Origin of the sequence: Citrobacter sp. RHBSTW-00859 (assembly GCF_013729795.1) — a bacterium.
Lineage (GTDB): Bacteria > Pseudomonadota > Gammaproteobacteria > Enterobacterales > Enterobacteriaceae > Citrobacter > Citrobacter braakii.
In genome coordinates this window covers 3,887,676-4,003,018 of record NZ_CP056284.1, presented here as the reverse complement: position 1 = coordinate 4,003,018, position 115,343 = coordinate 3,887,676, and the positions used below count along the sequence as shown (strand labels likewise).

The 115,343-nt window shown below is 52.0% G+C and carries 111 protein-coding genes, 3 tRNA genes, 3 rRNA genes and 3 pseudogenes (2 of these 120 cut by a window edge); 83 read left to right on the top strand and 37 right to left on the bottom strand.

The window, feature by feature from the left end:
* From clcA to erpA, 3 genes and pseudogenes are all read left to right on the top strand, one after another.
* Positions 1-283: the 3' end of a H(+)/Cl(-) exchange transporter ClcA gene (gene clcA, locus HV302_RS20180; protein WP_019078400.1), read on the top strand. Its footprint begins 1,139 nt before the window's first position; only the last 283 of its 1,422 coding nucleotides appear in the window; its start codon lies off the left edge, out of view; the stop codon is at positions 281-283.
* Positions 284-306: 23 nt separating this feature from the next.
* Positions 307-372: pseudogene (yadW, locus tag HV302_RS28055) on the top strand (small protein YadW).
* A complete protein-coding gene (gene erpA, locus HV302_RS20175) occupies positions 365-709 on the top strand; it encodes an iron-sulfur cluster insertion protein ErpA (protein WP_003018581.1) in 345 nt (114 codons plus the stop codon). The pseudogene yadW and the gene erpA overlap by 8 nt, the downstream one beginning before the upstream one ends.
* Positions 710-828: 119 nt before the next feature.
* Here the strand turns inward: erpA and HV302_RS20170 are convergent, their stop codons facing one another.
* Genes HV302_RS20170 through mtnN form a run of 3 tightly spaced genes read right to left on the bottom strand, consistent with a single transcriptional unit; the run spans position 829 to position 2,981 of the window.
* Positions 829-1,452 carry a TRIC cation channel family protein gene (locus HV302_RS20170; protein ID WP_006686772.1) on the bottom strand — a complete coding sequence of 208 codons (624 nt, stop codon included), beginning with the start codon at positions 1,450-1,452 and terminating at the stop codon, positions 829-831.
* A gap of 37 nt (positions 1,453-1,489) precedes the next feature.
* Positions 1,490-2,290, bottom strand: coding sequence for a vitamin B12 ABC transporter substrate-binding protein BtuF (gene btuF / locus HV302_RS20165; RefSeq protein WP_181626501.1), 801 nt, complete (start codon positions 2,288-2,290; stop codon positions 1,490-1,492).
* Complete coding sequence (gene mtnN / locus HV302_RS20160) at positions 2,283-2,981, bottom strand: 5'-methylthioadenosine/S-adenosylhomocysteine nucleosidase (protein ID WP_016151752.1); 699 nt, start codon at positions 2,979-2,981, stop codon at positions 2,283-2,285. The genes btuF and mtnN overlap by 8 nt, the downstream gene beginning before the upstream one ends.
* An 83-nt stretch (positions 2,982-3,064) precedes the next feature.
* On the opposite strand from mtnN, the gene dgt reads away from it, so the two are divergent.
* The 3 genes from dgt to cdaR all read left to right on the top strand — a co-directional run bounded on the left by dgt (position 3,065) and on the right by cdaR (position 7,451).
* Positions 3,065-4,582 (top strand): dGTPase, encoded by a 1,518-nt coding sequence (gene dgt, locus HV302_RS20155; RefSeq protein ID WP_181626500.1) that lies wholly within the window; start codon positions 3,065-3,067, stop codon positions 4,580-4,582.
* A gap of 129 nt (positions 4,583-4,711) precedes the next feature.
* Entirely contained in the window at positions 4,712-6,145 is a 1,434-nt protein-coding gene (gene degP / locus HV302_RS20150) for a serine endoprotease DegP (protein ID WP_016151754.1), read from the top strand.
* A gap of 148 nt (positions 6,146-6,293) precedes the next feature.
* Positions 6,294-7,451, top strand: coding sequence for a DNA-binding transcriptional regulator CdaR (gene cdaR / locus HV302_RS20145; protein ID WP_016151755.1), 1,158 nt, complete (start codon positions 6,294-6,296; stop codon positions 7,449-7,451).
* A 42-nt stretch (positions 7,452-7,493) separates the two neighbouring features.
* Here the strand turns inward: cdaR and HV302_RS20140 are convergent, their stop codons facing one another.
* The 4 genes from HV302_RS20140 to map form a co-directional block, all read right to left on the bottom strand.
* Entirely contained in the window at positions 7,494-7,880 is a 387-nt protein-coding gene (locus HV302_RS20140; RefSeq protein WP_003018562.1) for a DUF3461 family protein, read from the bottom strand.
* 109 nt (positions 7,881-7,989) lie between these two features.
* The gene (gene dapD, locus HV302_RS20135; protein WP_003829186.1) at positions 7,990-8,814 is read right to left on the bottom strand and encodes a 2,3,4,5-tetrahydropyridine-2,6-dicarboxylate N-succinyltransferase; all 825 of its coding nucleotides are present in this window, start codon (positions 8,812-8,814) and stop codon (positions 7,990-7,992) included.
* 31 nt (positions 8,815-8,845) lie between these two features.
* On the bottom strand, positions 8,846-11,518 hold the full coding sequence (gene glnD, locus HV302_RS20130; RefSeq protein ID WP_181626499.1) for a bifunctional uridylyltransferase/uridylyl-removing protein GlnD: 2,673 nt from the start codon (positions 11,516-11,518) through the stop codon (positions 8,846-8,848).
* A gap of 114 nt (positions 11,519-11,632) precedes the next feature.
* Positions 11,633-12,427, bottom strand: a complete 795-nt coding sequence (gene map / locus HV302_RS20125) for a type I methionyl aminopeptidase (RefSeq protein WP_016155726.1) — start codon at positions 12,425-12,427, stop codon at positions 11,633-11,635.
* Positions 12,428-12,877: 450 nt separating this feature from the next.
* Between map and rpsB the strand changes: the two genes are divergently transcribed.
* From rpsB to tilS, 20 genes are all read left to right on the top strand, one after another.
* The gene (gene rpsB / locus HV302_RS20120) at positions 12,878-13,603 is read left to right on the top strand and encodes a 30S ribosomal protein S2 (RefSeq protein WP_016151758.1); all 726 of its coding nucleotides are present in this window, start codon (positions 12,878-12,880) and stop codon (positions 13,601-13,603) included.
* 134 nt (positions 13,604-13,737) lie between these two features.
* The gene (gene tsf / locus HV302_RS20115; RefSeq protein ID WP_016151759.1) at positions 13,738-14,589 is read left to right on the top strand and encodes a translation elongation factor Ts; all 852 of its coding nucleotides are present in this window, start codon (positions 13,738-13,740) and stop codon (positions 14,587-14,589) included.
* Positions 14,590-14,734: 145 nt separating this feature from the next.
* Positions 14,735-15,460 (top strand): UMP kinase, encoded by a 726-nt coding sequence (gene pyrH, locus HV302_RS20110; RefSeq protein ID WP_005132114.1) that lies wholly within the window; start codon positions 14,735-14,737, stop codon positions 15,458-15,460.
* Between the two features lie 139 nt (positions 15,461-15,599).
* A complete protein-coding gene (gene frr / locus HV302_RS20105) occupies positions 15,600-16,157 on the top strand; it encodes a ribosome recycling factor (RefSeq protein WP_016151760.1) in 558 nt (185 codons plus the stop codon).
* 219 nt (positions 16,158-16,376) lie between these two features.
* Entirely contained in the window at positions 16,377-17,573 is a 1,197-nt protein-coding gene (gene ispC / locus HV302_RS20100) for a 1-deoxy-D-xylulose-5-phosphate reductoisomerase (RefSeq protein WP_016151761.1), read from the top strand.
* Between the two features lie 312 nt (positions 17,574-17,885).
* On the top strand, positions 17,886-18,644 hold the full coding sequence (gene ispU / locus HV302_RS20095; protein WP_003018543.1) for a (2E,6E)-farnesyl-diphosphate-specific ditrans,polycis-undecaprenyl-diphosphate synthase: 759 nt from the start codon (positions 17,886-17,888) through the stop codon (positions 18,642-18,644).
* Positions 18,645-18,656: 12 nt separating this feature from the next.
* Positions 18,657-19,514 (top strand): phosphatidate cytidylyltransferase, encoded by an 858-nt coding sequence (cdsA, locus tag HV302_RS20090; RefSeq protein ID WP_016151762.1) that lies wholly within the window; start codon positions 18,657-18,659, stop codon positions 19,512-19,514.
* 11 nt (positions 19,515-19,525) lie between these two features.
* On the top strand, positions 19,526-20,878 hold the full coding sequence (gene rseP / locus HV302_RS20085; RefSeq protein WP_016151763.1) for a sigma E protease regulator RseP: 1,353 nt from the start codon (positions 19,526-19,528) through the stop codon (positions 20,876-20,878).
* Between the two features lie 29 nt (positions 20,879-20,907).
* A complete protein-coding gene (gene bamA, locus HV302_RS20080) occupies positions 20,908-23,322 on the top strand; it encodes an outer membrane protein assembly factor BamA (RefSeq protein ID WP_016151764.1) in 2,415 nt (804 codons plus the stop codon).
* Between the two features lie 122 nt (positions 23,323-23,444).
* Positions 23,445-23,930, top strand: a complete 486-nt coding sequence (gene skp, locus HV302_RS20075) for a molecular chaperone Skp (protein ID WP_016151765.1) — start codon at positions 23,445-23,447, stop codon at positions 23,928-23,930.
* Positions 23,931-23,933: 3 nt separating this feature from the next.
* Positions 23,934-24,959 (top strand): UDP-3-O-(3-hydroxymyristoyl)glucosamine N-acyltransferase, encoded by a 1,026-nt coding sequence (gene lpxD, locus HV302_RS20070; protein ID WP_003018531.1) that lies wholly within the window; start codon positions 23,934-23,936, stop codon positions 24,957-24,959.
* 103 nt (positions 24,960-25,062) lie between these two features.
* The gene (gene fabZ / locus HV302_RS20065) at positions 25,063-25,518 is read left to right on the top strand and encodes a 3-hydroxyacyl-ACP dehydratase FabZ (protein ID WP_003018528.1); all 456 of its coding nucleotides are present in this window, start codon (positions 25,063-25,065) and stop codon (positions 25,516-25,518) included.
* Positions 25,519-25,521: 3 nt separating this feature from the next.
* Positions 25,522-26,310 (top strand): acyl-ACP--UDP-N-acetylglucosamine O-acyltransferase, encoded by a 789-nt coding sequence (gene lpxA, locus HV302_RS20060; RefSeq protein ID WP_003018525.1) that lies wholly within the window; start codon positions 25,522-25,524, stop codon positions 26,308-26,310.
* Positions 26,310-27,458 (top strand): lipid-A-disaccharide synthase, encoded by a 1,149-nt coding sequence (lpxB, locus tag HV302_RS20055; protein WP_181626498.1) that lies wholly within the window; start codon positions 26,310-26,312, stop codon positions 27,456-27,458. Before lpxA ends, lpxB begins: the two co-directional genes overlap by 1 nt.
* Positions 27,455-28,051 (top strand): ribonuclease HII, encoded by a 597-nt coding sequence (gene rnhB, locus HV302_RS20050; RefSeq protein WP_181626497.1) that lies wholly within the window; start codon positions 27,455-27,457, stop codon positions 28,049-28,051. Before lpxB ends, rnhB begins: the two co-directional genes overlap by 4 nt.
* A gap of 24 nt (positions 28,052-28,075) precedes the next feature.
* Positions 28,076-31,558 (top strand): DNA polymerase III subunit alpha, encoded by a 3,483-nt coding sequence (dnaE, locus tag HV302_RS20045; protein ID WP_181626496.1) that lies wholly within the window; start codon positions 28,076-28,078, stop codon positions 31,556-31,558.
* A 12-nt stretch (positions 31,559-31,570) separates the two neighbouring features.
* Positions 31,571-32,530 (top strand): acetyl-CoA carboxylase carboxyl transferase subunit alpha, encoded by a 960-nt coding sequence (gene accA / locus HV302_RS20040; protein ID WP_003018513.1) that lies wholly within the window; start codon positions 31,571-31,573, stop codon positions 32,528-32,530.
* A 99-nt stretch (positions 32,531-32,629) separates the two neighbouring features.
* A complete protein-coding gene (gene ldcC, locus HV302_RS20035; protein WP_016151770.1) occupies positions 32,630-34,768 on the top strand; it encodes a lysine decarboxylase LdcC in 2,139 nt (712 codons plus the stop codon).
* A gap of 66 nt (positions 34,769-34,834) precedes the next feature.
* Positions 34,835-35,224 (top strand): VOC family protein, encoded by a 390-nt coding sequence (locus HV302_RS20030; RefSeq protein WP_016151771.1) that lies wholly within the window; start codon positions 34,835-34,837, stop codon positions 35,222-35,224.
* Between the two features lie 61 nt (positions 35,225-35,285).
* On the top strand, positions 35,286-36,578 hold the full coding sequence (tilS, locus tag HV302_RS20025; RefSeq protein WP_181626495.1) for a tRNA lysidine(34) synthetase TilS: 1,293 nt from the start codon (positions 35,286-35,288) through the stop codon (positions 36,576-36,578).
* A 54-nt stretch (positions 36,579-36,632) separates the two neighbouring features.
* Here tilS and rof read toward each other — a convergent pair whose 3' ends face one another.
* Together rof and HV302_RS20015 are read right to left on the bottom strand one after the other, a co-directional pair.
* Positions 36,633-36,893, bottom strand: a complete 261-nt coding sequence (gene rof, locus HV302_RS20020; RefSeq protein ID WP_016151773.1) for a Rho-binding antiterminator — start codon at positions 36,891-36,893, stop codon at positions 36,633-36,635.
* Complete coding sequence (locus HV302_RS20015) at positions 36,880-37,080, bottom strand: YaeP family protein (protein WP_003018499.1); 201 nt, start codon at positions 37,078-37,080, stop codon at positions 36,880-36,882. The genes rof and HV302_RS20015 overlap by 14 nt, the downstream gene beginning before the upstream one ends.
* Before the next feature lie 188 nt (positions 37,081-37,268).
* Between HV302_RS20015 and HV302_RS20010 the strand changes: the two genes are divergently transcribed.
* From HV302_RS20010 to nlpE, 3 genes are read left to right on the top strand one after another with little or no spacing between them, the layout of a single operon-like run.
* Positions 37,269-37,811, top strand: a complete 543-nt coding sequence (locus tag HV302_RS20010; RefSeq protein WP_016151774.1) for a YaeQ family protein — start codon at positions 37,269-37,271, stop codon at positions 37,809-37,811.
* The gene (gene arfB / locus HV302_RS20005) at positions 37,811-38,233 is read left to right on the top strand and encodes an alternative ribosome rescue aminoacyl-tRNA hydrolase ArfB (RefSeq protein ID WP_016151775.1); all 423 of its coding nucleotides are present in this window, start codon (positions 37,811-37,813) and stop codon (positions 38,231-38,233) included. Before HV302_RS20010 ends, arfB begins: the two co-directional genes overlap by 1 nt.
* A 30-nt stretch (positions 38,234-38,263) precedes the next feature.
* A complete protein-coding gene (nlpE, locus tag HV302_RS20000; RefSeq protein ID WP_087121852.1) occupies positions 38,264-38,965 on the top strand; it encodes an envelope stress response activation lipoprotein NlpE in 702 nt (233 codons plus the stop codon).
* Between the two features lie 47 nt (positions 38,966-39,012).
* On the opposite strand, the gene HV302_RS19995 is transcribed toward nlpE, so the two are convergent.
* The 7 genes from HV302_RS19995 to metN all read right to left on the bottom strand — a co-directional run bounded on the left by HV302_RS19995 (position 39,013) and on the right by metN (position 45,484).
* Positions 39,013-39,837, bottom strand: a complete 825-nt coding sequence (locus tag HV302_RS19995) for a YaeF family permuted papain-like enzyme (protein ID WP_181626494.1) — start codon at positions 39,835-39,837, stop codon at positions 39,013-39,015.
* A gap of 52 nt (positions 39,838-39,889) precedes the next feature.
* Complete coding sequence (gene proS, locus HV302_RS19990) at positions 39,890-41,608, bottom strand: proline--tRNA ligase (protein WP_016151778.1); 1,719 nt, start codon at positions 41,606-41,608, stop codon at positions 39,890-39,892.
* A gap of 113 nt (positions 41,609-41,721) precedes the next feature.
* Positions 41,722-42,429: a tRNA (N6-threonylcarbamoyladenosine(37)-N6)-methyltransferase TrmO gene (gene tsaA, locus HV302_RS19985; RefSeq protein WP_104651514.1), complete on the bottom strand. Its 708-nt coding sequence runs from the start codon at positions 42,427-42,429 to the stop codon at positions 41,722-41,724.
* On the bottom strand, positions 42,426-42,830 hold the full coding sequence (gene rcsF, locus HV302_RS19980; protein WP_016151780.1) for an Rcs stress response system protein RcsF: 405 nt from the start codon (positions 42,828-42,830) through the stop codon (positions 42,426-42,428). The genes tsaA and rcsF overlap by 4 nt, the downstream gene beginning before the upstream one ends.
* Positions 42,831-42,946: 116 nt before the next feature.
* Positions 42,947-43,762, bottom strand: coding sequence for a methionine ABC transporter substrate-binding lipoprotein MetQ (gene metQ, locus HV302_RS19975; protein ID WP_006686809.1), 816 nt, complete (start codon positions 43,760-43,762; stop codon positions 42,947-42,949).
* Between the two features lie 44 nt (positions 43,763-43,806).
* Positions 43,807-44,460, bottom strand: a complete 654-nt coding sequence (locus HV302_RS19970) for a methionine ABC transporter permease MetI (RefSeq protein ID WP_003018471.1) — start codon at positions 44,458-44,460, stop codon at positions 43,807-43,809.
* Positions 44,453-45,484, bottom strand: coding sequence for a methionine ABC transporter ATP-binding protein MetN (metN, locus tag HV302_RS19965; RefSeq protein ID WP_181626493.1), 1,032 nt, complete (start codon positions 45,482-45,484; stop codon positions 44,453-44,455). The genes HV302_RS19970 and metN overlap by 8 nt, the downstream gene beginning before the upstream one ends.
* Positions 45,485-45,673: 189 nt before the next feature.
* Between metN and gmhB the strand changes: the two genes are divergently transcribed.
* The 7 genes from gmhB (at position 45,674) to dkgB (ending at position 52,748) form a co-directional block, all read left to right on the top strand.
* Positions 45,674-46,240 carry a D-glycero-beta-D-manno-heptose 1,7-bisphosphate 7-phosphatase gene (gmhB, locus tag HV302_RS19960; RefSeq protein ID WP_016151783.1) on the top strand — a complete coding sequence of 189 codons (567 nt, stop codon included), beginning with the start codon at positions 45,674-45,676 and terminating at the stop codon, positions 46,238-46,240.
* Between the two features lie 364 nt (positions 46,241-46,604).
* Positions 46,605-48,146, top strand: a 16S ribosomal RNA gene (locus HV302_RS19955).
* Between the two features lie 85 nt (positions 48,147-48,231).
* A tRNA-Glu gene (locus HV302_RS19950) sits at positions 48,232-48,307 on the top strand.
* A gap of 220 nt (positions 48,308-48,527) precedes the next feature.
* Positions 48,528-51,434: ribosomal RNA gene (locus HV302_RS19945) — 23S ribosomal RNA — on the top strand.
* A 100-nt stretch (positions 51,435-51,534) separates the two neighbouring features.
* Positions 51,535-51,650: ribosomal RNA gene (gene rrf / locus HV302_RS19940) — 5S ribosomal RNA — on the top strand.
* Together the 16S, 23S and 5S rRNA genes with 2 tRNA genes alongside form the textbook arrangement of a ribosomal RNA operon.
* A 55-nt stretch (positions 51,651-51,705) precedes the next feature.
* A tRNA-Asp gene (locus tag HV302_RS19935) sits at positions 51,706-51,782 on the top strand.
* 162 nt (positions 51,783-51,944) lie between these two features.
* A complete protein-coding gene (gene dkgB / locus HV302_RS19930; RefSeq protein WP_019076057.1) occupies positions 51,945-52,748 on the top strand; it encodes a 2,5-didehydrogluconate reductase DkgB in 804 nt (267 codons plus the stop codon).
* 20 nt (positions 52,749-52,768) lie between these two features.
* Here the strand turns inward: dkgB and yafC are convergent, their stop codons facing one another.
* Complete coding sequence (gene yafC / locus HV302_RS19925) at positions 52,769-53,683, bottom strand: DNA-binding transcriptional regulator YafC (RefSeq protein WP_016155740.1); 915 nt, start codon at positions 53,681-53,683, stop codon at positions 52,769-52,771.
* 104 nt (positions 53,684-53,787) lie between these two features.
* Here yafC and HV302_RS19920 point away from each other — a divergent pair, with 104 nt between their 5' ends.
* The 3 genes from HV302_RS19920 (at position 53,788) to HV302_RS19910 (ending at position 56,742) form a co-directional block, all read left to right on the top strand.
* Entirely contained in the window at positions 53,788-54,963 is a 1,176-nt protein-coding gene (locus HV302_RS19920) for an MFS transporter (protein ID WP_181626492.1), read from the top strand.
* A 131-nt stretch (positions 54,964-55,094) separates the two neighbouring features.
* Positions 55,095-55,895: an endonuclease/exonuclease/phosphatase family protein gene (locus tag HV302_RS19915; RefSeq protein WP_029139415.1), complete on the top strand. Its 801-nt coding sequence runs from the start codon at positions 55,095-55,097 to the stop codon at positions 55,893-55,895.
* A 76-nt stretch (positions 55,896-55,971) separates the two neighbouring features.
* A complete protein-coding gene (locus HV302_RS19910) occupies positions 55,972-56,742 on the top strand; it encodes a class I SAM-dependent methyltransferase (RefSeq protein ID WP_047357609.1) in 771 nt (256 codons plus the stop codon).
* A gap of 49 nt (positions 56,743-56,791) precedes the next feature.
* On the opposite strand, the gene mltD is transcribed toward HV302_RS19910, so the two are convergent.
* The gene (mltD, locus tag HV302_RS19905; protein ID WP_181626491.1) at positions 56,792-58,150 is read right to left on the bottom strand and encodes a murein transglycosylase D; all 1,359 of its coding nucleotides are present in this window, start codon (positions 58,148-58,150) and stop codon (positions 56,792-56,794) included.
* Between the two features lie 71 nt (positions 58,151-58,221).
* Positions 58,222-58,977 carry a hydroxyacylglutathione hydrolase gene (gloB, locus tag HV302_RS19900; RefSeq protein ID WP_181626490.1) on the bottom strand — a complete coding sequence of 252 codons (756 nt, stop codon included), beginning with the start codon at positions 58,975-58,977 and terminating at the stop codon, positions 58,222-58,224.
* Between the two features lie 33 nt (positions 58,978-59,010).
* On the opposite strand from gloB, the gene HV302_RS19895 reads away from it, so the two are divergent.
* Positions 59,011-59,733, top strand: coding sequence for a class I SAM-dependent methyltransferase (locus HV302_RS19895; protein WP_181626489.1), 723 nt, complete (start codon positions 59,011-59,013; stop codon positions 59,731-59,733).
* On the opposite strand, the gene rnhA is transcribed toward HV302_RS19895, so the two are convergent.
* Positions 59,730-60,197 (bottom strand): ribonuclease HI, encoded by a 468-nt coding sequence (gene rnhA / locus HV302_RS19890; protein WP_016151805.1) that lies wholly within the window; start codon positions 60,195-60,197, stop codon positions 59,730-59,732. The genes HV302_RS19895 and rnhA overlap by 4 nt on opposite strands.
* Before the next feature lie 64 nt (positions 60,198-60,261).
* Between rnhA and dnaQ the strand changes: the two genes are divergently transcribed.
* Positions 60,262-60,990: a DNA polymerase III subunit epsilon gene (gene dnaQ / locus HV302_RS19885; RefSeq protein WP_029139417.1), complete on the top strand. Its 729-nt coding sequence runs from the start codon at positions 60,262-60,264 to the stop codon at positions 60,988-60,990.
* Positions 60,991-61,124: 134 nt separating this feature from the next.
* Positions 61,125-61,201: transfer RNA gene (locus HV302_RS19880), tRNA-Asp, on the top strand.
* Between the two features lie 155 nt (positions 61,202-61,356).
* Here the strand turns inward: HV302_RS19880 and HV302_RS19875 are convergent.
* Together HV302_RS19875 and HV302_RS19870 are read right to left on the bottom strand one after the other, a co-directional pair.
* Positions 61,357-61,875: a hypothetical protein gene (locus HV302_RS19875; protein WP_016155747.1), complete on the bottom strand. Its 519-nt coding sequence runs from the start codon at positions 61,873-61,875 to the stop codon at positions 61,357-61,359.
* 1 nt (position 61,876) lies between these two features.
* A complete protein-coding gene (locus HV302_RS19870) occupies positions 61,877-62,560 on the bottom strand; it encodes a winged helix-turn-helix domain-containing protein (RefSeq protein ID WP_223307926.1) in 684 nt (227 codons plus the stop codon).
* 750 nt (positions 62,561-63,310) lie between these two features.
* Between HV302_RS19870 and HV302_RS19865 the strand changes: the two genes are divergently transcribed.
* From HV302_RS19865 to HV302_RS19825, 9 genes are all read left to right on the top strand, one after another.
* Positions 63,311-63,859, top strand: a complete 549-nt coding sequence (locus HV302_RS19865; protein ID WP_049040759.1) for a fimbrial protein — start codon at positions 63,311-63,313, stop codon at positions 63,857-63,859.
* A 69-nt stretch (positions 63,860-63,928) separates the two neighbouring features.
* The gene (locus HV302_RS19860) at positions 63,929-64,477 is read left to right on the top strand and encodes a fimbrial protein (RefSeq protein WP_181627482.1); all 549 of its coding nucleotides are present in this window, start codon (positions 63,929-63,931) and stop codon (positions 64,475-64,477) included.
* A 41-nt stretch (positions 64,478-64,518) separates the two neighbouring features.
* On the top strand, positions 64,519-66,990 hold the full coding sequence (locus HV302_RS19855; RefSeq protein WP_016155751.1) for a fimbria/pilus outer membrane usher protein: 2,472 nt from the start codon (positions 64,519-64,521) through the stop codon (positions 66,988-66,990).
* 26 nt (positions 66,991-67,016) lie between these two features.
* On the top strand, positions 67,017-67,793 hold the full coding sequence (locus tag HV302_RS19850; protein ID WP_046275745.1) for a fimbrial biogenesis chaperone: 777 nt from the start codon (positions 67,017-67,019) through the stop codon (positions 67,791-67,793).
* 12 nt (positions 67,794-67,805) lie between these two features.
* Positions 67,806-68,411 carry a fimbrial protein gene (locus HV302_RS19845; RefSeq protein ID WP_019076065.1) on the top strand — a complete coding sequence of 202 codons (606 nt, stop codon included), beginning with the start codon at positions 67,806-67,808 and terminating at the stop codon, positions 68,409-68,411.
* On the top strand, positions 68,408-69,472 hold the full coding sequence (locus HV302_RS19840) for a fimbrial protein (RefSeq protein WP_181626488.1): 1,065 nt from the start codon (positions 68,408-68,410) through the stop codon (positions 69,470-69,472). Before HV302_RS19845 ends, HV302_RS19840 begins: the two co-directional genes overlap by 4 nt.
* Before the next feature lie 9 nt (positions 69,473-69,481).
* On the top strand, positions 69,482-70,024 hold the full coding sequence (locus HV302_RS19835) for a fimbrial protein (protein ID WP_181626487.1): 543 nt from the start codon (positions 69,482-69,484) through the stop codon (positions 70,022-70,024).
* Position 70,025: 1 nt separating this feature from the next.
* Entirely contained in the window at positions 70,026-71,693 is a 1,668-nt protein-coding gene (locus HV302_RS19830) for an O-antigen ligase family protein (protein WP_181626486.1), read from the top strand.
* Between the two features lies 1 nt (position 71,694).
* Positions 71,695-72,414, top strand: coding sequence for an EAL domain-containing protein (locus HV302_RS19825; RefSeq protein ID WP_049040762.1), 720 nt, complete (start codon positions 71,695-71,697; stop codon positions 72,412-72,414).
* 15 nt (positions 72,415-72,429) lie between these two features.
* Here the strand turns inward: HV302_RS19825 and HV302_RS19820 are convergent, their stop codons facing one another.
* The 3 genes from HV302_RS19820 to fadE all read right to left on the bottom strand — a co-directional run bounded on the left by HV302_RS19820 (position 72,430) and on the right by fadE (position 76,340).
* Positions 72,430-72,840: a Spy/CpxP family protein refolding chaperone gene (locus HV302_RS19820; RefSeq protein WP_016151812.1), complete on the bottom strand. Its 411-nt coding sequence runs from the start codon at positions 72,838-72,840 to the stop codon at positions 72,430-72,432.
* 177 nt (positions 72,841-73,017) lie between these two features.
* Positions 73,018-73,785 carry an amidohydrolase gene (locus tag HV302_RS19815; RefSeq protein WP_016151813.1) on the bottom strand — a complete coding sequence of 256 codons (768 nt, stop codon included), beginning with the start codon at positions 73,783-73,785 and terminating at the stop codon, positions 73,018-73,020.
* Positions 73,786-73,895: 110 nt separating this feature from the next.
* Positions 73,896-76,340: an acyl-CoA dehydrogenase FadE gene (fadE, locus tag HV302_RS19810; protein ID WP_016151814.1), complete on the bottom strand. Its 2,445-nt coding sequence runs from the start codon at positions 76,338-76,340 to the stop codon at positions 73,896-73,898.
* A gap of 239 nt (positions 76,341-76,579) precedes the next feature.
* Between fadE and lpcA the strand changes: the two genes are divergently transcribed.
* Both lpcA and HV302_RS19800 read left to right on the top strand, forming a co-directional pair.
* Positions 76,580-77,158: a D-sedoheptulose 7-phosphate isomerase gene (gene lpcA / locus HV302_RS19805; RefSeq protein WP_016151815.1), complete on the top strand. Its 579-nt coding sequence runs from the start codon at positions 76,580-76,582 to the stop codon at positions 77,156-77,158.
* Positions 77,159-77,307: 149 nt separating this feature from the next.
* The gene (locus HV302_RS19800) at positions 77,308-78,075 is read left to right on the top strand and encodes a class II glutamine amidotransferase (protein ID WP_016151816.1); all 768 of its coding nucleotides are present in this window, start codon (positions 77,308-77,310) and stop codon (positions 78,073-78,075) included.
* Here HV302_RS19800 and dpaA read toward each other — a convergent pair.
* A complete protein-coding gene (gene dpaA, locus HV302_RS19795; protein WP_016151817.1) occupies positions 78,046-78,786 on the bottom strand; it encodes a peptidoglycan meso-diaminopimelic acid protein amidase in 741 nt (246 codons plus the stop codon). The genes HV302_RS19800 and dpaA overlap by 30 nt on opposite strands.
* A gap of 349 nt (positions 78,787-79,135) precedes the next feature.
* Here dpaA and HV302_RS19790 point away from each other — a divergent pair.
* Positions 79,136-79,741 (top strand): annotated as a pseudogene (locus tag HV302_RS19790) (C40 family peptidase); the annotation flags it as partial.
* 6 nt (positions 79,742-79,747) lie between these two features.
* Here HV302_RS19790 and HV302_RS19785 read toward each other — a convergent pair.
* Positions 79,748-80,445, bottom strand: a protein-coding gene (locus HV302_RS19785; protein WP_223429336.1) for an IS1 family transposase whose coding sequence is annotated in 2 segments (ribosomal slippage) — positions 79,748-80,196 and positions 80,196-80,445 — 699 coding nt in all. Because the reading frame shifts where the segments join, the coding sequence is not laid out codon by codon here.
* A gap of 61 nt (positions 80,446-80,506) precedes the next feature.
* On the opposite strand from HV302_RS19785, the gene HV302_RS19780 reads away from it, so the two are divergent.
* The 3 genes from HV302_RS19780 to HV302_RS19770 all read left to right on the top strand — a co-directional run bounded on the left by HV302_RS19780 (position 80,507) and on the right by HV302_RS19770 (position 82,653).
* The gene (locus HV302_RS19780) at positions 80,507-81,502 is read left to right on the top strand and encodes a DegT/DnrJ/EryC1/StrS family aminotransferase (protein ID WP_181626485.1); all 996 of its coding nucleotides are present in this window, start codon (positions 80,507-80,509) and stop codon (positions 81,500-81,502) included.
* Positions 81,499-81,927, top strand: coding sequence for a hypothetical protein (locus HV302_RS19775; RefSeq protein WP_181626484.1), 429 nt, complete (start codon positions 81,499-81,501; stop codon positions 81,925-81,927). Before HV302_RS19780 ends, HV302_RS19775 begins: the two co-directional genes overlap by 4 nt.
* A 28-nt stretch (positions 81,928-81,955) precedes the next feature.
* Positions 81,956-82,653, top strand: a protein-coding gene (locus HV302_RS19770) for an IS1 family transposase (protein ID WP_223429336.1) whose coding sequence is annotated in 2 segments (ribosomal slippage) — positions 81,956-82,205 and positions 82,205-82,653 — 699 coding nt in all. Because the reading frame shifts where the segments join, the coding sequence is not laid out codon by codon here.
* 140 nt (positions 82,654-82,793) lie between these two features.
* Here HV302_RS19770 and HV302_RS19765 read toward each other — a convergent pair.
* The 6 genes from HV302_RS19765 to flgA form a co-directional block, all read right to left on the bottom strand.
* On the bottom strand, positions 82,794-83,864 hold the full coding sequence (locus HV302_RS19765) for a glycosyltransferase family 2 protein (RefSeq protein ID WP_181626483.1): 1,071 nt from the start codon (positions 83,862-83,864) through the stop codon (positions 82,794-82,796).
* A 31-nt stretch (positions 83,865-83,895) separates the two neighbouring features.
* Positions 83,896-86,457 (bottom strand): glycosyltransferase, encoded by a 2,562-nt coding sequence (locus HV302_RS19760; protein WP_181626482.1) that lies wholly within the window; start codon positions 86,455-86,457, stop codon positions 83,896-83,898.
* A 56-nt stretch (positions 86,458-86,513) separates the two neighbouring features.
* The gene (locus tag HV302_RS19755; RefSeq protein ID WP_181626481.1) at positions 86,514-87,458 is read right to left on the bottom strand and encodes a lysine-N-methylase; all 945 of its coding nucleotides are present in this window, start codon (positions 87,456-87,458) and stop codon (positions 86,514-86,516) included.
* 135 nt (positions 87,459-87,593) lie between these two features.
* On the bottom strand, positions 87,594-88,022 hold the full coding sequence (gene flgN, locus HV302_RS19750) for a flagellar protein FlgN (protein WP_053389943.1): 429 nt from the start codon (positions 88,020-88,022) through the stop codon (positions 87,594-87,596).
* A gap of 12 nt (positions 88,023-88,034) precedes the next feature.
* The gene (gene flgM, locus HV302_RS19745; RefSeq protein WP_016151838.1) at positions 88,035-88,322 is read right to left on the bottom strand and encodes a flagellar biosynthesis anti-sigma factor FlgM; all 288 of its coding nucleotides are present in this window, start codon (positions 88,320-88,322) and stop codon (positions 88,035-88,037) included.
* Between the two features lie 96 nt (positions 88,323-88,418).
* On the bottom strand, positions 88,419-89,189 hold the full coding sequence (gene flgA, locus HV302_RS19740) for a flagellar basal body P-ring formation chaperone FlgA (protein ID WP_095715135.1): 771 nt from the start codon (positions 89,187-89,189) through the stop codon (positions 88,419-88,421).
* Positions 89,190-89,271: 82 nt separating this feature from the next.
* Here flgA and flgB point away from each other — a divergent pair, with 82 nt between their 5' ends.
* The 12 genes from flgB (at position 89,272) to HV302_RS19680 (ending at position 99,341) form a co-directional block, all read left to right on the top strand.
* Entirely contained in the window at positions 89,272-89,619 is a 348-nt protein-coding gene (flgB, locus tag HV302_RS19735; protein WP_016151840.1) for a flagellar basal body rod protein FlgB, read from the top strand.
* A gap of 2 nt (positions 89,620-89,621) precedes the next feature.
* A complete protein-coding gene (flgC, locus tag HV302_RS19730; protein WP_016151841.1) occupies positions 89,622-90,053 on the top strand; it encodes a flagellar basal body rod protein FlgC in 432 nt (143 codons plus the stop codon).
* Positions 90,053-90,919: a flagellar hook capping FlgD N-terminal domain-containing protein gene (locus HV302_RS19725; protein WP_046275407.1), complete on the top strand. Its 867-nt coding sequence runs from the start codon at positions 90,053-90,055 to the stop codon at positions 90,917-90,919. The genes flgC and HV302_RS19725 overlap by 1 nt, the downstream gene beginning before the upstream one ends.
* A 26-nt stretch (positions 90,920-90,945) precedes the next feature.
* Complete coding sequence (gene flgE, locus HV302_RS19720) at positions 90,946-92,148, top strand: flagellar hook protein FlgE (RefSeq protein WP_046275408.1); 1,203 nt, start codon at positions 90,946-90,948, stop codon at positions 92,146-92,148.
* 9 nt (positions 92,149-92,157) lie between these two features.
* Positions 92,158-92,895, top strand: coding sequence for a flagellar basal body rod protein FlgF (locus HV302_RS19715; RefSeq protein ID WP_137379574.1), 738 nt, complete (start codon positions 92,158-92,160; stop codon positions 92,893-92,895).
* A 30-nt stretch (positions 92,896-92,925) separates the two neighbouring features.
* Entirely contained in the window at positions 92,926-93,711 is a 786-nt protein-coding gene (gene flgG / locus HV302_RS19710; RefSeq protein WP_181626479.1) for a flagellar basal-body rod protein FlgG, read from the top strand.
* 68 nt (positions 93,712-93,779) lie between these two features.
* Positions 93,780-94,445, top strand: a complete 666-nt coding sequence (gene flgH, locus HV302_RS19705) for a flagellar basal body L-ring protein FlgH (protein WP_029139421.1) — start codon at positions 93,780-93,782, stop codon at positions 94,443-94,445.
* A 14-nt stretch (positions 94,446-94,459) separates the two neighbouring features.
* Positions 94,460-95,581, top strand: coding sequence for a flagellar basal body P-ring protein FlgI (locus HV302_RS19700; protein WP_016151847.1), 1,122 nt, complete (start codon positions 94,460-94,462; stop codon positions 95,579-95,581).
* Between the two features lie 8 nt (positions 95,582-95,589).
* Positions 95,590-95,892, top strand: a complete 303-nt coding sequence (locus tag HV302_RS19695; RefSeq protein ID WP_029139422.1) for a rod-binding protein — start codon at positions 95,590-95,592, stop codon at positions 95,890-95,892.
* 98 nt (positions 95,893-95,990) lie between these two features.
* Positions 95,991-97,367 carry a flagellar hook-associated protein FlgK gene (gene flgK, locus HV302_RS19690; protein ID WP_181626478.1) on the top strand — a complete coding sequence of 459 codons (1,377 nt, stop codon included), beginning with the start codon at positions 95,991-95,993 and terminating at the stop codon, positions 97,365-97,367.
* A gap of 17 nt (positions 97,368-97,384) precedes the next feature.
* Entirely contained in the window at positions 97,385-98,314 is a 930-nt protein-coding gene (flgL, locus tag HV302_RS19685) for a flagellar hook-associated protein FlgL (protein WP_019076091.1), read from the top strand.
* A gap of 25 nt (positions 98,315-98,339) precedes the next feature.
* Entirely contained in the window at positions 98,340-99,341 is a 1,002-nt protein-coding gene (locus HV302_RS19680) for a hypothetical protein (RefSeq protein WP_016151850.1), read from the top strand.
* Here the strand turns inward: HV302_RS19680 and HV302_RS19675 are convergent.
* Entirely contained in the window at positions 99,338-99,817 is a 480-nt protein-coding gene (locus tag HV302_RS19675; RefSeq protein ID WP_181626477.1) for a hypothetical protein, read from the bottom strand. The two genes, HV302_RS19680 and HV302_RS19675, sit on opposite strands and share 4 nt — an antisense overlap.
* Positions 99,795-100,741: pseudogene (locus HV302_RS19670) on the bottom strand (winged helix-turn-helix domain-containing protein). Before HV302_RS19670 ends, HV302_RS19675 begins: the two are co-directional and overlap by 23 nt.
* 555 nt (positions 100,742-101,296) lie before the next feature.
* Here HV302_RS19670 and lafA point away from each other — a divergent pair.
* From lafA to dinB, 11 genes are all read left to right on the top strand, one after another.
* Positions 101,297-102,211 carry a lateral flagellin LafA gene (lafA, locus tag HV302_RS19665; protein WP_049040787.1) on the top strand — a complete coding sequence of 305 codons (915 nt, stop codon included), beginning with the start codon at positions 101,297-101,299 and terminating at the stop codon, positions 102,209-102,211.
* A gap of 196 nt (positions 102,212-102,407) precedes the next feature.
* Positions 102,408-103,733 carry a flagellar filament capping protein FliD gene (fliD, locus tag HV302_RS19660; protein ID WP_181626476.1) on the top strand — a complete coding sequence of 442 codons (1,326 nt, stop codon included), beginning with the start codon at positions 102,408-102,410 and terminating at the stop codon, positions 103,731-103,733.
* 33 nt (positions 103,734-103,766) lie between these two features.
* Positions 103,767-104,159, top strand: coding sequence for a flagellar export chaperone FliS (gene fliS, locus HV302_RS19655; RefSeq protein WP_003843794.1), 393 nt, complete (start codon positions 103,767-103,769; stop codon positions 104,157-104,159).
* Between the two features lie 4 nt (positions 104,160-104,163).
* A complete protein-coding gene (locus HV302_RS19650; protein WP_016151855.1) occupies positions 104,164-104,481 on the top strand; it encodes a hypothetical protein in 318 nt (105 codons plus the stop codon).
* A complete protein-coding gene (locus HV302_RS19645) occupies positions 104,478-105,653 on the top strand; it encodes a flagellar hook-length control protein FliK (RefSeq protein WP_181626475.1) in 1,176 nt (391 codons plus the stop codon). Before HV302_RS19650 ends, HV302_RS19645 begins: the two co-directional genes overlap by 4 nt.
* Positions 105,654-105,660: 7 nt before the next feature.
* The gene (locus HV302_RS19640) at positions 105,661-106,131 is read left to right on the top strand and encodes a flagellar basal body-associated FliL family protein (RefSeq protein ID WP_181626474.1); all 471 of its coding nucleotides are present in this window, start codon (positions 105,661-105,663) and stop codon (positions 106,129-106,131) included.
* A gap of 20 nt (positions 106,132-106,151) precedes the next feature.
* Entirely contained in the window at positions 106,152-106,868 is a 717-nt protein-coding gene (locus HV302_RS19635) for a FliA/WhiG family RNA polymerase sigma factor (protein WP_046275416.1), read from the top strand.
* 29 nt (positions 106,869-106,897) lie between these two features.
* Positions 106,898-107,761 carry a flagellar motor stator protein MotA gene (gene motA / locus HV302_RS19630; protein ID WP_181626473.1) on the top strand — a complete coding sequence of 288 codons (864 nt, stop codon included), beginning with the start codon at positions 106,898-106,900 and terminating at the stop codon, positions 107,759-107,761.
* 2 nt (positions 107,762-107,763) lie between these two features.
* On the top strand, positions 107,764-108,762 hold the full coding sequence (gene lafU / locus HV302_RS19625; protein ID WP_016151860.1) for a putative lateral flagellar export/assembly protein LafU: 999 nt from the start codon (positions 107,764-107,766) through the stop codon (positions 108,760-108,762).
* A gap of 55 nt (positions 108,763-108,817) precedes the next feature.
* Entirely contained in the window at positions 108,818-109,459 is a 642-nt protein-coding gene (locus HV302_RS19620) for a hypothetical protein (RefSeq protein WP_016151861.1), read from the top strand.
* Between the two features lie 66 nt (positions 109,460-109,525).
* Positions 109,526-110,581, top strand: coding sequence for a DNA polymerase IV (dinB, locus tag HV302_RS19615; RefSeq protein ID WP_181626472.1), 1,056 nt, complete (start codon positions 109,526-109,528; stop codon positions 110,579-110,581).
* Positions 110,582-110,634: 53 nt separating this feature from the next.
* Here the strand turns inward: dinB and pepD are convergent, their stop codons facing one another.
* On the bottom strand, positions 110,635-112,092 hold the full coding sequence (pepD, locus tag HV302_RS19610; RefSeq protein ID WP_016151863.1) for a cytosol nonspecific dipeptidase: 1,458 nt from the start codon (positions 112,090-112,092) through the stop codon (positions 110,635-110,637).
* 261 nt (positions 112,093-112,353) lie between these two features.
* Between pepD and gpt the strand changes: the two genes are divergently transcribed.
* From gpt to crl, 3 genes are all read left to right on the top strand, one after another.
* Entirely contained in the window at positions 112,354-112,812 is a 459-nt protein-coding gene (gene gpt, locus HV302_RS19605; protein WP_003031380.1) for a xanthine phosphoribosyltransferase, read from the top strand.
* A gap of 98 nt (positions 112,813-112,910) precedes the next feature.
* A complete protein-coding gene (frsA, locus tag HV302_RS19600) occupies positions 112,911-114,155 on the top strand; it encodes an esterase FrsA (protein ID WP_016155767.1) in 1,245 nt (414 codons plus the stop codon).
* Positions 114,156-114,212: 57 nt separating this feature from the next.
* Positions 114,213-114,614 (top strand): sigma factor-binding protein Crl, encoded by a 402-nt coding sequence (gene crl, locus HV302_RS19595; protein WP_016151866.1) that lies wholly within the window; start codon positions 114,213-114,215, stop codon positions 114,612-114,614.
* Positions 114,615-114,671: 57 nt separating this feature from the next.
* Here the strand turns inward: crl and phoE are convergent, their stop codons facing one another.
* Positions 114,672-115,343, bottom strand: the 3' portion of a protein-coding gene (gene phoE / locus HV302_RS19590) for a phosphoporin PhoE (protein WP_181626471.1). It continues 384 nt past the right edge of the window; 672 of the gene's 1,056 nt are visible here — the last part of the coding sequence; its start codon lies off the right edge, out of view — the gene reads right to left on this strand; its stop codon occupies positions 114,672-114,674.

Sequence of the window (115,343 nt, the reverse complement as noted above, 5' to 3'; positions counted from 1 at the left end):
ACAGTATCATCTGGAGGCCGGAACCTTTGCCATTGCCGGAATGGGGGCTTTGCTGGCGGCTTCGGTACGTGCACCGCTAACCGGTATTGTACTGGTGCTGGAGATGACCGATAACTATCAGCTCATTTTGCCAATGATTATTACCTGTCTTGGCGCAACACTATTAGCCCAATTTATGGGTGGAAAGCCGCTATACTCGACTATCCTTGCCCGCACGCTGGCAAAACAGGAAGCGGAGCAGGCGGCAAAAAGCCAGAGTACCGCCGCTGGCGAGAATACTTGAACGAAATACCAGGGTATTAGATAATGGCCTTAACCATTGGGTTATAATTTGCCCAATTGCCAATGTCGTTTGGAGCAAAATATGAGTGATGACGTAGCGCTGCCACTGCAATTTACTGAAGCAGCAGCCAATAAAGTAAAAAGCCTGATCGCTGACGAAGATAACCCGAATCTGAAATTACGCGTGTATATCACCGGCGGTGGTTGCAGCGGTTTCCAGTACGGTTTCACCTTTGATGATCAGGTGAACGATGGTGATATGACCATTGAGAAACAAGGTGTGGGTCTGGTGGTTGATCCGATGAGCCTGCAATATCTGGTGGGCGGCGCGGTTGACTATACCGAAGGTCTGGAAGGTTCCCGCTTCGTTGTGACTAACCCCAATGCGAAAAGCACCTGCGGGTGTGGTTCTTCTTTCAGCATCTGATTGCTGTCTGTAATACCGATGGTCTGATGGTGTAGGCCCGGTAAGCGTAGCGCCACCGGGCAATGTGCCGGTTGGCGGCGTAAACGCCTTATCCGGCCTACATGTTCTGCATCATCACATCAGCGCCCGTTATCATCCAGTGCAAACGTCGGCAATTTCAAATGCCAGCGAATGGCGGCAAGCCTAATCAGCAGGGTGACGATCATCCCCATCATACTGGCGTTTTCCAGCGATACATTAAAGGTATAAAACGCCGTCGCATGCACGATCCCGCCGATAATACATGCCGTGGCGTAGATTTCGGTGCGCAGAATCATCGGGACTTCACGAGCTAACACGTCGCGAATGATCCCGCCGCCGACACCGGTAATCACCCCCATACAGATCGCCACCAGGGGGCCCGTCCCTGCGAGAAATGCTTTATTGACGCCAATCCCCACGAACACAGCCAGGCCAACGGCATCCAGCACCGGAAGGATCCACTTCGGTAAACGTCGTGGCTGACGTACCAGCAGGATTGTCAGCATGCTGGTGATCATTGCCACCACCAGATCGGTGGGATCCTTAACCCAAAATACCGGCCCATGATCCAGCGCCATATCGCGGATCGTACCGCCGCCAACGGCGGTAACCACCCCGAGGACCAGGACGCCAAACGGGTCCATACGCAATTTTCCGGCCAGTAAGACGCCAGAGATAGCAAATACCGCGGTGCCGACAATATCCAGCCAATAGACGAGCATTTTTAAATCCTCACAACAGACCTGGTGGGGGCAGGCGCTAATTTATCTGTGAAAGCGCATTACAGAGTTGTTTTGCGGCGAGGATAATACGCGGGCTCGCGCGTTCGAACCAGTCACTATTAAGTGTAATAATGGGTATTTTTAGCTGGTTTCCCCAGTATTGTTCAATTTTCAGAGTTTCGCCTGGCCCTCCGGTTGCAACAATAGCCTGGGGCGCTCGTGCCAGGACCTGCTCACGGCTAACCTGTGGCCAGGGAACCCGACTGCCGGCAAAGATGTTTTCTCCACCGCATACCTCAAGAACTTCGTGCTGAATGGAGCCTTTTCCACTGGTAAACAGAGGATTTGCGCCAAACTGGAGAAACACGCGTTTTTTCGGTTTGTTGGCATACCGAGATTTTAGTAAAGCATAGTCATCAAGCATGGTTTGCGCCGCCTGTTTAGCCTGCTCAGGCTTTGGGCTCCACGCTGCCAGCTGGCGGAGCGCATCGGCGACCTGCTCGATGGTAACGGCGTCCACCCAGATGACCTTAATTCCCAGGGCGATCAGCTGATTCACCTGCCGCTCAGCATTTCCCCCGCGCCAGGCGACGACTAAATCCGGTTTAAGCGCCACAATGCGTTCAAGGTTCATACCTTGCCAGGTGGAAACCTCCTCGATATTTTTGGCCGCTGGCGGGTAGTTTGAGTAGCTACTGACGCCTACGGGTGTAATGCCGGCGGCAAAGGCGAGTTCGGTATTGGCAGGAGAAAGCGTCACAACACGCGGTGCGGCGTACAGGAACGCCGGAAGAGTGAAAAGCAGGGCGACCAGCGCCCTGGAGAGTAATTTAGCCATGCGCCAGTTTCTGTACCAGCGTTTCAACCATCAGGCTTGACTGTTTCGCGGCAACAACCAGGAACTCGTCAAAGCTGAGATGGGACTGCTGATCGGCGACGTCAGAGATGGCGCGAACCACGACAAACGGCACATTGAAGTTATGGCAAACGTGCGCAATCGCGGTCGCTTCCATCTCAACGGCAATGGCCTGCGGGAAGTTATGCTTAATTTTAGCCAGACCCACGGAGCCATTAATGAAGGCATCGCCGCTGACGATAAGTCCGCGAACGGCGTTCAGATTGAGTTGTGCAATGCAGGATTCTGCTGCAGCAATCAGCGCAGGATCGGCTTTAAAACCAGCTGGGCAGCCCGGTAACTGACCAAATTCATAGCCAAAGGCGGTGACGTCGGCATCGTGATAGCGCGCTTCGTCAGAAACCACGATATCGCCGACTTTCAGCGTAGAGGCCAGGCCGCCCGCGGAACCGGTGTTAATGATGGCATCCGGCTTGCAGCGTTCAAGCAGCAGCGTAGCGCCCAGCGCCGCCGCCACTTTACCGATACCTGATTTCAGTAGCGCAACCTCTGTACCGTTCAGTTGGCCGGTGTAAATTTCACAACCGCCGAGAGAGAGGGTCTGACGGTTTTCGATTTTGTCACGCAGCAGCGTAACTTCTTCTTCCATTGCACCAATGATGCCGATTTTCATAGATTTACTCGCGATAAGCCAGATTTGAGGGCATAGTCTATCATGCGCTTAAGGGGTAGCGCATTTCTCAGGCGGGAGAGGATATGGTACAGATCGATTTCCGAAAAAAAATAAACTGGCATCGTCGTTACCGTTCGCCGCAGGGCGTGAAGACGGAGCATGATATCCTGCGTATTTTCGAAAGCGATCGTGGACGTATTATCAATTCTCCGGCTATTCGCCGACTGCAACAAAAAACCCAGGTTTTTCCGCTGGAGCGTAACGCGGCGGTGCGCACGCGCCTGACGCACTCGATGGAAGTTCAGCAAGTTGGGCGCTATATCGCTAAAGAGATCCTCAGCCGACTGAAAGAACTAAAACTGCTGGAGCAGTATGGTCTGGATGAACTGACGGGACCGTTTGAGAGTATTGTCGAAATGTCGTGCCTGATGCATGACATTGGCAATCCGCCGTTTGGTCATTTTGGTGAAGCGGCGATTAATGACTGGTTCCGCCAGCGGCTGTATCCCGCCGACGCGGAAAGTCAGCCCCTCAGCGATGACCGCTGCCTGGTGGCGGCGTTACGTTTGCGCGAAGGCGAAGAGTCGCTGAATGATATTCGCCGTAAGGTGCGCCAGGACCTGTGCCATTTTGAAGGTAATGCCCAAGGGATTCGTCTGGTGCATACTTTGATGCGTATGAATCTTACCTGGGCTCAGGTTGGTGGTATTTTAAAATATACCCGTCCGGCGTGGTGGCGCGGAAGTACGCCTACGACGCATGACTATTTAATGAAGAAACCGGGCTATTACCTTTCTGAAGAACCGTATATTGAACGGTTACGTAAAGAATTATCCTTAGCGCCCTACAGTCGCTTTCCGTTAACCTGGATAATGGAAGCTGCCGATGATATCTCTTATTGCGTGGCCGACCTGGAAGATGCCGTTGAGAAAAGAATCTTTAGCGTCGAACAACTTTATCACCATCTGCATGAGGCGTGGGGGCATCACGAAAAAGGTTCCCTGTTTAGCCAGGTTGTTGAGAATGCCTGGGAGAAATCACGTTCAAATACATTAAGCCGGAGCACGGAAGATCAGTTCTTTATGTATTTACGCGTCAATACGCTGAATAAACTGGTGCCGTATGCAGCCCAGCGGTTTATTGATAATTTACCGCAGGTTTTTGACGGCAGCTTTAATCACGCGCTGTTAGAAGATGCCAGTAGCTTTAGTCAGTTGCTGGGGGTCTATAAAAATGTGGCGGTAAAACACGTATTTAGTCATCCGGACGTTGAGCAGTTGGAATTGCAGGGGTATCGGGTGATCAGCGGGTTGCTGGAGATCTATCAGCCTTTATTAAAAATGTCCCAGTCAGATTTTACTGAGCTGGTCGACAATGAAAGAGTTAAACGTTTTCCTATCGAATCACGATTATTTCAGAAGTTGTCTACTCGCCATCGTCTTGCTTATGTCGAGGCGGTTAGTAAAATATCAACGGGTTGCGCTGAGTTTTCGGTAATGGAATATTATTATCGCTGCCGGCTGATTCAGGATTATATCAGCGGGATGACCGATCTGTATGCCTGGGATGAATATCGTCGCTTGATGGCCGTAGAACAATAAATACTCATTTGTAAAGACGGCCAATAAAATTTTACTTTTTCCTTAAACTCAATTCTGGAACTTAGCGCTATAAAACGACTCTGACGTATACAGCAATTTTGCGTTACCTGTTAATCGAGAACGAAACACATGAAAAAAACCACATTAGCAATGAGTGCACTGGCTCTGAGTTTAGGTTTGGCGTTGTCCCCCCTGTCTGCCACAGCGGCTGAGACGTCGTCTTCAGCAATGACCGCCCAACAGATGCCAAGCCTGGCCCCGATGCTCGAAAAAGTGATGCCATCGGTGGTAAGTATTAACGTCGAGGGGAGCACGACGGTAAATACGCCGCGTATGCCGCGTAATTTCCAGCAGTTCTTCGGTGATAATTCACCATTCTGCCAGGACGGTTCACCGTTCCAGAGTTCACCGTTCTGCCAGGGCGGCGCGCCGGGCGCTGACAACGGCGGCGGCCAGCAGCAGAAATTTATGGCGCTGGGTTCCGGCGTAATTATTGATGCCGCGAAAGGGTATGTCGTGACCAACAACCACGTGGTGGATAACGCCACGGTGATTAAGGTTCAGTTGAGCGATGGCCGTAAATTTGATGCGAAGATCGTGGGTAAAGATCCGCGCTCCGATATCGCGCTGATCCAAATTCAGGATCCGAAAAACCTGACGGCGATTAAGCTGGCTGATTCCGACGCGCTGCGTGTGGGTGATTACACCGTAGCAATTGGTAACCCGTTTGGCCTCGGTGAGACCGTGACCTCCGGTATTGTTTCTGCGCTGGGCCGTAGCGGCCTGAACGCGGAAAACTACGAAAACTTTATTCAGACGGATGCCGCGATCAACCGGGGTAACTCCGGTGGCGCACTGGTTAACCTGAACGGTGAGCTGATCGGTATTAACACCGCGATCCTTGCGCCGGACGGCGGTAACATCGGTATTGGCTTTGCAATCCCGAGCAACATGGTGAAAAACCTGACGTCGCAGATGGTTGAGTTTGGTCAGGTTAAACGCGGTGAGCTGGGTATTATGGGTACCGAGCTGAGCTCTGAGCTGGCGAAAGCGATGAAAGTTGATGCTCAGCGTGGCGCATTTGTCAGCCAGGTGATGCCGAACTCTTCCGCAGCGAAAGCAGGTATTAAAGCCGGGGATGTGATTACCTCCCTGAACGGTAAACCGATCAGCAGCTTCGCCGCCCTGCGTGCGCAGGTGGGTACGATGCCGGTAGGCAGCAAAATTAACCTTGGCCTGTTGCGTGACGGTAAGCCGGTCACTGTGAATCTGGAACTGCAGCAGAGCAGCCAGACTCAGGTTGATTCCAGCTCTATCTTCAAAGGCATTGAAGGGGCTGATATGAGCAACAAAGGCCAGGACAAAGGGGTCGTGGTCAGCGAGGTGAAAGCGAATTCTCCGGCTGCACGGATTGGCCTGAAGAAAGGGGATGTGATTATCGGTGCGAACCAGCAGCCGGTGAAAAATATCGCCGAACTGCGCAAAATCCTCGACAGCAAACCGGCTGTACTGGCGCTGAACATTCAGCGTGGTGACAGCTCTATCTATCTGTTGATGCAGTAATCTCCCTCAACCCCTTCCTGCACAGGAAGGGGTTTCTTTTTGTGATACTTCCCACAACTCCATACTTCTCCCTCTCGCTTTGTGCAGTTGCACAATGCCGCCGCTTATTATCTTCCCTATGCTTGAGCTCTGCTCACAGGAGGGGTTTATGGCTGGCTGGCATCTTGATACCAAAATGGCGCAGGATATCGTAGCGCGAACCATGCGCATCATTGATACCAATATCAACGTAATGGATGCCCGCGGGCGGATCATTGGCAGCGGCGATCGCGAACGAATTGGTGAATTGCACGAAGGCGCGCTGCTGGTGCTTTCGCAAGGTCGGGTGGTCGATATTGACGATGCGGTAGCCCGGCATTTACATGGAGTGCGTCAGGGGATAAACCTGCCGCTGCGTCTGGAAGGCGAAATCGTTGGCGTTATCGGTCTTACTGGCGAGCCGGAACATCTGCGCAAGTATGGCGAACTGGTGTGCATGACTGCCGAAATGATGCTGGAACAGTCGCGTCTGATGCATCTGTTAGCGCAGGATAGCCGTCTGCGTGAAGAGCTGGTGATGAACCTGATTCAGGCTGAAGAGAATACCCCGGCGCTGATGGAATGGGCACAGCGATTGGGCATTGATTTGAACCAGCCGCGCGTGGTGGCGGTAGTGGAGGTCGACAGCGGTCAGCTTGGCGTTGATAGTGCGATGGCGGAGCTACAGCAATTGCAGAACGCGTTGACTACACCCGAACGTAATAATCTGATTGCGATTGTTTCTCTGACCGAGATGGTGGTGCTGAAACCAGCGCTCAATCAGTTTGGTCGCTGGGACGCTGAAGATCATCGCAAGCGCGTTGAGCAACTGATTGCCCGCATGAAAGAGAATGGACAACTGCGTTTTCGCGTGTCGCTGGGCAACTATTTTACCGGGCCAGGCAGCATTGCCCGTTCGTATCGTACGGCGCGCACCACCATGATGGTCGGCAAGCAGCGGATGCCGGAAAGCCGGAGCTATTTCTATCAGGACTTGATGCTGCCGGTGCTGCTGGACAGCCTGCGCGGCGGCTGGCAGGCCAATGAGCTAGCGCGCCCGCTGGTAAGGCTGAAAGCGATGGATAACAACGGTTTGCTGCGTCGAACATTATCAGCATGGTTTCGACATAACGTTCAGCCGCTAGCGACCTCAAAAGCATTGTTTATTCACCGCAATACGCTGGAGTATCGCCTGAACCGTATCTCAGAGCTGACCGGGCTGGATCTGGGGAATTTTGACGATCGACTGCTGCTGTATGTGGCGTTGCAGCTGGATGAGCAGCATTGATTAATTGCCTGATAAGCGTAGCGCTATCAGGCAACAATCTACTTATTTGCGCGTCAGTTTTTCCAGATCGGCTTCAATCTCGCTGATCTTGTTGGTCACGACGCTTTCCAGGTGACGTAAATCATCGAGGATCTTGCGTTTAAGATCGACTTCGCTGCGATCTCGCTGGCAGATCTGATCCAGTTCGTCGATCACGTAGCGCAGGTTGGGACTGATCTCCTGCACTTCTTTGTAACCCTGACCGACGCCATCGGCGACAACCGTTTTACGCTGACGGGGATATTTGAACTTCACGCTCTTGGCAAAAAACTCGCCTTTATCCTTCTGGAAATAGATTTTCAGGATATCGTTGTTGGCTTCTTGCCGCAGGCTGTAACGATCGATCTCTTCAGGATTAGTAATGCCCAGACTTTTCAGATTGTCATACATAGCGGTACCCTTAAGCTCACTATAACCATTGAATAATTAACGAAAAGCCTTGTTTATGCCACTCGCAGATGTAAAAAAAGCGGGCTAAGCCCGCTTTTTCAAATCGCTGTTAGTCGATGGTGCGTAACAGTTCGTTGATTCCCACTTTGCCACGCGTTTTGGCATCGACTTTCTTCACAATCACCGCGCAGTACAGGCTGTATTTGCCATCTTTCGACGGCAGGTTGCCGGAGACGACCACGGAGCCCGCCGGAACGCGGCCGTAATGCACTTCGCCGGTTTCGCGATCGTAAATACGGGTGCTCTGGCCGATATACACACCCATAGAGATGACGGAGCCTTCTTCGACGATCACGCCTTCAACCACTTCAGAGCGCGCGCCGATGAAGCAGTTGTCTTCGATGATGGTCGGGTTAGCCTGCAACGGTTCCAGTACGCCGCCGATACCAACGCCACCGGACAGGTGTACGTTCTTACCGATTTGCGCACAGGAACCCACGGTCGCCCAGGTATCAACCATCGTACCTTCATCAACATAAGCGCCGATGTTCACGTAAGACGGCATCAGCACGGTGTTACGGGCGATAAACGCGCCCTGACGCACTGCCGCAGGCGGAACCACGCGGAAACCTTCTTTCTGGAAGCGCGCTTCGTCGTAGTTGGCGAATTTCATCGGCACTTTATCGAAGTAACGGCTTTCCGCACCCTCGATAACCTGATTATCGTTAATACGGAAAGAGAGCAGGACCGCCTTTTTCAGCCACTGATGCGTGACCCACTGACCCTCAATCTTTTCTGCGACGCGCAGTGCACCGGAATCCAGTAAAGAAATAACCTGATTCACCGCTTCGCGGGTTACGGTATCTACATTTGCCGGAGTAATGTCGGCACGGCGCTCGAAAGCGGACTCAATAACGTTCTGTAACTGCTGCATTGTTAAACTCTTTCCATAATAAATAAAAACATTACCCTTTATCGTTTGGATTGAGGGCCTCTGTCAACCGTTGATGCACTTCCTGCTGCAGCTCATTATTAAGGGCGCGCCGGTCGGCGGTGGCGATTATGAATAAATCTTCTACTCGCTCGCCAATAGTTGTAATTCGGGCGCCATGCAGCGAAATTCCCAGATCGGCAAAAATCTGCCCGACCCGCGCCAGCAGTCCTGGCTGGTCGAGAGCGATAAGCTCAAGAAATGATTTTCGGTCGGTATGGGTCGGCAGAAAAGTGACCTCGGTATCGACGGTAAAGTGACGTAATTTTGCCGGCTGGCGACGCGGTTGCGGCGGCTGCCAGCTACGCTGGGTGAGCGCCTGTTCCAGCCCAAAACGGATCGCTTCGTGTCGGTCTGACGACAGCGGGCTACCGTCTGGTTCCAGCACAATGAACGTATCCATCGCCATCCCATCGCGGGTGGTGAAAATCTGCGCATCGTGGACGCTAAGGTTGCGCCTGTCCAGTTCGGCGCAGACGGCAGCAAACAGATAAGGGCGGTCAGGGCTCCAGATGAAAATTTCCGTCCCGCCTCGCGTGGCCTGCGGGCTGAGCAGGATCAGCGGCTTGCTGAGATCGTGTTGCAGCAGATGACGTGCATGCCAGGCCAGCTGATTTGGGCTGTGACGTACGAAATAGTTGGCGCGACAGCGCGACCAGATATGGTGTAGCGCTTCTTCATCAATGTTGTCCATGCGCAGTAGCGCCAGCGCCTGAAGCTGATGATGACGTACGCGCTCACGCATATCCGGCGTGTTTTGCATCCCGCGCCGTAACTGTTTTTCCGTCGCGAAGTACAGCTCGCGCAGCAAGCTTTGTTTCCAGCTATTCCACAACGTTTCGTTGGTGGCGCAAATATCTGCGACGGTCAGGCACACCAAAAAGCGCAGACGATGTTCCGTTTGCACCTCTTCGGCGAATTGCTTAATGACTTCGGGATCCTGAATATCGCGGCGCTGAGCGGTAACCGACATTAGCAAATGCTGGCGCACCAGCCACACGATCAGTTGCGTTTCGCGGGAGTTCAGACCGTGCAGTTCGGCGAATTTGAGCACATCCTGGGCGCCGAGAACCGAGTGATCGCCGCCGCGACCTTTGGCGATATCGTGGAACAGCGCGGCAATCAGAATCAGCTCCGGCTGTCGCAGACGCGGCCACAGATCCACGCACAGCGGATGGCGCTGACGGGTCTCTTCGTTAGCAAAACTTTCCAGCTTGAGCATTACGCGAATAGTGTGTTCATCCACCGTATATGCATGAAACAGGTCAAACTGCATTTGGCCGACAATATGCGACCATTGCGGCATATAGGCCCACAACACGCTGTGGCGATGCATAGGCAGCAGGCCGCGACTCACCGCGCCCGGATGGCGCAACATACTGAGAAACAGCGAACGCGCTTCCGGGATGTAGCACAGAGGCTGCGTTAAATGACGGCGGGCATGACGCAAATGGCGCAGCGTCGTGGAGTAAATTCCGCTGATCGCGCTATTACGCACCATGATGTAAAACATCCGCAATATCGCTTCGGGTTTGCGAATAAACAGGTCGTCGTCGCGCAGATCAATCAACGTGCCGCGCAGTTGAAAGTCGTCATCAATCGGACGTGGTTTTTCATCGGCGGGCAGGGCGAGGATCGCCTCGTCGAACAGTTGCAACAGCATGTGGTTCAGTTCGCTGACCCGTCGTGTGACGCGGAAATAGTCTTTCATCATCCGCTCGATAGGCTCGTTGCCTTCACCGCCGTAGTTCAGGCGTTGCGCCACGCTGAGCTGACGATCAAACAGCAGACGGTTGTCGTAACGACTAACGACCAGATGCAGGGCAAAGCGAATGCGCCACAGGATATGCAAACATTCATTCAGCTCGGCACGTTCTGCCTGCGTCAAAAAGCCGAAACCGACCATTTCATCCAGTGAGGTGGCGCCAAAATGGCGGCGGGCCACCCATTGCAGGGTATGAATATCGCGCAGGCCGCCGGGGCTACTTTTGATATCCGGCTCCAGGTTGTAGCTGGTGCCGTGATAGCGCTGGTGGCGCTGATTCTGCTCTTCAACTTTGGCAGCGTAAAACTTATCGGACGGCCAGAAACCTTCGCTAAAAATATGCTTTTGTAGCTCAAGAAACAGCGCCACATCACCAATCAGCAGGCGTGTTTCAATCAGGTTGGTAGCGACGGTTAAATCTGACAATCCTTCCAGCAGACACTCTTCCAGCGTGCGCACGCTGTGCCCAACCTCGAGCCTCACGTCCCATAGCAGCGTTAACAGTTCGCCAACTTTTTCGGCCTGCGCGTCTGGTAGCTTTTTACGACTCAGGATCAGCAGGTCAATATCGGAAAGCGGATGCAGTTCGCCGCGCCCGTAACCGCCAACGGCAACCAGCGCCAGGTCGGCAATTTGACCGAAACCGGCTTCAATCCACAGACGTTGCAGTAACTGGTCAATAAATTCGGTGCGGGCCTCAATCAGCTGCTCTGCGGAAATCCCGCTGTCAAACGCGTCACCTAACCAGTGCTGGAAAGTGTCGATATGCGCTTTAATGCCGGGGCAATTGAGATCGTGCTGCGGCCAGGTTCCGGGGTTCTGCGGTTGGCCTGGCAGGGTGGGGAGGGCAGTATTTGCGTGTTGTTCAGGAAGAGTATTCATTATGCGCCACCCATTAAAAAAGCCGGATGACGGCGTGAACGCCTTACCCGGCCTACGAAGTAGTACAATTTGTAGGCCTGATAAGATGCGGGTGCATCGCCATCAGGCAAAACATTATTCGTCGTGTGTGATGATCGCCGGGATGGTGTCATCCTTGCGTAATGTCAGAATTTCACAGCCTTTTTCCGTCACCACAATAGTATGCTCGTACTGAGCAGACAAGCTCCGATCTTTGGTTTTCACCGTCCACCCGTCTTTCATGGTGCGGATGCGGTAATCACCGGCATTCAGCATGGGTTCTACGGTGAAGGTCATGCCCGGCTGCAGTACCACACCGCCGTCGTCTGCATCGTAGTGCAGAACCTGCGGCTCTTCATGGAAGCCGCGACCGATGCCGTGACCGCAATATTCACGAACCACAGAGAAGCCTTCGCCTTCCGCGTATTTCTGAATCGCAGCGCCCAGCGTGCGCAGGCGAATACCTGGTTTTACCATCCGCAGCGCCAGATACAGGCTTTCCTGCGTGACGCGGCACAAACGCTCGCCCAGAATGGTTGGTTTGCCGACGATGAACATTTTCGAGGTATCACCGTGGAACTCGTCTTTAATCACGGTTACGTCGATGTTGACGATATCGCCGTCTTTCAGGAGCTTGGCGTCGTCCGGGATCCCATGGCACACCACTTCATTAATAGAGATGCACACGGACTTCGGATAACCGTGATAGCCCAGGCAGGCGGAAATGGCCTGCTGCTCATTCACGATGTAGTCATTACAGATGCGATCCAGTTCGCCGGTGCTGACGCCTGGCTTAACAAACGGTTCGATCATTTCCAGTACATCGGCGGCCAGACGGCCAGCGATGCGCATTTTTTCGATTTCTTCAGGGGTCTTGATTGAGATAGCCATGAATTCTGTCCATCAGTGCCGATGATATCGGCAATAATTGTTTAAGTGGTGCCAATGGTATCAGTCCGGCATACATGCTGCCAAATTGAGAATCATTCTGAACTTCGCCTTTCGTGCCACAGGTGTGTTGGCTGAAATTTTTCACTCCAGTCGCTCACTGCATGTAAGCGCCCGGAGATGCAAAAAATTGGCTGCCTCCCTGTAACACGAAATTCATCGTTCATTCAGCACGCACCGCCAACAATTATTGGTGTCGGTAGCGTATTTGTGGTATAAAGCGCGCCGGACTTCCGATCCATTTGAAGACTACACACGATGGACGGGAGCGACAAATCTCACTTTGTGTAACAACACACACGTATCGGCACATATTCCGGGGTGCCCTTTGGGGTCGGTAATATGGGATGCGTGGAGGCTTAACCCCAACTTTTATATATAGAGGTTTTAATCATGGCAACTGTTTCCATGCGCGACATGCTCAAGGCTGGTGTTCACTTCGGTCACCAGACCCGTTACTGGAACCCGAAAATGAAGCCGTTCATCTTCGGTGCGCGTAACAAAGTTCACATCATCAACCTTGAGAAAACTGTACCGATGTTCAACGAAGCTCTGGCTGAACTGAACAAGATCTCTGCTCGTAAAGGTAAAATCCTTTTCGTTGGTACTAAACGCGCTGCAAGCGAAGCGGTGAAAGAAGCTGCTAACAACTGCGACCAGTTCTTCGTGAACCATCGCTGGTTGGGCGGCATGCTGACTAACTGGAAAACCGTTCGTCAGTCCATCAAACGTCTGAAAGATCTGGAAACTCAGTCTCAGGACGGTACTTTCGAAAAGCTGACCAAGAAAGAAGCGCTGATGCGTACTCGTGAGCTTGAGAAACTGGAAAACAGCCTGGGCGGTATCAAAGACATGGGCGGTCTGCCGGACGCTCTGTTCGTAATCGATGCTGACCACGAGCACATTGCTATCAAAGAAGCAAACAACCTGGGTATCCCAGTATTTGCTATCGTTGATACCAACTCTGATCCGGACGGTGTTGACTTCGTTATCCCGGGTAACGACGACGCAATCCGTGCTGTGACCCTGTACCTGGGCGCTGTAGCTACTACCGTTCGTGAAGGCCGTTCTCAGGATCTGGCTTCCCAGGCGGAAGAAAGCTTCGTAGAAGCTGAATAATAAGGCACGCTCGTTCGAGCCCCCTTATAAACCAGGTAGTATCACGTTTGGTTAGGGGCCCTTTAGGCCCCTTTTTCACTTTTAAATCTGTGCGGTTTCATGCCGGGCAGATCAAATCTTCCGAGGATTTTAGAATGGCTGAAATTACCGCATCCCTGGTAAAAGAGCTGCGTGAGCGTACTGGCGCAGGCATGATGGATTGCAAAAAAGCACTGACTGAAGCTAATGGCGACATCGAGCTGGCAATCGAAAACATGCGTAAGTCCGGCGCAATCAAAGCGGCGAAAAAAGCAGGCAACGTTGCTGCTGACGGCGTAATCAAAACCAAAATCGACGGCAACATCGCTTTCATTCTGGAAGTTAACTGCCAGACTGACTTCGTTGCTAAAGATGCTGGTTTCCAGGCATTTGCTGACAAAGTACTGGACGCTGCCGTTGCTGGCAAAATCACTGACGTTGAAGTTCTGAAAGCGCAGTTCGAAGAAGAACGTGTTGCTCTGGTTGCTAAAATCGGTGAGAACATCAACATCCGTCGCGTTGCTTCCCTGGAAGGCGAAGTTCTGGGTAACTACCAGCACGGTGCTCGTATCGGTGTTCTGGTTGCTGCAACTGGCGCTGACGAAGAGCTGGTTAAACAGCTGGCAATGCACGTTGCTGCAAGCAAGCCAGAATTCGTTAAGCCGGAAGACGTTTCTGCTGAAGTGGTAGAGAAAGAATACCAGGTTCAACTGGACATCGCGATGCAGTCTGGTAAGCCGAAAGAAATCGCAGAGAAAATGGTTGAAGGCCGTATGAAGAAATTCACCGGCGAAGTTTCTCTGACTGGTCAGCCTTTCGTTATGGATCCGAGCAAATCTGTTGGTCAGCTGCTGAAAGAGCACAACGCTGATGTAACAGGCTTCATCCGCTTTGAAGTGGGTGAAGGTATCGAGAAAGTTGAGACTGACTTTGCAGCAGAAGTTGCTGCGATGTCCAAGCAGTCTTAATTTTTAAAGGAGCCGCCTGAGGGCGGCTTCTTTTTGTGTCTGGCTTGTAAATTCAGCGAACCGCTATAGTGGTCATGCTGAAAAGCGACATACAATGTCGCCGGAATTAATTCATCTCATTCGTTGACAGTCTCAGGAAAGAAACATGGCTACCAATGCAAAACCCGTCTACAAACGTATTCTGCTTAAGTTAAGTGGCGAAGCTCTGCAAGGTTCAGAAGGCTTCGGTATTGATGCAAGCATCCTTGACCGTATGGCTCAGGAAATCAAAGAGCTGGTTGAGCTGGGTATCCAGGTTGGCGTAGTGATTGGTGGTGGTAACCTGTTCCGTGGCGCTGGTCTGGCGAAAGCAGGGATGAACCGCGTTGTGGGCGACCACATGGGCATGTTAGCCACCGTCATGAACGGTCTGGCGATGCGCGATGCGCTTCACCGCGCCTATGTGAACGCTCGCTTGATGTCCGCAATTCCTCTGAATGGCGTGTGTGATAACTACAGCTGGGCGGAAGCAATCAGCCTGCTGCGTAACAACCGCGTTGTTATTTTGTCTGCGGGTACTGGCAATCCGTTCTTCACTACCGACTCTGCGGCTTGCCTGCGTGGTATTGAAATTGAAGCGGATGTGGTACTGAAAGCCACCAAAGTCGATGGCGTATTTACGGCTGACCCGGCTAAAGATCCAACGGCGACTATGTACGAACAGTTGACCTATGCTGAAGTACTGGATAAAGAGCTGAAAGTGATGGATCTTGCGGCGTTTACACTGGCTCGTGACCACAAATTACCGATTCGTGTCTTTAACATGAACAAACCGGGTGCGCTGCGCCGTGTTGTTATGGGTGAAAAAGAAGGCACGTTAATCACGGAATAATTCCCGTTGCGGCTAAATGCAGGTAATATTCCGCTTTAATGTCGCGGGATACGTCCCTCAAAATTAATCAAGACTATACTTGTCACATCTTGCGTGGTGGGTATGGTCTGACTGAAACAAGCTTTCAAGGATTCGTAACGTGATCAACGATATCAGAAAAGATGCTGAAGTACGCATGGACAAATGCGTCGAAGCGTTCAAAAACCAAATCAGCAAAATTCGCACGGGCCGTGCTTCTCCTAGCCTGCTGGATGGTATTGTCGTGGAATATTACGGCACACCGACCCCGCTGCGCCAGCTGGCAAGCGTAACGGTTGAAGATTCCCGTACCCTGAAAATCAACGTGTTTGACCGTTCTATGGGGCCAGCCGTTGAGAAAGCAATTATGGCTTCCGACCTCGGTCTGAATCCAAGTTCTGCGGGTTCCGACATCCGCGTTCCGCTGCCGCCGCTGACTGAAGAACGTCGTAAAGATCTGACCAAGATCGTGCGTGGCGAAGCTGAAGGCGCGCGCGTTGCCGTACGTAACGTACGCCGCGATGCCAACGACAAAGTGAAAGCGTTGTTGAAAGAAAAAGAGATCAGCGAAGATGACGATCGCCGTTCTCAGGACGACGTACAGAAACTGACTGACGCAGCTATCAAGAAAGTTGATGCGGCGCTGGCAGAGAAAGAAACGGAACTGATGCAGTTCTGATTCGCCTGTACGCTAAAAACGCCGCTTAGAAGGCCTGAGAAGGCTGGATGGCGGCGTTTTGCTTTTTTCTGTCTATATACTCTAAATAATTCGAGTTGCAGGAAGGCGGCGACGCAGGGCACCCCCGGGAGCGTACACCCGTGCGTGACAGGGGTGAACGAGGAGAGCCAACGTACATGCAACTTGAAGTATGACGAGTAAAATTCTTCTGGATGTCTGATGAAGCAATTAACCATCCTGGGATCAACTGGTTCCATTGGTTGCAGTACGCTGGATGTAGTACGCCATAACCCGGAAAAATTTCGCGTTGCTGCGTTGGTGGCGGGTAAAAATGTCGTCCGTATGGTTGAGCAATGTCTGGAATTTTCTCCTCGCTATGCGGTAATGGACGATGAAAAAAGCGCTGCGTTGGTAAAAGCAGCTCTGCTAGAGCAGGGCAGTCGTACTGAGGTTATGAGCGGGCAGCAGGCTGCCTGTGATATGGCTGCGCTGGATGATGTTGATCAGGTTATGGCGGCGATTGTCGGCGCGGCGGGCTTGCTACCGACGCTGGCGGCAATCCGCGCGGGCAAAAGCATTTTGCTGGCGAATAAAGAGTCTCTGGTGACCTGCGGGCGTCTGTTTATGGACGACGTGCAACGCCACAAAGCACAGCTTTTGCCGGTAGATAGCGAACATAACGCGATTTTTCAGAGTTTACCGCAACCTATCCAACACAATCTGGGATACGCTGACCTTGAGCAAAATGGCGTCATATCAGTTTTGCTTACCGGGTCTGGTGGCCCTTTCCGTGAAACGCCATTGCGCGATCTGGTTTCTATGACCCCCGATCAGGCATGTCGTCATCCGAATTGGTCGATGGGACGAAAAATCTCTGTCGATTCAGCCACCATGATGAATAAAGGTCTGGAATACATTGAAGCGCGTTGGTTATTTAATGCCAATGCAGGCCAGATGGAAGTGCTGATTCACCCGCAGTCGGTTATTCATTCGATGGTGCGTTATCAGGATGGTAGCGTTCTGGCGCAGTTGGGGGAACCTGATATGCGTACACCTATTGCTCATACGATGGCATGGCCAGAACGAGTGACGTCCGGCGTTAAGCCTGTCGACTTTTGCAAGCTCAGCGCGTTGACGTTTTCCGCACCTGATTACCAGCGTTATCCATGCCTGAAACTGGCGATGGACGCGTTTGAGCAAGGGCAGGCGGCGACGACCGCTTTGAACGCAGCGAATGAAATTACCGTTGCCGCATTCCTGGCGCAGCAGATCCGATTTACCGATATTGCTGACCTGAATTTATCCGTACTGGATAAGATGGATTTGCAGGAGCCACAGAGCGTTGATGACGTGCTGAAGGTTGATGCTATCGCGCGGGAAGTCGCCAGAAAAGAAGTGATGCGACGCTCAAGCTGATGATAATCCCTCCACGGAGAATCGCGCTATTTGTTAGCGTTGGGCTTCAGTGATATAGTCTGCGCCACTCGATCGCGGGTATTTGTTTTTTTTCGGTCGGGTAAGCCGTGGTTTGACACGGCTTTTTTGTGGATGCACAAAATCATTCAGGTTGCATCAAGGTGGCAAGTGGATGAGTCCCTTGGAGCATACAAAGAGTATGTGACTGGGGCGAAGATCACAGCCAACGAAGGAGCAGCCTGAAGGATGAAGCGCAAAAGGCTTCAGTATTCCTGAGTACCGTATAATCCTTTCAGGGACTAAAAACGCGTTATGTTGTCTGCAACTAAACCATTAAGCGAAAATTTGCCAGCACATGGTTGTCGCCATGTAGCAATTATCATGGATGGCAATGGCCGCTGGGCGAAAAAGCAAGGGAAGATTCGCGCCTTTGGACATAAGGCCGGAGCAAAGTCCGTCCGCCGGGCTGTCTCTTTTGCTGCCAATAACGGTATTGATGCGTTAACGCTGTATGCCTTTAGCAGTGAGAACTGGAACCGACCTGCGCAGGAAGTGAGCGCGTTAATGGAGCTGTTTGTGTGGGCGCTTGATAGCGAAGTGAAAAACCTGCACCGCCATAACGTACGTCTGCGTATTATCGGGGATATCAGTCGATTTAACTCACGTTTGCAAGAACGGATTCGCAAATCAGAAGCGATTACCGCCCAGAATACCGGGTTGACGCTAAATATTGCAGCGAATTACGGTGGACGGTGGGATATAGTCCAGGGAGTCAGACAACTGGCACAACAGGTGCAGGACGGTCTGCTGCGTCCAGAGCAAATCGATGAAGAGATGCTGGGGCAGCAAATTTGTATGCATGAACTGGCTCCTGTGGATTTAGTGATAAGGACTGGGGGAGAGCATCGAATTAGTAATTTTCTGTTGTGGCAAATTGCCTATGCCGAACTTTACTTTACGGATGTTCTCTGGCCCGATTTCGATGAACAAGACTTTGAAGGTGCGCTGCATGCCTTTGCTAATCGTGAGCGTCGTTTCGGCGGCACCGAGCCCGGTGATGAAAAAGCCTGATGGGGGTCGCTTTTGCTGAAGTATCGCCTGATTTCTGCTTTTGTTTTAATACCCGTTGTCATCGCGGCGCTGTTTTTGCTGCCGCCGGTGGGGTTCGCCATTGTTACGCTGGCCGTCTGTATGCTGGCCGCCTGGGAATGGGGACAGTTAAGCGGTTTTACCACGCGTACGCAGCGAGTCTGGCTGGCTGTTTTGTGCGGGCTATTGCTGGCACTGATGCTATTTTTGTTGCCGGAATACCATCGCAATATTCATCAGCCGCTGGTTGAAGTATCGCTGTGGGCGTCGCTGGGCTGGTGGGTCGTGGCGCTGTTACTGGTGCTGTTTTATCCCGGCTCTGCGTCGGTCTGGCGTAATTCCAAAACATTACGCATAATTTTCGGCGTGTTAACCATAGTCCCTTTCTTTTGGGGAATGCTGGCGCTACGTGCATGGCACTATGATGAGAATCATTATAGTGGCGCGCTATGGCTGCTGTATGTCATGATCCTCGTCTGGGGAGCGGACTCGGGTGCCTATATGTTTGGTAAGCTGTTTGGCAAACATAAGCTGGCGCCGAAGGTTTCTCCTGGTAAAACCTGGCAGGGTTTTATTGGCGGACTCGCTACTGCTGCCGTGATCTCATGGGGTTATGGCATGTGGGCGAATCTTGAGGTTGCGCCTGTCACCTTGCTTATTTGCTCCATCGTTGCAGCCCTGGCCTCCGTGCTGGGTGACCTGACCGAGAGTATGTTTAAGCGTGAAGCAGGTATTAAGGACAGTGGTCACTTAATACCAGGACACGGCGGTATTTTGGATCGTATTGATAGCCTGACGGCTGCGGTACCGGTATTTGCCTGCCTGTTGTTACTGGTATTCAGGACGCTCTAACGGATGGTCTTATGCTGAGTATTCTCTGGAATCTGGCTGCATTCATCGTTGCACTTGGTGTGCTTATCACCGTGCATGAATTTGGTCATTTCTGGGTTGCACGGCGCTGCGGAGTCCGCGTCGAACGCTTTTCCATTGGCTTTGGAAAAGCGCTTTGGCGGCGTACCGATAAATCAGGTACGGAATACGTCATCGCCCTGATTCCCCTCGGCGGTTACGTCAAAATGCTGGATGAGCGCGCTGAACCGGTTGCACCGGAGCTGCGCCATTACGCTTTCAACAATAAAACGGTTGGACAACGCGCAGCCATCATCGCCGCAGGTCCGATTGCCAACTTCCTTTTTGCTATTTTCGCGTATTGGCTGGTGTTTATCATCGGTGTCCCTGGCGTTCGTCCGGTTGTTGGTGAAATAACACCCAACTCGATTGCCGCACAGGCGCAAATTCAGCCGGGTACGGAACTAAAAGCGGTTGATGGTATCGAAACCCCTGATTGGGATGCCGTGCGATTACAACTGGTATCCAAAATTGGCGATGAACATACGACTCTCAGCGTGGCGCAGTTTGGCAGCAACCAGCGGCAGGACAAAACGCTGGATTTACGCCATTGGGCATTTGAGCCAGACAAAGAGGATCCTGTTTCCAGTTTAGGGATTCGCCCACGCGGTCCGCAGATTGAATCGGTGCTGTCAGAAGTGCAGGTAAACTCCGCTGCAAGTAAGGCGGGTTTGCAAGCTGGCGACAGGATCGTTAAAGTCAATGGTCAGCCGCTGACGCAATGGATGACGTTCGTGACGCTGGTGCGCGATAATCCGGATAAGCCGTTAGCGCTAGATATTGAAAGACAAGGAAGTTCCTTGTCTTTAACGTTAACCCCAGATTCAAAACAGGTTAACGGGAAGGCTGAGGGTTTTGCGGGCGTGGTGCCTAAAGTTATTCCTCTGCCTGATGAGTATAAGACTGTACGCCAGTATGGGCCATTCAGCGCCATCCTCGAAGCCTCGGATAAAACGTGGCAGTTGATGAAGCTGACGGTCAGTATGCTGGGAAAATTGATTACCGGTGATGTAAAACTGAACAACCTCAGTGGGCCGATTTCTATCGCCCAGGGGGCTGGGATGTCAGCGGAATTCGGGGTTATTTATTACCTGATGTTCCTTGCGCTTATCAGCGTGAACTTAGGGATAATCAACCTGTTTCCGTTGCCCGTTCTTGACGGGGGGCATCTGCTGTTCCTGGCGATTGAAAAGCTGAAGGGCGGTCCGGTATCCGAGCGGGTTCAAGACTTTAGTTATCGCATTGGCTCTATCTTGCTGGTGTTGTTAATGGGGCTTGCACTTTTCAATGATTTCTCTCGGTTGTAAGAGAGTGTTAGGAAGAACGCATAATAACGATGGCGATGAAAAAGTTGCTCATAGCGTCGCTGCTGTTTAGCAGCGCCACCGTATACGGTGCTGAAGGGTTCGTAGTGAAGGACATTCATTTCGAAGGCCTACAGCGAGTCGCCGTTGGTGCGGCTCTCCTCAGTATGCCGGTGCGCACAGGCGACACGGTTAATGATGAAGACATCAGTAATACCATTCGTGCTCTGTTCGCCACCGGTAACTTTGAGGATGTCCGCGTCCTGCGCGATGGTGATACCCTTCTGGTTCAGGTAAAAGAACGTCCGACGATTGCCAGCATTACTTTCTCCGGTAACAAATCGGTGAAAGATGACATGCTCAAGCAAAACCTCGAGGCTTCTGGTGTGCGTGTTGGCGAGTCTCTGGATCGCACCACGCTAGCCGATATCGAAAAAGGGCTGGAAGATTTCTACTATAGCGTCGGTAAGTACAGCGCCAGTGTGAAAGCGGTGGTAACGCCGTTGCCGCGTAACCGCGTTGACCTCAAGCTGGTCTTCCAGGAAGGCGTTTCGGCGAAGATCCAACAGATCAATATCGTCGGCAACCATGCTTTCTCGACCGACGAACTGATCTCTCACTTCCAACTGCGTGATGAAGTGCCGTGGTGGAACGTGGTGGGCGATCGTAAATACCAGAAACAGAAACTGGCAGGCGATCTTGAAACCTTGCGCAGTTACTATCTGGATCGCGGTTATGCTCGCTTCAATATCGATTCCACCCAGGTTAGCCTGACGCCGGATAAAAAAGGTATCTACATTACCGTTAACATCACTGAAGGCGATCAATACAAGCTTTCAGGGGTACAGGTGAGCGGTAACCTGGCTGGGCACTCCGCCGAAATTGAGACCCTGACCAAAATCGAGCCAGGCGAACTCTATAACGGCACCAAAGTGACCAAAATGGAAGATGATATCAAGAAGCTTCTGGGTCGCTATGGCTATGCCTATCCGCGCGTACAGTCGCAACCTGAAATCAACGACGCCGACAAAACCGTTAAATTACGCGTAAACGTAGATGCAGGTAACCGTTTCTACGTGCGTAAGATTCGTTTTGAAGGTAACGACACCTCTAAAGATTCCGTTCTGCGTCGCGAAATGCGCCAGATGGAAGGTGCCTGGTTGGGTAGCGATCTGGTCGATCAGGGTAAAGAGCGTCTGAACCGTCTGGGTTACTTTGAAACTGTCGATACCGATACTCAGCGTGTACCGGGTAGCCCGGATCAGGTTGATGTGGTCTATAAGGTTAAAGAGCGTAACACCGGTAGCTTTAACTTCGGCGTTGGTTACGGTACTGAAAGCGGCGTGAGCTTCCAGGCTGGCGTTCAGCAAGATAACTGGTTAGGTACCGGTTATTCAGTCGGCATCAACGGCACCAAAAACGACTATCAGACCTATACTGAGTTGTCTGTCACCAACCCATATTTCACCGTTGATGGGGTGAGCCTTGGTGGTCGCGTTTTCTACAATGACTTTAAAGCGGATGATGCAGACCTGTCCGACTATACCAACAAAAGTTATGGTACTGACGCAACGCTCGGCTTCCCGATCAACGAATACAACACCTTGCGTGCGGGTGTGGGTTATGTGCATAACTCCTTGTCTAACATGGATCCACAGGTTGCAATGCAACGTTATCTGGTTTCAATGGGTAAGGATCCTGACGCTGATAGCTTTAAATCAGACGATTTCACCTTCAACTATGGGTGGACATATAACAAGCTGGACCGTGGGTACTTCCCAACGGAAGGTACGCGTGTCAACCTGAACGGTAAAGTAACCATTCCGGGTTCTGACAACGAATACTACAAAGCGACGTTGGATACCGCGACCTATGTGCCGATCGATGACGATCACAAATGGGTTGTTCTGGGTCGCACGAAGTGGGGCTATGGTGACGGCATCGGCAGCAAAGAGATGCCGTTCTACGAGAACTTCTATGCGGGTGGTTCCAGCACCGTGCGTGGTTTCCAGTCCAACACCATCGGTCCAAAGGCTGTCTATTTACCGGCTAATCGTTATAACAACGATAGCGATTACGATAACGAATGTGACGCCACCAATACTTCACCGTGTAAATCGGATGATGCGGTGGGCGGTAACGCCATGGCTGTCGCCAGCCTGGAATTTATTACCCCGACGCCGTTTATCAGCGACAAGTATGCCAACTCGGTCCGTACCTCGTTCTTCTGGGATATGGGTACCGTTTGGGATACGAACTGGGATTCAGCTAAGTACTCTGGTTATCCGGACTACAGCGATCCGAACAATATCCGTATGTCAGCGGGTATCGCTTTACAATGGATGTCCCCATTGGGGCCGTTGGTTTTCTCCTACGCCCAGCCGTTCAAGAAGTACGATGGAGACAAAGCGGAACAGTTCCAGTTTAACATTGGTAAAACCTGGTAATTGTTCTTCGCAAAGGAATGTAGTGGTAGTGTAGCGATGACTTTAGGCGATCTTGCATGGGATCGCCTGGCCACGCAAAGAACTGTACCTTCGGGTGCAAATGGGATGGTAAGGAGTTAATTGTGAAAAAGTGGTTATTAGCTGCAGGTCTCGGTTTAGCGATGGCAACGTCCGCACAGGCTGCTGACAAAATTGCAATCGTCAACATGGGTAGCTTGTTCCAACAGGTTGCACAGAAGACGGGCGTTTCTGCTACGCTGGAAAACGAGTTCAAAGGCCGTGCCAGCGAACTGCAGCGTATGGAATCTGATCTGCAATCTAAAATGCAGCGTCTGCAATCCATGAAAGCGGGTAGCGATCGTACCAAGCTGGAAAAAGACGTCATGGCTCAGCGTCAGACTTTCTCTCAGAAAGCTCAGGCTTTTGAGCAGGATCGTGCGCGTCGTTCCAACGAAGAACGTGGCAAACTGGTTACTCGTATCCAGACAGCTGTGAAATCTGTTGCTAACAGTCAGAGCATCGATCTGGTTGTTGACGCAAACACCGTTGCATACAACAGCAGCGATGTAAAAGACATCACCGCTGACGTACTGAAACAGGTTAAATAAGTAATGCCTTCAATTCGACTGGCTGATTTAGCAGAGCAGTTGGATGCAGAATTACACGGTGATGGCGATATCGTCATCACCGGCGTAGCGTCCATGCAATCTGCGCAAACTGGCAATATCACGTTCATGGTGAATCCTAAGTACCGTGAACACTTAGGCGTATGCCAGGCCTCTGCCGTTGTGATGACGCAGGACGATCTTCCTTTTGCTAAGAGTGCTGCGCTGGTAGTGAAGAATCCCTACCTGACCTATGCACGTATGGCGCAAATCTTAGATACCACGCCGCAGCCCGCACAAAACATTGCACCGAGTGCAGTGATCGATGCGACGGCGAAGCTGGGTAATAATGTTTCTGTGGGCGCAAATGCGGTCATTGAGTCTGGCGTAGAACTGGGCGATAACGTCGTTATCGGCGCAGGCTGCTTCGTCGGAAAAAATACTAAAATCGGCGCAGGTTCACGCTTGTGGGCGAATGTGACGATTTACCACGACATTCAGATCGGTGAGAATTGCCTGATCCAGTCCAGCACTGTCGTCGGATCTGATGGATTTGGTTACGCGAACGATCGCGGTAACTGGGTGAAGATCCCGCAGCTTGGTCGCGTGATTATCGGCGATCGCGTCGAGATCGGCGCTTGTACCACCATTGACCGTGGTGCGCTGGACGATACTGTGATCGGTAATGGTGTTATCATTGATAACCAGTGCCAGATTGCGCATAACGTTGTGATTGGCGACAATACGGCGGTAGCCGGTGGCGTCATTATGGCGGGTAGCCTGAAGATTGGCCGTTACTGCATGATTGGCGGCGCCAGCGTGATCAATGGGCATATGGAAATATGCGATAAAGTCACGGTTACTGGCATGGGTATGGTGATGCGTCCTATCACCGAACCTGGCGTCTATTCCTCAGGCATTCCGCTACAGCCCAATAAGGTATGGCGTAAAACAGCTGCACTGGTGATGAATATTGATGATATGAGCAAGCGTCTCAAAGCGATTGAGCGCAAGGTTAATCAACAAGACTAAAGCACCGTTTTTGCATGTCTGACTTTTCGGCCTGTCCCATTCATACGATTGCGACAGGCCGTGTTATAATTGCCTTTTAGTATATTTTGACAGGAAGAGTATTTTGACTACTAACACTCATACTCTGCATATTGAAGAGATTTTAGAACTTCTGCCGCACCGTTTTCCGTTTCTGCTGGTTGACCGCGTGCTGGATTTTGAAGAAGGTCGCTTTCTGCGCGCAGTGAAAAATGTATCTGTTAACGAGCCTTTCTTCCAGGGCCACTTCCCGGGTAAACCTATTTTCCCAGGCGTACTGATTCTGGAAGCAATGGCGCAGGCCACCGGTATCCTCGCGTTTAAAAGCGTAGGGAAACTGGAACCAGGTGAACTGTACTATTTTGCGGGTATTGACGAAGCGCGCTTTAAGCGTCCTGTCGTGCCAGGCGATCAGATGATCATGGAAGTGACTTTCGAGAAAACGCGCCGCGGCCTGACCCGTTTTAAAGGGGTTGCGCTGGTCGACGGTAAAGTTGTGTGCGAAGCAACGATGATGTGTGCCCGTAGCCGGGAGGCCTGATACGTGATTGATAAATCCGCCTTTATTCACCCAACTGCCATTGTGGAAGAAGGCGCCAGCATTGGCGCTAACGCTCACATTGGCCCATTTTGTATTGTTGGACCCCATGTTGAAATTGGTGAGGGTACCGTACTGAAGTCTCACGTTGTCGTGAATGGCCATACAAAAATTGGTCGTGATAACGAGATCTATCAGTTTGCCTCCATCGGTGAAGTTAACCAGGATCTGAAATATGCTGGCGAACCGACCCGCGTGGAAATTGGCGATCGCAACCGCATCCGCGAAAGCGTCACCATTCATCGTGGCACAGTGCAGGGCGGTGGAGTGACGAAGGTGGGCAGCGATAACTTACTGATGATTAATGCGCACGTCGCGCATGATTGTACGGTAGGCAACCGCTGTATTCTGGCGAATAACGCCACGCTTGCCGGGCATGTGTCGCTGGATGATTTTGTTATCATCGGCGGCATGACTGCGGTGCATCAGTTCTGCATCATCGGCGCGCATGTGATGGTTGGCGGCTGTTCTGGCGTTGCTCAGGACGTGCCTCCATACGTTATCGCCCAGGGCAACCACGCAACGCCATTTGGCGTCAATATCGAAGGTCTGAAGCGTCGTGGATTCACCCGCGAAGCGATTACCGCGATTCGTAATGCCTACAAAGCGTTGTACCGTAGTGGTAAAACGCTGGAAGAAGTGAAACCGGAAATCGCGGAACTGGCGAAACAGTACCCTGAAGTTCAGGCTTTCAGCGACTTCTTTGAGCGCTCAACGCGTGGTCTGATTCGTTAATGACTGAGCAGCGTCCTTTAACGATTGCCCTCGTCGCCGGAGAAACCTCCGGCGATATTCTTGGTGCAGGGTTAATCCGTGCACTCAAGGCTCGCGTTCCCAATGCGCGTTTTGTTGGCGTGGCGGGTCCGCTGATGCAGGCCGAAGGCTGTGAAGCCTGGTACGAAATGGAAGAGCTGGCGGTAATGGGCATTGTTGAAGTGCTCGGACGCCTGCGCCGTTTACTGCATATTCGCGCCGATCTCACTCGCCGATTTACCGACTTAAAGCCGGATGTTTTCGTCGGTATTGATGCGCCTGATTTCAATATTACCCTCGAAGGGAATTTGAAAAAGCAGGGCATTAAAACCATTCATTACGTCAGCCCCTCTGTGTGGGCCTGGCGACAGAAACGCGTTTTCAAAATAGGCAGATCCACCAATATGGTGCTGGCCTTTCTGCCTTTCGAAAAAGCGTTTTATGACAAATTTAACGTCCCGTGCCGCTTTATCGGTCATACCATGGCAGATGCCATGCCGTTGGAGCCGGATAAAAACGCGGCTCGCGATGTTCTGGGTATTCCCCATGACGCTCACTGCCTGGCGCTATTGCCAGGAAGCCGTGGCGCAGAAGTGGAGATGCTCAGCGCCGATTTTCTGAAAACGGCGCAGTTGTTACGCCAGCATTATCCAGATCTCGAAGTGGTAGTGCCGTTGGTGAATGCCAAACGTCGCGAGCAGTTTGAGCGCATTAAAGCTGAAGTTGCGCCGGAGCTTTCCGTACATCTGCTTAATGGGATGGGACGTGAAGCGATGGTTGCCAGCGATGCCGCACTGCTGGCTTCAGGCACCGCTGCGCTGGAATGTATGCTGGCAAAATGCCCGATGGTGGTTGGCTATCGTATGAAACCTTTCACCTTCTGGCTGGCGAAGCGTCTGGTGAAGACCGATTACGTTTCGCTACCTAACCTGCTGGCGGGAAGAGAACTGGTTAAAGAGCTGTTGCAGGAAGAGTGCGAACCGCAGGCGCTGTCGCAAGCGCTGTTGCCGTTGCTGGCGAATGGCAAAACCAGCCATGCGATGCACGACACATTCCGTGAACTGCATCAGCAGATCCGTTGCAACGCTGATGAGCAGGCGGCGGATGCGGTCCTGGAGTTAGCGCAATGATTGAATTTGTATATCCGCATGCGCATTTAGTGGCGGGTGTAGATGAAGTTGGACGTGGTCCTTTGGTCGGCGCGGTCGTCACTGCCGCCGTCATTCTGGATCCGGCTCGCCCTATTATCGGTCTTAACGACTCAAAAAAACTGTCGGAAAAACGTCGCCTGGCGCTATTCGATGAGATTAAAGAAAAAGCGTTAAGCTGGAGCCTGGGGCGTGCGGAACCACATGAAATCGACGAGTTGAATATTTTACATGCCACTATGCTGGCCATGCAGCGTGCGGTTGCGGGTCTGCATATAGCGCCGGAATACGTACTGATCGACGGCAATCGTTGCCCGGCATTACCGGTGCCATCGCTGGCGGTGGTAAAAGGTGATAGCCGTGTGGCGGAGATTAGCGCGGCGTCGATACTGGCAAAAGTCACTCGTGATGCTGAAATGGCGGCCCTGGATACGGTGTTCCCGCAGTATGGCTTTGCACAGCACAAAGGCTATCCAACCGCTTTTCATCTGGAAAAGTTGGCAATGCATGGCGCAACAGAGCACCATCGCCGTAGTTTTGGCCCCGTCAAACGCGCACTGGGACTCACGTCCTGATTCTTGTGTCGAAGGAATCTGAAGATGTCTGAACCTCGTTTCGTCCACCTGCGGGTGCACAGCGACTACTCCATGATCGATGGGCTGGCGAAAACCGGGCCGCTAGTGAAAAAGGCGGCCGCGTTAGGCATGCCTGCGCTGGCGATCACCGATTTTACCAACCTGTGTGGTCTGGTGAAGTTTTACGGAGCGGGTCACGGTGCGGGTATCAAGCCGATAGTTGGCGCAGATTTTCATGTCCGTAGCGAACTGCTGGGCGATGAACTCACGCAGCTCACCGTGCTGGCCGCAAACAATACCGGCTATCAGAATCTGACGTTGTTGATATCGAAAGCCTATCAGCGTGGTTATGGCGCAGAAGGGCCGGTCATCGACCGGGATTGGCTGGCCGAGTTAAAAGAAGGTTTGATTTTGCTCTCCGGCGGCCGCATGGGCGACGTCGGGCGCAGCCTGCTGCGCGGTAATAGCGCACTGGTTGATGAGTGCGTAGCGTTTTACGAAGAACATTTTCCAAATTGTTACTTCCTCGAGCTTATCCGAACCGGCAGGCAAGATGAAGAAAATTATCTGCATGCAGCGGTAGAACTGGCGGAAAGGCGTGGTCTTCCGGTGGTGGCGACCAACGATGTTCGTTTCCTTGAAACCGGTGATTTTGACGCGCATGAAATCCGCGTGGCAATCCACGACGGGTTCACCCTTGACGACCCGAAACGCCCACGTAATTATTCGCCGCAGCAGTACATGCGTAGCGAAGATGAGATGTGCGAGCTGTTTTCCGATATTCCGGAAGCGCTGCAAAACACCGTTGAGATAGCTAAGCGCTGTAACGTGACGGTACGTCTGGGTGAGTATTTCCTGCCACAGTTCCCGACCGGTGATATGACCACCGAGGATTTCCTCGTGGCGAAATCGCGCGAAGGTCTGGAAGAGCGTCTGGCGTTTTTGTTCCCGGACCCTGAAGTTCGCGCGCAGAAGCGCCCGCCTTATGACGAACGTCTGGAAGTTGAACTTAAAGTTATCAACCAGATGGGATTTCCTGGCTACTTCCTGATCGTGATGGAATTTATCCAGTGGTCGAAAGATAACGGCGTACCGGTAGGCCCTGGACGTGGTTCCGGTGCCGGCTCGCTTGTCGCCTATGCGCTGAAAATTACCGACCTGGATCCGCTGGAATTTGACCTGCTGTTCGAACGTTTCCTGAACCCGGAACGTGTCTCAATGCCCGACTTCGACGTTGACTTCTGTATGGAGAAACGCGACCGGGTAATTGAACACGTGGCGGAAATGTACGGTCGTGATGCGGTTTCGCAGATTATTACCTTCGGTACGATGGCGGCCAAAGCGGTTATCCGCGACGTGGGGCGCGTGCTGGGACACCCGTACGGCTTCGTGGACCGTATTTCGAAACTGGTGCCGCCCGATCCGGGCATGACGCTGGCAAAAGCCTTTGAAGCCGAACCCCAACTGCCGGAAATCTATGAGGCAGATGAAGAGGTTAAAGCGCTGATCGATATGGCGCGTAAGCTGGAAGGCGTCACGCGTAACGCCGGTAAACACGCCGGTGGTGTAGTTATCGCGCCGACCAAAATTACCGATTTTGCGCCGCTGTACTGCGATGAACAGGGGCAGCACCCGGTTACTCAGTTTGATAAGAACGACGTGGAATATGCCGGCCTTGTGAAGTTCGACTTCCTCGGCCTGCGTACGCTCACCATCATCAACTGGGCGCTGGAAATGATTAACGCGCGCCGTGAAAAGAACGGCGAGCCGCCGCTGGATATCGCCGCTATCCCGCTGGATGACAAGAAAAGCTTCGACATGCTGCAACGCTCGGAGACCACGGCGGTCTTCCAGCTAGAATCCCGCGGCATGAAAGATCTTATCAAACGGCTGCAGCCTGACTGCTTCGAAGATATGATCGCCCTGGTGGCCCTGTTCCGTCCTGGTCCGCTACAGTCGGGGATGGTAGATAACTTTATCGATCGTAAGCATGGTCGCGAAGAGATTTCCTACCCGGACGTACAATGGCAGCATGAGTGTCTGAAACCGGTACTGGAGCCGACCTACGGCATTATCCTGTATCAGGAACAGGTTATGCAGATTGCCCAGGAGCTGTCCGGATATACCCTTGGCGGTGCGGACATGTTGCGTCGTGCGATGGGTAAGAAAAAGCCGGAAGAGATGGCTAAGCAGCGCGGCACCTTTGAAGAAGGGGCGAAAAAGCGCGGCGTCGACGGCGAACTGGCGATGAAAATCTTTGACCTGGTGGAGAAATTCGCCGGTTACGGATTTAACAAATCGCACTCCGCTGCCTATGCGCTGGTCTCTTACCAGACGCTATGGCTGAAGGCGCATTACCCCGCCGAGTTTATGGCGGCGGTAATGACCGCCGATATGGATAACACCGAGAAAGTGGTCGGGCTGGTGGATGAATGCTGGCGTATGGGGCTCAAAATCCTGCCGCCGGACATCAACTCCGGGCTTTATCATTTTCACGTGAATGATGATGGCGAAATTGTCTATGGCATCGGCGCGATAAAAGGCGTGGGTGAAGGGCCAATTGAAGCTATTATTGAGGCGCGCAACGAAGGCGGTTACTTCCGCGAGCTGTTTGATCTCTGTGCGCGCACGGACATCAAAAAACTCAACCGCCGGGTGCTGGAAAAGTTAATCATGTCCGGGGCGTTTGACCGCCTTGGCCCACATCGCGCGGCGTTGATGAATTCACTCAACGATGCGCTAAAAGCCGCCGATCAGCATGCGAAAGCCGAGGCAACGGGTCAGGCGGACATGTTTGGCGTGCTGGCTGAAGAGCCGGAACAAATTGAACAGTCTTATGCTAACTGTACACCGTGGCCGGAGCAGGTGGTATTAGAAGGGGAACGTGAAACGTTAGGGCTTTACCTGACGGGACACCCCATCAACCAGTATTTAAAAGAAATTGAGCGCTATGTTGGAGGCCACAGGCTGAAAGACATGCATCCGACAGAACGTGGTAAAGTCACCACGGCTGCGGGGCTCGTCATTGCTGCGCGGGTAATGGTCACCAAGCGCGGCAATCGTATCGGCATCTGTACCCTGGATGACCGTTCCGGGCGTCTGGAAGTTATGTTGTTTACCGATGCTCTGGATAAATACCAGCAATTGCTGGAAAAAGACCGCATACTTATCGTCAGCGGACAGGTCAGCTTTGATGACTTCAGCGGCGGGCTTAAAATGATGGCCCGTGAAGTCATGGATATTGACGAAGCCCGGGAAAAATATGCTCGCGGGCTTGCTATCTCGCTGACGGACAGGCAAATTGATGACCAGCTTTTAAACCGACTCCGTCAGTCTCTGGAACCCCACCGCTCGGGGACAATTCCAGTACATCTCTACTATCAGAGGGCGGATGCACGTGCGCGATTGCGTTTTGGCGCAACGTGGCGTGTCTCTCCGAGCGATCGTTTGCTAAACGATCTCCGTGGCCTTATTGGTTCGGAGCAGGTGGAACTGGAGTTTGACTAATACAGGAATACTATGAGTCTGAATTTCCTTGATTTTGAACAGCCGATTGCAGAGCTGGAAGCAAAAATCGATTCTCTGACTGCGGTTAGCCGTCAGGATGAGAAACTGGATATTAACATCGATGAAGAAGTGCATCGCCTGCGTGAAAAAAGCGTAGAGCTGACGCGTAAAATCTTCGCCGATCTTGGCGCATGGCAGGTAGCCCAGCTGGCGCGCCATCCACAGCGTCCGTACACCCTGGATTATGTCCGCCTGGCATTTGATGAATTTGATGAGCTGGCGGGCGATCGTGCCTATGCGGATGATAAAGCTATTGTCGGCGGCATTGCGCGTCTGGATGGTCGTCCGGTGATGATCATTGGTCATCAGAAAGGCCGTGAGACCAAAGAAAAAATTCGTCGTAATTTCGGCATGCCGGCACCGGAAGGCTATCGCAAAGCGCTGCGTCTGATGGAAATGGCCGAGCGTTTCAATATGCCGATCATTACTTTCATCGACACCCCTGGGGCTTATCCGGGCGTGGGCGCGGAAGAACGTGGTCAGTCTGAAGCGATTGCGCGCAACCTGCGTGAAATGTCGCGTCTGAGCGTACCGGTAATCTGCACCGTTATTGGTGAAGGTGGTTCCGGCGGCGCGCTGGCGATCGGCGTAGGCGATAAAGTGAATATGCTGCAATACAGCACCTATTCCGTTATCTCCCCGGAAGGTTGTGCCTCCATTCTGTGGAAAAGCGCCGACAAAGCGCCGCTGGCCGCAGAAGCGATGGGGATTATCGCGCCGCGTCTGAAAGAGCTGAAGCTTATCGACTCTATCATCCCGGAACCGCTGGGCGGCGCGCACCGCAACCCGGAAGTGATGGCTGCGTCCCTGAAAGCACAACTGCTGGCCGATCTCGCCGACCTCGACGTGTTAAGCAAAGATGATTTGAAAAACCGTCGTTACCAGCGTCTGATGAGCTACGGTTACGCGTAAACTGCATTAATTCTGAAAAGGGCCACAACGCTGTGGCCCTTTTTTTTACCTGTGGTTTCACCAGGCTATGATTAACTAAGGTTTTTCCAGGAGGATCGCATGAATATCATTGCCATCATGGGACCGCATGGCGTCTTTTATAAAGATGAGCCCATCAAGGAACTTGAGCGTGCGCTGCAACAGCAGGGGTTTCAGATTATCTGGCCGCAGAATAGCGTCGACCTGCTTAAGTTTATCGAACATAACCCACGAATTTGCGGTGTCATTTTTGACTGGGATGAATACAGCCTGGATCTGTGCAGTGACATCAACCAGCTCAACGAGTACCTCCCGCTCTACGCCTTTATTAATACTCATTCGACGATGGATGTCAGCGCGCACGACCTGCGCATGGCACTGTGGTTTTTTGAGTATGCGCTGGGCCAGTCTGAAGATATTGCAACCCGCATCCGTCAGTACACCAGCGAATACCTCGATAACATCACGCCTCCTTTCACCAAGGCGCTGTTTACCTATGTGAAGGAAGGAAAGTACACCTTCTGCACGCCCGGACATATGGCGGGAACGGCGTATCAGAAAAGCCCGGTAGGCTGCCTGTTCTATGATTTCTTTGGCGGCAATACTCTGAAGGCCGACGTGTCTATTTCCGTGACTGAACTCGGCTCGCTGCTGGATCATACCGGCCCGCATCTGGAAGCGGAGGAGTATATCGCGCGCACCTTTGGCGCCGAGCAGAGCTATATGGTGACCAACGGCACCTCGACGTCGAACAAGATTGTCGGCATGTATGCCGCGCCTTCAGGCAGTACGCTACTGATTGATCGCAACTGTCATAAGTCGCTGGCGCATTTGCTAATGATGAGCGATGTGGTGCCAATCTGGCTGAAGCCTACGCGCAATGCGCTGGGGATCCTCGGCGGTATACCTCGTCGGGAATTCACCCGCGCAAGCATTGAACGCAAGGTAGAAGAGACCCCTCAGGCACTATGGCCGGTACACGCGGTGATCACCAACTCCACCTATGACGGCCTGTTGTATAACACCAACTGGATCAAGCAAACCCTGGATGTGCCCTCCATTCATTTTGATTCTGCCTGGGTGCCGTATACCCATTTTCACCCGATCTATCAGGGGAAAAGCGGGATGAGTGGCGAACGGGTGCCGGGGAAAGTGATTTTTGAAACCCAGTCAACCCACAAGATGCTGGCGGCACTATCACAGGCTTCTCTGATCCACATTAAGGGCGACTACGACGAAGAGACGTTCAACGAAGCCTTTATGATGCACACTTCCACTTCCCCGAGCTACCCGATTGTCGCGTCGATAGAAACGGCGGCGGCAATGCTGCGTGGGAATTCAGGCAAGCGGTTAATCAATCGTTCGGTGGAGCGGGCGCTGCATTTCCGTAAAGAAGTGCAGCGGCTACGCGAAGAGTCGGATGGCTGGTTCTTTGATATCTGGCAGCCGGAAAGGGTAGATGAGGCGGAGTGCTGGCCGGTAGCGCCTGGTGAAGACTGGCACGGATTTGTTGATGCTGACGCCGACCATATGTTCCTCGATCCGGTGAAGGTCACCATTCTTACGCCGGGAATGGATGAACAGGGAAATATGAGTGAAGAGGGGATCCCTGCGGCGCTGGTGGCGAAATTCCTTGATGAGCGCGGCGTCGTTGTCGAGAAAACGGGACCGTATAATCTGTTGTTCCTGTTTAGTATTGGCATTGATAAAACCCGGGCGATGGGGCTACTGCGCGGCCTGACGGAATTTAAACGCTCGTACGATCTGAATTTACGCGTGAAAAATATGCTGCCGGATCTGTATGCCGAGGATCCCGATTTCTATCGTAATATGCGTATTCAGGATCTGGCGCAGGGGATCCATAAGCTGATCCGCCAGCACGATCTCTCCGGGCTGATGCTGCGGGCATTTGATACCTTACCGGAAATGAAAATGACCCCGCACCAGGCCTGGCAGCGGCAGATCAAAGGTGAGGTCGAAACGGTGGCGCTCGATCAACTGGTGGGGCGCATTTCTGCCAATATGATTCTGCCTTATCCTCCCGGTGTGCCGCTCTTGATGCCCGGGGAAATGATCACGGCCAAAAGTCGGGCTGTACTCGATTTTCTGCTGATGTTGTGTTCAGTGGGCCATCACTATCCTGGATTTGAAACCGATATCCATGGCGCTAAACTGGGTGAAGATGGCGTGTATCGCGTGCGAGTCCTAAAAATGGCATGACGACTTGCGTGAACCCATTACGCACGAGTAATGTTCTGGCAGAAAAACGAAAGAGGCGATGACGCTATGCTGGGATTAAAACAGGTTCACCATATTGCCATTATTGCGACGGACTACGCGGCGAGTAAGGCATTTTACTGTGATGTGCTGGGCTTTACGCTAATCAGCGAAGCCTACCGGGAAGAACGTGACTCGTGGAAGGGTGATCTGGCATTGAACGGTCAGTATGTGATTGAGCTTTTTTCTTTTCCATTTCCGCCTTGCCGTCCGAGCCGGCCGGAAGCCTGCGGTTTACGCCATCTGGCGTTCAGCGTAGATGACGTGGAAAAAGCGATCGCGCATCTGGAAGCTCACCACGTGAAGTGCGAATCCGTGCGTATCGATCCGTTTACCGGCAAACGCTTTACGTTTTTTAACGATCCGGACGGATTACCGCTCGAACTGTACGAGCTGTAAGTCTTATCATTGTGGCATTAGCCTGGCAATGTGCCGGGCAATGCCATTGTAAGTAACCATCATGACGACACTCACGCTGAACACTTCACTGCTAAATTCTCAATCGATTCTGGTCGCCTTTAGCGGCGGGCTGGATTCCACCGTGCTGCTGCATCAGCTGGTACTGTGGCGAGCGCAAAATCCTGAGGTTGCCTTGCGTGCAATCCATATTCATCACGGATTAAGCCCGCAGGCAGACAGTTGGGTGCAACACTGTGAGTCGGTATGCGCACAGTGGCAGGTGCCGCTGGTGGTTGAACGGGTCCATCTTGAGGATGATGGTTTGGGCATCGAAGCTCAGGCGCGACGCGCGCGCTATCAGGCATTTGCGCAGACCTTACTACCGGGTGAAGTGCTGATGACCGCCCAGCATCTCGACGACCAGTGTGAAACTTTTCTACTGGCGCTTAAGCGCGGCAGTGGTCCTGCCGGGCTTTCCGCCATGGGCGAAAGCTCACTATTTGCCGGAACCCAACTGATCCGACCGCTGCTGGCGCAAACGCGAGAGGCGCTTGAAGCATGGGCGCGACAGCATGAATTATGCTGGATCGAAGATGAAAGTAATCAGGATGATGCCTACGATCGCAATTTTCTCAGATTGCGCGTTACCCCCTTGCTCCAACAACGATGGCCGCACTTCGCGCAAGCCGCAGCCCGTAGCGCCGCGCTGTGCGCCGAGCAGGAGAGTTTACTGGATGAACTGCTGGCCAATGATTTAGCCGACTGCGTGACTGCCCAAGGCACACTGTTACTGGCACCGTTAATGATGATGAGTGGCGTGCGGCGTGCCGCTCTGCTTCGTCGCTGGTTGGCGGGGGTAAATGCACCGATGCCTTCCCGGGACGGGCTGGAACGTATCTGGCAGGAAGTGGCGTTGGCGCGAGAAGATGCTTCCCCCTGTTTTCGTCTAGGAGAATATGAGGTCCGTCGCTATCAGTCACAGCTATGGTGGGTTAAATCGGTCGACGGGCAAAGCGAAACAGTCATCCCGTGGTCATGCCGGGAAACGCCGTTGACGCTGCCAGCCGGGTTAGGCTCGGTGCAGCTAATCTCGGCTGGCGAATTGCGCATGCCGCAAGCAGGTGAAGCGATCAGTATTCGTTTTAAAGCGCCAGGCGTATTGCATATTGTCGGGCGTAACGGTGGACGTAAATTAAAGAAAATCTGGCAGGAGCAGGGGATCCCGCCCTGGCGACGAGATACCACGCCATTGTTGTTTTACGGTGAAACGTTGATTGCGGCTGCGGGTGTTTTTGTGACGCGTGAGGGTGCGGCGGTAGATGAAGAAGGTATGAGTCTGATTTGGCATGCCTGATGGCGCTGCGATTATCAGGCCTGGTCATTTAGGCCTGATAAGGCGCAAGAAAAGCTAAGATTCGCTGACGACCACGGTACCGATTTGCGGGTGGCTGAAGCTGGCAATTTTATCGAGACGAAGCTCCCGGATTTCACCTGCGACATCTGCGACCAGATACTCCACGTTTTTGCGTGAAACCAGGTCATTCGCTTTCGCCTGCAAAACTTCGCCATCTTTTAGCGCCAGCGTCAGTAACAAATGGTTCTGGCAGGCGAGTTCAAGATTGTCGTAATCATCACAATTGATGGGTTGATACGTTTCATTCATTGACATAATCGCTCACCAGTAAGTTGGCGGCAGCATAGGCCGCTTTTTCCCTGACCGACTCTGGAAGGGCGCTGTCTGCCGCCACTTCATTAAGCACCTTCAATACGCAACCCAGCGCATCCGGGATATACCCTAAGTCTCCGCTGGCGATTTCCGCGTACCGCTTGCGTATTAACTCACAATATTTTTCCACATGCCCTCCTGTCAGCACTCTGACTTAACCGTGGATGCAAGTCTAAGCCTACGAAGATAAACTCTGTTTAGCAAGGTGACTATACCATACTCATTCAAGCAATATCAGCGCCTTGATTGAGGAGCTGTTAGCAGCCTTTTGCGGCAGTTTTCGCTACAATGAGCGCCTGATTCGAAAGGAGTTCTCTCATGGCGCTTAAAGCGACAATTTATAAAGCCGTCGTCAACGTAGCGGATCTCGACCGCAACCAGTTCCTTGACGCGGCCTTGACGCTGGCGCGTCATCCCTCTGAAACCCAGGAGCGCATGATGCTGCGCCTGCTGGCCTGGATTAAATATGCCGATGAACGGCTGCAATTCACGCGTGGCCTGAGTGCTGAAGACGAGCCTGAAGCATGGCTGCGTAACGATCATCTGGGCATCGATCTCTGGATTGAACTGGGTCTGCCGGATGAGCGTCGTATTAAAAAAGCCTGTACCCAGTCTGGTGAGGTTGCCCTGTTTACTTACAACAGCCGTGCGGCCCAGATCTGGTGGCAGCAAAACCAGAACAAGTGTGCGCAGTTTAAAAATCTCACCGTGTGGTATCTGGATGATGAACAGCTGGCGCAACTGAGTGATTTTGCTGGTCGTACAATGGCGCTGCAGGCAACTATCCAGGATGGCGCCATCTGGCTGTCTGATTCTCAGAACAATCTGGAAATTCATCTGACCGCGTGGCAGCCGCGTTGATGATTGTTATCTCCCGAAACGTCTCTATCCCTGACAGTGAGCTGGAAATCACGGCGATTCGGGCACAGGGCGCGGGCGGTCAGCACGTTAACAAGACCTCCACGGCTATCCATTTGCGCTTTGACATTCGGGCCTCAGGCCTGCCAGAGTATTACAAGGAACGTCTGCTGGCCGCCAGCCATCATCTGATTAGCAGCGATGGCGTTATTATCATTAAGGCGCAGGAATACCGTAGCCAGGAGCTAAATCGGGAAGCGGCAATCTCCCGACTGGTGGCGGTGATAAAAGAATTAACCGCGGTGCAAAAAAGCCGACAGGCAACACGTCCAACGCGCGCCTCGAAAGAGCGCAGGTTGTCATCGAAGGCGCAAAAATCCACAGTGAAAGCACTGCGTGGGAGAGTTCGTCGAACGCAAGACTGACGAGCGGGAATAAAAAATTATAAGGAATTCATAGTGAAAACAGCAATATTGTCCGTGGTCGCTGCATGCACGCTTTTTTCCTTGATCGGCTGTAACAACCGTACTGAAGTCGATGTACTACAGCCGACGCGGGCGGCAGAATTAAAACCGATGCAGCAAAGCTGGCGTGGCATTTTGCCTTGCGCGGACTGCGAAGGAATTGAAACCTCTCTGTTCCTGGAAAAAGACGGCACATGGGTGATGAACGAACGCTATCAGGGCGTGCGGGATGAACCGTCCTCCTTTGCCTCTTATGGTACATGGGCGCGCACTGCCGATAAGCTGGTGCTGACTGACAGCAAAGGTGAAAAGTCGTACTACCGGGCAAAAGGTGAAGCGCTGGAGATGCTCGATCGTGAAGGTAACCCGATTGAGTCACAGTTCAACTACACGCTTGAGCCAGTTTCCGCCAGCTTACCGGTGACGCCAATGCCGATGCGGGGGATGTACTTCTATATGGCTGACGCGGCAACCTTCACTGATTGTGCGACGGGTAAAAGAGTCTCTGTCGCGAACAATGCACAACTGGAGCGAGATTATCTGACTGCGCGTGGTGCAACGGATAAGGCAGTTCTGCTTACTGTGGAAGGGCACTTCACGATGGAAGAAAATCCTGATACGGGCACACCAGTGAAAACCTTAAGAGCGGATAAAGAAATTAAGTTTATCCCTGGCCAGAGTTGCGATGATTAATCTGCAGCTTATAAAAACTGTCCGGCGATCGCCCGGACAGTTTTTCCTTATCGGATCAATCCAACAAAACGGCTGGTTTTGATATAAATCCCTAACTTCAGGTGGCCGATATACTGTAGCTGCGTTTCAGACTTAAACGCGGAAATGTCACCTTCGCGCATATGCATCAGGTCGGAAGGGCTAATCCAACCCGGCTGCGCCATTGTTAGCGGGTGCCCGGCTGTGGCAAACGCATCGGTTACGAATTCGGAGCAAAACCACGCCTTCTTTTCTCCTTCACTGGTATTGTTCAACTGTGCTTTTGCCAGCCCGCTGACGCATTGCTGGCGAAAATCCTCTGAGAAAGGATTCAATGAACATATTTGCCGGGTCACCATAAACGGAATAAATTCGACGATGCCGCGGTAGTTATAGCCGCTATCTTTGATTTTATAAGCGAATGTTTTGATTTCTTCGGCCTGCTGCGGTGTGAGGTTGGGGACCCGCAGAGCAAAAAGCTTATCGCTGTGATTTTCAGCCTTTTTAAGCGAAATGATTTGTACTCCCGCCCCAGTCGCTTCGGCAACTTCATTATCGCCAAGGTAAACGGCGACATGGCTGACAGAAGAGGTGCTGAACGCGCGAATACCAAATGAGGTCACCCCAAGACTGGAGGAGAATAGCAGGTCGCCTGGCCGGAGGTCGGTATCCGTAATTTCATGCAGCGCTTGATCGGTAAATGAGCTTTGATGCTGGAGTTTTACCTCCCATTTCTTTGCCTGGGCATCAACAGCGGTTGCTGATGGATTTTGCTGACTGACGTCAATCGTGCAGGCTGAAAGCAGAAGACCGAAGGGGAGGAGCAGGCAGTAATACGCCGTTGGTTTAGCCATTTTATACAATCCATGTAAAAAAGGCCCTGATCCTCAGGGCCTTGTGCTGGTATTAGCCTTTAATAGCTTTGACCAGGTAGTCGACGATGTCGCCGGTTTTAATCAGCTCTTTCTCGCCGTTACGACGGTATTTGTATTCGATATCGTCGTTGTCGAGGTTACGGTCGCCCAGCACGATGGTATGCGGAATACCGATGAGCTCCATATCAGCAAACATCACGCCTGGACGCTCTTTACGATCGTCCATCAGCACTTCAATACCCTGCGCGCGCAGCTCCGCGTACAGCTTCTCAGCCAGCTCCTGCACACGGTAGGATTTGTGCATGTTCATCGGCAGAATAGCAACCTGGAACGGGGCAATGGCGTCTGGCCATACAATGCCGCGATCGTCGTAGTTCTGTTCAATCGCGGCAGCCACAACGCGAGTGACCCCGATACCGTAGCAGCCCATGGTCAGCGTCTGGTTACGACCATCTTCTCCCTGAACGGCGGCTTTCATCGCTTCAGAGTACTTGGTACCCAATTGGAAGATGTGGCCCACTTCGATACCGCGTTTGATCATCAGCGTACCTTTGCCATCCGGGCTTGGATCGCCGGCGACCACGTTACGAATGTCAGCCACTTCCGGGGTGGCCACGTCACGATCCCAGTTGATACCGAAATAGTGTTTACCGTCGATGTTGGCACCGGCAGCAAAATCGCTCATTACCGCAACGGTACGGTCGATAACCACCGGAATCGGCATGTTCACCGGACCCAGAGATCCAGGACCTGCTTTAACCAGCGCACGAATTTCTTCTTCGGTGGCGAAGGTCAGCGGGCTGGCAACCTGCGGCAGTTTTTCCGCCTTGACTTCGTTCAGCTCGTGATCGCCACGAACCAGCAGCGCAACCAGCGGGTAGCTGCTGCCTTCAACCGCTTTCACCAGCAGGGTTTTCACGGTTTTCTCGATAGGCAGGTTGAATTGTTCAACCAGCTCGGCGATGGTCTTAGCGTTCGGCGTATCAACCAGCGTCATTTCCTGTGTTGCAGCGGCGCGCGGTTCTTTCGGTGCAACAGCTTCGGCAAACTCGATGTTTGCCGCATAGTCGGAAGAGTCAGAGAAGATCACATCGTCTTCACCGCTCTGCGCCAGCACCTGGAATTCGTGAGAGGCGCTGCCGCCGATAGAACCGGTATCCGCTTGTACCGCACGGAAATCCAGCCCCATACGGCTGAAGATTTTGCTGTACGCAGCGTACATCGCGTCGTAGGTTTCCTGCAGAGATTCCTGAGAGGTGTGGAAAGAGTAGGCATCTTTCATCAGGAATTCGCGGGAACGCATCACGCCGAAGCGCGGACGCACTTCGTCACGGAATTTGGTCTGGATCTGATAGAAGTTCAGCGGCAGCTGTTTGTAGGAGCTCAGCTCATTACGGATCAGGTCGGTGATCACTTCTTCATGCGTTGGGCCGAGTACGAACGAACGATCGCCACGGTCAGCAATACGCAGCAGTTCCGGGCCGTATTGTTCCCAACGGCCGCTCTCTTCCCACAGTTCAGAAGGCTGAACGACCGGCATCAACACCTCGATCGCACCGGCGTTGTTCATCTCTTCACGCACGATGTTTTCGACTTTTTTCAGGACGCGCACGCCGGTCGGCAGCCAGGTATATAACCCGGAGGCCAGCTTGCGGATCATCCCGGCGCGCAGCATCAGCTGGTGGCTGATGACCTCGGCGTCGGCAGGTGTCTCCTTCAGAGTGGAGAGCAGATATTGGCTAGTACGCATGTTGTTACGGTTCCAGTTGAACGATCGAACAGGCTCAAAATGAGCCTGGCACAAAACAAAAGTGGTTTAGTTTACCAGCGAGAAGGGGATGTCAAAAGAGTACGCGATGCAAATTAGCGGGCTTCCAGAGCAAAGACCTCAAATCCTGACGGCGTCACGCGCCAGCGGACGTTAAAGTCCAGCAACCAGACGGCATAGGTTTTACCTTCTTCCTCGTTTTTACGGTAGGCAGGACGCGGATCCTGCGCCAGCACTTCGGCAATAAACTGACGAAGATGCGGGTAACGCTGTTCGAGCTTTGGTAGTTGCTCAGCGAGCTCTTCACTGAACGTCACGTCTACACTGGCCTGCGGCGCGTCCTGAGCATAGCTGGCGCGAGCATCAGGCAGCGATTCGGCAAACGGCAGATATGGTTTTATATCCACTACCGGCGTGCCATCAACAAGATCCAGCCCGCCGAGATCAAGGATTACGTGCTCTTTATGGCAACGGATGCCCCGCAGCTCAACCAACGACATGCCAACAGGGTTCGGACGAAACGTTGAACGCGTGGCAAAAACGCCCATTCTGGCATTGCCGCCAAGACGGGGAGGGCGCACAGTTGGACGCCATCCACCTTCCATTGTCTGGTGAAAAACAAAAATCACCCACAAATGGCTGAAGGCTTCCAGGCCGCGAACGGCATCGGCCTGGTTATAAGGTGCGAGCAAATGCAGTTCACCGTTGGCACTTTTCACCAGACCCGGCTGGCGTGGAACGGCGAACTTTTCTTTATAAGGTGAGCGGATAACGCCTATTTGCTCGAACTGAAAATGGCTCATTTCGCCGAAATGTTCAGTGCAGAACCGATGCAAACCGCCTGGCGATAGCAACCCGGCGTTCCGCTGGTTACTTCGCAACTGTGCAGCAATACCGCATTTGCTTTCATTTTAGATGCGTTAATCTGCATGCGTTTGCGTGCGGTTGGAATGCTCGGCGGAGAATCCTGGTTGGATGCCTGGCAGGATTCGCCGCTGACTTCGCCGAGATCGCGGAACGGTTTGCCAACTAAATCTTCAGCGTTAGTAATGATTCTTACCGGCGCCGCGCGCGGTGCTTTGGGTTTTTCCGGCTCCGCTTTAGGCGGGGTAGCGGTGCTTTGAACGGGTTCAACAGGGGATCTGCTTAACATAGAACAGCCGCTCAGCATGAGTGCTACTAAACAGATCGGTAAAGCACGCATAATATTTCCTCAATGAATGATCTAAACGTCAGATATTGAATCAGGTGCTTGCATAAATGACAAGACGGGCAAGCGCCCGTCCTGATGATATTACAGATTCTGGAAACAGCCTAAAATTACCAGCCCTTAACAGCACCGCCGTTGAAGACTTTGTTTGCTGCTTCGTACACTTCGTCAGACTGGTATGCCTGAACGAATTTCTTCACATTCTCAGCATCTTTATTGTCTTCACGAGTCACGATCAGGTTTACGTACGGAGAATCTTTATCTTCAACAAAGATACCGTCTTTAGCTGGGGTCAGGCCGATCTGGCTGGCGTAGGTCGTGTTGATGACCGCCAGTGCGATTTGCGCATCGTCCAGGGAACGCGGCAGCTGCGGCGCTTCCAGTTCAACCAGCTTCAGGTTTTTCGGGTTTTCAATCACGTCCAGCGCGGTCGGCAGCAGACCAACACCGTCTTTCAGTTTGATTAAGCCCACTTTTTGCAGCAGCAGCAGGGAGCGGCCAAGGTTAGTCGGATCGTTTGGAATCGCGACCTGAGAGCCTTCCTGCAACTCATCCAGTGATTTGATTTTTTTAGAGTAGCCCGCAATCGGGTAAACAAAAGTATTACCTGCGGCAACCAGTTTGTAGCCGCGATCTTTGATCTGTTGATCCAGGTACGGTTTGTGCTGGAAGGCGTTAGCATCGATATCGCCTTTGCTCAGTGCTTCGTTAGGCAGGACGTAATCGTTAAACGTGACCAGCTCAACGTCCAGACCGTATTTTTCTTTAGCCACTTTCTGCGCGACTTCTGCGACCTGCTGCTCTGCGCCAACAATAACGCCCACTTTGATGTGGTTAGGATCTTTTTCATCCTGACCGCAACCCACAAGTGCCAGAGAACCGATCAGGGCTCCAACTGCCGCAAAGGTTTTGAATTTGAACGCCATGCTTATTTCCTTTTCTTAATGAGTTTTTAGTGTTGTGTGCAACGTTATTTGTGCGTGACAGCCCGGACGATGCGATCGCCGGATAACTGAATTAAATAAACCAGAACGACGAGCAATACCAGCACTGTATTCATGACGGTAGCGTTGTAGCCAATATAACCGTACTGATAACCAATCTGGCCAAGACCACCGGCACCAACGGCACCGCCCATCGCGGAATAACCCACCAGCGTGATAAGGGTGATGGTGGCCGCATTGACCAGTCCAGGCAGTGCTTCTGGTAGTAATACCTTACGTACAATTTGCAGCGGCGTGGCGCCCATTGCACGGGAGGCCTCAATCAGCCCGGTCGGGATTTCGAGCAGCGCGTTTTCCACCATACGGGCGATAAACGGCGCGGCGCCGACGGTCAGCGGGACGATAGCGGCCTGCAGCCCAATAGAGGTGCCAACGATCATGCGGGTGAACGGAATCATCCACACCAGCAAGATAATGAACGGGATGGAACGGAAAATATTCACCAGTGCAGAGAGCGTGCGGTAGAGCTTCGCGTTCTCAATGATTTGCCCCGGCCGCGTTACATACAGCAACACGCCAACCGGCAGGCCAATCACAAAACCAAAAAAACCGGACACAAAGGTCATTGCCAGCGTTTCCCATACGCCGCGAACCAGTAGCCACATCATCGGCTCAGACATAACCCAGTACCTCTACTTTTACATGGTGTTCCTGCAACCAGTTAATGGCTGCTTGTGTATCTTCCTGTGTGCCGTGCATTTCAGTCAGCATGATGCCGAACTTCACGCCGCCGGCGTAATCCATCTGCGCGCTAATAATGTTGTTATTCACGTTAAAACGACGGGCCGTCTCCGAAAGTAATGGCGCATCAACCGAATGACCGGTGAATTCCATGCGCAGCATTGGCACGCTGTCGGCTTCTGGCTTTGCTTTTAAACGTTCCAGATAATCTTCCGGGATATCCAGGTGTAGCGTGGACTGGATAAATTTATGTGCCAGCGGCGTTTTCGGGTGGGAGAACACTTCGCTGACGGTGTCCTGCTCAATCAGCTCACCATTACTGATGACCGCTACGCAGTCACAAATGCGTTTTACAACGTCCATCTCATGGGTAATCAGCAGAATGGTGAGTCCCAAACGACGGTTAATGTCTTTCAATAATTCCAGAATCGAGCGGGTTGTTGCCGGATCAAGTGCGCTGGTGGCTTCATCACACAGCAACACTTTTGGATTGCTGGCCAGCGCACGCGCAATCGCCACTCGCTGTTTTTGTCCGCCGGAAAGGTTGGCCGGGTAGCTGTCGTGCTTGTCGCCAAGGCCGACTAAATCCAGCAGTTCTGTTACACGGCGTTTGATCTCTTCCTTTGGCGTATTATCCAGTTCCAGCGGCAGCGCGACGTTGCCAAACACGGTACGGGAAGAGAGCAGGTTAAAGTGTTGGAAAATCATGCCGATTTGACGGCGAGCTTTAGTCAGCTCGGATTCAGAAAGCGTCGTCAGCTCCTGACCGCCAACCTGAACACTGCCTTCGGTTGGGCGTTCAAGTAAGTTAACGCAGCGAATGAGCGTACTTTTACCGGCACCGGAGGCGCCAATGACGCCATAAATCTGCCCGGCAGGAACGTGCAGGCTGACTTTATTTAGCGCCTGAATGGTGCGAGTCCCCTGCTGGAACACTTTGGTGATATTCGAAAGTTTAATCATTGGTTATTTATTATCGTAATTAAGTTAGCCGTGGCATTTTCGTCTGTCTGGGACGGTCGAAGCCGTCAACAAGATGGATGTTAAGGCATCCAGACGTCTAAATCAATCTAGCTTTGCACGATGAGCACTTTCTTGCCCGCCGAAACATGCGATACTAGAGCCACATGCCTTATTCAGGAGCTATAAAAGGTGGCAAAATCTGTACCCGCAATTTTTCTCGACCGCGACGGCACCATTAATGTGGACCACGGTTACGTACATGAGATTGACGAGTTCGAGTTTATCGACGGCGTTATTGATGCCATGCGTGAACTTAAAAATATGGGTTACGCGCTCATTATCGTGACAAACCAGTCTGGTATCGCTCGTGGCAAATTTACTGAGGCACAGTTTGAAACGTTGACCGAATGGATGGACTGGTCGCTGGCCGATCGCGACGTTGATTTGGATGGTATCTACTATTGCCCGCATCATCCGCAGGGCACAGTAGAAGAGTATCGTCAGGTCTGCGACTGTCGTAAACCGCATCCTGGAATGTTGATCTCCGCCCGAGACTTCCTGCATATCGATATGGCCGCTTCCTATATGGTAGGCGACAAGATAGAAGATATGCAGGCAGCGGCAGCGGCGAATGTTGGAACGAAGGTTCTGGTGCGCACGGGTAAACCTGTTACGCCGGAAGCAGAAAATGCGGCAGATTTGGTCATAAACAGTCTGGCAGACCTGCCAATGGCGATAAAAAAGCAGCAAAAGTAAGCGCAATGGATAAAAGGTGAGCGGTTGAAACAAAAATGCATTTTTCCGCTTGTCTTCCTGAGTCGACTCCCTATAATGCGCCTCCATCGACACGGCGGATGTGAATCACTTCACACAAACAGTCGGTTCGGTTGAAGAGAAAAACCTGAAAATGAGGGTTGACTCTGAAAGAGGAAAGCGTAATATACGCCACCTCGCGACAGAGCGCCAAAGCGCGTCGCAACTGCTCTTTAACAATTTATCAGACAATCTGTGTGGGCACTCGAAGATACGGATTCTTAACGTCGCAAGACGAAAAATGAATACCAAGTCTCTGAGTGAACACGTAATTCATTACGAAGTTTAATTCACGAGCATCAAACTTAAATTGAAGAGTTTGATCATGGCTCAGATTGAACGCTGGCGGCAGGCCTAACACATGCAAGTCGAACGGTAGCACAGAGGAGCTTGCTCCTTGGGTGACGAGTGGCGGACGGGTGAGTAATGTCTGGGAAACTGCCCGATGGAGGGGGATAACTACTGGAAACGGTAGCTAATACCGCATAACGTCGCAAGACCAAAGAGGGGGACCTTCGGGCCTCTTGCCATCGGATGTGCCCAGATGGGATTAGCTAGTAGGTGGGGTAACGGCTCACCTAGGCGACGATCCCTAGCTGGTCTGAGAGGATGACCAGCCACACTGGAACTGAGACACGGTCCAGACTCCTACGGGAGGCAGCAGTGGGGAATATTGCACAATGGGCGCAAGCCTGATGCAGCCATGCCGCGTGTATGAAGAAGGCCTTCGGGTTGTAAAGTACTTTCAGCGAGGAGGAAGGTGTTGTGGTTAATAACCGCAGCAATTGACGTTACTCGCAGAAGAAGCACCGGCTAACTCCGTGCCAGCAGCCGCGGTAATACGGAGGGTGCAAGCGTTAATCGGAATTACTGGGCGTAAAGCGCACGCAGGCGGTCTGTCAAGTCGGATGTGAAATCCCCGGGCTCAACCTGGGAACTGCATCCGAAACTGGCAGGCTAGAGTCTTGTAGAGGGGGGTAGAATTCCAGGTGTAGCGGTGAAATGCGTAGAGATCTGGAGGAATACCGGTGGCGAAGGCGGCCCCCTGGACAAAGACTGACGCTCAGGTGCGAAAGCGTGGGGAGCAAACAGGATTAGATACCCTGGTAGTCCACGCCGTAAACGATGTCGACTTGGAGGTTGTGCCCTTGAGGCGTGGCTTCCGGAGCTAACGCGTTAAGTCGACCGCCTGGGGAGTACGGCCGCAAGGTTAAAACTCAAATGAATTGACGGGGGCCCGCACAAGCGGTGGAGCATGTGGTTTAATTCGATGCAACGCGAAGAACCTTACCTACTCTTGACATCCAGAGAACTTAGCAGAGATGCTTTGGTGCCTTCGGGAACTCTGAGACAGGTGCTGCATGGCTGTCGTCAGCTCGTGTTGTGAAATGTTGGGTTAAGTCCCGCAACGAGCGCAACCCTTATCCTTTGTTGCCAGCGATTCGGTCGGGAACTCAAAGGAGACTGCCAGTGATAAACTGGAGGAAGGTGGGGATGACGTCAAGTCATCATGGCCCTTACGAGTAGGGCTACACACGTGCTACAATGGCATATACAAAGAGAAGCGACCTCGCGAGAGCAAGCGGACCTCATAAAGTATGTCGTAGTCCGGATTGGAGTCTGCAACTCGACTCCATGAAGTCGGAATCGCTAGTAATCGTGGATCAGAATGCCACGGTGAATACGTTCCCGGGCCTTGTACACACCGCCCGTCACACCATGGGAGTGGGTTGCAAAAGAAGTAGGTAGCTTAACCTTCGGGAGGGCGCTTACCACTTTGTGATTCATGACTGGGGTGAAGTCGTAACAAGGTAACCGTAGGGGAACCTGCGGTTGGATCACCTCCTTACCTTAAAGAAACGTTCTTTGTAGTGCTCACACAGATTGTCTGATGAAAAGTAAATAGCAAGGCGTCTTGCGATTGAGACTTCAGTGTCCCCTTCGTCTAGAGGCCCAGGACACCGCCCTTTCACGGCGGTAACAGGGGTTCGAATCCCCTAGGGGACGCCACTTGCTGGTATGTGTGAGTGAAAGTCGCCGACCGAAGTATCTCAAAACAGACTTTCGAGTCTCGTTTGAGATATTTGCTCTTTAAAAATCTGGATCAAGCTGAAAATTGAAACGACACACTGTTTCATTTCTCCGTAAACAAGAAATGAAAAGCGGTGTGTCCGAGTCTCTCAAATTTTCGCAATACTGAAGTGTTTTACGAAACATCTTCGGGTTGTGAGGTTAAGCGACTAAGCGTACACGGTGGATGCCCTGGCAGTCAGAGGCGATGAAGGACGTGCTAATCTGCGATAAGCGTCGGTAAGGTGATATGAACCGTTATAACCGGCGATTTCCGAATGGGGAAACCCAGTGTGATTCGTCACACTATCATTACGTGAATACATAGCGTAATGAAGCGAACCGGGGGAACTGAAACATCTAAGTACCCCGAGGAAAAGAAATCAACCGAGATTCCCCCAGTAGCGGCGAGCGAACGGGGAGCAGCCCAGAGTCTGAATCAGCATGTGTGGTAGTGGAACGGTCTGGAAAGTCCGACGGTACAGGGTGATAGTCCCGTACACAAAAGTGCATGTGTTGTGAACTCGAAGAGTAGGGCGGGACACGTGGTATCCTGTCTGAATATGGGGGGACCATCCTCCAAGGCTAAATACTCCTGACTGACCGATAGTGAACCAGTACCGTGAGGGAAAGGCGAAAAGAACCCCGGCGAGGGGAGTGAAAAAGAACCTGAAACCGTGTACGTACAAGCAGTGGGAGCCTCTTTATGGGGTGACTGCGTACCTTTTGTATAATGGGTCAGCGACTTATATTCTGTAGCAAGGTTAACCGAATAGGGGAGCCGAAGGGAAACCGAGTCTTAACTGGGCGTTAAGTTGCAGGGTATAGACCCGAAACCCGGTGATCTAGCCATGGGCAGGTTGAAGGTTGGGTAACACTAACTGGAGGACCGAACCGACTAATGTTGAAAAATTAGCGGATGACTTGTGGCTGGGGGTGAAAGGCCAATCAAACCGGGAGATAGCTGGTTCTCCCCGAAAGCTATTTAGGTAGCGCCTCGTGAATTCATCTTCGGGGGTAGAGCACTGTTTCGGCTAGGGGGTCATCCCGACTTACCAACCCGATGCAAACTGCGAATACCGAAGAATGTTATCACGGGAGACACACGGCGGGTGCTAACGTCCGTCGTGAAGAGGGAAACAACCCAGACCGCCAGCTAAGGTCCCAAAGTCATGGTTAAGTGGGAAACGATGTGGGAAGGCACAGACAGCCAGGATGTTGGCTTAGAAGCAGCCATCATTTAAAGAAAGCGTAATAGCTCACTGGTCGAGTCGGCCTGCGCGGAAGATGTAACGGGGCTAAACCATGCACCGAAGCTGCGGCAGCGACACTATGTGTTGTTGGGTAGGGGAGCGTTCTGTAAGCCGTTGAAGGTGGCCTGTGAGGGTTGCTGGAGGTATCAGAAGTGCGAATGCTGACATAAGTAACGATAATGCGGGTGAAAAACCCGCACGCCGGAAGACCAAGGGTTCCTGTCCAACGTTAATCGGGGCAGGGTGAGTCGACCCCTAAGGCGAGGCCGAAAGGCGTAGTCGATGGGAAACAGGTTAATATTCCTGTACTTGGTGTTACTGCGAAGGGGGGACGGAGAAGGCTATGTTAGCCGGGCGACGGTTGTCCCGGTTTAAGCATGTAGGCGGAGATTCCAGGTAAATCCGGAGTCTTGTTAACGCTGAGGTGTGATGACGAGGCACTACGGTGCTGAAGTAACAAATGCCCTGCTTCCAGGAAAAGCCTCTAAGCATCAGGTAACACGAAATCGTACCCCAAACCGACACAGGTGGTCAGGTAGAGAATACCAAGGCGCTTGAGAGAACTCGGGTGAAGGAACTAGGCAAAATGGTGCCGTAACTTCGGGAGAAGGCACGCTGATATGTAGGTGAAGTGATTTACTCATGGAGCTGAAATCAGTCGAAGATACCAGCTGGCTGCAACTGTTTATTAAAAACACAGCACTGTGCAAACACGAAAGTGGACGTATACGGTGTGACGCCTGCCCGGTGCCGGAAGGTTAATTGATGGGGTTATCCGTAAGGAGAAGCTCTTGATCGAAGCCCCGGTAAACGGCGGCCGTAACTATAACGGTCCTAAGGTAGCGAAATTCCTTGTCGGGTAAGTTCCGACCTGCACGAATGGCGTAATGATGGCCAGGCTGTCTCCACCCGAGACTCAGTGAAATTGAACTCGCTGTGAAGATGCAGTGTACCCGCGGCAAGACGGAAAGACCCCGTGAACCTTTACTATAGCTTGACACTGAACACTGGTCCTTGATGTGTAGGATAGGTGGGAGGCTTTGAAGTGTGGACGCCAGTCTGCATGGAGCCAACCTTGAAATACCACCCTTTAATGGCTGGTGTTCTAACGTAGACCCGTGATCCGGGTTGCGGACAGTGTCTGGTGGGTAGTTTGACTGGGGCGGTCTCCTCCTAAAGAGTAACGGAGGAGCACGAAGGTTAGCTAATCCTGGTCGGACATCAGGAGGTTAGTGCAAAGGCATAAGCTAGCTTGACTGCGAGAGTGACGGCTCGAGCAGGTGCGAAAGCAGGTCTTAGTGATCCGGTGGTTCTGAATGGAAGGGCCATCGCTCAACGGATAAAAGGTACTCCGGGGATAACAGGCTGATACCGCCCAAGAGTTCATATCGACGGCGGTGTTTGGCACCTCGATGTCGGCTCATCACATCCTGGGGCTGAAGTAGGTCCCAAGGGTATGGCTGTTCGCCATTTAAAGTGGTACGCGAGCTGGGTTTAGAACGTCGTGAGACAGTTCGGTCCCTATCTGCCGTGGGCGCTGGAGAATTGAGGGGGGCTGCTCCTAGTACGAGAGGACCGGAGTGGACGCATCACTGGTGTTCGGGTTGTCATGCCAATGGCATTGCCCGGTAGCTAAATGCGGAAGAGATAAGTGCTGAAAGCATCTAAGCACGAAACTTGCCCCGAGATGAGTTCTCCCTGACCCTTTAAGGGTCCTGAAGGAACGTTGAAGACGACGACGTTGATAGGTCGGGTGTGTAAGCGTAGCGATACGTTGAGCTAACCGATACTAATGAACCGTGAGGCTTAACCTTACAACGCCGAAGATGTTTTGGCGAAAGAGAAGACATCATTTTCAGCTTGATTACAGATTACATCGACAGACCTGAGAGGTGTGTTGATAAACAGAATTTGCCTGGCGGCTGTAGCGCGGTGGTCCCACCTGACCCCATGCCGAACTCAGAAGTGAAACGCCGTAGCGCCGATGGTAGTGTGGGGTCTCCCCATGCGAGAGTAGGGAACTGCCAGGCATCAAATTGCAGTAAACCGGGATGAATAATCCGGGTAGTGACAAAGAAATTCGGTGGAGCGGTAGTTCAGTTGGTTAGAATACCTGCCTGTCACGCAGGGGGTCGCGGGTTCGAGTCCCGTCCGTTCCGCCACTTATTAAGAGCCCTGAGCTAACGCTCAGGGCTTTTTTTTCCAGCGATTTAATTATTGCTGAATCCGCAAAAATCCTCTGCATTTTTCACTCTTTTTCGGCAAAGAACTGATGGTCATAATCCTCTCAGTTAACGAACATAGTGATTAAAAAGAGGAATTCTATGACTATCCCTGCATTTGGTTTAGGTACGTTTCGCCTGAAAGACGACGTGGTTATCGCTTCTGTCAAAACGGCGCTTGAGCTGGGCTACCGTGCTGTCGACACTGCGCAAATCTATGAAAATGAAGCGGCTGTTGGTCAGGCAATTGCCGAAAGTGGCGTACCGCGTAACGAGTTGTACATCACCACCAAGATCTGGATTGAAAATCTCAGCAAAGACAAACTGATCCCAAGTCTGAAAGAAAGTCTGAAGAAACTGCGTACGGATTATGTTGATTTGACGCTGATCCACTGGCCATCTCCGGGCGATGCGGTATCCGTTGAAGAGTTTATGCAGGCGCTGCTTGAAGCGAAAGAGCAGGGGCTGACTCGCGAAATTGGTATCTCAAACTTCACTATTCCGCTGATGGAAAAAGCCATTGCTACAGTCGGTGCAGACAATATCGCGACCAACCAGATTGAGCTGTCTCCGTATCTGCAGAGTCGTAAGGTGGTTGACTGGGCTAAAGCGCACGGTATCCACATCACCTCTTACATGACGCTGGCTTACGGTAAGGCGCTAAAAGATGAAGTGATTGCACGCATTGCCGCTAAACATAACGCGACCCCGGCGCAGGTTATTCTGGCATGGGCAATGGATGAAGGTTACTCCGTGATCCCTTCATCTACCAAGCGTGAAAACCTGGCAAGCAACCTGCTGGCGCTGGACCTGCATCTGGATACTGAAGATAAAAAAGCGATCGCGGCACTGGACTGCAACGATCGTCTGGTCAGCCCGGAAGGTCTGGCCCCTGATTGGGATTAATTGCCCGACCCTCTGTACCTTTAACCCTCTTTCACAGCTCCTTCGGGAGCTGTTCTTATATACTCACTTAAAAAGTCTATAAATGCCCGAATGCGTGTACTGACCGCACGATCGCTGTAGTAAACGGCGCTGAAAGGCATTTCTACCGGCAGACGTTTATCGGCCAGCAGCTCCACCAGTTCTCCCCGCGCGATCTCTTTATCAATCATATAATCTGAAAGACATGCGATACCATTGCCGCTCAGGCAAAGCTGTTTTAACGTTTCCCCGCTGTTGGAAGAAATCCCACATTCGACCTCATGGAGCTGTCCGTCGCTACGGGCAATCGGCCAGGTATTGAGTGAAACGGGTTCGGAAAACCCCAGACACAGATGCTGCTTTAACTGTTCGACAGTCTCAGGCTTGCCAAAACGGGCAATATAGTCCGGTGAGGCAATAATCTTACGATAGCTGGTAAACAACGGACGCGCACGCAGGCTTGAGTCAGTCAGCGTACCTGCTCGTATCGCGACATCCACTTTTCGTTCAATAAGATTGATGAACGTTTCTGAGGAGACAAGAGACAACGTCATCTCAGGATATCGCTCACGGAACGGTTTGATTAGCGGCATCAGGAAATGCAGCATCACCGGCGTTGCCGCGTCGATACGCAACAGGCCGCGCGGGGTATTGCGTGACTCCATGATTTCCGTTTCTGCTGCTGCCATCTCTTGCAGTATCTGCTGCACACGCCTGAAGTAGCGTTCTCCTTCTTCTGTCAGGCTTAGCTGTCGGGTCGTTCGATTAAGCAGACTCACACCCAATTTCATCTCCAGCTTTTTTACTGCCCGACTGACTGCGGAATTAGCCTGACCGAGTTGTTCTGCCGCCCGGCTGAAGCTGCCGCTTTCCACAACGGCCACAAAAATCGCAAGTTCTTCAGAGGTTGCTTTCATTTTTGCACCTGACGCAAAATTATATTGAGATTTTGAATGTTTTTGTTATTAAAACATCCCGGCATACTGCGTGTCATCTGATTACTGATGTTACGGAGTTATTTATGCCTCTCGCATTATTTGCACTAACAATAAGTGCCTTCGCTATTGGCACGACTGAGTTTGTGATTGTTGGCCTGGTGCCGACCATTGCTCAACAACTGGCAATCTCGTTACCTTCAGCTGGGATGCTGGTTTCAATCTATGCGCTGGGTGTGGCGATTGGCGCACCAGTGCTGACCGCTCTGACCGGAAGCCTGCCACGTAAAAAGTTGCTTGTCGCGCTGATGGTCCTGTTTACGGCGGGGAATTTACTGGCATGGCAGGCACCCGGGTATATGACACTTATTGTCGCCCGTCTGCTGACGGGGCTGGCTCACGGCGTATTCTTCTCGATTGGTTCCACTATCGCGACAAGTCTGGTGCCAAAAGAAAAAGCGGCTTCCGCTATCGCTATTATGTTCGGTGGCTTAACCGTTGCGTTGGTCACGGGCGTGCCGCTGGGTACGTTTATCGGCCAGCACTTTGGCTGGCGTGAGACTTTCCTGGCAGTATCAATGTTAGGCGTGATTGCGCTGATTAGTAGCCAACTGCTGATCCCGGCTAACATTCCAGGTCGAGCGGCCGCCAGCATTCGCGACCAGGTGAAAGTGCTGACTCATCCTCGTCTGTTGCTGATTTACGCCATTACGGCATTGGGCTACGGTGGTGTGTTCACGGCTTTCACCTTCCTGGCACCGATGATGCAGGATCTGGCGGGCTTCTCCCCGGCAGCGGTAAGCTGGATCTTACTGGGTTACGGCGTATCAGTCGCTATCGGCAATATCTGGGGCGGTAAGCTGGCGGATAAGCATGGTGCGGTTCCTGCATTGAAATTCATTTTTGCCGCGCTGTTTGTTCTGCTGATGGTCTTCCAACTGACGGCTTCCACGCAGTACGCCGCGCTGGCTACCATTCTGGTGATGGGGATCTTTGCCTTCGGTAACGTACCAGGGTTGCAGGTCTACGTGGTACAGAAAGCGGAACAATTTACGCCCAATGCTGTTGATGTGGCGTCAAGGCTGAACATTGCAGCGTTTAACATTGGTATTGCACTGGGTTCCGTGATTGGCGGACAAACGGTCGAGCATTATGGGTTGGCGCAGACACCATGGATTGGCGCACTTATTGTTCTGGTGGCTTTCCTGCTGATGGGGCTGAGCGGCCGTCTTGATAAGCCCACGCACGTTGCTCTGGGGTAAATCATTGATGTAAGCGCCCACTTACAAAACAAACTGCAATTGTTCGTTGAAAGTGAGTGCTAAAATCCCTATAACAGAAGAACCAGTCCGGCTGCGGACTGGTTGACGTTACAGAGGTTTGAAAGTCTAAAGTGCGAAAAAACACCTATGCCATGCGTTATGTTGCCGGACAACCCGCCGAGCGGATTTTACCGCCGGGCTCGTTTGCGCATATTGGACAGGCATTACCCGCAGGCGTACCGTTGAGCAGTGAAGATCGCATTCGCGTGCTGGTATGGAATATTTTTAAACAGCAGCGAGCAGAGTGGCAGTCGGTGCTGAAGAATTTTGGCAAAGACGCGCATCTGGTGTTATTGCAGGAAGCGCAAACCACACCAGAACTGGTGCAGTTTGCGACCACTAACTATCTCGCTGCCGACCAGGTTCCCGCCTTTGTGCTGCCACAGCACCCCTCTGGCGTTATGACACTCTCCTCCGCCCATCCAGTTTACTGCTGCCCATTACGCGAGCGTGAGCCTATTTTACGGCTGGCGAAATCGGCGTTGGTGACGGTGTACCCGTTGCCTGACACTCGGTTGTTAATGGTGGTGAATATCCACGCGGTTAACTTTAGCCTTGGCGTTGATGTCTATAGTAAGCAGTTACTTCCCATTGGCGATCAGATTGCTCATCACAGCGGTCCGGTGATTATGGCCGGCGATTTTAATGCCTGGAGCCGTCGACGGATGAATGCGCTGTACCGCTTTGCGCGTGAAATGTCGCTGCGCCAGGTGCGCTTTACCGACGATCAGCGCCGCCGCGCGTTTGGTCGTCCTCTCGATTTTGTGTTCTATCGCGGTCTGAACGTGAGTGAGGCCTCTGTGCTGGTCACCCGCGCCTCCGACCACAACCCGCTACTCGTTGAATTCAGTCCCGGCAAACCTGAACAATAACGGTGTGTCAGGTCTGCCGTAGGGCAGGCCTGTGATGGTTGCCCTTCATATTTCACAACAACCGAAGGACAACACAATGACAACACGCTCTCATCATGACAACGTCGAAAAACAGTTTGGCTCTCAGGCTAATGCCTACTTAACCAGTGCGGTGCACGCCTCTGGTCGTGACTTGCAACGTCTGGGGGAAAGGTTGTTGGCATTTCCGCAGGCCCGCGTGTTGGATATGGGATGCGGAGCGGGGCACGCCAGCTTTGTGGCCGCGCAATACGCAAAGCAGGTAGTGGCATATGATTTATCGTCGCAGATGCTTGACGTGGTCACTGAAGCGGCAAAGGACAGAGGTCTGGAGAATATCGCCACACGGCAGGGTTATGCTGAAAGCCTGCCGTTTGAAGATAACGTATTTGACGTGGTGATTAGCCGCTATTCCGCGCATCACTGGCATGATGTCGGGCGTGCGTTGCGAGAAGTGAACCGCATTCTGAGGCCCGGCGGCGTGCTGATTGTGATGGATGTGATGTCGCCTGGCCATCCTGTACGTGACATCTGGTTGCAAACTGTGGAGGCGTTACGTGATACCTCGCACGTACGCAACTATTCCAGCGGAGAATGGCTGTCGTTAATCAATGACGCCAATCTGATTGCCGATACCTTGTTAACCGATCGTCTGCCGTTGGAGTTCAGTTCGTGGGTGGCGCGGATGCGTACGCCTGCAGCGTTGAGCGACGCGATCCGTGTATACCAACAAAGTGCTTCTGCGGAAGTGAAAGCCTATTTTGCGTTACAGGAAGATGGCTCGTTTACCAGCGACACGATAATGGTTGAAGCACATAAAGCGGGATAAATAAAAAAGGCACTGGGGGGAAACCAGTGCCTTCATTTCTACAATGCTATCAGGAGTCCGGCATACCGCTGTTTTTCACAAACAACGTTAGCTGATCGCCTGGCTGCAGATTGTTCGTATCGCTGTTCCAGCGCATCACATCCTTGATGTTAACCCCGTGGCGTTTGGCAATGCTCGAGAGCGAGTCGCCTTTACGCACACGATAGGTGATGCTATCGCTGTTGTTCGCCAGTCGCTGTGCGCTGGTACCAGCGCCCACCGTCAGATTTTGGCCTACTTTCAGCGATGATCCGCGCAGATTATTCCACTGCTTAAGGTCATTGGTGCTCACGCCAAGACGTGAAGCGACGCCAGAAAGCGTATCGCCAGAGCGAACTTTGTAGCTACGGCTGTTCAGCTGCGTGTTATCCGCAACCAACGTTGACTGCACGGCTGCAATTTCGCCTGAGGCCAGAGACTCACGCAGCTTCTCTGCATGCTTCTTTGGCACCATCACATATTGCGGACCACTGGCACCCAACGTGGAGCCTTTCACGCCTGCATTGAAGGTTTTCAGCTTGCTGACGGAAATACCTGCCATATCGGCAACCTGAGCCATTTCAACCGGGCTACTCAGGCGAACACGTGCCAACGCGCGGCTTTCGTCTGTTGTTGGCAGACGCACGCCATAGCGTTTGCTGTTTTTGAGTATATCGCTCAATGCCAGCATTTTTGGCACATATAGCTTCGTTTCCTGAGGCAATGGCAACGACCAGAAGTCAGTGGGTTTACCACGGGCTTTGTTCGTTTTAATTGCCTTCATGACACGACCTTCACCGCTATTATAAGCAGCAACGGTCAGCAGCCAGTCGCCATCAAACATTTTGTTCAGACGCTGCATCATGTCCAGTGCGGCGGTGGTGGAAGCCACAACGTCGCGACGTGCATCATAATTGCGGGTCTGTTTTAAACCATAATTGCGCCCCGTGCTCGGAATGATCTGCCAAATACCTGCGGCATTGGCGCCAGACGTTGCGTGAGGATCAAAAGCGCTCTCCACTATGGGTAGTAGTACCAGTTCCATTGGCATGTTACGTTTCTTAACCTGCCCGGCTATCCAGTACATATACGGCTCTGCCCGTAAAGTTACATCGTGGAGATAGCTCTTATTGCGTAAATACTTCTGTTTCTGTTCGCGAATCCGGTTGTTTTCCGGAATTCCCATCTTTAGCTCGTCACCAATGAAAGCCCACAAATCTTGATCAGCAGCGATAGATGTTCCGTCGTCCATCCATCGCGCCTGACTTGTAAACTTTCCTGCTTCCCCTTGACCAGCTGCAGAAAGGCTCTGTGCGTGTTGTTGGACGTTACCAGTATTCTGGCACCCAACAAGCAGGACAGAGGCGAGTAATATCGCTTTTGCCTTCATGTGTGTGTCAATAGTTGCTTAAAAGACGACCGATCATAACGGCGAAGTTTTCAAAAGGCAACCCGGAATTGTCAGAACGTATCTTTCTTTGACCTTAACCAGGCAAAACGCTCTTCAGGTTGTTGCAATATTGTTTTTTTATTTATTTCATTAATTAAATCAATATCTTCCGTTCTTAAAAAAAGATTATTTCGTCGCTCATTTTTCAGAATTACGGGGAGTGTCATTTGTTTTTTTACGCGTAACTCATTAACTTTACGATAATATTCATTTATGAACGGATCGTGCGGAAGAATGCTTAAGGCAAACTTCATGTTTGCTAATGTGTACTCATGTGCGCAACAAATCAATGTATCGTCAGGAAGTGCGTTTAGTTTTTTAAGTGATTGATACATTTGAGATGCTGTGCCTTCAAAAAGCCGACCGCAGCCACCGGAGAAGAGCGTGTCGCCGCAAAACAGGTAAGGGTGGCTAAAGTAACAGATATGTCCTAAAGTGTGACCCGGCGTAGCAATTACTGTAAATTCATGCCCCAAAACGAGTGCAATATCGCCATCTTCGACTACATGCGTCGTTCCCTTATCTTGCGTTTCAGCCGGGCCGTATACCGCGATTTGTGGGAAATGTTGCAGAAGTTCTTTCACGCCGCCCACGTGATCCTGATGATGATGTGTCAGCAGAATGGCCTCGGGAACCCAGTTATGTTCTGCAATAGCTTTCAGAACAGGTGCTGCTTCACCCGGGTCCACAATCAGACAATGTTTGTCATTATTCGACAGGACCCAGATGTAATTGTCCTGAAATGCAGGAATACTGTTAAGATTCATAGATTACCTCTCAATGCGTAACGGAAGGTTGTGATGAAACCGGCAAGGATCCCTCAAACTGTCATAGCGCCCGTTAGTTGGGATGATTTGCCCTGGGGCGAACACTATCGTCAGGCGCTGGAGCATCAGCTTAACCCGTGGTTCGCAAAAATGTACGGATTTCATCTGCTTAAGATTGGTAATTTAAGCGCAGAAATCAATTCTGAAGCGTGCGCGGTTTCTCATCAGGTAAATGTTTCTTTGCAAGGCGCTCCCATGCAGGTGACTGCCGATCCTTTACATCTGCCCTTTGCCGATAAGTCCGTGGATGTTTGTTTGTTGGCTCATACGCTGCCGTGGTGTTCCGATCCACATCGCTTACTGCATGAAGCCGATCGCGTGCTTATTGATGACGGTTGGTTGATTCTGAGCGGCTTTAACCCGGTAAGTCTGATGGGATTGCGTAAACTGGTGCCCGTATTGCGTAAAACATCGCCCTACAATAGCCGGATGTTTACCCTCATGCGGCAGTTGGACTGGCTCTCATTGCTGAATTTTGAAGTACTGCACTGTAGCCGTTTTCATGTCCTGCCCTGGAACAAGAAGGGCGGGAAAATGTTAAGCGCCCATATCCCTGCGCTGGGCTGTTTGCAACTGGTGGTTGCGCGTAAGCGAACCATTCCGCTTACGCTCAACCCGATGAAACAAAATAAAAGCAAAACGCCTATCCGCCAGGCCGTTGGCGCAACCCGGCAATACCGTAAACCAGACGTTTAAGCCTCAGCCTGATACCCAATATCATCCTGAGTGGGACGCATTGCAGCAGCGCGCGCAAGCTCATCACAGCGTTCGTTTTCCGGATGGCCCGCATGGCCTTTAACCCATTCCCATTTGATTTGATGCGGCCCCAGCGCGGTATCCAGACGTTTCCACAGATCGACGTTCTTCACTGGTTTTTTATCTGCTGTTTTCCAGCCGCGCTTCTTCCAGTTGTGGATCCACTGCGTAATGCCCTGGCGCACATACTGGCTGTCCGTGCTGAGTATCACTTCACACTGTTCTTTCAGGGCTTCCAGCGCAACGATTGCCGCCATCAGCTCCATGCGATTATTGGTGGTGAGGTTGTAGCCTTCGCTAAAGGTTTTTTCGCGCCCGCGATAGCGTAAAATCGCCCCATAACCACCTGGCCCTGGATTTCCCAGGCAAGAACCATCGGTGAAAATCTCTACCTGTTTAAGCATCTCTGGTAGACTTCCTGTTTTAGCAAATCGAAATCAAACGATAAGTCTGACATAAATGACCGTTATGAGCACTGGAATTACACGACAGATCGTCCTCGATACCGAAACCACCGGTATGAACCAGATTGGCGCCCACTACGAAGGCCACAAGATCATTGAGATCGGTGCGGTTGAAGTGGTGAACCGCCGCCTGACCGGGAATAACTTCCACGTTTACCTGAAACCGGATCGGCTGGTGGACCCGGAAGCGTTTGGTGTACACGGAATCGCAGACGAATTCCTGCTTGATAAACCTACGTTTGCCGATGTGGCCGATGAGTTTCTCGACTACATCCGCGGTGCAGAGCTGGTCATCCATAACGCATCGTTTGATATCGGCTTTATGGATTACGAATTTGCTAAGCTCAGGCGGGATATTCCAAAGACAAACGAATTCTGCAAAATTACCGATAGCCTGGCGCTGGCGAGGAAAATGTTTCCTGGCAAGCGCAACAGCCTTGATGCGTTATGCTCACGCTATGAAATAGACAACAGTAAGCGAACCCTGCACGGCGCATTGCTCGATGCCCAGATTCTGGCCGACGTTTATCTGATGATGACCGGTGGGCAGACCACGATGGCGTTCTCGATGGAAGGTGACAGCCAGCAGCAGAATGACACGGGGATCCAGCGTATTGTGCGACAGTCCAGCAAACTACGCGTTGTTTTCGCCACTGATGAAGAGTTAGCGGCCCATGAGTCGCGCCTTGACCTGGTGCAGAAGAAAGGCGGAAGTTGCCTCTGGCGGGCATAGTTTGTACGTTTTCCGTATGGAAATGACCATTCGGGTGATTTTTGCAGCAAACGATTAAAAAACGTGAGAAAAAGCGTTGACGACGCGTGAGGCAATCCGTAATATTCGCTTCGTTCCCAAGCGGAACACAACGCGGAGTGGTAGTTCAGTTGGTTAGAATACCTGCCTGTCACGCAGGGGGTCGCGGGTTCGAGTCCCGTCCATTCCGCCACTATTCAGAAAGCCTGAATCAGAAATGATTCAGGCTTTCGTCGTTTTAGCCCGCCACAATAATAATCTCATCATCACACTTTATCGACCACGTCCGTGCTATCGGGCAGGCAACACATCAGGTCATCCTTAACCCGACGCATATCCAGGGGCAGATCAACCTGCGAAGTGATTCATCACGCAGGCGAAGCGGGGGGAAAAGTTATCGCCGATAAGCACCGTTTCTTCATTCAAGTGCTTTAGCATATACAGCTTGTCGGCACGTTCGTAAGCGTCGAAGAAGAGATAATCGACAGCATCCGTTGCTTCATCATCGGGGGATTTTTCACGTCCGTTGGGAGTGAGCATGAAAACACCGGCGGTATGGCCGAGTGGTCGGGCATAGCGAAAGAACAGTTTTCGGTTCACAGCAAACTCGCCATCATCACTTTTGAGTTTCCCTTGTACTGACAATGAAAGGTGTCCGGAGTTGTAGCTGGTAATCAGCATTATTCCATGGAGTACCTTTTTTGTATCCTGGATGTCGAGTATCGACGTGAATTCCGAGGAGCAGGAAAAACTGATTTCTTGTTTTTTCGCATTCCCGGCGATAATAAAAAAAGCGATAGCCGCCAGCCCAAAAATGGCAATCACGACTGACCATAGTAAAGGAGAGTGATCGCTTTCTTGCTTCATATCATTCCTCATGATGGCGATACTGGCTGATGCAATGGTAATAGCCGAGGTTCAGCCCGCATTCAGCGGCAAACGACCACTCAACCAGATTATGGTTGCTCGCCCAGGTATTGAGATACAGATCTTTTGGGTACGAACAGTCGGGGTTAATGCCCACGGACTTGAAAATATCCAGCGCTTTCTTTTCGGTTATGGTGTCGGTGAGGGCGTTTCCTAATATATGTACACGGCATTGTTCATAGTCGATAGTCCGCAGGATAGTCGCGTCCGTCATGGCGATTTCATTGGGTATCCATGTTAACCACGCTGTCGCCAGCACGGCGATTCCGGTAATTAACGCGGTTATCGCCACAGGCCAACGGCTTTGTTTCTTTTTGTTGAGCGTCGATGCAACATTGGCAATTCTGGCGGGAGCTTGCGCTTCTTCCAGTTGCTGAATATTGATATTAGCGTCGCCCATCCGAAATCCCATCCGCGGAATTGTGACGATGAGTTCTGCAGGATGACCCGTAGACGTTATTGCTTTGCGCAGAAATGAAATGTGCTGATTGAGATTCGCATCCGTCGCTCTGGCGCCATTATGCTGAAAAACATTCAGCAGAATTTCATCACGCGAGGATATCTCTTTACCATTTTGCAACAAATAGAGCAGTAATTGTGTTGCCACATTATTCAATGTGGCCATTTCACCAGATGCCAGGTCTTTTAGGGTATTTTTATGTGGTCTGAAAACTAAGCCATCACCAATAATTACGGATTTAATTTTGTTTATTGGTATATGAGAAATCACTGATGTCTCCTTTAAAACAGGATATCTCGCATTCGAGTGGGTGAAGCAATAGCATAACATAATTCATTTATAAAAAATGGTTGTACCATAGATCGCTTTATTAATATTTATATAACAATATTTTAATATCTCTTATAGAATCCTCTTTTCTCCTTCCTCTCTTTCACTATCTTATTGTCATTACTCGCTTTTGATATCAAATTTCATTTTTACAAAAATTTCATAAATACATTTTGCCTGTTGTTCTGGCTAAATAAAAAAATAGTTGATAGATAAAAACTCTATAAAAATGATAAATGATAGATACTAACACTGGCTAAGTCGTGATTTTTGGCGGTTTTTTAGGTAAAAGATCACTCTGCAGACAGTGTGACAACATGATTCCCTGAGTTTGATTAATACCGGATTTTTGCATTGTGTCATTTTTCCGTCGACTTAATATAAGCCCCGAAACAGCGTAAACAACTGTGGACGGTATTTCGGATGGAATACCAATGAAGTTCAAAATACGGGGCGGCTTGAGATGGATTGTTTGCAAGGATATGCGCTACCGCCACCTGCAGATCAGGATTTTCCGGACATAAATTATCTGCGGAAATAGATCTTCGGAATAACTAAAAAACAGATATAAGGTTAAGTAGTAATATGAAAATGAAAAACGTGGCTGTGGCCTGTGCGCTGATGGCGGGAATGACTTTTACTGCCTCTTCTGCTTTTGCTGCAAACAATGTCGAACCGACTAACGGTAAAATTCACTTCACCGGTTCTCTGGTTAATTCCGCATGCGGTCTGGCACCAGAATCCAGCCCGGTACAGGTTAATTTTGGTGAGATCCCAACTTCTCAGTTAAAAGACAACCAACGTGCTGGCGTTAAGCATGCCAAAATCGTTCTGCAGGGCTGTGATACGACCGTCGCGAAAACGGCCACTGTGACTTATACCCCGGCAACGATTGATACAGACAACAACGCGCTGGCTGCGTTCACCTCTGGTACTGCAAAGGGTGCGGGCATCGGTATGATTGACAGTGGCAACCAGGACGTGGAATGGGGTCAAGCCGCCTCTCAGGTCAACATTACCGATGGTGAAACCGACATTGATTTCGTCGCTTACCTGCAGGCAAACAACGCATCTGCCGCGGTAACTCCGGGTGATTTCGAATCTACCGTTAATTTCCAGATCGACTACCAGTAACGATCTGCAGCAGGCGCATTAACGCGCCTGCTTAACCCTTCCTGCGAATAACTGAAAGGAAATGCGGTGATGCCTGGATGGCGAATTTTACTGCTTTTTATCTTCATATCGCCTGCATGGGTTTTGGCTGACACCAATCGTCTTGTCAGTACGCCCGGCAAAATGCGCATGCGCGGAAATATTATTGAGGCTGCCTGTTATGTCGATCCACGCGACCGGTCGCTACTGGTTGAATTTGATGATCTCTCAGCCAGAGATATTTCCGGAAAACCAGAGAAAGTATCAGCGCATGATTTCAGCATTCATTTGTTGGGATGTTCATTAGGGGATTCTCAACACCACGGGAATCTGTTTCAACGCGCCAATATTACCTTTTCTGGCGCACCGGATAGTGACAATCCAGATTATCTAAGCGTGCAATCGGAAACTGAAAATTTAGCGATAGAAATATATGACAGCAACGGACAGCAAATTCATCTGGGTGAGCCATCACCGGACTATGTGCTTAATCCAGGGAAAAACACGCTCAATTTTACGGCTTATTTGATCTCCCGCGACGGAAGAATGACATCTGGCGAATTTACTGCGGTCACGCATTTTGTTGTGAATTATCTCTGAGCTGCACTGCAATTCGGGTATCTGAAGGTTTGCGAACGAAAATGATCACGCTGAAAACAGATAAAAAACGTCTGGCGCTTTTTATTGCTCTGGTCTGTGCCTCTTCATGGGCTGAAGCGGATGAGGCCATTGAATTTAATACCGACGTACTGGATGCCAGCGACAGGCACAATGTCGATTTGCAGCGTTTTTCCGAAGGCAACTTTGTGACTCCCGGAGAATATCTGCTGGATGTTCGTATTAACAGCCAGGAGATTCCACAGCAATCGATCCGTTATATCGTCGATCCTGCCAACCCGCATAAATCCATGGCATGTCTGACCCCGCAACAACTCGAATTACTGGCGCTCAAAGAAGAAGCGCTGGCCTATATTCATCCGATTAGCGCGACCTGCTATGACATTTCCCGCCTGCCGGGTGTGGCGTTGAATAATAGCGCAGGCGTACTGGACATTATCGTGCCTCAGGCGTGGATGAAATATACCGATCCAGACTGGACGCCACCGGAACGCTGGGATAACGGCGTCGCGGGGCTGATTTTTGACTACAGCGTCTCGGGCCAGGCCACACATTATGAACAGGGCGGCGATCGTTATCGCTCTCTGTCTGGCTATGGGCAGACAGGTTTTAACCTCGGCGCGTGGCGATTTCGTGGCCAGTATCAGGCCAATTACGCTTCGGATGATAATCGCGGCCGTATCGACTGGGATCAGATCTATGCCTATCGACCGTTGCCGATGCAGGCTGCAAAACTGACGGTCGGCGAAATCTACCTGAATTCCCAGGTTTTTGATTCGGTGCGTTTCACCGGGGCTAACCTCGCCAGCGACGAGCGTATGTTGCCACCGAATTTGCAGGGCTATGCGCCTGAAGTGCACGGCATCGCCCGCAGCAATGCGAAGGTTACCGTCAGTCAGCAGGGCCGTGTTATCTATCAAACCACCGTTCCTGCAGGGCCATTTAATATTCAGGATCTGCACGGTTCGGTACGCGGCACGCTGGATGTTCGCGTCGAGGAGCAGGATGGCAGCGTACACACTTTTCAGGTCAATACAGCCGATATTCCTTATCTGACGCGCCCAGGCTATGTGCGCTACAACGCCGCGGTCGGGAAGCCATCGCGTTATAACCACGACGTTCAGGGGCCTGCGTTTTATAGCGGTGATTTTTCATGGGGGGTCAGCAATGCATGGTCGCTGTACGGCGGCGCGCTGCTGACTGGCGATCGCTATAACGCCTGGTCGATGGGGATTGGGCGGGACTTGAGCTGGCTGGGGGCGCTGTCGGCTGATGCGACGCAATCCGTGAGTCGGGTAAAGCATCAGGCTGAACAAAAAGGCATGTCTTTTAAGCTCAGCTACGCCAAAACTTTTGATGAGTACAACAGCGCCATCACCTTTGCCGGTTACCGCTTCTCACAGCGTAACTTCCGCACTTTCTCGCAGTTTCTCGACGAGCAGTATGAAAATAACAACAGTGCCGGCAACGAAAAAGAGATGTACACCATCACCGGCAACAAAACCTTCTTTGCTGACGATCCACTATTAGCGACCACGTTGTACCTGACCTATACCCACCAGAACTATTGGGATCGCGGTTCCCAGGATCGTTACGGATTATCGATGGGGCACAGCTTTTCATTTGCTGGCATCCAGGGGATCAGCGCCAACGTTGCGGCTTACCGCTCTGAGTATCAGGGCAAACGAGACGACAGTCTTTCGCTTTCAATCTCGGTGCCATGGAGCGATGGCCGCTCTATGGATTACGAATTGCAGAACAGCGGCAACCAGACCAGCCAGATGGTTTCGTATTCCGATAACCGCGACCGTAACAATCCGTGGCGTTTGCGCACAGGGGTTTCCGGTGAAGGGCGTACGGCGTTTGATGGCTATTACAAGCACCGCAGCATGATGGCGGAACTGGAATCTAACGTCAGCTGGCAGCAATCACGTTATTTCTCCGTGGGCGGCACGATGCGCGGCGGCTTTACCGCGACGCGTCACGGTGCGGCGCTGCACAACAGCCAGGCGTCGATGAATACCGCCAGAGTGATGGTTGATACCGACGGGGTGGCGAACGTGCCGCTGAACGGCGAACAGGCGCACTCAAACCGCTTCGGTATTGCCGTCGTACCGGACGTCGTTAGCTATCACAGCTTTGATACCCGTATCGATGTGGACGCAATGGACGAGGACATTTCCGCGACTAAAGCCATCGTGACCAACACCCTGACGGAAGGTGCGATTGGCTACCAGCATTTTGCCGTGGCGCAGGGGCAAAAAATGATGGCGCTGCTGCGCCTGAAGGATGGTTCGGTACCGCCGTTTGGCGCCGAAGTGTTTAACGCTAACGGCGTTAGCGTCGCCATGGTAATGGAAAACGGTATGGCCTGGATTGCGGGTGTGAATCCGGCTGAGCGTCTTTCCGTTGCCTGGGCTGGCCGTGCGCAGTGCCACTTACAGGTGCCACAACAAATCAACCCGGAAGGTAACGTGCTGTTGCCTTGTGAATAATTTCAATAACCTGAATGAATTTTGTCATGAATAATCAAGCTTTTTACTCCGTGCAGCGTTGGCTTAAACCCGTGGCCTGTGGCCTGCTTTTGATTGCCGAGATCAACACCTCATGGGCGGGTATTGCGCTCGACCGTACCCGCATGATCATCACTGGTGATGCGCGCTCAGTTAGTGCGAACTTAACCAATACCAGCCCGAGCATTCCGTTTCTGGCTCAGTCGTGGGTGGAAGATGCCAACGGAACAAAAATTACCTCGCCGCTAATGGTCTTACCGCCGCTGCAACGAATTAACGGCGGGCAAAAGGGAATTGCCCGCGTGACGAAAACCAGCGGGATCAACGCTCTGCCGCAGGATCGCGAGAGCTTGTTCTACCTGAACGTACGTGAAATTCCGCCTAAACCGGATAAGCCGAACGTGCTGCAACTGGCGATGCAGTCGCGCATCAAATTGTTCTACCGTCCGGCCGCCATTGTGCCGGAAACGCCGGGCGCCGTGTGGCAAAACCAACTGGTCTTTCACAAGCAGGGCCAGCGCTGGAGTGTGGATAACCCAACGCCTTACTTCGTCACCTTAATCGGCTTAAGCCGCAAGCCAGAAGCGCAGGGAGGCGGCAGATTGACCGACTTCCCCGGCGTTATGGTCTCACCAAAATCCTCTCTCGATTTCAGCGTCACGGACGGCAGCGTCAGCCAGTTCAGCATGATGTACGTGAACGATTTTGGCGGTCATCCCGAACTGAAATTCAGCTGCACAGGCAATGTATGTAAAGCATTGCCGATGGAGCAACAGCCCCGGTAACAGGAATCGTAAATGAAAAAGATGCTTTGCGCCCTGCTGATGGCGGGCATGGCCTGGCAGGTTCAGGCCACCAGCGGCCGCCAGGATATGAGCAACGTGTCCGGTGAGTATGGCAACGTCCGCTTTCACGGCCGGGTCTACGTGTCGCCGTGCGTGCTGGATATGGCCTCACGCGATCAGACCATCAATCTTGGTGATATTTCCGCCAGTCGGTTTCGCCAGGGCGGCGATCGCAGCGAACCGGTGTTGGTCACGCTGTACCTGAACGGCTGCTTAAAGGGCTCTGGTCATACCCTGAGGGATTTCCCCGGGCAGACCAGCGAAATGCCTGAGCTGGCGCACAGCACGGTGGAACGTGGCGTTTCGATGACGCTGATGGCCGAAGGCGCGCCGGAAAACAGTGACCTGGGGCGTATTCGTGGTGATGTGCGCGGCGCGGGCATTCGGCTACTGACCGAGCGTAATCAGCTGATCCATCTGAACCAACCGCAACGTATGTGGATCCTCAAACCAGGCGATAACGCCATTCACTTTCTGGCCACGCTGGAATCTTTTGGGCCAGAGGTGACTGCCGGAGAATTTAACGGCCTGGTGAGACTTAAGCTGGAGTATCTATGAGCGTATTACGCAAAGCGCTGTTGTGGGTTGCCCTGGCTGGCTGTCCACTGGCCGGGCAGGCATTTACACAGGGGGAAGGTGAGCCGGAGGGCGGGTCGCCGCATCAGTACGATATCGAATTGAGCTCGCTGGATGTCAGTAAAAACCACGTGGGTGGCAGAACGGATCCGTTTACCTGGAACCTGGGCAGTTGGTATGTGGTGAATTTCTATTGCGAGCAGGCTGACATCTCCCGGTCGCCGATTTACTACACCACCACGACTACGATGCCGCCTTCAAATCAGGGGGCGAACCGTTTTCGGCTAAATGAGTATCTGGATGTAGAAGTGCAGGTGTGGGTTGCCGGGGGCTATAAACAGTATGTTCAGGCGCCTTTTACCAACGTTTCAAACCGCAACAGCAATAACACTTGCAAAAAGCGCAAGGGCTACACGCGCGCCACTAACGTTGAAAGTGGTTCAAAAGGGAAAGTGACGTTTATTGTCACTAAACCCATTATCAACGGCATCAATATCACTTCCCAATCGCTGGTGGAGGTAGCCGGGCGCATGGGGAGCGCGGGACCTACGCCCACTACGGCGATTTCCCGTGTGGTGATTAAATCCGGGCTGATTACCGTACCGGACAAATGCACCTTCAACCGGGGAGACAAAATCAGTATTGAGTTTGGCGATCTGCCAGGATCCGCTGCCCGGCTCAATGGCACTAACTACAGCAAGTCGATCCCCATTCATGTTGTTTGTGAAGGCGGCAGCTTCGATCAGGGCGCGCTGAACATTAATCTTGGCGTACAAACTACCACGGCGTCAGGCACGGCGGGGTTCAACGATCATCTCCTCGGCACGCTGAGCGGCGGACAAAAGCGCGACGATCTCGGCATTATGCTTAAAGACGAGAGCGGTGGCACCGTCGTGCCCAATCAATTCTATAACGTGAAAGGTTTTTACCAGAATCAGGGCGACTGGAATCTCACCGCTGCACCGGTGGCAAGGCCGGGCGTGGGAAGCGTTAAGGAAGGTGAGTTTGAAGCCTCTGCCACCGTTGTTGCGCAGTTTCAGTAGGGGGATGCCATGAGATTTTCGGCGTTATTCGCGATCGGTGTGTTACTGCTTGGCGGCATGGCGCAGGCCGACACCAAACTGGTCGGCGGCGATATGTATTTTCACGGCACTATCAGAGCGCTGGCCTGCAGCCTGGCACCTGGAGGCGACAAGATCGAGGTCGATTTCGGGCAAATCGCGACGCAGGATCTCTATCTCTCTGGGCGCAGTAAGCCGGAAAAATTCAGCATTCAGCTACGCGACTGCAACCCTGAGGTTTTTCGCGGGATCTCGGTCACTTTCAGTGGTAGTGAGGATGCTGAACTGGACGATCATCTGGCGCTGGATAGCAGTGAACAGGGTGGCGCGACAGGGATCGGTATTGGGATGAGCGAAGAGGACGGCACGGCAATCCGCCTTGATGAGAGCACGTCAGTCAAAGAGATAACTGCAGGCTCGATGACGCTAAATTTTGGGGCGTGGGTCGCAGCAGAGCCGTCGGCGATAAAAAATCAGTCTCTCGAATACGGTCCGTTCAGCGCCAGCGGAACCTGGACACTGAACTACCAGTAGCATGATGAACGCACTGAATCGTATTGCCCCGCTGCCTGCGCAGAAATTATTGCTCGTTATTAGTCTGTTTTTCTGGTGTGGGGTAATGCATCTCTACTGGCCGAATAACGGCGGCAGCGGTCTGTCGTTGCCGCTTAATATTACGAGCTGGATTTATGCCGTTGTGCTGGCTGCAAGCGCATCAGTGCTGGTGCCTAGTCAACGCTGGCGTATCACTGTCCCCGCCACGGTTTTTTCGATGGGGGCGCTCATCCTGACGCTGCTTTGTCTGCTGACACCTGGCGTCTGGCAGTTCGAGGCGCAGCTGGTCGCAGGGGCGCTGCTGGGAGGCGTGCTCGTCTATCTGGTGACATTGCAGATTCCGCTTGCGGCAAACACCCTGACGGTACTGCTGACCTTGCTATGGGGCGCGTGCGTCATCGAATGTCTGGCGTTTTTGTATCAGTACTGGCATTTGCCGGGTGTTGATTACTGGGAGTTTGCCTGGCGACGCGGTACGCGGCCCTACGGTATTTTTCAGCAGGTCAATCTGATGGCCAGCTTCACTGCATCTGGTGTGCTGCTGTCAGCTCCGCTCTTTTTACGGCTACGCGACAGATATCGAATTGTCATCGGGGTTGCTCTGGTGATGATGGGCTTTGTGCTGCATGAATCCCAGTCGCAAACCGGCTATGTGTCTGTGGTGGTAGGTGAAGTCTTGCTGCTGGTGGTTTTCCCGGCGCAACGCCGTATGTTGTTGCTACTTCTGCTGCCGCTGGCGTTAGGCATGGTGGCGGGCACGCTCGCTCGCCATTTTTTGTCCGTTGCTACAGTCGATCACCTGACCACTTCCCAGGTGCGCTGGACGGTGCTTAAAACGTCACTGGCATTATTTGCCGAACGCCCGTGGACGGGGTGGGGCGTGGGCAGTTTTGCCGCCGTGTTTCTCGAACGTGCGGGGCCGTTGGGGCTGAGCAGCATCTCGCATCCGCACAATGAGCTGGTGCTGTGGCTGGTGGAGGGCGGCCTGGTTGGGCTGGCGGGGACGCTGTGCTTTATTACGGGAGGCTTCTGGCTGTGGATGCACGGAAATCGCTGGCGTCGCGCTTGTCTGGTGGCGGCGCTGCCGGTGGTTATTCATATGTTGACGGAATACCCCGTCAGGCAGTCAACACCACACTGGTTACTGCTGGTCCTGTTGCTTCGTTGTGCAGATAGCCCGCTAAAAGGGGCTCGTCTGACGCTTACGTCGACGTCGCTGATTCGTGCGCTGGCATTGATCTCGTTTTTAACCTTCACGCCATTGTTGCTTCTCTCACTGCACACGCAACAGCAGTTGACGCTGGCGGAGCGACAGTCAGCGCAGTGGCGTCTGGTCGAGTCGCTCCCAGTAGGAGGCTGGCTCCTTGCCCCTCGCTACCGGTTTGATGTTCAGATGGGGTATCTGCAACGGTATCAGCGTACCCGGGACGCTCGCTGGCTGGAAGCGGTTCGCCGCTGGGCGCCTGACTATGTGCGTGTTCACCCAGACCCGAATGTCTCCTTCACGCAAATCTTGCTGGCGTTACAGCAGCGCGACCTACCTGAGGCGCATCGTCTGGCGACGCGCTTTTACCTGACATACCCGAACGATCGCCGTATCCCGTGGCTGCAGGATGCACGACGTCCTTTCAATCAAAAAATGGAATGATATGAACAGATTCAGCGAACAGACCCGCCCTGGGCCAGAGCTTCCCCGCAACGCCGAGCTGCTGCGGATCACCGGGATCCGTTTGCAGCGCATCCATTTTTTTGATGATGCATCGCTGGATGTCTGTGAGGTGTTAAGTCAGGTACGCACGCCGCTACCGCTCGATCTTTTTTTCAAGCACCTTTCCATCACCGCAAAACAGCAGCTATTTCTGTGGCAAATGCGGCAGGTACTGGCACTCTCAGGAAGTTATTCGCTGAATTTATCCGTCAGGATGCTGACCTGTCTGTCGTGGATTGCGCAGCTCGCCCGCCAGGCGCATCAGGGGCGGATTGTTATCGAAATTCAGGATCCGGGCACCATGATGCGACTGGAAAAGGCAGAACAGCAGGCTGTATGCATTGCCGTCAAAACCCTGGTGCGTCACGGGTTTCGCGTGTGGTTGGATGATGTTTCGCCTGAGCTATTTTTTGTCTGGCGACTGTCTGGCATCCGTTTCGATGCCATCAAAATTGAAAGCGGAATGTTTCATCAGTTCAGGACGTCGGATTGGCAGTTAAGGGTACTGGTCAATCAATTTCGCGGGCTGGGAGAACGGGTTGTGATCGAGGGGGTGGAAACGCCGCAGGATTACGCCATTTGCCGTATGAGCGGCGCAGATGCTGTACAGGGATTTTTGTTCGAGCAGGAAGTATTACCGAAAAGCCTGAATCATTGCTGATTCAGGCCATGGTCATTATTCGCTCAGCGTCTGTGCGATATCTTTTTGCACCTGCTGGCGCTGTTCTGGGGTCAGTACTTTGTTCAGGTCGAAATAGTATTTCACGCGGTAATAACGCGCCTGCTGTTCAATATTGCTGAACGCGGAAAGCTGTTTTTTGACGGCGGCGTCATCCCATTTCCCGGACTTGATGACGTCAATCAACGCGCCGTCTTTAACATCCTTCACCGATATCTGGCTAACGTTGGTTTCAAGCTGCTGGTGCAGTTTTTTAATCTGCGCAACCTGGTCAGTGCTCAGTTTAAGGTGCTGAACTACCGGGTCCTGAGCTGGTGCGGGTACATTGGATACGTTTGCTGCAAGCGTGCTAAAAGAAGCGCCAGCCACGGTTGCCGCCAGCAAAGCCATGCGTACGAAGTTCTTCATTTCGTGATCCTGATAAGGGAATTATTAACATTGTCTGTCACTCGCTGGTGACGAGTGATTATCCTTTGCAGAATACGATGCCCGAAGCACGTCGCCACGCGAATTTGTTTTGCGGTTGGTTACGGAGTGAAACAATCCCGCTACGGAAAACGTTGTGCAGCGGGAAGAAGGCGATATCTACAGCGTGAACGGGTCAGCGTCCTGCCAGGCGGGGAACTTCTCGCGGTACTCGCGCAGCGCCGAGAGTGACAGTTCAGCGTCAATGCGCGTAGCCTGATGCGGCTCGGCGGTGGCAATAATCTCCCCCTGCGGATTAATCACCCGGCTGTCACCGCGATAATGATGGCCGTTACCGTCAGTACCCACGCGGTTACATCCTGCTACATAAGCCTGGTTCTCAATTGCCCGCGCGGTGAGCAGAACCTGCCAGTGTAGCGAACGCGGTGCCGGCCAGTTGGCGACATACAATGCCAGGTCGTAATCGTTGCGGTTGCGCGACCATACCGGAAAACGCAGGTCATAACAGACCAACGGCAGAATGCGCCAGCCGCGCCATTCAAAAATAACCCGCGCGTCACCCGCCTGATAATGTTGATGTTCATCCGCCATGCGGAACAGGTGGCGCTTGTCATAGAAATGGACATTACCTTCGGGTTCGACCAGCAAAAAGCGGTTTACCGGGCCACGTTCAGACAGGAGAGCGGCGCTGCCTGCTATAAGGGCGTTCGTCTGTTGCGCCTTAGTGCGCATCCAACTGACAACCTCTTCCTGCGGCAGCGATTTGCTTGCCGCTTCCATGGCAAATCCGCTGGTAAACATTTCAGGTAACACAATGACATCACGTCCGGTGACGGTTTCCAGTTGGCGGTCGAAATGGCGCAGGTTGGCCGGGCCATCCATCCAGATCAGCGGTTGTTGCAGCAGAGTAATTTTCAAACCGGGCACGATCGAGGCTCCTCATTGAACAACATTTTGACACTGTAGCATGAGCTCTAACGGAAATGTGGCAATAAAAAGCCCCGCATTAAGCGGGGCTAAACGTTGTGCGTGTGTCGTTACGCGGCTTCGACTTTACGCACCTTCTCTGGCAGCTTTACCGGCTGAGTCGCCAGCGCCTCGGGTTCAAAGTCATCCACGTTGATGCTACGCAGACGACTCGCTTCGGCTTTCACCAGAATTGCGGCTTCATCTTTATCAATCAGCCCTTTAGCCAGCGCATTGTGCGCCAGTTCATCCAGGCGGGTAAACGGCAGGTTTTTACCCAGCTCTTTGCAGATCCGCTGGTGGATAGGGTCGGCTGCAATCACATCCAGCAAAGCCTCTTCCAGCAAACCTACCGGGTTATGCTCGCTCGGCGTCAGGTATTGACCGCGGCCAAGGCGAGAACGGGTGGCGCTCGGAACCTGCAGAATCTTCGCGACTTTATGATCCAGCTTGTCAGACGGTGCATGGTAGTGGCGACCGGTAGGGAAGATAACCACATTCAGCAGGCCCGCGACCAGTCGGTTCGGGAAGTTTTTCAGCAGGTCGTCCATCGCCTGTTCCGCTTTGTACAACGCATCCTGAACGCCCCAGTGAACCAACGGCAGGTCTGCTTCATTACGGCCTTCATCGTCATAACGCTTCAGTACCGCAGAGGCCAGATACAGCTGACTTAATACATCGCCCAGACGCGCGGAGATACGTTCACGGCGCTTCAGGCTACCGCCCAGTACGGCCATGGAGACATCCGAAAGCAGTGCCAGGTTAGCGCTCAGACGGTTCAGATGCTGGTAGTAACGTTTGGTCGCATCGCCGGTTGGCGTGCTGCTGGTTAAGCCGCGCGTCAAGCCCAGCCAGAAGCTGCGCACTTTGTTACTACCGACGTGGCCGATGTGTTTGAACAGCAGCTTGTCGAACGCATTCACATCGTTACTCTGTGCCGCGGCCATCTCTTCCAGAACGTACGGATGGCAGCGAATCGCCCCCTGACCGAAGATCATCATGCTCCGGGTCAGAATGTTGGCACCTTCAACGGTAATGGCGATAGGCGCGCCCTGATAAGCACGGGCGAGGAAGTTGCTTTCGCCAAGCATAATGCCTTTACCGCCAGTAATATCCATTGCATCGATGATTGACTGCTGTCCACGGTGGGTACAGTGATACTTCACGATGGCCGACAGCACCGCCGGTTTTTCACCCAGCATAATACCGTAGGTAATCAGCGACGCCGCTGCATCCATCACGTACGCGTTACCCGCAATACGTGCCAACGGCTCTTCAATACCTTCCATCTTACCGATAGAGATTTTGAACTGGCGACGAATATGCGCATACGCGCCGGTTGCCATTGCGACCGATTTCACGCCGCCCGTCGAGTTAGACGGCAGGGTAATACCGCGTCCCACGGACAGACATTCCACCAGCATGCGCCAGCCCTGACCGGCCATTTTTGGGCCACCGATGATGTAATCAATCGGCACGAAGACATCTTTGCCCAGCGTCGGACCGTTCTGGAACGGCACGTTCAGCGGGAAGTGTCGACGCCCAATTTGTACGCCTGGCGTTGACGTTGGGATCAGCGCACAGGTAATGCCGAGATCTTCTTCACCACCCAGCAGTTTTTCCGGGTCGGAGAGTTTAAATGCCAGACCCAGTACGGTAGCGATAGGCGCCAGCGTGATATAACGCTTATTCCAGGTCAGGCGCATACCCAGCACCTGCTGGCCCTGCCAGTCGCCCATACAAACCACGCCGGTATCAGGGATCGCGCCTGCATCGGAACCCGCTTCGGGGCTGGTCAGAGCAAAGCAGGGGATCTCCTGACCACGTGCCAGACGCGGCAGGTAATGATTCTTCTGCTCTTCGGTGCCGTAATGCTGCAGCAGTTCGCCAGGGCCTAGGGAGTTAGGTACGCCAACGGTGATCGCCAGGATCCCGGAAACGCCGGAGAGTTTCTGCAGAACGCGAGCCTGAGCATACGCGGAGAATTCCAGCCCGCCGTACTCTTTCTTAATGATCATCGCGAAGAAGCGGTGTTCTTTCAGATACGCCCACAGTTCCGGCGGCAGATCCGCGAGTTCATGGGTGATCTGGAAGTCGTTCGCCATGCGGCAGGCTTCTTCCACTGGGCCGTCAATAAAAGCTTGTTCTTCAGCTGTCAGATGCGGCTGAGGATAGTTATGCAGTTTTTTCCAGTCTGGCTTGCCCTGGAACAGGTCGCCTTCCCACCAGGTTGTACCGGCATCAATCGCCTCTTTCTCAGTACGCGACATCGGCGGCATGACTTTACGGAAACCGCGGAACACTGGCGCAGAGATCATGGATTTGCGCATTGGCGTAAAGTTAAACGGTACGAGGAGAATGGCCAGAGGAACCAGCAGCCAGATTGACCACAGGCCAACCACGCCAAGCGCAGCTGTCCAGGCGAGCAAAATTAAGCTGCTGAGGAATAAGCTCACGCGGTGATAAAACAGAACGCTGAGCAGAACAACCGTAGCGATAATACTCAAAATCATCATAACGAAAAGCTCCCTTGCTTGTAGGAGGTCTGACCACTTGTGATGATATGGTTGTAGTGGATGTAAATTCTTTTAGCAATGTGTTTACAAAATAATTACAACAAAGCTCACATTGTTGCTGTTTTAACCGGCACAAAAAATCAAAAGCCGCAGCCATTCCTGTGGCTTGTACTTCTCGCTGGTAGCGCTATCCGGTACACTGCATCTTGTCATTTACATTCATGCTGAAGGATATCCTCATGTACCAGGATCTTATTCGTAACGAACTGAGCGAAGCGGCGGAAACGCTGGCTAATTTTCTTAAAGATGACGCCAATATTCACGCCATTCAGCGCGCGGCGGTCCTGTTGGCAGACAGCTTTAAAGCTGGCGGTAAGGTACTTTCTTGCGGTAACGGCGGTTCCCATTGCGACGCGATGCACTTCGCCGAAGAGCTGACCGGACGTTATCGCGAAAACCGCCCAGGCTACCCGGCGATCGCTATCTCTGATGTCAGCCATATCTCCTGCGTCAGCAACGATTTCGGTTACGATTATGTCTTCTCCCGCTACGTTGAAGCCGTGGGTCGCGAAGGCGATGTCCTGTTAGGCATCTCTACTTCGGGTAACTCCGGTAACGTGATTAAAGCGATTGCCGCAGCGCGTGAGAAAGGGATGAAAGTCATCACCCTGACTGGTAAAGATGGCGGCAAAATGGCGGGTAGTGCGGATATCGAAATTCGCGTGCCGCACTTTGGCTATGCTGACCGCATTCAGGAAATTCATATCAAAGTGATCCATATCCTGATCCAGTTGATCGAAAAAGAGATGGTGAAGTAAGAAGGCTATTTTATTTGCCATTTTGAATCCGGGCAGTGCCCGAAATCCTCACGTACTACGTGTACGCTCCGGTTTCTGCGCGCTGTCCGAATCTAAACTGGCTGCAACAATTACGCCTTCCCGCTTAAAGGCGTTTGTGGAGGTGATGTATGTGCGAACTGCTCGGGATGAGCGCCAATGTGCCAACCGATATCTGCTTTAGCTTCACCGGGCTGGTTCAGCGCGGCGGAGGTACCGGGCCGCACAAAGACGGCTGGGGTATTACGTTTTATGAAGGTAAGGGCTGCCGTACGTTTAAAGATCCGCAACCCAGCTTTAATTCGCCTATCGCCAAACTGGTACAAGACTATCCCATCAAATCCTGTTCCGTGATTGCCCATATTCGTCAGGCGAATCGTGGCGAAGTGGCATTGGAAAATACCCATCCATTTACGCGTGAACTGTGGGGACGTAACTGGACGTACGCTCATAACGGACAGCTCAGCGGCTATAAATCGCTGGAAACCGGTAATTTCCGCCCGGTCGGGGAAACCGACAGCGAAAAAGCTTTCTGCTGGCTGCTCCACAAGCTGACTGAACGTTATCCGCGTACGCCTGGCAATATGACGGCAGTGTTTAAATATATCGCGATGCTGGCAGGAGAATTGCGTGAGAAGGGCGTCTTCAACATGCTGTTGTCTGACGGGCGTTATGTGATGGCTTTCTGCTCGACCAACCTGTTTTGGATCACCCGTCGTGCGCCGTTTGGCGTGGCGACACTGCTGGATCAGGATGTGGAAATCGATTTTAGCTCAGAGACCACACCCAATGATGTGGTCACCGTGATTGCCACTCAGCCGCTAACCGGCAATGAAACCTGGCAAAAGATTATGCCAGGCGAGTGGGCGTTATTTTGTCTCGGGGAGCGTATAGTTTGATGCCAGCTGCGGCTGAACCACTTCGTGACTCAACGGCTTGCTGATAACGTAACGGCCATCGACGACGGAAACGGTCGGTGGCTTACGCGTTTGTTCAAAGTAATCGTAGCCAGGCTTTAGCTGCGCCCAGAATTCTTTGTAATACGAGAACTTATGGCGCTGCATGTTGGCATCGGTCATGCGGAATGGATAAATGCTAACCTGCACGCTGGACTGCCCAAATACCAGTGCGCCGGTGACAAACTGGAAAATCTCATCAATGCCGTTGTCGGTCATTGCGTAGCAGCCGACGGAAACGCAGGCGCCGTGGATCATCAGGTATTTACCTTCATAACCGTGTGCGCGGTCGTAGGCGTTAGGGAAACCAATGTTAATCGCTTTATAAAAGCGGCTATCCGGTTTCAGCTGTCCGCGCTGTACGCTGTAAAACCCTTCCGGGCTTTTGAAATCGCCCTGACGCTGTTTCGGACCTAAGCCGCCGGAATAATTGCAGATCTTATAGCTGTCGAGCAATTGATACTGTTCGCCCATCTTGACGTACAGATCCAGGGTTCGCTCTTCTTTGAAGATCTGGATATAGACGGGGGAGCCCATTAATTGCTGCTTATATTCTTTGCTGACAGGCGTAGTCGGGCTGCTGCTGCTCAGCAAACCGGCAAATGAAACGCACGGCAATAAAAGCATCGCAAGAAAAAATGCGATTTTACGCATACTGCTTATTCCTTGATAAAACGATTACACACGCCAGGACGGCAAAAAGAGTTCCCAAATCGGATAAATCTGGATCTGGAGCGCTCACATTATCACCCAGAGAGTTTTTCGCAAGTCTCTCGTGCGGCGTTTACACTTTAGATTTTCTTTATACGGAAAATTGTGCTTAAAGGCAGTCAGACACTGACGTATTTTGCGGGTTAGCGCACGTCATTTAGTCTTCTGAGTGCAGAATTCCTAATATATTGAATTTAAAAAATTAATAATTTAATAATCGAATATTAAAATGGAATGCCCGGCAATAGCGGTAGACTGCGGCGAACGTGTTTGATTAGGTAGTGTTGTTTTCATGTCTTTTGCCTCTGCGCCCCGACGCTTTTTGCCGGGTCTGCTGTCTTTGTGTGTTGTGTTGTCCTCGCCGTCTGTCGCCAAAGTTCAGCCCCTCTTATCTGACGCCCATTTAAGCTATGCGGCGCAATTACGCATGCGTAACCGCGCCCGGCTGCTGAAGCAGTACCACGCGCAGGTAAAAAAGCAGGCAAGTTATGTAGTGGAAGGTAATGCGCAAAGTAAAAGCGCGCTGCGCCAGCAAAACAGGACGCTGATTAAACAGCACCCTGAGTGGTTCCCGGGGCCACTAAAAGCGAGCGATCAACGCTGGCAGGAGCTGGCTGAGAATGACCATTTTCTCAGTAGCGATCATCTGCACAACATAACCGAAGTGGCAATCCACCGTCTTGAGCAGCAGTTAGGTAAACCCTATTTGTGGGGCGGGACCAGCCCGGAACAAGGCTTTGACTGTAGCGGGCTGATCTTTTATGCCTACAACAAAATTCTGGCAGCAAAATTGCCACGTACGGCGAATGAAATGTATCACTATCGGCGGGCGACCATCGTCGCTAATCGCGACCTTCGTCGTGGTGATTTATTGTTCTTTCATATTCACGGTAATGACTCCAACTTACTGATAGTGTTTTATGTTCAGATAATGCCCGATGACCTTGTCATGCAGCTCCACCGATTTTGAGAACGACAGTGACTTCCGTCCCAGCCTTGCCAGATGTTGTCTCAGATTCAGGTTATGTCGCTCAATGCGCTGAGTGTAACGCTTGCTGATTACGTGCAGCTTTCCCTTCAGGCGGGATTCATACAGCGGCCAGCCATCCGTCATCCATACCACGACCTCAAAGGCCGACAGCAGGCTCAGAAGACGCTCCAGTGTGGCCAGAGTGCGTTCACCGAAGACGTGCGCCACAACCGTCCTCCGTATCCTGTCATACGCGTAAAACAGCCAGCGCTGACGTGATTTAGCACCGACGTAGCCCCACTGTTCGTCCATTTCCGCGCAGACGATGACGTCACTGCCCGGCTGTATGCGCGAGGTTACCGACTGCGGCCTGAGTTTTTTAAGTGACGTAAAATCGTGTTGAGGCCAACGCCCATAATGCGGGCGGTTGCCCGGCATCCAACGCCATTCATGGCCATATCAATGATTTTCTGGTGCGTACCGGGTTGAGAAGCGGTGTAAGTGAACTGCAGTTGCCATGTTTTACGGCAGTGAGAGCAGAGATAGCGCTGATGTCCGGCAGTGCTTTTGCCGTTACGCACCACCCCGTCAGTAGCTGAACAGGAGGGACAGCTGATAGAAACAGAAGCCACTGGAGCACCTCAAAAACACCATCATACACTAAATCAGTAAGTTGGCAGCATCACCGGCGTTATGCATCAATTATTAGAGGAAAAATTAGCGTCTTATTTGAACGTTCCATATATCTCGTTGTTTTGTAATGCCACTATCGCTTTAATTGCCGCAATGCAAACACTGCGAATTAAGGGCGAGGTTATTACTACCCCCTATTCTTTTGTCGCCACTACGCACAGTATTCTCTGGAACCAGTTAACACCGGTATTTGTTGATATTGATCCACACAGCTTTAACATCAACCCGCACCTGATTGAATCGGCGATTACCGCCAAAACGGGATTGATCATGCCGGTACATGTCTACGGACAAACCTGCAATACCGCTGAAATTGAGAACATATCCAATAATTACGGTATTCCGGTTATTTACGATGCAGCACATGCTTTTGCAGTAGAAGATTGTAGCGGAAGCATTCTACGCCATGGCGATCTTTCCGTACTGAGCTTCCATGCCACCAAAGTGTTCAACACCTTTGAAGGCGGTGCCATCGTTAGCTACGATAAAAAAACAAAACAACGCATCGATTATCTGAAGAACTTTGGTATTGCTGACGAATTAACCGTTGTCGCGCCTGGCATCAATGGAAAAATGAATGAGGTTCAGTCCGCTTTTGGTCTCTTGCAATTAAAGTATGTGGATGAGGCGATAGCGAAACGCCAAAAAATCGATAAGTGTTATCGTGAGCAGTTAGCCAATACGCAAGGAATTTTCATTCCTGCAGGCAACGCTAATCATAAGAGTAACTACAGCTATTTCCCGATCCTCGTGGGTCCTGACTATAAAATGTCACGAGATGCGTTATACGATCATCTGAAAAGTCATAACATCTTAACGCGTCGTTATTTTTACCCCCTGCTCTCTAATCTCAACATGTACAAAAACATGTCTGGCGCCAATAAAGAGACGCTGCCTGTAGCAAACCAAATCGCTGAACAGGTGCTGTGCCTGCCGATTTATCCAGATATGACATCCGCTGAACTCAGCACCATTATTGAGCTCATTACCGCATGATCAATGTACTTATCTTCCCGGCGGGAACCGAGATTGGTCGCGAGATTTACCTGTCTCTGCGCAATGAGAAAAACATTAACCTGGTTTTGGCCGGTGCCGACTACGATAGCCATGCTCGCCATTATGCTTGCGGATACCATATCGTGCCTGACGTTTCGCATCAGGATGGGCTACCCGCCTTGCAGACATTACTGGTACAAGAAAGTATTGATTATATTTTTCCGGCTCATGATGAGGTTCTTCTTTTTCTGTCTGAAAACCGGGATGCACTTTCCGCCACGGTACTCTGCCCGTCGCAGGAAGCATGCCGCATCACGCGGTTTAAAAGTAAAACCTACCAGGCACTTAAGGGGACAGTCCCTCTTCCCGTTATATTCAATGATCTCAGTGAGATCAGCGGTGATGCTGCCAACTTACTGATTTAGTGTATGATGGTGTTTTTGAGGTGCTCCAGTGGCTTCTGTTTCTATCAGCTGTCCCTCCTGTTCAGCTACTGACGGGGTGGTGCGTAACGGCAAAAGCACTGCCGGACATCAGCGCTATCTCTGCTCTCACTGCCGTAAAACATGGCAACTGCAGTTCACTTACACCGCTTCTCAACCCGGTACGCACCAGAAAATCATTGATATGGCCATGAATGGCGTTGGATGCCGGGCAACCGCCCGCATTATGGGCGTTGGCCTCAACACGATTTTACGTCACTTAAAAAACTCAGGCCGCAGTCGGTAACCTCGCGCATACAGCCGGGCAGTGACGTCATCGTCTGCGCGGAAATGGACGAACAGTGGGGCTACGTCGGTGCTAAATCACGTCAGCGCTGGCTGTTTTACGCGTATGACAGGATACGGAGGACGGTTGTGGCGCACGTCTTCGGTGAACGCACTCTGGCCACACTGGAGCGTCTTCTGAGCCTGCTGTCGGCCTTTGAGGTCGTGGTATGGATGACGGATGGCTGGCCGCTGTATGAATCCCGCCTGAAGGGAAAGCTGCACGTAATCAGCAAGCGTTACACTCAGCGCATTGAGCGACATAACCTGAATCTGAGACAACATCTGGCAAGGCTGGGACGGAAGTCACTGTCGTTCTCAAAATCGGTGGAGCTGCATGACAAGGTCATCGGGCATTATCTGAACATAAAACACTATCAGTAAGTTGGAGTCATTACCCATAACGCCATTATTTGTTAATTGCTTACTTGACCAGATCTCTTGCAGATAGGGCATAAACTCTTCCAGCGGAGGCAGGACGGGTTTAGTGACAGTGATAAGGTTATGTTCTGCTTGTTTCATTGCTAAAAGTCCTGAGTGAATTGTTCACTAATCTGTTGATAATGTTCTGGTAATCTGGTCTTGAGACTAGTAAGAAGCGTGCTTTTTATTTTGCTGTCAGCAATGCTTTTTAACGCCGCAAAATACAATTGAGGTAATATCTCCAGACGAACGTCACAATAGATGATGGCTTGCATAATATGATATTGCGCTTTGTTGACTTCTTTATTGTAAATGGCCGCGATAAACCCCTGGAAATGCAACAAAGGGTCGGTTGGACTTTCAATCAACAGATCGTCAATATCTTGTTTGGCCAGCGTATGATCGGGATGGGCATATTGTTTCCAGCGGCTGTTCATCGCTTCTACCCAGGCGTCTTCATGTTTCCATTGATTCAGGATCATCATCCTGTTTCGGTACATTAATTTGCTGTTATCTCTTCTGTACCAGGTGTTATTGTCATGTCGACGGTAGTAAGCCACTAAACGCCGAGTTGAAATAAAATGCCCCTGCCGGGAAAGTTTCAGAAACATGTCCCAGTCTTCCTGCACCAGATGTGGATCGGAACGCTCAATCTTTAGGTAAGCCTCGCGGCGGATTAACGAGCCGATATAGAGACTAAGATTCCCGGAAACCAGCAGATGATGAAAAACGTCGCCATCAAGAAATAGATCGCTGTAGGGAAAACGCGAACCGTCAGGCATGATGACCTGAATGGTGCTATAGCACATTACACAGTGTGGGTTTTTCTCTAAAACATTAACCTGATGAGAGATTTTGGTAGGAACAATGAGATCATCCGAGTCGACCACGGCAATATATTTTCCCGCAGCCATGTTCATGGCTTCGATGATGGGTTTGTCGCCGGTTTTATCCTTCTGCGAATAATAGTTGGTCTCCCGCAGAATCGTTTTGCAATGATATTTCTGCTGGTATTTTTTTATGATATCGACGGACCGATCGGTAGACGCATCATCAACGATAATGACTTCGGTATTTTTCCATGTCTGGTTAAAGACGCTATCCAGCGCCTCTTCGAGGAAAGCGCTGTGGTTATAACTGGTAACGATAATACTCACTAAAGGCGTTGGCATAGCGTAATCTCTGGCGAAAATTATTGTGTTATCAACTAAATAACTTCTGTTGCAGACTAAGCAGTAACGTATTGCTCTGCTGTTGGGACGACGCATCGATGAGCTCTACGATCTCCTGAGCCGCCCGTTTCCCCGCCTGACCATCCCTAAACGCATCGCAATAATGGTGGCGAATCTCCTCCAGTGGCGCTTCCAGCGCAGCCCAGTCAAATGCGGATGACAGGGCGTGGCGCAACGTCTGTATATCCTGTGCCACCGGGAGAACATCGCGAATACGCTGATCAGCGCTGTCAGGAGTAGAGAAACTTTGTTGACCATCGAGCAGCAAGGGCATCTCTGACCAGCTCAGTAAAATGACGCGTTTATTCATATGAATGGCGTCAAAAATAAAGCCGCTGCTGTCTGTCAGGACGTAATCCGCCTGCGCGATAAGCGCCAGCAGATGCTGTGGATCGTCAATTCGGTTTTTTAAATAGCGCTGCGCCAGCGCCAGAGAGGCGGCTTCTTCCGGTCTGTGCAGGGTGCCATGATGTAGTTTGGTGACGACATTGTATTCATGACTTAACCGGCTGAGCTGTTCCGCCCAGTGAGGGAGAGAGCTTAGCGCGCCATAGGTTGGCGCATACAGGATGGTCTGCTTTTTCACATTCAGCTTCAGGCTGTTGGGCAGCGCAGTATCGTAAGTGTGATTATGCCACTCATCGAAACGGGGATTGCCCACCACTTTGGCGCTGCCACCGATATCAAGCGCGTGCTGGCTATAGTGGCTGTAACACAGGATGCGGTGATAAAAGGCGTTCCACCAGGCATGATTCCACTCTTCTTTCGCCAGGCCATACAGGGTGCGTACATGGGTATCCGCCAGCCCGTTCAGCAGTGGCGTGTAGTAAGGGCTGACCAGGCACCGGAAGCGCTGACGGTTCTCAATGACCGCTGAAAGACGCGTACCGCCGAGCGCAGGATCGTTGATGGCTTTAATCGTCGCGGTCATCTCATCCAGAAACGATTTAGGTATTTTGTCACTGACCAGCAGCGAGCAGGTATGGCCCATCGCCTGAAGCGCGGTAATGATAGGGCGATAGACCGCGTAGTGCAGCGAGGTTTCCATATAGAAGCCAATGGCATCTATCTGCGTGGATGTCGTAGGAAGCGGGTTGCTTACCAGCGTGTTGACGGTGGCGGGTTTCTTATTGATTTTGTTGAAGTAGTAACCGATGTTATCGGTTTCTTTTTTCTCAATATCGCTGTATCCCGCGCGCTGATAGCAGATGCTCGGATAACAGGAGAGCCATTTCCCTTCACGCAGCAGCGGCTGCCATTGCCCTTCGAGCGTATCTGAGAGGTCATGCTCCATCTGCTGAGCCAGCACCGGGTAATAGCTGCTGTTGACCAGATAGGCGCAAACCTTATTGCAGTCGCGGGCATGGATCATGCCATTGAGGCTTTTGAGTTCGCGGCCCTGTTTAATTTCTCCGCCGAGGATAACCACTTCCCACGGAAAACCAGGCAGCGCATTCAGAAGTGAGTTGAGTACCCGGATATGCTTTTCCTGCTTCAGGATCACGCTATCGTCTTCAAGTAGCAGGTAGTTTTTCCAGCCGTTACGCTGTGCCAGTTGCAGCGCCTGCAGATGGGACTGGCGGCGACCAGCCTGGCCGTTAGTGGCAACGGACGCTGCAAGGCGGGTGATCTTTTGCGTCGGGAAATTGAGAAACGCCAGCTCTTGCTGGATGTGTGCTAAACGATCCGGGCGTGAGTCCAGATTCACGATCACCACCTGATCGATGTAATCCCACTGGATCGGCTGATGATGGGTGGCGTTATGCAGACTTTGATACCAGTTTTTCAGCATCGGGTCGGTAATCGCCTGTGCCAGCGAGGTTTCCAGCGGCTCGCTGCTGCCCAGCACAAAGTCTTTATCGAACGTATTTTGACTGTGCGAGATACAAATAATGGTGCGCTCGCCCGGCAATTGCAGCGGGTTTGCGGTGAATTGATTAGTGAATCCTTCCTCTTCGCCTAAGTTACATTCATCATCGTAACGGTGCTTTTTTAAATAATTGCGGTGGTAGCAAAAGGTGCCGTTGAGAATGTTCTGCGGGCCAAAGCTGCGGCTTTTGAACACGCGGTTGATATGGCTATACCAGATGGGGATCTGATCGGAACCTGAAATCAACGCCCGGTGGCGCTGCATCATGTCGATGGTGTAGGAGATCTTATCCGCCGGATAATAATCATCGTCATCCATACAGAGAATATATTCGCCTAACGCCAGCGCATTGAGCATGTTGCGCTTTTTTCCCAGCGTCAGTTTTTCCGCATGGTAGATATAACGAATATTGAATTTCTCCGGGTGATTCTGCGTCAGCCTGTCAATGATTGACTGATGGCTTTGTGGGGAATCATCCAGGATCACCAGCTCCCGGCGGTCGGCAGGGTAGTCCTGATAGCGGAACATATACAGCAAATAGGGTAAAAAAGCGCCGCGGTTCCACGTGGGGGTAATGACGCTGACAAACGGTTTTTCGCGGCCAGTGTCGAGCGTTTTAACGATGCCGGTCAGGGCGGAACGTGCTTTGGAGGATTCAGACATGGTGATGTGTATTCGCGATTCGAAAAAGGACCGGGTATGCACCCGGCCAACAGGCGCTAACGTGTGATCAGGGAAAACGCCGAGAGCAGAGGATCTCCCGGCAGCATATCCAGAATATGCAGACGCAACGAGCGGGCATTCTCGCTGTTGCGCCACGCTTCAAACAGCGCGAAAAGGGCGTAGATTTCGTCATGGCTCAGCGTGGAATCATCCATTGTCCACAGGCAAAATAGGGTGCGAAGCATAAAGACGTCAGCTACCAGCCAGAAGAAGCGCAGCAGCGCGCTTTCACTCTCGTGCTGGGGGAAGGTATCGTGATACAGGCGATAAATCAGATAGTTACTGAATATCCATGCATCATGGGCAAAGTAGCGCTCATAGGTATTTAACCACTGATCCTGCAACTGCTGCTGAAGCATAGCTTCACTGTTTGCATCCTGGAGCATCAGCAGACTTACCTGCAGAGGTAAGGTCAGCTTGCGCGTGCTTTCCGGCAATAGATCCCAATTGAACTCACAACTGCCCATTTGGGTGATCAGCTCCCGCTGCAGTTGGGGCAGACTGGGCAGTTGCACGAACTGCTCCTGCAGTTTTCCGCTTTGCGCGTGGGCGGCCAGAACCTGCGGCAGCGAGGCCAGTTTTTCAAGCATAGGATCGCTGTCGCCAGGGCATTTCTCGGAAAAAGAGAGCATGATGCCCAGCGCATACAAGCGCAGTTCCGGCGACAAACCGGGGAGCGTGATGGTATGCAGAGCAGATTGATTAAGTACCTGATCGCGTGGAGATAACGCCGGGCTGTCCGCATCGGCTGCACATTGCGAGGTATGCAGCACAAAGGCGTTGGGATCGCCTAACGCAGCCTGACAGCTGGCCGGATCGGTTAATACCAGACTCTGACGTACTTCCATTTTCCAGCGCATTTCGGCCAGTAAAGCGGAATCCGGATGGTGGGATAAAAACAACCGGACAAAGTCAGGTTCATAACAATCAATCATACTCATAATGTGTTCTCAGCAATCCCTAAATTCAAAATCTGGCTACATCATTGCAATATCCATGCCTGAATTTTTATTGTGTTTATATCAATTAGTTAGAGTGTGCGCGGAAAGTCGTTTTCCGCGTCAGGGAAGGAAGGTTTAGCGCTGGTAAATAAAATCCGGCTCGGTGCCTAAAAAAGTCTGAATAAATTCATACTGGCGGATCAGCAACTCGCCGTTTTTTTCGTTGTACGCCTTGCAGCGTTTCGCTTTTTGCTCAAGGCTCTGCCACCAACCCTCTGCGGCACTTTTTTGTAAACCTGGCAACCAGCTAAATACCTGTTCCATCCCTGCACGATCGACGCTTACACCCAGCAATTGCAGGATTGAGCGGCGCTGCTGGCTGCTGTTTTGCAACTGCTCATAATGCTGTTGAATCGTCTCATTGACCGCCAACAGCTCTTCACTGGCGCGACGGATCATGCACAGACGTTGTTGTTCCAACTGGTGTCTGAGCGCGTCATATCGCGTCCCGTCCTCCCGGATACCCTGAAGCAGCGTTTTCACCTGCTGTAGCCTGGTACTCACAATTTTGGCCTCTTATTTCTGGAAAAAGCTGAGCATGTCACCAGCCAGTTGCTGGGTATCAACCTGCATGTCGCCTGCGGCCAGCATGGCCTGCATTTGCGCCACTTTGTCGTAATCAACGTCGCTTTGCGGATCGCTGTTCAGCGTTTGCTGCGCCGTTTGCAATCCCGCCTGAGTAATATCGTCGGCGGAAAGTGTCGCGGCGCTGGAGGTAGTGGTCTGCGTGCTGCTCTTGTCTGAACGCGTCTGCCCGGTTGTAGATGCAGGGCGATCGCCTGGCAGAGTCGGGGTAATTTTCATAGCAACCTCGTACATATTTCGTTGGGTTGGTTATCTGTTATTGGCTAAAAGCGACGGTAAGAGAGGAAAACTTTAATCCCATCACAAAAAATCCCTTCACTGCTCGGCCGTCAGCGTGGTGACCACGCCGATATCGTCCACCATCCCGCTAATGATCCGCTGGCTGCTGCTGTTGCGAATTTTTATCACATCCCCTTTGCGCCCGTTCTTCAACGCCACGCCCGGCATCGAGGCGGTAATTCCGGCCGTATGGGAGACGATCATCACCGGTTGGTCGCGTTTGACCAGCACCGGTTGAACCAGCTCGCTCCGGGTAATCGGTTTGCCCGGTTGCAGGGCGCGCTTGCTGGTGAGACCAATCGCCTCATCCATATTTGTCATTAATCCTTCCCGCTGGTTGCTGATATTGAATTTTTTAAGCTGCAGGTCGTTGACCGTAATTACCGTATCTCGGGCAATCAACGACTTTGGCATCACTACCGGCACCGACACGTCGGGGCGTACCGCAACGTTAAATTGCCAGCCCGCGCTGCCCGGACAACTCACCACAAAGTTCATTCGCGTCAGGGCCATTCCTGGGGATGTGCTGGAGGTGATCTGGGGCGCTGTTGCGCATAGCGCGCTGGTGCTCACCGTTGAGGGAATATAGACGTTGAACGTGTAGCGATAGTCCTGCCACTGTTGTTTTTTCGCCAGCGCGTCAATTTCATGACCGGCGGCAGTTATGACCCGCGCGTTGATCTGTTCCCGGGCGCTGTGCTGAATGGGATGGACGGCGGCATGTGCGGGTAAGACACAGCATAACGCCAGCATTATTTCCGCGGCAAAGGGGAAAGAAGGCTTCCTTATGTCGAAGGGGAATTTCATAAAGTCATTTCTCATCAATCACTTAAAAGTTGGCATACATATTGCTAATAACAGCGATATCTACGCAGGAGTGATGCAAGAAATGGGAATCAGTTTTCAGCAGGCATTGGGTGTACATCCGCAGGCAGTGAAGTTACGTCTTGAGAGGACCGAGCTACTGACTGCGAATCTGGCAAACGTCGATACACCAAATTTCAAAGCTAAAGATATTGATTTTGCCGCTGAGATGCAACGGGCAAGTCGCACAAATGTGCTGCCCGAGGCTGACGTGAAATACCGTGTGCCGATGCAGCCCTCAGAGGATGGCAATACCGTAGAGCTGAATACCGAGCAGGCCCGGTTTTCACAAAATAGTATGGATTATCAAAGCAGTCTGACCTTTTTGAACCTGCAACTTAGCGGTATCAAAGAGGCCATCGAAGGGAAATAACCATGTCGTTTACTGATATTTACCAGATTTCCGGCTCGGCGATGACGGCGCAAACCATCCGTCTGAATACCGTCGCCAGCAACATGGCGAATGCGGAATCTCCCGCCAGCAGCGAGGCGCAGGCCTATAAGGCGCGCAGCCCGGTTTTTGCTGCGGTTTACCACAATAGCCTGATGGGTGGGCATAACCGCCATGCCATTGATGGTGCCAGCGTACAGGTACAGGACGTCATGCAAAGCGGCGGAGCGGTGAAGCGTTATGAGCCGCACCATCCGATGGCGGACCAGAACGGTTTCGTCTGGTATCCGGATGTCAATGTGGTCGAGCAAATGGCCGACATGATGTCCGCCTCACGTGATTTTGAAACCGACGTTGATGTGCTGAATAACGTCAAAAGTATGCAGCAAAGCTTACTCAAACTGGGAGAAGTGTAATGAATACCCTGACTCTGTATGCCCAATCTCAGGCGCAGGCTCCTTCTTCGGAGAATACGGCGGTGGCTGAAAATAACGTCGGCGCCACGGCGCAAAGCAGCAATCTGGGAGACAGCAGTTCTTCCTCAACGTCGTCAACAACGAATACCAGCGGGACAAGCGGTACTCCAACCACGACAACGTCCACCGAAACGTCCGCGGTTGATACGTTTTTGACGCTGTTCGTGGCTGAAATTGAAAACCAGGACCCGACCGATCCAACCGATCCTACGGCCTATATCGATCAGCTCGCCTCCATGGCGCAGGTTGCCATGATGGAAGAGATGAGCGTTGAGGCAAACACTAACGCCGTACTGATGAGCAACATTCAGGTGATGGCGCTGGGGAATATGGTCGGCGACGACATCATGGTGCAAACCACCTCGCTGGATATCGAAGACAACAGCAAAGAAATCCAGGGACGCGTGACTCTGGATGACAGTTGTACCGATGTGGATCTGCACTTTACCGATGAAGCCGGTGATGACTACACCGTGTCGCTGATCCCGCAAGGTGAAACCTCCGTCGGGCCCGGCCAGGTGGATTTCGACATCAATCCTGCGGATTACGGCATCCCGCCGGGCGATTACAGCGTATCCGTGGTGACCAATACCGGAGAAGAGGAAGTGCCGATTGAGGTTACGGGAACGGTGGAAGATGTGCGTATTCCGCTCGATGGCAGCACGCCGGTGCTCAACGTTGACGGCGTTGGCGAAGTGCCTTTCACCATGATCACCCAGTTTGGCGTTCCGGACAGCACTGATGACATCACGCCGCCGGATACTGACGACGGCGGCGATAACGCCGACAGCAACACCGTGATCTGATCTCGTTTACATTACAGGAAGAAACAATGAGTTATGAAATTGCAGCGACGGGACTGAACGCCGTCAACGAACAGCTTGATGGCATCAGTAACAACATCGCAAACTCCGGTACGGTTGGGTATAAATCGATGACCACCCAGTTTTCCGCCATGTATGCCGGAACGCAGGCGATGGGCGTGAGCGTGGCGGGTTCGGCACAAAGCATCTCCACCGGCGGCTCTATGGTTTCAACCGGCAATGCGCTGGATCTGGCGATCAACGACGATGGTTTTTTTGTGATGTGCGACAGCGCCGGGAACATCTCCTATACCCGCGCGGGTTCCTTCGTGACGGACAAAAACGGCTATATCGTCAATGCGTCTGGCGATTACCTGCAGGGCTATCCGGTTGATGACAGCGGCACGCTGCAAACCGGCACCGTTACCGATATCCAGATTAAAACCGGCAACATCCCGGCGCAGGCCACGGACAGCATGACCTTCACGGCAAACTTTGACGCCAGTGATGAAACAATCGATCGCGCAACCGTGCCGTTTGATGCCAACAACAGCGATACCTACACCGACAGCTACACCACCACCGTGTATGACTCGCTGGGTAATGAGCACTCGGTTAGCCAGTACTTTACTAAAACGGCGGATAACACCTGGGAAGTGCAATACACCTTTGATGGTGAAGCGCAGAGCGGTGTACCGCCGACTACGCTGACCTTCGACCCAAATACCGGCAAGCTGACGGCTCCAACCACACCGCAAACCATCACCTTCACCACCGATGAAGCCGCACCGATTTCAATGACGATTGACTACTCCGATTGTACTCAGTACGGCTCTGATTTCTCAGTCACCACCAACGCCGCCACCGGTTATGCCTCGGCAACGCAAAACGGCGTGCAGGTCGATGACGACGGTAAAGTTTACGCCACCTACAGCAACGGTGAGCGCATGCTGCAGGGCCAGGTTGTACTCGCCACCTTCCCGGATGAGAACGGACTGGAAGCAGTGAGCGGTACTGCCTGGGTACAGACGGGCGAATCCGGTACGCCGCTGATAGGTACGCCTGGCTCCGGCTCCTGCGGCACGCTCTCCTCCGGCATGCTCGAAAGCTCCAACGTGGATATCACCAACGAACTGGTCAATCTCATGACCGCCCAGCGTAACTACCAGGCGAACACCAAGGTGATTTCCACCAGTACGCAGTTGGATCAGGCTCTCTTCCAGGCGATGTAAGGCTAAGAAATGGATCGGTTGATTTATACCGCGCTGAGCGGCGCCACCCAGACGTTACAAGAGCAGCAAATTAGCGCCAACAACCTCGCCAACGTCAACACCAATGGTTTTCGCGCGGATATGGCGATGGCGAGTAATGACAAAGTGAAGGGCGGTGGTTTTGATACGCGTTTTATGGCGAAGGAAAGTCCCAGCGGCGTCAATGACAGCACCGGCGTGGCGGAAAAAACCGAGCGCCCGCTGGACGTCGCCATTCAGGGGACGGGCTATATCGCCGTGCAGGACAAAGCCGGAAACGAGGTCTATACCCGCAACGGCAATATTCAGCAAGACGATCAGGGTCAGCTGACCATCGACGGTAACGTGGTGCTCGGAGATAACGGCCCGATTATTTTGCCGCCAAACGCGATTGCCTCTTTCGGCAGCGACGGCACGCTCTCGGTTACGCCTGACGACGGTGATGTTACCGCCACGATGGATATCGATCGGCTGAAGCTGGTGGATATCCCGGTCGCCAATCTGGCGAAAAACAGCGAGGGAATGCTGGTGACGGCGGATGGCTTACCGGCCCAGCGCGATGAAAACATCAAAGTAAGCGGCGGCTTTCTGGAAGGCAGTAACGTGTCTGCGGTAAGCGAAATGATGTCGTCCATTGCGATGAACCGCCAGTTTGAAGCGCAAATCAAGATGATGAAAACCGCTGAAGATCTCAGCGACTCCGGCAACAGGCTGCTACGCGGCTCCTGAGTCGTAGCCTTTAATCAGGGATAAAGTTTTATGAACGCAGCGTTATGGATCAGTAAAACCGGCCTGTCGGCGCAGGATGCTGAGATGAGTGCGATTGCCAACAACATCGCCAACGTCAACACCACGGGCTTTAAGCGTGACCGCGTGATGTTTGCTGATCTGTTCTATCAGACTCAGGAAGCACCGGGCGCCATGCTCGATCAAAACAACATCATGCCGACCGGAATGCAGTTCGGTAGCGGTGTGCGCATCGTTGGAACCCAAAAAACCTTCACCGAAGGGAATGTGGAAACCACCGATAATGCGATGAACGTGGCCATCATGGGGCAGGGGTTCTGGCAGGTGCAAAAGGCCAACGGGGATATTGCGTATACCCGTGACGGCAATATGCAGATTAACGCCGACGGCGTGCTAACCAACGCCCAGGGGTTGCCGCTGCAACCGGAAATTGATGTTCCCGCAGGCGCGACCAACGTGGCATTTGGCGAAGATGGCACCGTGACGGCGATCCTGACCGGCGACAGCGATCCGACCGAACTGGGGCAACTGACGCTGGTGAACTTCGCCAACCCGGCGGGGCTTTCAGCCGAAGGCGACAACCTGTATCTGGAAACGGTAGCCAGCGGTCAACCGACGGAAGGTATTCCGGGGGAAGATGGTCTGGGCACTTTGCAGGACAGCGCGCTGGAAGGCTCGAATGTGGATATTGTCAACGAAATGGTGGCGATGATTAACGTGCAACGCGCCTATGAGATGAACGCCAAAATGGTCTCTGCGGCAGACGATATGCTGCAGTTTATTAGTCAGACGCTGTAATTCAAGAATGTGAAATGCCGGATAGCGGCTTCGCCTTATCCGGCAAATTTAAAGTAAACAGGCAGAACGTGAAAAATTATCTCTGGCTGGTGGTACTGCTGCCCCTGTTAAGCGGGTGCGAATCGCAGGCCCTCCTGGTCAAAAAAAATGACGAATTCTTTGCTCCTCCCAAAACCGAGTTGCCGCCAACGGCGGATGGTCGCGCGGGAGGGGTGTTCGAAACGGGTTACAAGTGGTCGCTGACGGCAGACCGCCGCGCCTATCGGGTGGGCGACATCCTGACCGTGATGCTGGAAGAATCCACCCAGTCGAGCAAACAGGCGAAAACCAATTTCGGCAAGAACAATACCGTTGATATCGGCGCACCGACTCTTTTTGGGCATACCAAAGATAATCTTTCCGCTTCCGTGGACGCCAATCGCGATTTTAACGGGACGGCGACCTCGCAGCAGCAAAACAGTTTGCGTGGCGAAATTACGGTGTCGGTGCACTCGGTACAGTCGAACGGCATTCTGGAAATTCGTGGTGAAAAATGGCTCACCCTCAACCAGGGGGATGAGTACATTCGCCTGAGTGGTCTGGTGCGCGCCGATGATATTCAAAACGACAACTCCGTCTCATCGCAGCGTATTGCCGATGCGCGTATCTCCTATGCGGGCCGTGGAGCATTGAGCGATGCCAATGCGGCGGGCTGGCTGACGCGTCTGTTTAACCATCCTCTCTTCCCGATCTAATGCAGGATTTTAATATGCAACACATAAGCGGGCGCTGGATGAAGGCGTTAAATGGCATCGTTATCGCCCTGAGCCTGGTGCTGCCCGGCACTACGCAGGCGCAATCTCTGGAGTCGCTGGTCAACGTCCAGGGGATCAGGGAAAACCAACTTGTTGGCTACAGCCTGGTGGTGGGGCTGGACGGAACCGGGGATAAAAACCAGGTCAAATTCACGAACCAAACTATTACCAACATGCTGCGCCAGTTCGGGGTACAACTGCCGGGTAAAATCGATCCGAAGGTGAAAAACGTCGCGGCGGTAGCGGTCAGCGCGATGCTGCCGCCAATGTACTCGCGTGGGCAGACCATTGATGTCACGGTCTCGTCGATTGGCGATGCCAAAAGCCTGCGCGGCGGTACGCTATTGCTCACCCAGCTACACGGCGCAGATGGGGAGGTTTATGCCCTTGCACAAGGGAGCGTGGTGGTGGGCGGGATGAACGCGACCGGGGCTAGCGGCTCCAGCGTGACCGTGAATACCCCCACAGCCGGACTGATACCGAATGGCGCGTCAGTCGAACGTGAAATTCCCAGCGATTTCCAGATGGGTGACACCATTACGCTTAATCTGAAGCGTCCCTCCTTTAAAGATGCCAATAATATTGCGGCGGCGATCAACGCCTCGTTTGGCGGCATTGCTACGGCACAAAGCTCGACCAACGTCAGCGTTCGTGCGCCAACCAGCCCAGGGGCGCGCGTTGCCTTTATGTCTCAGTTAGATGACGTCCAGGTTCAGGCAGAAAAAGTACGCGCCCGCGTGGTGTTTAACTCGCGTACCGGCACGGTGGTGATGGGGGATGGCATTGCCCTGCACGCGGCGGCGGTATCGCATGGCAGCCTGACGGTTTCCATCAATGAAAGCAGCAACGTCAGCCAGCCGAATGCCTTTGCCGGCGGTCGTACGGCGGTGACGCCGCAGAGTAATATTTCGGTGAATCACGCCCGACCGGGGATGATTACGCTGCCTGAATCCAGCAGCCTGAAAACGCTGGTTAATGCGCTCAACAGCCTCGGGGCCACGCCGGACGACATTATGTCCATTTTACAGGCCCTGCATGAAGCCGGGGCACTGGATGCCGATCTGGAGGTCATTTAATGGCTGACATCAAAGTGAATCATAGCGGGGGCATTGACGGTAGCGATGCGTTAATGGGCCCGAAAATTAAAGATAACGATTTGCAGAAAGCCGCCCAGCAGTTTGAAGCCATTTTCTTACGCAACATGCTGAAAGAGATGCGTAAAACCAATGAGATCTTCGACTCCAAAGATAACCCGTTTAACAGCGACTCGGTGCGCATGATGCAGGGGTTTTACGACGATCAGTTATGTAACAGCCTGGCCCAGCAGCACGGTATTGGGATTGCGGCGATGATCGTTAAACAGCTCTCCCCGCATCACAAAGGATAAAGGTTGCGCGGCGGCTTAAGAACTGAGGTTTTTTCGCCGCTTTTAATCGGCAAGGTTGTTAACGACAGACCGGGGAACTGACCGGCGAGGACTCTTTGATGGACATGATTAACATTGGCTACAGCGGCGCATCAACTGCGCAGGTGGAGCTTAACGTAACGGCGCAAAACACGGCGAACGCCATGACCGACGGTTATACCCGGCAGGTGGCCGTCACCAGTACCATTGGCGCCAGCTCAGGCTCGGCGAACAGCGCGGGTAACGGTGTGCAGGTGGACAGTATTCGCCGGGTATCCAACCAGTATCAGGTGAACCAGGTCTGGTATGCCGCCAGCGATTACGGCTATTACAACACCCAGCAGACGTATTTAACTCAGTTGGAAACCGTGCTCAGCGATGATAACAGCAGCCTGAGCGGCGGCTTTGACAACTTTTTTGCCGCGCTAAACGAAGCCACCACCAGCCCGGATGACTCTGCTCTGCGTGAGCAGGTGATCAGCGAGTCCGGCGCGCTGGCGCTGCGCGTGGATAACACCCTTGATTATATCGATTCGCAAAGCAGTGAAATCGTTAGTCAGGAGCAGGCGATGGTGGCGCAGGTGAATACGCTTACCAGCGGTATTGCCAGCTATAACCAGCAGAACACTGAAGCCGAAGCCAACGGGGATAACGCGTCTGCGCTCTACGATGCCCGCGACCAGATGGTTGAAGAACTGAGCGGCATCATGGATGTTCAGGTCAATATTGATGATGAAGGTAACTACAACGTCACGCTGCAAAACGGTCAGCCGTTGGTGAGCGGGCAAGAGAGTTCCACCCTCGAACTGGAGACCAACGCCGACGGCACGCAGAGCATGTCGCTGACGTTCGCCGGAACCACGTCATCCATGAACACCGATACCGGCGGCTCGCTGGGCGCGCTGTTTGATTATCAGAATGAGGTACTGACGCCACTGACGGGGACGATTAACAGCATGGCAGAGCAGTTTGCCGATGCGGTTAACACCCAACTGGCGCAGGGCTACGACCTGAACGGAAATCCCGGCGAGCCGCTGTTTATTTATGACGAAAACTCATCGGATGGTCCGCTGGAAGTGAACCCCGATATCACCGCCGATGAGCTGGCGTTTTCCAGTTCGCCGGATGAAAGCGGCAACAGCGATAACCTGCAGGCGTTGATCAACCTCTCAACCGAACCGTTAGATATCGAGGGGCTTGGTAGCGTAACCGTGGGCGAAGCCTGTTCATCAATCATCAGTAACATCGGTATTTACAGCCAGCAAAACCAGACGGAAGCGCAAGCGGCAGCGAACGTGTACTCCGAAGCACAGAACCAGCAGAGCAGCGTCAGCGGCGTCAGCATGGATGAAGAAGCGGTGAACCTCATTACCTACCAGCAAATTTACGAGGCCAACCTCAAAGTTATCTCAACGGGCGCAGATATTTTCGACTCTGTGCTGGAAATGTGTAGTTAATCTGGAGGGCTATTATCATGCGCGTGTCTACCCAACAATCCTATGTGTCTATGACGCAGAGTTTTAACGATCTTTCCAGCGATCTTTCCCACGTTGTCACGCAGATGGCGACAGGGAAAAGTATTCTGCTGCCGTCAGACGATCCTATCGCTGCGACACGAATCACCCAGCTTAACCGCCAGCAATCGGCTCTCGATCAGTATCAAACTAATATTGATTCCGCCTCGGCGGGGATGAGCCAACAGGAGTCTATTCTGGATGGAGTGAATAACGATCTGTTAGCGATTCGCGACGATCTGCTGGAGGCCGCCAACGGCACCAACACCGCCGAGTCGTTATCCAGCCTGGGGCAGGATATTCAGTCGATGACCGAAGCGATGGTCTCGGCGCTGAATTATCAGGATGAAGACGGTCACTATGTGTTTGGCGGGACGGTGAACGATCAACCGCCCATTGTCGCGGTAGATGAGGACGGTGACGGGGTGACCGACAGTTATACCTATCAGGGTAACGACGATCATCGCCAGACCACGGTGTCCAATGGCGTTGAGGTTGATACCAATGTGGCAGTCAGCGATTTCTTCGGCGATAGCCTCGACGTTCTGAACACTCTGACGTCGTTGTCGAAAGAATTACAGGATCCGTCGGTTGACCCTGCCGATCCACAGGTGCAAAGCGATATTCAAAATGCCATTGATACGGTGGATGTGGCCTCAGACGCGCTCAACGCTTCTATAGCCACCATTGGTGAAACGCAGAATACGATGAGCATGCTGAGCAGTGCTCAGACGGATATCACTACCTCCAACGATCAGCTTATCAGTCAGTTGAGCGATCTGGATTATGGCCCAGCCTCCATTACCTTTACCGGTCTGGAAATGGCGATGGAAGCCACTTTAAAAACCTACTCCAAAGTGAGTGAGTTAAACCTTTTCAGTGTGATTTAACAGTTAGCAGTAGCTCAGGAATAGTATGCAGGTCGGTTTAAATACAACATCACTCTCCGGTAGCGGAGCGCTTAATCCTTCTGTGCAGCAGCATACCGTTGCGCAGAATGCCCCTGTCCGTCAAAAGTTACCCGCAACGGCGAGTGATTACCCGGCCTCACCCCTTATTACTACCCGGCCTCAGCGCTACAGCGTGCAGCTTAACGATCAGCTCACCACGCTGCAGCAGGCTGACCACTACCTGGGTCAACTGGAGCAGCATTTGCTGGACTTTCGTCACGCTTCTCGCCGCGGCGGACAGACGTTGCAGCAGAAGGGGGCAGAACTTACCCAGTGGCTGGAAAAACGGCCAACATTGTCCGGTGATGCGGTCGACAGGCAGTTGCGTCCGGTTTTACAGGGCGAGGCACGCGTCACTTTTCACTCGCCTGAACTGGCGCAGATGCTGCAAAAAAACGCGATAAGTTCACGCATGTTCAGTGTTTCTGACGGGCGGCAGACGCAGCACTCTGCGGTGGTGGTAGGCGAGGACCTGGATCCTGGTCAATACAAAATGATGATGAGCAATGCGCTGCGCCGTGTCGGTGTACAGGTGCACGATCAGCAGGGGGCGCTGAGCTTTTCCACGACGGAGAAGCAATGGCAGCAGATCCAACAAACCCTGAGCGTACGTGATGTTGACGCGAAGTCCTCGGCGTTTACTCTGCTAAAGACATTTGCCGATCCCTCTCGTTCAGATGAGCTTCTGCAACATATCGCGCAGGGCAGTTCCCGCACTCAGGATGGGTTACAGCAGGCGCTGGATGCGATTGGCGATCAGCGCGCGCAAATGGCCGCGCAGCAGGAGAAGGCCCGGCAGCTGATTGACGGTATGGCGCGTTTTCCGCAGGCAGAAAGTGCGGTTAAAGCATCTGAATCACTGGGCGGGGTACTGGATCATGCTAATCACAATTATCAGGTTTTAGCCCAGGCGGTCAACGGACAAGCCCGGCTTTCCAGCCAGACTGTCCGTAGCTTATTAAGTTAATTCTGCTGACAAGATGTTGTCGAAAAGGTAAATGCCGAGGGGGCTGTGATTAACAGGCCTCCTACATCCTGAGTGAAGAGCAAATTTTGCTGCGGGTTTAAATGAATCCACCACGTATGAAGGTTATGCTCAACAATAAAGGAACTGAAATTTGATAAGCGGAGATCGTTATTATCCGCTTTCGCATCGCTAAAATGAAGCTCACCTTGTTGAGATGATTCTGTAGAACGATTAAGGCAAGTGGAGATCTCGAATACTGAAGGAACCTGGTTATTATGTTCCAAAGGGATGAGCGTAAGGGCCGTATCCTTGTGTTGTGGGCTCAGAATAAGTTGGTAATGTGCATTCCTTCCGGCGTTAAGATCATAATAGGCAATAACCGTGTGCTCAATGTGGGCATGGGCCAGAAAACTAAAAAATAGGGAGGAAATAGCCAGGATATAAAAAGCGTAATTATTTGCATTTTGGCATTTCATTTAACATTTTCTCCACTTCTTTAATTAAAATACCATTCATTTCGTTATCTTTATTTAGCCAGTTATCAAAGCTTAGTGCTAACTGCCAGCTATCATTGCATTGATTGCTCATCACAATATCAAGTGCGAGTTTGTTCAACGAGACCCGATAATAAAGGGTCATCGAGGCGCTATGCGCGACCAACAGTTGATTGATTTGCTCTATACCAGGAAGAATATGTTTTGAAACAAGCGATAACGATTTCTTATTCTCACCTGGATCGTAAAGATGATAGACCGTAATACGGTTGGCATTTTCAAGCGTTTCTTTAACCAGTTGTGGAGTTTCTTCCGTTTTAGTGGATGACGGCGCTTTAAAATATGAGATCAGTGCAAACAGCGACAGAGCGACAACGATAACGGGCAAGGTAATCAGAACAGCCCGATAAGGATGATGTTTGGTTGCCAGTTTTTTCTTGCTGACTTCATGTAATGAACTGTTATTTAAGGTTATTTTTTCTGTTGTTGTTGATGGCAGTTGCTCCTCAGACGCGAGGATTTCAACTACCTCAGCATTCTCTTCGGTTACCTCACTGGCGCTGTCATCAACCTTATTTTCATTAGGAGCAATGATTTCAGTTAGATAGAGTTTATTAAACAAATACCCTTTTTTTGGTATGGTTTTATAATTTCTTGTTGTTTACCATCATCAATAGCGACGCGCAGGGCGTGAACGGCTGTCGGCAGGCTATTTCCACCGACGATGCGATTCTTCCAGACAGCGGTCATTAAAAATGAACGAGATAAAACAACATCGGCATTTTTAGCTAATGTCTCTAACAGAATAAAATGGTATTCGCCCAGGCGACGTATCTCACCTGTTTCACAGTGGATTAACGCATTAAGCGAAGAGTCCATCCGCCAATTGTTGACTACAATACTCATGGTTTATTATACCCGCGCAAGATTTTTATATCCCTGGTGTCACACCGTTAAAAATCAGTGCATTAAAATTCTGGAGAAATTGAGATGTCTTCTGCCTGAGAAACAGCAGGTAAATCGGTATTGAGTGTTTTTTATGCTGTGCAAAAGAGGATTGGAAATGTAGCGAAAGTGTCTGAGACTCACAATATAAAAATACATGGCATTTGCAACCAAATGTAAAATAAAGTTATAACCAGGCTCTTTAAAACATTTTTATCTAAGCATAATCTTATTTTTATCATAAGGTTAACATAGAAGGTGCGTAATCGATCGGGTCGTTATTAGATATTTCTAATAATCTTTTAATTAAATCTTGATTGAGATCTTCCTTATGCAGTGATTGTTTTGGTGAGGAGCACGGAAAGCTAAAATAGAGGTGGGAGACGTTTTATCTCTCGCGTTAACGATGTTGTGCAAGGCGTAAAAAATTTTTCTGCAGCGCTTTAAGTTTTCCGAAGGGGTGGTCGTTTTTACAGAGTATCGAAACGAAAACGATTATTCCCAAGGAGCAGTACCATGTTATCGATTAATACTAATACCGCATCAATGTCCGCTGTTAACGCTATCAACAAAAGCAGCGCATCACTGTCTACTTCTATGGAACGTCTGGCGACAGGTAACCGTATTAACTCTTCTGCAGATGATGCTGCGGGCAAACAGATTGCCAACCGTCTGACTGCGCAGTCCAGCGGTATGGGCGTTGCGCTGAGCAACATTCAGGACGCGACTGCGATGCTGCAAACTGCAGACAGCATGTTTGACGAAATGACCGACGTACTGGGCCGTATGAAAGACCTGTCCACTCAGGCAGCGAACGGAACCTACAGCGACGAAGATTTGCAGGCGATGCAGGACGAATACGACGAACTGGGTCAGCAGATGTCCGATATGCTGCAGAACACCACTTACGGCGGCACCAACCTGTTCGGTGTTTCCGGTACCAGCAACACCGGCAAAGACGGTCTGTTCCAGGGGGCGGTAACCTTCCAGGTTGGTGCTGAATCTTCTGACACCATGACCGTTGATATCTCCAGCCAACTGGACTCTCTGGTTACCGATTTAAAAAGCGTTAGCAATTCTTTCGAAGCTGATCAGTTAGATGCGACCGGTACTGCAGGCATTTCCGGTGGTACTGAGCTGACCGCTTCTGGTTCTGCAAACCAGATGATCACTACTATCCAGACTGCAATGGACGACGTGTCTAAGATCCAGTCCAAACTGGGTGCATCTATCAACCGTCTGAACGATACCGCCGCTAACCTGACCAGCATGCAGGACAACACTGAAGTGGCGATCGGTAACATTATGGATACCGACTACGCGACGGAAGCGTCCAACATGACCCAGCAACAGGTGCTGATGCAAACCGGCATCACCATGCTGAAGCAGTCCAACAGCATGTCCAGCATGGTTTCCAGCCTGCTGCAGTAATTCCTGACTTAACGTCATTTCCAACACCGCCACCCGGCGGTGTTGTGCTTTCAGCGACCTGGCTTTTACCTGGAAACCTTCCTGGGGAAGGGAAAATTCATTTCCGCTACTAAGTTAACTCACTGAATTTTAATTGTAAAAATTATTGGCATGTATTTTGCTTTTACATAAATAACGTTGCACGGAGTCATTGATCATGAGCTATACGAGTCCGATCCAAAAATTAGCACAACAATTTGCCTACGCCGATATTGCCACCCAGGCGACGAATCTGCAGAACCAACAGAACGAGTTGAATGCTGAGAGCAGCGGTCTGGACTCGCTCAGTAACGCGCTGACTGATTTTCAGACGGCAATCGATGCGCTGAACAGCGACACCGACGGCCCACTGACGTTTTCCGCCACCACAAATAATGAGTCGAATACGGTGTCGGCAAACTCGCAGGCACAGGCGGGGACCTACTCATTTTATGTTTCGCAGTTAGCACAGGGGCAACAAACCACGTTCAGCATGAGCGACGATACTTACGCCGCGACGGGTTCATTTGAGATAACCATGGATGACGGCACAACCATGGATATTGACCTGTCTACGGTCGATGAGGATGGCGATAACTGTGTTGATGCCAGTGAACTGGTTGATGCGATTAATAACTCGGACGATAACCCAGGCGTGTCGGCGGCATTGGTTAAGACCGACGGCACGACCACCATCATGCTGACCTCTGATACCACCGGTGAGCAAAGCGGTTTTTCGGTGAGCGTTTCGGGTAACACCGATCTGGCTACGGCGGAATCCTCCAGTGAACAACAGATAACGCAAGCGCAGGACGCCATTATTCACCTCGGTAACGAGGATGGCCCTGCGATCACCAGCAGCACCAATACCTTTGACGATGTGATCCCCGGCGTGACGATGACTTTTTCTGAGGTTAGCGATCCTGATGATCCTAACGATGTGACCACTTTTACCGTCGCGGAAGACTCCAGCGGATCGCAGGCCAAAGTGCAGACCTTTGTTGATGCCTACAACACCTTGGTCGACACCATCGATTCACTGACCAGCTATGGCGATGACGACACGGCGTCCGGGGTTTTTGCGGGTGACGCCGGGATGAATTCGCTGGCAAATCAGATGGATGATATTGCTCACGCGTCTTACGGTGGCGTGTCGATTGTTGATTATGGCATCACGCTGGATTCCGACGGTCACTTACAAATTGACTCCACTCAGTTCAGCGAAGCAATGGAAGAAAACCCGGACGGTTTGACCGCTATTTTTGTCGGGGAGGACAGCATGGTCGCGCAGATGGACGACCTGATGGAAAGCTATCTGGATTCCAGCAACGGCATCATCGCCCTGCGCCAGGAAAACATTGATGACCAGCAGAGCAAAATTCAGGACGAAAGCGATCAGCTGACTGAAACCTATAACACCAACTACGAGCGCTATGTGGAAGAGTACACCAATACGCTGGTGGAAACGTACACCATGAAAATGAGTATGGCCGCGTTTATGTAACCGGCTGATTTAAGAGAAGGATTGAGAATCAACATGTACGACACGCAGGATGGTTATTCGCAATACAAAGAGATGGATCTTGCTGCGCGTACCGCAGCAGCATCGCCATTAGAGCTGGTGCTGGTGCTGTTTTCGGGGCTGATGGACGAGCTGGAACGCGCCAAAAGCCACATTGAGAACAAACGCTATGAGCGCAAGGCGCAAAGCATCAACAAATGTATCGATATTCTCAACGCCTTAACCAGCTCGCTGGAGTTTGAAACGGGCGGCGAGTTGGTGGTGAATTTGTCCCGGCTGTATGACCACTGCGTCTACCGCCTGTATGAAGCCAGCGGCGAATTGTCGCTGGAAAAAATTGATGAAGTGATCCTCATCCTGACCAATCTACGCACAGGCTGGGAAGGTCTGTCGGCAAAGCTGGGATAAGACGATGGAAAGAGAGCGTCAGCAACAGCAGCTTTATGCCCTGGTAAAAGAGATGAACGAGGCGCTGGATCGAAAGCGTTGGCGCCGATTACCCGGCCTGCATCAGCAGGTGATGCGCGTTTTTCATGACTATGCCGCCTGGGAAACCGATGCCACCGCGTTGCGAGAGGTCAAAGACACCCTGCATGCGGCGTTTGAGGTGCTGATTGCCCGACGAACGCAGCGTGCGGAAGAACTCAAAGCGCGCATGGATCAACATCAGCAAAATCAGGAAGGAATGTTGGCGTACTCAATGGTTAATTTAATTTCGGAGAAGGCATGAATCCTGTATTACTGGCCTCGGCCAGTGCGTTGGCAGAGGCCACACCGGAAAAAGCGGCTATTTCGGCCCCAACAACGTCAACGAGCGGCAGCACGTTTTCTTTACCGCGGGCCGGGCTTAACGCGGTGGCTGAACGTTTGATCGGCGCAAAAATAAACCAACAGCAGGCGTCGTTGCCTGAGCATCAACGCGATGATGCAGATCCTGCGGCCATGCAGGCATTGCTGGCGATGTTACTGGCGCAACCGGCACAGCCGTTAACGCCTGCGGCGGCGCAGAAGCAGCCTGACGGTGAGATGCTGAAAATGCTGACGCAGGCGCAAACTACGGGGGCGGGGTCTGCGCTTTTGCGCCAACTGGCGAGCGCGATGGCCGGGCAAGGAAAACAATCCATGCCGTCGGCTGAGCAGCACGCCACGGATTTATCGTCACTGTCGCCAAAGCTGCAAACGTTACTGGCATCGATCACCGAGAATTTGCCCCAGGCAACCCCGGATCAGCAGGCCAAACTGGCGACATTCTCCGCCCAGGATCTGCGCGCGATCGCGCCTGAACCTGTCTCGCTTTCGACCTCACAGCAAATTTCCGCCCGGGTGAAGTCAGCGGATCACGCCGTTCCTCGCCCGATGGCGGTGAGAAAAACGGATAGCGTAACGGTTAACCCATCGCTTGCGTCGCAAAGTTTGCTCAATACGGCGGTGCAGGGAACTCAGCCGGTAAATGCCCTGAGCGACCACAACGTGGTGTCGACGCAAGTTTCCGCGCCTACCACGCTGTCAACAGAGGAGCTCGGCGAGAAGCTCACCGCGCTGCTCAAAGACAGAATTCAATTCCAGTTGGGTCAGCAACAGCAGGTGTCGACCATTCGTCTAGACCCGCCATCGCTGGGCAAACTGGAAATTGCCGTGCAGCTGGACGCAGGAAAGCTGATGGTGCACATCGGCGCAAATCAGAGCGATGTCTGCCGCTCGTTGCAGCAATTTAGCGAGAACTTACGCCAGCACCTCACGGCGCAGAACTTCATGGAAGTGAATGTTCAGGTCTCTTCCGAGGGACAATCGCAACAGCAACAACAGCAGTCAGGTCATCAACAGGACGAGGTGACGTCGGCGCTAACGCTTAACGACGAACCTCAATTTCAACAGAACGAATCCGTTCTGATCAAAGTGTAAAAGCAAGATGAAGAAAATTGTTATTGCGTGTGTGATCAGCTCTGTCGTTGCTCTGGGTATTGCTGGTGGGGCTGGATGGGGTATTTATCATTTTATGAATAAAGGTGCGATAGCTAAGGCAGCAAAATCCACTGAGATACCCGAAGAAAATCAGGATGAGAGCAGCAGCATATTTGTTTCTCTGCCGGAAACGGTGGTTACGCTTCATGATAGTGAAGGGACAGACCGATACATGGTGGCAGAGCTGGTAATGGTCGTTGATTCAGAGAAAGACGCTGAAAAAATTAAGAAAGACGAACCGCTCTATCAAAGTATTACGGTAGATGAACTCTCGAATATGAAATATGAAGAGATTCGGGCGCTGAAGATCTCCGATATCAGAAAGAAAGTTTTTGAAAATCTGAAAATTGAATTAGCGAAACGCAAAATGGCGACACCGTATAAGGACATATTGGTGAAAAAAGTCGTGTTTCAATAAGCGACAAGCCAGGAAATAACATGATCCAGGATGCTTACGAGTCAGAAGATTTTAATGCGACGCCCGTGCTAACGCCAAAGCAAGAGAGCCATTATTTACAGGCTTATCTTCCTTTGGTGCGCAAAGTGGTGCGTCAACTTGCGCCGCAATGTACCTGCGTTATGGACAGGCAGGATATGGAGCAAACGGCGCTGATGGGATTACTGAATGCGATTCGCCGCTATGGTCAACCGGATGAGGGCTTTGCCGGTTATGCCGTCCATCGTATCCGCGGAGCCATACTCGATGAGCTGCGCAGCCTCGACTGGCGGCCTCGTCAGCTACGACAAAAATACCATCAGATTAAAGATTTGATTCGTGATGCGCGTACTCAGCTCGGGCATGAACCCTCATGGGAAGAGCTTTCCCGGTTGGGTTTGTCGTCTGAAGATTATCAGGAATATCAACAGCTGGAAGGTGCCGAGTCGCTGGCCAGCCTGGATGAATTACTGAATGGCGATATACCGATTGCGCCGCTCGAAGGGCGGGGGCTTGAAGAACAATTCGTCACGCAGGAAATGCTGGGTTATGCCCTGAGCCAACTCAGCGAAAAGGAGGGACTGGTGCTCTCAATGTATTACCAGCACGATATGAATTTAAAAGAAATCGCGCTGGTATTAGGGCTGACTGAAGCTCGAATTTGTCAAATGAATAAAAAAATCACGCACAAGATTCGTGATTGTTTATATCCAGATTAACAATTCCGAATCAACATGCGGAGGACGTAATGCAAAAGATTTTTGGTTTATTGGTGGTTTTAGGCTGCGTATTTGGTGGCTACTTTGAGGCTGGCGGACAGTTAATTGCTATCTGGCAGCCGGCAGAAATTATTATTATCGTGGGGGCCGGTCTGGGGGCGATGATTATCGGTAACCCAATGCATGTGCTTAAAGAGATTGCTCACCAGATCAAAGGCGTGGTCAGCAAAAAGAAAATGGGGCCGGAGTTCCAGCGTCAGTTGCTGATGTGCCTGTATGAACTGCTGGAAATGGTGCAGAACGGCGGTCTGCGTATGTTGGATCAGCATATCGAACAGCCGGAAGAGAGTACCATTTTCCAGAAATACCCGCTGGTACTGACCCAGAAACGACTGGTGACCTTTATCGCCGATAATTTCCGTCTGATGGCGATGGGAAAAATTGATGCCCACGAGCTGGAAGGGATCCTCGATCAGGAACTGGATACCGCGGAAGAATCGCTGTTAACCCCTTCGCGTTCCCTGCAGCGTACCGCCGAGGCGATGCCTGGCTTCGGCATTTGCGCGGCGGTGCTGGGTATCATCATCACCATGCAGTCAATCGATGGTTCCATTGCGCTTATCGGCCTGAAAGTGGCGGCGGCGCTGGTGGGGACATTCTTAGGGGTCTTCATCTGTTATAGCGTGATGGATCCGCTGGCAAACGCCATGGAACAGCAGGCGCGGGCGGAACATTCGCTGCTCGAATGTGTACGTACCGTGCTGGTGGCGCAAGCGGGCGGTAAGCCGACGCTGCTGGCGGTTGATGCGGGACGTAAACTTCTTCATCTGGCTTCCAAACCCACATTCGCCAATCTGGATGCGTGGGTGAATGCGATGCTGGAGCAAGAATAAGCATGAGGAAGGGGCCAAATCGTCGCGATCGCGGCGCGAAAACCACCATTATCCGCCGACAAATCAAAAAGAATCATGCAGGTCATCATGGGGGAGCATGGAAGGTGGCATTTGCTGACTTTACGCTGGCGATGATGGCGTTGTTTATGACGTTGTGGATTGTGAACAGCGTCAGTAAAGCTGACCGCGAAAATATCGTGGCGGCGCTGCATGGTCAGTCAATCTTTAACGGTGGCGGTATGGCGCCGTTAAATAAGCTGGGCAAGCAGCCGATAGCGCCGGGAGCGCAGAAGAAAAACGTCACGCGCAACAAACTCGATAAAACCGTCAACCCGCAGGAGACGGCGAAAATTACGGAAGAGAACGCGAAAAAGGCGCTGGATGTGAATGAAAAAGCGGTGCTGCTGAAACAAAAATCAGCCCGCGAATTGGGCGAACTGGCGACCGACATTAACGTTATCGCCCGCAATGCGCATATGGAAACTAACCTCGAGATGGAGATTGTTCCTCAGGGGCTGCGCGTACTGATTAAAGATGACCAGAATCGCAATATGTTTGAACGCGGTAGCGCCAGGATTATGCCGTTCTTTAAATCGCTGCTGGTTGAACTGACTCCCGTGTTTGACTCGCTGGATAACAAGATAATCATCACCGGGCATACAGACGCGATGAGCTATAAGAGTAATATTTACAACAACTGGAACCTCTCCGGCGACCGCGCTTTGTCGGCGCGACGCGTGCTGGAAGATGCCGGAATGCCGCAGAATAAAGTCATGCAGGTCAGCGCGATGGCGGACCAAATGCTGCTGGATGCGAAAAACCCGGAAAGTGCCGGGAACCGTCGCATTGAGATCATGGTGCTGACGCAAAGCGCTTCCGATACGTTGTATCAATATTTTGGCCAGCAGGGAGAGAAGGTTGTGCAACCGCTGGTTGATAAGCTGGACAAGCAAAAGCAGGTGACTTCTTTACGTCAACAATCTGCTCCCGTCACTCATTAATTCTGTTCTCGTCCCCCACGCAACGTGGGGGCAATTTATTCCTCAGGAAGGCAATGTGATAGATGTAACCCATATTATTCCATTGGAGATTCATACTGATAACGTCACCGATGTAGCCTGTCAGGGGGCGCATTTCGACAAGGTCTCAGGTATCTGGTACACCGAACCCCACGAGCTAAACGGGGCGCTTCGTGACTATGTCTACGACACCGACAATTTTAATATTGTCGCGCCGTACTATCTGGTGATTACCTCGAAGATGCACTGCTGGAGCTGCCACCAAATTACCCGCATCCATGGCGTGATGTTTACCCGCTTTATTAAGAAAAATCAGGATGGTCAGGGCTGGCAGTCGGTCAGGCGTAACAGCTTTTTGTTCCACATTAATTCTCTGCCTGAAGAGATAAAAAAGAACATCAAAGCCAGCAATTACTACCTCGATAAAAGTAAAACCACCGGGCTACGTTACTGGATGAATCACTGTGAAATTTGTGGTGAACGTCTGGGCGACTACGAGCTTTTCTGCGTTGAAAATGATGCCTTCCGCCTGATGACAATCGAAAAACTGCTGCGGGCAAATGTTCGCAAAGTGAATAAACTGTTTGTCAGTACGGCGGGGAATCCCGCAGAACATACGAAAAAGGATATTGTGCGTTACCTGTGCGATGCCCGCTTCGTCATGAATGGTCCGGCGTAAGGAATAATCATACTTCTCACACTATAAAAATACTGTATACTTAAACAGTGTTGTGGGAGGCGAGTAATGCGCAAAATCATACATGTTGATATGGACTGCTTTTTCGCAGCGGTGGAAATGCGCGATAACCCCGCTCTGCGTGACATTCCCATTGCCATCGGCGGCAGCCGGGAGCGCCGGGGGGTTATCAGTACAGCCAATTACCCGGCGCGCAAATTTGGCGTGCGTAGCGCGATGCCAACGGGAATGGCGTTAAAGCTATGCCCGCATCTTACCTTATTACCCGGTCGCTACGAGGCTTACAAAGAAGCCTCCCGCCAGATTCAGGCGATTTTCTCCCGCTATACCTCGCTGATTGAACCCCTGTCGCTGGATGAAGCCTATCTGGATGTAACCGACAGCACCCACTGCCACGGTTCTGCCACGCTGATCGCCCAGGAGATCCGCCAGACGATTTTTAACGAGCTGCAGCTAACCGCCTCCGCCGGGATTGCGCCGGTTAAATTTCTGGCAAAAATAGCCTCCGATCTCAACAAGCCCAACGGGCAATATGTGATTACCCCTGCCGATGTTCCTGAATTTCTCAAAACGTTACCGCTCGGCAAAATTCCCGGCGTCGGCAAAGTCTCCGCCGCGAAGCTGGAATCAATGGGATTGCGTACCTGCGAGGATGTTCAAAAATACGACCTGGCAATGCTGCTCAAACGTTTTGGTAAGTTTGGTCGCGTGCTGTGGGAGCGAAGCCAGGGCATTGACGAGCGGGACGTTAACAACGACAGACTGCGCAAATCCGTCGGCGTGGAGCGCACGCTGGCGGAAGATATTCATAAGTGGTCAGAGTGTGAGGCGATTATTGAGCGGCTTTATCCCGAACTGGAACGGCGTCTGGCCAAGGTAAAGCCGGATCTCCTTATCGCTCGCCAGGGGATAAAACTCAAGTTTAATGATTTTCAGCAGACCACGCAGGAGCACGTTTGGCCGCGCTTAAATAAAGATGACTTAATTGCGACGGCGCGTAAAACCTGGGAAGAACGTCGGGGAGGGCGAGGCGTGAGGCTGGTGGGATTACACGTCACGCTGCTGGATCCCCAACTGGAAAGACAGCTGCTGTTGGGGCTGTGACTCTGATGGATTGCCGGATAAGCGCAGCGCTATCCGGCATTTAGCGCAGAATCTTACTTCGCCGGAATCGACTTCAGCAGTTCAGTCAGCAGCGTCCAGTAGTGACCAACGCTTTCGATATGAACCTGCTCATCCGGGGAGTGCGGACCGGTGATGGTTGGCCCGATGGAAACCATGTCCATTTCCGGATACGGTTTCTTGAACAGACCACATTCCAGACCGGCGTGAATGATCTGGATGTTTGGCGTTTTGTTGAACAGACGCTGGTAGGTTTCGCGAACCAGGTGCATAACCGGAGAGTTAGCATCCGGCTGCCAGCCAGGGTATCCGCCTTTGGCCTGGGTTTTCGCGCCAGCCAGTTTACCCAGTGAATCCAGCATGCTTACCACGTAGTCTTTACCGCTGTCGATCAGGGAACGGATCAGGCAGTGAATTTCAACGTTGTCGTCAGTCATGGTTACAACGCCGACGTTCAGGGAGGTTTCTACCACGCCTTTGGCTACGTCGGAATTGCGGATAACACCGTTCGGGGTGGCGTTCAGCAAACGTACGAAGCTGTCGCGAGACTGAGTGGTCAGCGCGGCTTTGTCGTGAGTAACGGCATCCAGCAGCAGAGCCAGGTTCTTCTCTTTGGCTTCCAGTTCGTTTTTCAGGATTTCCTGGTAGGTGTTGACCAGCGCTTTTAACGCATCAACTTTATCTGCCGCCACGGCGAGGGTGGCAAAGGCTTCACGCGGAATTGCGTTGCGCAGCGTACCGCCGTTGAAATCAACCAGACGCAGATCCAGCTCTTCAGCGTGACCCGCCAGGAAGCGTACCAGCAGCTTGTTAGCGTTACCGAGACCAACGTGGATTTCGCCACCGGAGTGACCGCCTTTCAGGCCTTTCAACGTCAGCTTAAAGCTCTGGAAGCCAGCCGGGATTGCTTCACGGGACAGCGGCAGGTTAGAGGTAAAGTCGATACCGCCTGCGCAACCCATATAGATCTCACCTTCTTCTTCTGAGTCGGTGTTGATCAGGATATCTGCCTGCAGCCAGTTAGCCTGCAGACCAAACGCGCCATCCATACCTGCTTCTTCGGTCATGGTCAGCAGCACTTCGAGCGGACCGTGTACCACGTTGTCATCAGCCAGAACGGCCAGTGCGGACGCCATACCGATGCCGTTATCCGCACCCAGCGTGGTGCCACGGGCTTTTACCCATTCGCCGTCAATATAAGGCTGGATAGGATCTTTAGTGAAGTCGTGCACGGTGTCGTTATTTTTCTGCGGGACCATATCCAGGTGCGCTTGCAGAACGACCGGCTTGCGGTTTTCCATTCCTGCGGTAGCGGGTTTGCGAATCAGGATATTACCGACCTGATCGCGCTCGACGTGGAAACCTTTCTCTTGGGCCCAGCTCAGAATGTGTTCAGCGAGCTGCTCTTCATGGTAGGACGGATGAGGAATAGAACAGATTTTGGCAAAAATATCCCACAGCGGTTGCGGGGATAACTGAGACAGTTCAGACACGTTGAGTCTCCTTGGCGATGTCCTACAAAACTTGCTTGCAGGCCACAGGGTTAGCAGAATTAAAAACATCACAAGTCAGGCTTGCGCGATGCGATTGAGAATACCACTTTCTCCGCTGACGGCTAGCATAAAGCATGCAAAAAGAGGCGCGGATTCCGCGAAACACTGGTTTTTAGTGCGTCAGATCTCTATAATCTCGCGCAACCTATTTCCCCCTCGAACACTTTTTAAGCCGTAGATAAACAGGCTGGGACACTTCACATGAGCGAAAAATACGTCGTCACCTGGGACATGTTGCAGATCCATGCACGTAAACTGGCAAGCCGCCTGATGCCTTCTGAACAATGGAAAGGCATTATTGCCGTTAGCCGTGGTGGTCTGGTGCCGGGCGCATTGCTGGCGCGTGAATTGGGTATTCGTCATGTCGATACCGTATGCATCTCCAGCTACGATCACGACAACCAGCGCGAACTGAAAGTGCTGAAGCGTGCCGAAGGCGACGGTGAAGGTTTCATCGTAATTGATGACCTGGTTGACACCGGTGGTACCGCCGTAGCGATCCGCGAAATGTACCCTAAAGCGCATTTCGTCACTATTTTCGCTAAGCCGGCAGGTCGCCCGCTGGTGAATGATTATGTTGTTGATATCCCTCAGGATACCTGGATTGAGCAGCCGTGGGATATGGGCGTAGTGTTCGTTCCGCCGATCTCGGGTCGCTAATCTAAAAAGTTTTCAACGCCCGCACTGTCGGGCGTTGTTCTTTTTGTGCTGTGTCAGGTTACACTATGCCTTAGTGAGTACTCATGGAGGCTGCAATCATGTCACAGGCTAACCTCAGCGAAGTCCTGTTTAAACCCCGCTTCAAACACCCTGAAACGTCAACGCTGGTTCGTCGTTTTAATCACGGCGCGCAGCCGTCCGTACAATCGACCCTGGATGGCAAAACCATCCCGCACTGGTACCGCATGGTGAACCGCCTGATGTGGATCTGGCGTGGCGTCGATCCGCGCGAAATCCTCGAAGTGCAGGCACGTATCGTCATGAGCGAAGCCGAACGCACCGATAAAGAGCTTTACGACACGGTTATCGGCTATCGCGGCGGAAACTGGATTTACGAGTGGGCGAAGCAGGCGATGGACTGGCAACAGAAAGCCTCTATGGAAGAGGATCCGCAGGTGAGCGGACGCCACTGGCTGCATGCTTCCACGCTCTACAACATCGCTGCTTATCCGCACTTAAAAGGCGATGAGCTGGCAGAGCAGGCGCAGGCTCTGGCCAATCGCGCCTATGAAGAGGCCGCACAGCGTCTGCCGGGCACGCTGCGTGAGATGGAATTTGCCGTTACCGGCGGCGCGCCGATTACCGGCTTCCTGCATATGCCAAAAGGCGACGGTCCGTTCCCGACGGTGCTGATGTGCGGTGGCCTCGACTCCATGCAAACGGATTATTACACTCTGTATGAGCGCTACTTTGCCCCGCGCGGTATTGCCATGCTGACGCTGGATATGCCGTCGGTCGGGTTCTCGTCAAAATGGAAACTGACCCAGGACTCCAGCCTGCTGCACCAGCACGTATTAAAAGCGCTGCCGAATGTTCCGTGGGTGGATCACACCCGTGTGGCGGCCTTCGGCTTCCGTTTTGGCGCCAACGTGGCGGTACGCCTGGCGTATCTGGAATCATCACGTCTGAAGGCGGTGGCCTGTTTGGGTCCGGTGGTTCATGCGCTGCTTAGCGACCCGCAGCGCCAGGCAAGCGTCCCAGAAATGTACCTTGACGTTCTGGCCAGTCGTTTAGGGATGCACGACGCATCCGATGAAGCGTTGCGCGTTGAGCTTAATCGCTATTCATTAAAAGTGCAGGGCCTGCTGGGCCGACGCTGCCCAACGCCAATGCTGTCGGGGTTCTGGAAAAACGATCCGTTTAGCCCGGAAGAGGAGTCGCGTTTAATCACTTCTTCATCTTCTGACGGTAAGCTGCTGGAGATTCCATTCAACCCGGTGTATCGCAATTTTGACAAAGGGCTGCAGGAAATAACCGGTTGGATCAATCAGAGATTGTGTTAAAAGTTTGCTAAATTTTATCGATTTGGTAAAACAGGTGCTTCACCTAAGGAGATCGTAATGACGTTACCGAGTGGGCATCCGAAAAGTAGATTGATCAAGAAATTCACCGCGCTTGGCCCGTACATCCGGGAAGGGCAGTGCGAAGATAATCGGTTTTTTTTCGATTGTCTGGCTGTTTGCGTCAATGTGAAACCCGCCCCAGAGAAACGCGAGTTTTGGGGCTGGTGGATGGAACTGGAGGCGCAGGAAAAACGCTTCACGTACAGCTACCAGTTTGGCTTGTTCGATAAAGACGGGAACTGGACTGCGGTGCCGGTGAAAGAGACTGAAGTGGTAGAGCGACTGGAATACACCTTACGTGAATTTCATGAAAAATTACGTGGGTTGTTAACGTCGCTGAATCTGGCGCTGGAGCCTGCTGACGATTTTAACGATGAACCGGTTAAATTAACGGCATAATGAACAGTAAAATGCCGGATGGCGGCGCAACCCCATCCGGCATTTTTTTATGCTACATCAGAACTGATAAACCATACCGACAGCAACGATATCATCATTGTTGATGCCCAGTTTATTGTCGCTATCGAGCTGGTTGATTTTATAATCGACAAACGCGGACATATTTTTGTTGAAATAGTATGTTGCGCCAACGTCGATATAATTCACCAGATCCTCATTGCCTACGCCTTCAATATCTTTCCCTTTTGACAGCACATAACCCAGTGACGGACGCAGACCAAAGTCAAACTGGTACTGAACTACCGCTTCGAAGTTCTGTGTTTTATTAGCGAAGCCACCGGAAATTGGCGTCATATTGCGCGTTTCAGAATAGAACGTCGCAATATAAATATCGTTAGCATCATATTTTAAACCGGTTGCCCAGGCTTCTGCTTTATCGCCAGTCCCACGCGTTTGCAGATTCTGCTGGTTGGTACGATCGGAGTTGGTATACGCACCGCTCACCGCGAAATCGCTGCCGCCAAAGTCATAGGTAACGGAAGTACCAAAACCGTCGCCGTTTTGTTTTTTCACATCACGGTCCTGATTTTTCCCCTGGTATTGCAGGGTGAGATCCAGACCATCCACGACGCCGAAGAAGTCGGTGTTACGGTAGGTCGCCAGGCCGCTGGCGCGTTTGGTCATAAAGTTATCGGTCTGCGCGGAGGAGTCGCCGCCGAATTCCGGGAA

Excerpts from the sequence above, each read along its gene's own strand:
- flgA (WP_095715135.1), bottom strand. The coding sequence starts at position 89,189 with ATGAAATTCCCCTTCGACATAAGGAAGCCTTCTTTCCCCTTTGCCGCG.
- HV302_RS19855 (WP_016155751.1), top strand. The coding sequence starts at position 64,519 with ATGATCACGCTGAAAACAGATAAAAAACGTCTGGCGCTTTTTATTGCT.
- HV302_RS20170 (WP_006686772.1), bottom strand. The coding sequence starts at position 1,452 with ATGCTCGTCTATTGGCTGGATATTGTCGGCACCGCGGTATTTGCTATC.
- dkgB (WP_019076057.1), top strand. The coding sequence starts at position 51,945 with ATGACTATCCCTGCATTTGGTTTAGGTACGTTTCGCCTGAAAGACGAC.
- dapD (WP_003829186.1), bottom strand. The coding sequence starts at position 8,814 with ATGCAGCAGTTACAGAACGTTATTGAGTCCGCTTTCGAGCGCCGTGCC.
- tsf (WP_016151759.1), top strand. The coding sequence starts at position 13,738 with ATGGCTGAAATTACCGCATCCCTGGTAAAAGAGCTGCGTGAGCGTACT.
- flgL (WP_019076091.1), top strand. The coding sequence starts at position 97,385 with ATGCGCGTGTCTACCCAACAATCCTATGTGTCTATGACGCAGAGTTTT.
- map (WP_016155726.1), bottom strand. The coding sequence starts at position 12,427 with ATGGCTATCTCAATCAAGACCCCTGAAGAAATCGAAAAAATGCGCATC.
- HV302_RS19860 (WP_181627482.1), top strand. The coding sequence starts at position 63,929 with ATGCCTGGATGGCGAATTTTACTGCTTTTTATCTTCATATCGCCTGCA.
- ldcC (WP_016151770.1), top strand. The coding sequence starts at position 32,630 with ATGAATATCATTGCCATCATGGGACCGCATGGCGTCTTTTATAAAGAT.
- lafA (WP_049040787.1), top strand. The coding sequence starts at position 101,297 with ATGTTATCGATTAATACTAATACCGCATCAATGTCCGCTGTTAACGCT.
- bamA (WP_016151764.1), top strand. The coding sequence starts at position 20,908 with ATGGCGATGAAAAAGTTGCTCATAGCGTCGCTGCTGTTTAGCAGCGCC.
- HV302_RS19780 (WP_181626485.1), top strand. The coding sequence starts at position 80,507 with ATGCATCAATTATTAGAGGAAAAATTAGCGTCTTATTTGAACGTTCCA.
- rpsB (WP_016151758.1), top strand. The coding sequence starts at position 12,878 with ATGGCAACTGTTTCCATGCGCGACATGCTCAAGGCTGGTGTTCACTTC.
- HV302_RS19755 (WP_181626481.1), bottom strand. The coding sequence starts at position 87,458 with ATGAGTATGATTGATTGTTATGAACCTGACTTTGTCCGGTTGTTTTTA.
- HV302_RS19700 (WP_016151847.1), top strand. The coding sequence starts at position 94,460 with ATGCAACACATAAGCGGGCGCTGGATGAAGGCGTTAAATGGCATCGTT.
- ispU (WP_003018543.1), top strand. The coding sequence starts at position 17,886 with ATGTTGTCTGCAACTAAACCATTAAGCGAAAATTTGCCAGCACATGGT.
- flgC (WP_016151841.1), top strand. The coding sequence starts at position 89,622 with ATGTCGTTTACTGATATTTACCAGATTTCCGGCTCGGCGATGACGGCG.
- lafU (WP_016151860.1), top strand. The coding sequence starts at position 107,764 with ATGAGGAAGGGGCCAAATCGTCGCGATCGCGGCGCGAAAACCACCATT.
- arfB (WP_016151775.1), top strand. The coding sequence starts at position 37,811 with ATGATTGTTATCTCCCGAAACGTCTCTATCCCTGACAGTGAGCTGGAA.
- HV302_RS19645 (WP_181626475.1), top strand. The coding sequence starts at position 104,478 with ATGAATCCTGTATTACTGGCCTCGGCCAGTGCGTTGGCAGAGGCCACA.
- lpcA (WP_016151815.1), top strand. The coding sequence starts at position 76,580 with ATGTACCAGGATCTTATTCGTAACGAACTGAGCGAAGCGGCGGAAACG.
- HV302_RS19830 (WP_181626486.1), top strand. The coding sequence starts at position 70,026 with ATGATGAACGCACTGAATCGTATTGCCCCGCTGCCTGCGCAGAAATTA.
- HV302_RS19920 (WP_181626492.1), top strand. The coding sequence starts at position 53,788 with ATGCCTCTCGCATTATTTGCACTAACAATAAGTGCCTTCGCTATTGGC.
- accA (WP_003018513.1), top strand. The coding sequence starts at position 31,571 with ATGAGTCTGAATTTCCTTGATTTTGAACAGCCGATTGCAGAGCTGGAA.
- pyrH (WP_005132114.1), top strand. The coding sequence starts at position 14,735 with ATGGCTACCAATGCAAAACCCGTCTACAAACGTATTCTGCTTAAGTTA.
- mltD (WP_181626491.1), bottom strand. The coding sequence starts at position 58,150 with ATGAAGGCAAAAGCGATATTACTCGCCTCTGTCCTGCTTGTTGGGTGC.
- dgt (WP_181626500.1), top strand. The coding sequence starts at position 3,065 with ATGGTACAGATCGATTTCCGAAAAAAAATAAACTGGCATCGTCGTTAC.
- dnaE (WP_181626496.1), top strand. The coding sequence starts at position 28,076 with ATGTCTGAACCTCGTTTCGTCCACCTGCGGGTGCACAGCGACTACTCC.
- HV302_RS19835 (WP_181626487.1), top strand. The coding sequence starts at position 69,482 with ATGAGATTTTCGGCGTTATTCGCGATCGGTGTGTTACTGCTTGGCGGC.
- HV302_RS19760 (WP_181626482.1), bottom strand. The coding sequence starts at position 86,457 with ATGTCTGAATCCTCCAAAGCACGTTCCGCCCTGACCGGCATCGTTAAA.
- cdaR (WP_016151755.1), top strand. The coding sequence starts at position 6,294 with ATGGCTGGCTGGCATCTTGATACCAAAATGGCGCAGGATATCGTAGCG.
- dinB (WP_181626472.1), top strand. The coding sequence starts at position 109,526 with ATGCGCAAAATCATACATGTTGATATGGACTGCTTTTTCGCAGCGGTG.
- HV302_RS19650 (WP_016151855.1), top strand. The coding sequence starts at position 104,164 with ATGGAAAGAGAGCGTCAGCAACAGCAGCTTTATGCCCTGGTAAAAGAG.
- HV302_RS19640 (WP_181626474.1), top strand. The coding sequence starts at position 105,661 with ATGAAGAAAATTGTTATTGCGTGTGTGATCAGCTCTGTCGTTGCTCTG.
- HV302_RS19910 (WP_047357609.1), top strand. The coding sequence starts at position 55,972 with ATGACAACACGCTCTCATCATGACAACGTCGAAAAACAGTTTGGCTCT.
- HV302_RS19635 (WP_046275416.1), top strand. The coding sequence starts at position 106,152 with ATGATCCAGGATGCTTACGAGTCAGAAGATTTTAATGCGACGCCCGTG.
- motA (WP_181626473.1), top strand. The coding sequence starts at position 106,898 with ATGCAAAAGATTTTTGGTTTATTGGTGGTTTTAGGCTGCGTATTTGGT.
- HV302_RS19800 (WP_016151816.1), top strand. The coding sequence starts at position 77,308 with ATGTGCGAACTGCTCGGGATGAGCGCCAATGTGCCAACCGATATCTGC.
- rof (WP_016151773.1), bottom strand. The coding sequence starts at position 36,893 with ATGTCAATGAATGAAACGTATCAACCCATCAATTGTGATGATTACGAC.
- HV302_RS19825 (WP_049040762.1), top strand. The coding sequence starts at position 71,695 with ATGAACAGATTCAGCGAACAGACCCGCCCTGGGCCAGAGCTTCCCCGC.
- rnhA (WP_016151805.1), bottom strand. The coding sequence starts at position 60,197 with ATGCTTAAACAGGTAGAGATTTTCACCGATGGTTCTTGCCTGGGAAAT.
- ispC (WP_016151761.1), top strand. The coding sequence starts at position 16,377 with ATGAAGCAATTAACCATCCTGGGATCAACTGGTTCCATTGGTTGCAGT.
- HV302_RS19850 (WP_046275745.1), top strand. The coding sequence starts at position 67,017 with ATGAATAATCAAGCTTTTTACTCCGTGCAGCGTTGGCTTAAACCCGTG.
- HV302_RS19995 (WP_181626494.1), bottom strand. The coding sequence starts at position 39,837 with ATGGCTAAACCAACGGCGTATTACTGCCTGCTCCTCCCCTTCGGTCTT.
- frsA (WP_016155767.1), top strand. The coding sequence starts at position 112,911 with ATGTCACAGGCTAACCTCAGCGAAGTCCTGTTTAAACCCCGCTTCAAA.
- HV302_RS19715 (WP_137379574.1), top strand. The coding sequence starts at position 92,158 with ATGGATCGGTTGATTTATACCGCGCTGAGCGGCGCCACCCAGACGTTA.
- HV302_RS19845 (WP_019076065.1), top strand. The coding sequence starts at position 67,806 with ATGAAAAAGATGCTTTGCGCCCTGCTGATGGCGGGCATGGCCTGGCAG.
- HV302_RS19895 (WP_181626489.1), top strand. The coding sequence starts at position 59,011 with ATGAAACCGGCAAGGATCCCTCAAACTGTCATAGCGCCCGTTAGTTGG.
- rcsF (WP_016151780.1), bottom strand. The coding sequence starts at position 42,830 with ATGCGTGCTTTACCGATCTGTTTAGTAGCACTCATGCTGAGCGGCTGT.
- erpA (WP_003018581.1), top strand. The coding sequence starts at position 365 with ATGAGTGATGACGTAGCGCTGCCACTGCAATTTACTGAAGCAGCAGCC.
- HV302_RS19970 (WP_003018471.1), bottom strand. The coding sequence starts at position 44,460 with ATGTCTGAGCCGATGATGTGGCTACTGGTTCGCGGCGTATGGGAAACG.
- HV302_RS19865 (WP_049040759.1), top strand. The coding sequence starts at position 63,311 with ATGAAAATGAAAAACGTGGCTGTGGCCTGTGCGCTGATGGCGGGAATG.
- tsaA (WP_104651514.1), bottom strand. The coding sequence starts at position 42,429 with ATGAGCCATTTTCAGTTCGAGCAAATAGGCGTTATCCGCTCACCTTAT.
- rnhB (WP_181626497.1), top strand. The coding sequence starts at position 27,455 with ATGATTGAATTTGTATATCCGCATGCGCATTTAGTGGCGGGTGTAGAT.
- metQ (WP_006686809.1), bottom strand. The coding sequence starts at position 43,762 with ATGGCGTTCAAATTCAAAACCTTTGCGGCAGTTGGAGCCCTGATCGGT.
- tilS (WP_181626495.1), top strand. The coding sequence starts at position 35,286 with ATGACGACACTCACGCTGAACACTTCACTGCTAAATTCTCAATCGATT.
- flgK (WP_181626478.1), top strand. The coding sequence starts at position 95,991 with ATGGACATGATTAACATTGGCTACAGCGGCGCATCAACTGCGCAGGTG.
- mtnN (WP_016151752.1), bottom strand. The coding sequence starts at position 2,981 with ATGAAAATCGGCATCATTGGTGCAATGGAAGAAGAAGTTACGCTGCTG.
- crl (WP_016151866.1), top strand. The coding sequence starts at position 114,213 with ATGACGTTACCGAGTGGGCATCCGAAAAGTAGATTGATCAAGAAATTC.
- rseP (WP_016151763.1), top strand. The coding sequence starts at position 19,526 with ATGCTGAGTATTCTCTGGAATCTGGCTGCATTCATCGTTGCACTTGGT.
- btuF (WP_181626501.1), bottom strand. The coding sequence starts at position 2,290 with ATGGCTAAATTACTCTCCAGGGCGCTGGTCGCCCTGCTTTTCACTCTT.
- yafC (WP_016155740.1), bottom strand. The coding sequence starts at position 53,683 with ATGAAAGCAACCTCTGAAGAACTTGCGATTTTTGTGGCCGTTGTGGAA.
- HV302_RS19680 (WP_016151850.1), top strand. The coding sequence starts at position 98,340 with ATGCAGGTCGGTTTAAATACAACATCACTCTCCGGTAGCGGAGCGCTT.
- gpt (WP_003031380.1), top strand. The coding sequence starts at position 112,354 with ATGAGCGAAAAATACGTCGTCACCTGGGACATGTTGCAGATCCATGCA.
- dpaA (WP_016151817.1), bottom strand. The coding sequence starts at position 78,786 with ATGCGTAAAATCGCATTTTTTCTTGCGATGCTTTTATTGCCGTGCGTT.
- glnD (WP_181626499.1), bottom strand. The coding sequence starts at position 11,518 with ATGAATACTCTTCCTGAACAACACGCAAATACTGCCCTCCCCACCCTG.
- metN (WP_181626493.1), bottom strand. The coding sequence starts at position 45,484 with ATGATTAAACTTTCGAATATCACCAAAGTGTTCCAGCAGGGGACTCGC.
- lpxB (WP_181626498.1), top strand. The coding sequence starts at position 26,310 with ATGACTGAGCAGCGTCCTTTAACGATTGCCCTCGTCGCCGGAGAAACC.
- HV302_RS19840 (WP_181626488.1), top strand. The coding sequence starts at position 68,408 with ATGAGCGTATTACGCAAAGCGCTGTTGTGGGTTGCCCTGGCTGGCTGT.
- flgG (WP_181626479.1), top strand. The coding sequence starts at position 92,926 with ATGAACGCAGCGTTATGGATCAGTAAAACCGGCCTGTCGGCGCAGGAT.
- flgM (WP_016151838.1), bottom strand. The coding sequence starts at position 88,322 with ATGAAAATTACCCCGACTCTGCCAGGCGATCGCCCTGCATCTACAACC.
- fliS (WP_003843794.1), top strand. The coding sequence starts at position 103,767 with ATGTACGACACGCAGGATGGTTATTCGCAATACAAAGAGATGGATCTT.
- lpxD (WP_003018531.1), top strand. The coding sequence starts at position 23,934 with ATGCCTTCAATTCGACTGGCTGATTTAGCAGAGCAGTTGGATGCAGAA.
- HV302_RS19820 (WP_016151812.1), bottom strand. The coding sequence starts at position 72,840 with ATGAAGAACTTCGTACGCATGGCTTTGCTGGCGGCAACCGTGGCTGGC.
- gloB (WP_181626490.1), bottom strand. The coding sequence starts at position 58,977 with ATGAATCTTAACAGTATTCCTGCATTTCAGGACAATTACATCTGGGTC.
- proS (WP_016151778.1), bottom strand. The coding sequence starts at position 41,608 with ATGCGTACTAGCCAATATCTGCTCTCCACTCTGAAGGAGACACCTGCC.
- dnaQ (WP_029139417.1), top strand. The coding sequence starts at position 60,262 with ATGAGCACTGGAATTACACGACAGATCGTCCTCGATACCGAAACCACC.
- HV302_RS19775 (WP_181626484.1), top strand. The coding sequence starts at position 81,499 with ATGATCAATGTACTTATCTTCCCGGCGGGAACCGAGATTGGTCGCGAG.
- HV302_RS19870 (WP_223307926.1), bottom strand. The coding sequence starts at position 62,560 with ATGGCCACATTGAATAATGTGGCAACACAATTACTGCTCTATTTGTTG.
- HV302_RS19875 (WP_016155747.1), bottom strand. The coding sequence starts at position 61,875 with ATGAAGCAAGAAAGCGATCACTCTCCTTTACTATGGTCAGTCGTGATT.
- HV302_RS20030 (WP_016151771.1), top strand. The coding sequence starts at position 34,835 with ATGCTGGGATTAAAACAGGTTCACCATATTGCCATTATTGCGACGGAC.
- flgE (WP_046275408.1), top strand. The coding sequence starts at position 90,946 with ATGAGTTATGAAATTGCAGCGACGGGACTGAACGCCGTCAACGAACAG.
- HV302_RS19675 (WP_181626477.1), bottom strand. The coding sequence starts at position 99,817 with ATGAAATGCCAAAATGCAAATAATTACGCTTTTTATATCCTGGCTATT.
- fadE (WP_016151814.1), bottom strand. The coding sequence starts at position 76,340 with ATGATGATTTTGAGTATTATCGCTACGGTTGTTCTGCTCAGCGTTCTG.
- degP (WP_016151754.1), top strand. The coding sequence starts at position 4,712 with ATGAAAAAAACCACATTAGCAATGAGTGCACTGGCTCTGAGTTTAGGT.
- HV302_RS19725 (WP_046275407.1), top strand. The coding sequence starts at position 90,053 with ATGAATACCCTGACTCTGTATGCCCAATCTCAGGCGCAGGCTCCTTCT.
- HV302_RS20140 (WP_003018562.1), bottom strand. The coding sequence starts at position 7,880 with ATGTATGACAATCTGAAAAGTCTGGGCATTACTAATCCTGAAGAGATC.
- HV302_RS19765 (WP_181626483.1), bottom strand. The coding sequence starts at position 83,864 with ATGCCAACGCCTTTAGTGAGTATTATCGTTACCAGTTATAACCACAGC.
- fliD (WP_181626476.1), top strand. The coding sequence starts at position 102,408 with ATGAGCTATACGAGTCCGATCCAAAAATTAGCACAACAATTTGCCTAC.
- HV302_RS20010 (WP_016151774.1), top strand. The coding sequence starts at position 37,269 with ATGGCGCTTAAAGCGACAATTTATAAAGCCGTCGTCAACGTAGCGGAT.
- flgB (WP_016151840.1), top strand. The coding sequence starts at position 89,272 with ATGGGAATCAGTTTTCAGCAGGCATTGGGTGTACATCCGCAGGCAGTG.